Source organism: Streptomyces sp. NPDC048197 (assembly GCF_043202395.1).
Taxonomy (GTDB): domain Bacteria; phylum Actinomycetota; class Actinomycetes; order Streptomycetales; family Streptomycetaceae; genus Streptomyces; species Streptomyces siderophoricus.
Genome location: NZ_JBIDAJ010000009.1, coordinates 113,785 through 229,127 on the forward strand (window position 1 = coordinate 113,785; position 115,343 = coordinate 229,127).

Annotated in this window: 93 protein-coding genes, 1 pseudogene and 1 riboswitch (1 of these 95 running past the window's edge); of the genes and pseudogenes, 67 read left to right on the forward strand and 27 right to left on the reverse strand. The window is 71.6% G+C overall.

Features of this window, described 5'->3' with window-relative positions:
* The 5 genes from ACGF4C_RS15095 to ACGF4C_RS15115 all read left to right on the forward strand — a co-directional run.
* A protein-coding gene (locus ACGF4C_RS15095; protein ID WP_393566457.1) for a zinc-dependent alcohol dehydrogenase family protein crosses the window boundary here: on the forward strand, positions 1-617 show its 3' portion. Its footprint begins 436 nt before the window's first position; the window shows 617 of its 1,053 coding nt (coding positions 437-1,053); the start codon falls outside the window, past its left edge; the stop codon is at positions 615-617.
* 222 nt (positions 618-839) lie between these two features.
* The gene (locus tag ACGF4C_RS15100) at positions 840-3,251 is read left to right on the forward strand and encodes a SpoIIE family protein phosphatase (RefSeq protein WP_393566604.1); all 2,412 of its coding nucleotides are present in this window, start codon (positions 840-842) and stop codon (positions 3,249-3,251) included.
* Positions 3,248-4,342, forward strand: coding sequence for a sugar ABC transporter substrate-binding protein (locus ACGF4C_RS15105; protein WP_393566606.1), 1,095 nt, complete (start codon positions 3,248-3,250; stop codon positions 4,340-4,342). The genes ACGF4C_RS15100 and ACGF4C_RS15105 overlap by 4 nt, the downstream gene beginning before the upstream one ends.
* Positions 4,343-4,353: 11 nt before the next feature.
* The gene (locus tag ACGF4C_RS15110) at positions 4,354-5,130 is read left to right on the forward strand and encodes an ATP-binding cassette domain-containing protein (RefSeq protein ID WP_393566459.1); all 777 of its coding nucleotides are present in this window, start codon (positions 4,354-4,356) and stop codon (positions 5,128-5,130) included.
* Positions 5,127-6,368 carry a sugar ABC transporter permease gene (locus ACGF4C_RS15115; RefSeq protein ID WP_393566461.1) on the forward strand — a complete coding sequence of 414 codons (1,242 nt, stop codon included), beginning with the start codon at positions 5,127-5,129 and terminating at the stop codon, positions 6,366-6,368. The genes ACGF4C_RS15110 and ACGF4C_RS15115 overlap by 4 nt, the downstream gene beginning before the upstream one ends.
* Positions 6,369-7,375: 1,007 nt before the next feature.
* Here the strand turns inward: ACGF4C_RS15115 and ACGF4C_RS15120 are convergent.
* Together ACGF4C_RS15120 and ACGF4C_RS15125 are read right to left on the reverse strand one after the other, a co-directional pair.
* Positions 7,376-8,455, reverse strand: a complete 1,080-nt coding sequence (locus ACGF4C_RS15120) for an LLM class flavin-dependent oxidoreductase (protein ID WP_393566463.1) — start codon at positions 8,453-8,455, stop codon at positions 7,376-7,378.
* A 109-nt stretch (positions 8,456-8,564) separates the two neighbouring features.
* A complete protein-coding gene (locus ACGF4C_RS15125) occupies positions 8,565-10,052 on the reverse strand; it encodes a purine-cytosine permease family protein (protein ID WP_393566465.1) in 1,488 nt (495 codons plus the stop codon).
* Positions 10,053-10,365: 313 nt separating this feature from the next.
* On the opposite strand from ACGF4C_RS15125, the gene ftsY reads away from it, so the two are divergent.
* Positions 10,366-11,598 (forward strand): signal recognition particle-docking protein FtsY, encoded by a 1,233-nt coding sequence (gene ftsY, locus ACGF4C_RS15130; protein WP_030802412.1) that lies wholly within the window; start codon positions 10,366-10,368, stop codon positions 11,596-11,598.
* Between the two features lie 123 nt (positions 11,599-11,721).
* On the opposite strand, the gene ACGF4C_RS15135 is transcribed toward ftsY, so the two are convergent.
* Positions 11,722-12,396, reverse strand: coding sequence for a bifunctional DNA primase/polymerase (locus tag ACGF4C_RS15135; RefSeq protein WP_393566468.1), 675 nt, complete (start codon positions 12,394-12,396; stop codon positions 11,722-11,724).
* 510 nt (positions 12,397-12,906) lie between these two features.
* On the opposite strand from ACGF4C_RS15135, the gene ACGF4C_RS15140 reads away from it, so the two are divergent.
* The 5 genes from ACGF4C_RS15140 (at position 12,907) to ffh (ending at position 20,786) form a co-directional block, all read left to right on the forward strand.
* Positions 12,907-14,382, forward strand: coding sequence for a hypothetical protein (locus ACGF4C_RS15140; protein WP_393566470.1), 1,476 nt, complete (start codon positions 12,907-12,909; stop codon positions 14,380-14,382).
* 380 nt (positions 14,383-14,762) lie between these two features.
* Positions 14,763-16,103 carry an ammonium transporter gene (locus ACGF4C_RS15145; protein WP_393566472.1) on the forward strand — a complete coding sequence of 447 codons (1,341 nt, stop codon included), beginning with the start codon at positions 14,763-14,765 and terminating at the stop codon, positions 16,101-16,103.
* Positions 16,100-16,438, forward strand: a complete 339-nt coding sequence (locus ACGF4C_RS15150) for a P-II family nitrogen regulator (protein WP_030802420.1) — start codon at positions 16,100-16,102, stop codon at positions 16,436-16,438. The genes ACGF4C_RS15145 and ACGF4C_RS15150 overlap by 4 nt, the downstream gene beginning before the upstream one ends.
* A 154-nt stretch (positions 16,439-16,592) precedes the next feature.
* A complete protein-coding gene (locus ACGF4C_RS15155) occupies positions 16,593-19,085 on the forward strand; it encodes a [protein-PII] uridylyltransferase (RefSeq protein WP_393566474.1) in 2,493 nt (830 codons plus the stop codon).
* Between the two features lie 147 nt (positions 19,086-19,232).
* Positions 19,233-20,786 (forward strand): signal recognition particle protein, encoded by a 1,554-nt coding sequence (gene ffh, locus ACGF4C_RS15160; protein ID WP_393566476.1) that lies wholly within the window; start codon positions 19,233-19,235, stop codon positions 20,784-20,786.
* A gap of 95 nt (positions 20,787-20,881) precedes the next feature.
* On the opposite strand, the gene ACGF4C_RS15165 is transcribed toward ffh, so the two are convergent.
* Positions 20,882-21,748, reverse strand: a complete 867-nt coding sequence (locus ACGF4C_RS15165) for a methyltransferase domain-containing protein (RefSeq protein WP_393566478.1) — start codon at positions 21,746-21,748, stop codon at positions 20,882-20,884.
* Between the two features lie 594 nt (positions 21,749-22,342).
* Here ACGF4C_RS15165 and ACGF4C_RS15170 point away from each other — a divergent pair.
* The 17 genes and pseudogenes from ACGF4C_RS15170 (at position 22,343) to ACGF4C_RS15250 (ending at position 36,428) form a co-directional block, all read left to right on the forward strand.
* The gene (locus tag ACGF4C_RS15170) at positions 22,343-22,933 is read left to right on the forward strand and encodes a hypothetical protein (RefSeq protein WP_030415776.1); all 591 of its coding nucleotides are present in this window, start codon (positions 22,343-22,345) and stop codon (positions 22,931-22,933) included.
* Between the two features lie 155 nt (positions 22,934-23,088).
* A complete protein-coding gene (gene rpsP, locus ACGF4C_RS15175; RefSeq protein WP_393566480.1) occupies positions 23,089-23,529 on the forward strand; it encodes a 30S ribosomal protein S16 in 441 nt (146 codons plus the stop codon).
* A 2-nt stretch (positions 23,530-23,531) separates the two neighbouring features.
* Positions 23,532-23,771, forward strand: a complete 240-nt coding sequence (locus ACGF4C_RS15180; RefSeq protein WP_003980229.1) for an RNA-binding protein — start codon at positions 23,532-23,534, stop codon at positions 23,769-23,771.
* 77 nt (positions 23,772-23,848) lie between these two features.
* Entirely contained in the window at positions 23,849-24,394 is a 546-nt protein-coding gene (gene rimM / locus ACGF4C_RS15185; protein WP_030415778.1) for a ribosome maturation factor RimM, read from the forward strand.
* Positions 24,394-25,203 carry a tRNA (guanosine(37)-N1)-methyltransferase TrmD gene (gene trmD / locus ACGF4C_RS15190; RefSeq protein WP_393566482.1) on the forward strand — a complete coding sequence of 270 codons (810 nt, stop codon included), beginning with the start codon at positions 24,394-24,396 and terminating at the stop codon, positions 25,201-25,203. Before rimM ends, trmD begins: the two co-directional genes overlap by 1 nt.
* 134 nt (positions 25,204-25,337) lie before the next feature.
* Positions 25,338-25,685: a 50S ribosomal protein L19 gene (rplS, locus tag ACGF4C_RS15195; RefSeq protein WP_393566484.1), complete on the forward strand. Its 348-nt coding sequence runs from the start codon at positions 25,338-25,340 to the stop codon at positions 25,683-25,685.
* Between the two features lie 96 nt (positions 25,686-25,781).
* Positions 25,782-26,546, forward strand: coding sequence for a signal peptidase I (gene lepB / locus ACGF4C_RS15200; RefSeq protein ID WP_393566485.1), 765 nt, complete (start codon positions 25,782-25,784; stop codon positions 26,544-26,546).
* Entirely contained in the window at positions 26,539-27,669 is a 1,131-nt protein-coding gene (lepB, locus tag ACGF4C_RS15205) for a signal peptidase I (RefSeq protein ID WP_393566487.1), read from the forward strand. Before lepB (ACGF4C_RS15200) ends, lepB (ACGF4C_RS15205) begins: the two co-directional genes overlap by 8 nt.
* Complete coding sequence (gene lepB / locus ACGF4C_RS15210) at positions 27,611-28,678, forward strand: signal peptidase I (protein ID WP_393566608.1); 1,068 nt, start codon at positions 27,611-27,613, stop codon at positions 28,676-28,678. Before lepB (ACGF4C_RS15205) ends, lepB (ACGF4C_RS15210) begins: the two co-directional genes overlap by 59 nt.
* Before the next feature lie 310 nt (positions 28,679-28,988).
* Positions 28,989-29,717 (forward strand): signal peptidase I, encoded by a 729-nt coding sequence (gene lepB, locus ACGF4C_RS15215; RefSeq protein WP_393566489.1) that lies wholly within the window; start codon positions 28,989-28,991, stop codon positions 29,715-29,717.
* On the forward strand, positions 29,710-30,246 hold the full coding sequence (locus ACGF4C_RS15220) for an NUDIX hydrolase (RefSeq protein WP_393566491.1): 537 nt from the start codon (positions 29,710-29,712) through the stop codon (positions 30,244-30,246). The genes lepB (ACGF4C_RS15215) and ACGF4C_RS15220 overlap by 8 nt, the downstream gene beginning before the upstream one ends.
* 38 nt (positions 30,247-30,284) lie before the next feature.
* Complete coding sequence (locus ACGF4C_RS15225) at positions 30,285-30,593, forward strand: DUF2469 domain-containing protein (protein ID WP_005311352.1); 309 nt, start codon at positions 30,285-30,287, stop codon at positions 30,591-30,593.
* 478 nt (positions 30,594-31,071) lie between these two features.
* Positions 31,072-31,422 (forward strand): annotated as a pseudogene (locus ACGF4C_RS15230) (YraN family protein); the annotation flags it as partial.
* The gene (locus ACGF4C_RS15235; protein WP_393566492.1) at positions 31,423-33,096 is read left to right on the forward strand and encodes a YifB family Mg chelatase-like AAA ATPase; all 1,674 of its coding nucleotides are present in this window, start codon (positions 31,423-31,425) and stop codon (positions 33,094-33,096) included. It begins immediately after the preceding pseudogene.
* A gap of 169 nt (positions 33,097-33,265) precedes the next feature.
* Complete coding sequence (dprA, locus tag ACGF4C_RS15240; RefSeq protein ID WP_393566609.1) at positions 33,266-34,462, forward strand: DNA-processing protein DprA; 1,197 nt, start codon at positions 33,266-33,268, stop codon at positions 34,460-34,462.
* A gap of 361 nt (positions 34,463-34,823) precedes the next feature.
* Positions 34,824-35,660 (forward strand): RNA polymerase sigma factor WhiG, encoded by an 837-nt coding sequence (whiG, locus tag ACGF4C_RS15245; RefSeq protein ID WP_030415789.1) that lies wholly within the window; start codon positions 34,824-34,826, stop codon positions 35,658-35,660.
* A 228-nt stretch (positions 35,661-35,888) separates the two neighbouring features.
* Positions 35,889-36,428, forward strand: a complete 540-nt coding sequence (locus ACGF4C_RS15250; protein WP_393566611.1) for a TetR/AcrR family transcriptional regulator — start codon at positions 35,889-35,891, stop codon at positions 36,426-36,428.
* Positions 36,429-37,060: 632 nt separating this feature from the next.
* On the opposite strand, the gene ACGF4C_RS15255 is transcribed toward ACGF4C_RS15250, so the two are convergent.
* On the reverse strand, positions 37,061-38,362 hold the full coding sequence (locus tag ACGF4C_RS15255) for a murein hydrolase activator EnvC family protein (protein ID WP_393566494.1): 1,302 nt from the start codon (positions 38,360-38,362) through the stop codon (positions 37,061-37,063).
* Between the two features lie 361 nt (positions 38,363-38,723).
* Between ACGF4C_RS15255 and rpsB the strand changes: the two genes are divergently transcribed.
* The 5 genes from rpsB to ACGF4C_RS15280 all read left to right on the forward strand — a co-directional run bounded on the left by rpsB (position 38,724) and on the right by ACGF4C_RS15280 (position 43,396).
* Entirely contained in the window at positions 38,724-39,614 is an 891-nt protein-coding gene (gene rpsB / locus ACGF4C_RS15260) for a 30S ribosomal protein S2 (RefSeq protein WP_030802456.1), read from the forward strand.
* A 106-nt stretch (positions 39,615-39,720) separates the two neighbouring features.
* Positions 39,721-40,557 carry a translation elongation factor Ts gene (gene tsf, locus ACGF4C_RS15265; protein WP_030413723.1) on the forward strand — a complete coding sequence of 279 codons (837 nt, stop codon included), beginning with the start codon at positions 39,721-39,723 and terminating at the stop codon, positions 40,555-40,557.
* A gap of 163 nt (positions 40,558-40,720) precedes the next feature.
* Positions 40,721-41,491, forward strand: coding sequence for a UMP kinase (gene pyrH / locus ACGF4C_RS15270; protein WP_362145926.1), 771 nt, complete (start codon positions 40,721-40,723; stop codon positions 41,489-41,491).
* A gap of 175 nt (positions 41,492-41,666) precedes the next feature.
* Complete coding sequence (frr, locus tag ACGF4C_RS15275) at positions 41,667-42,224, forward strand: ribosome recycling factor (protein WP_006602824.1); 558 nt, start codon at positions 41,667-41,669, stop codon at positions 42,222-42,224.
* Positions 42,224-43,396, forward strand: coding sequence for a phosphatidate cytidylyltransferase (locus ACGF4C_RS15280; RefSeq protein ID WP_393566496.1), 1,173 nt, complete (start codon positions 42,224-42,226; stop codon positions 43,394-43,396). Before frr ends, ACGF4C_RS15280 begins: the two co-directional genes overlap by 1 nt.
* A 192-nt stretch (positions 43,397-43,588) precedes the next feature.
* Here ACGF4C_RS15280 and ACGF4C_RS15285 read toward each other — a convergent pair whose 3' ends face one another.
* The gene (locus ACGF4C_RS15285) at positions 43,589-43,810 is read right to left on the reverse strand and encodes a hypothetical protein (RefSeq protein ID WP_393566498.1); all 222 of its coding nucleotides are present in this window, start codon (positions 43,808-43,810) and stop codon (positions 43,589-43,591) included.
* Entirely contained in the window at positions 43,807-44,034 is a 228-nt protein-coding gene (locus ACGF4C_RS15290; RefSeq protein ID WP_310727441.1) for a hypothetical protein, read from the reverse strand. Before ACGF4C_RS15290 ends, ACGF4C_RS15285 begins: the two co-directional genes overlap by 4 nt.
* Before the next feature lie 80 nt (positions 44,035-44,114).
* Here ACGF4C_RS15290 and ACGF4C_RS15295 point away from each other — a divergent pair, with 80 nt between their 5' ends.
* The 6 genes from ACGF4C_RS15295 to ACGF4C_RS15320 all read left to right on the forward strand — a co-directional run bounded on the left by ACGF4C_RS15295 (position 44,115) and on the right by ACGF4C_RS15320 (position 51,392).
* Complete coding sequence (locus tag ACGF4C_RS15295; protein ID WP_393566499.1) at positions 44,115-44,738, forward strand: TetR/AcrR family transcriptional regulator; 624 nt, start codon at positions 44,115-44,117, stop codon at positions 44,736-44,738.
* Positions 44,739-45,364: 626 nt separating this feature from the next.
* A complete protein-coding gene (locus ACGF4C_RS15300) occupies positions 45,365-45,937 on the forward strand; it encodes an RICIN domain-containing protein (protein ID WP_393566501.1) in 573 nt (190 codons plus the stop codon).
* A 219-nt stretch (positions 45,938-46,156) separates the two neighbouring features.
* Positions 46,157-47,263, forward strand: a complete 1,107-nt coding sequence (rlmN, locus tag ACGF4C_RS15305) for a 23S rRNA (adenine(2503)-C(2))-methyltransferase RlmN (RefSeq protein ID WP_393566503.1) — start codon at positions 46,157-46,159, stop codon at positions 47,261-47,263.
* A gap of 33 nt (positions 47,264-47,296) precedes the next feature.
* A riboswitch (TPP riboswitch) is annotated at positions 47,297-47,417 on the forward strand.
* Between the two features lie 103 nt (positions 47,418-47,520).
* Positions 47,521-48,597 (forward strand): thiamine ABC transporter substrate binding subunit, encoded by a 1,077-nt coding sequence (locus ACGF4C_RS15310; RefSeq protein ID WP_393566505.1) that lies wholly within the window; start codon positions 47,521-47,523, stop codon positions 48,595-48,597.
* A gap of 41 nt (positions 48,598-48,638) precedes the next feature.
* Positions 48,639-50,303 (forward strand): ABC transporter permease, encoded by a 1,665-nt coding sequence (locus ACGF4C_RS15315; protein ID WP_393566506.1) that lies wholly within the window; start codon positions 48,639-48,641, stop codon positions 50,301-50,303.
* Entirely contained in the window at positions 50,304-51,392 is a 1,089-nt protein-coding gene (locus ACGF4C_RS15320; protein WP_393566507.1) for an ABC transporter ATP-binding protein, read from the forward strand.
* Positions 51,393-51,482: 90 nt separating this feature from the next.
* On the opposite strand, the gene ACGF4C_RS15325 is transcribed toward ACGF4C_RS15320, so the two are convergent.
* The 5 genes from ACGF4C_RS15325 to ACGF4C_RS15345 form a co-directional block, all read right to left on the reverse strand.
* A complete protein-coding gene (locus ACGF4C_RS15325) occupies positions 51,483-52,187 on the reverse strand; it encodes a response regulator (RefSeq protein WP_393566508.1) in 705 nt (234 codons plus the stop codon).
* Positions 52,181-53,335: a sensor histidine kinase gene (locus ACGF4C_RS15330; RefSeq protein ID WP_393566509.1), complete on the reverse strand. Its 1,155-nt coding sequence runs from the start codon at positions 53,333-53,335 to the stop codon at positions 52,181-52,183. Before ACGF4C_RS15330 ends, ACGF4C_RS15325 begins: the two co-directional genes overlap by 7 nt.
* A gap of 591 nt (positions 53,336-53,926) precedes the next feature.
* Positions 53,927-54,991 (reverse strand): hypothetical protein, encoded by a 1,065-nt coding sequence (locus tag ACGF4C_RS15335; protein WP_393566510.1) that lies wholly within the window; start codon positions 54,989-54,991, stop codon positions 53,927-53,929.
* 162 nt (positions 54,992-55,153) lie between these two features.
* Positions 55,154-56,308, reverse strand: coding sequence for an LOG family protein (locus ACGF4C_RS15340; protein WP_393566512.1), 1,155 nt, complete (start codon positions 56,306-56,308; stop codon positions 55,154-55,156).
* Position 56,309: 1 nt separating this feature from the next.
* A complete protein-coding gene (locus tag ACGF4C_RS15345) occupies positions 56,310-56,717 on the reverse strand; it encodes a MarR family winged helix-turn-helix transcriptional regulator (protein WP_030413738.1) in 408 nt (135 codons plus the stop codon).
* A gap of 117 nt (positions 56,718-56,834) precedes the next feature.
* On the opposite strand from ACGF4C_RS15345, the gene ACGF4C_RS15350 reads away from it, so the two are divergent.
* The gene (locus ACGF4C_RS15350; protein ID WP_393566513.1) at positions 56,835-57,263 is read left to right on the forward strand and encodes a RidA family protein; all 429 of its coding nucleotides are present in this window, start codon (positions 56,835-56,837) and stop codon (positions 57,261-57,263) included.
* A gap of 537 nt (positions 57,264-57,800) precedes the next feature.
* Here ACGF4C_RS15350 and ACGF4C_RS15355 read toward each other — a convergent pair.
* The 4 genes from ACGF4C_RS15355 to ACGF4C_RS15370 all read right to left on the reverse strand — a co-directional run bounded on the left by ACGF4C_RS15355 (position 57,801) and on the right by ACGF4C_RS15370 (position 61,763).
* On the reverse strand, positions 57,801-58,973 hold the full coding sequence (locus ACGF4C_RS15355; RefSeq protein WP_393566514.1) for a hypothetical protein: 1,173 nt from the start codon (positions 58,971-58,973) through the stop codon (positions 57,801-57,803).
* Positions 58,955-59,695 carry an ABC transporter ATP-binding protein gene (locus tag ACGF4C_RS15360; protein WP_393566516.1) on the reverse strand — a complete coding sequence of 247 codons (741 nt, stop codon included), beginning with the start codon at positions 59,693-59,695 and terminating at the stop codon, positions 58,955-58,957. The genes ACGF4C_RS15355 and ACGF4C_RS15360 overlap by 19 nt, the downstream gene beginning before the upstream one ends.
* A 230-nt stretch (positions 59,696-59,925) precedes the next feature.
* Positions 59,926-61,287 carry an aspartate aminotransferase family protein gene (locus ACGF4C_RS15365; protein ID WP_393566517.1) on the reverse strand — a complete coding sequence of 454 codons (1,362 nt, stop codon included), beginning with the start codon at positions 61,285-61,287 and terminating at the stop codon, positions 59,926-59,928.
* A 2-nt stretch (positions 61,288-61,289) separates the two neighbouring features.
* Entirely contained in the window at positions 61,290-61,763 is a 474-nt protein-coding gene (locus tag ACGF4C_RS15370; protein ID WP_018087114.1) for an Lrp/AsnC family transcriptional regulator, read from the reverse strand.
* Between the two features lie 198 nt (positions 61,764-61,961).
* On the opposite strand from ACGF4C_RS15370, the gene ACGF4C_RS15375 reads away from it, so the two are divergent.
* Both ACGF4C_RS15375 and ACGF4C_RS15380 read left to right on the forward strand, forming a co-directional pair.
* Positions 61,962-63,416, forward strand: a complete 1,455-nt coding sequence (locus ACGF4C_RS15375; RefSeq protein WP_030413743.1) for a gamma-aminobutyraldehyde dehydrogenase — start codon at positions 61,962-61,964, stop codon at positions 63,414-63,416.
* A 146-nt stretch (positions 63,417-63,562) separates the two neighbouring features.
* Positions 63,563-64,744 carry a spermidine/putrescine ABC transporter substrate-binding protein gene (locus ACGF4C_RS15380; RefSeq protein WP_393566519.1) on the forward strand — a complete coding sequence of 394 codons (1,182 nt, stop codon included), beginning with the start codon at positions 63,563-63,565 and terminating at the stop codon, positions 64,742-64,744.
* Between the two features lie 32 nt (positions 64,745-64,776).
* Here the strand turns inward: ACGF4C_RS15380 and ACGF4C_RS15385 are convergent, their stop codons facing one another.
* The 3 genes from ACGF4C_RS15385 to ACGF4C_RS15395 form a co-directional block, all read right to left on the reverse strand.
* Positions 64,777-65,421: a DUF2690 domain-containing protein gene (locus tag ACGF4C_RS15385; protein ID WP_393566521.1), complete on the reverse strand. Its 645-nt coding sequence runs from the start codon at positions 65,419-65,421 to the stop codon at positions 64,777-64,779.
* 148 nt (positions 65,422-65,569) lie between these two features.
* The gene (locus ACGF4C_RS15390) at positions 65,570-66,592 is read right to left on the reverse strand and encodes an adenosine deaminase (protein WP_351536647.1); all 1,023 of its coding nucleotides are present in this window, start codon (positions 66,590-66,592) and stop codon (positions 65,570-65,572) included.
* A 112-nt stretch (positions 66,593-66,704) separates the two neighbouring features.
* Entirely contained in the window at positions 66,705-67,346 is a 642-nt protein-coding gene (locus ACGF4C_RS15395) for an NADAR family protein (RefSeq protein WP_393566523.1), read from the reverse strand.
* Positions 67,347-67,547: 201 nt separating this feature from the next.
* Between ACGF4C_RS15395 and ACGF4C_RS15400 the strand changes: the two genes are divergently transcribed.
* The 6 genes from ACGF4C_RS15400 to ACGF4C_RS15425 all read left to right on the forward strand — a co-directional run bounded on the left by ACGF4C_RS15400 (position 67,548) and on the right by ACGF4C_RS15425 (position 74,953).
* Entirely contained in the window at positions 67,548-69,065 is a 1,518-nt protein-coding gene (locus tag ACGF4C_RS15400; protein ID WP_030413748.1) for a gamma-aminobutyraldehyde dehydrogenase, read from the forward strand.
* Positions 69,066-69,242: 177 nt separating this feature from the next.
* Complete coding sequence (locus ACGF4C_RS15405; RefSeq protein WP_030413749.1) at positions 69,243-70,490, forward strand: spermidine/putrescine ABC transporter substrate-binding protein; 1,248 nt, start codon at positions 69,243-69,245, stop codon at positions 70,488-70,490.
* A gap of 62 nt (positions 70,491-70,552) precedes the next feature.
* Complete coding sequence (locus tag ACGF4C_RS15410) at positions 70,553-71,716, forward strand: ABC transporter ATP-binding protein (RefSeq protein WP_393566525.1); 1,164 nt, start codon at positions 70,553-70,555, stop codon at positions 71,714-71,716.
* Entirely contained in the window at positions 71,713-72,648 is a 936-nt protein-coding gene (locus tag ACGF4C_RS15415) for an ABC transporter permease (protein ID WP_393566527.1), read from the forward strand. The genes ACGF4C_RS15410 and ACGF4C_RS15415 overlap by 4 nt, the downstream gene beginning before the upstream one ends.
* The gene (locus tag ACGF4C_RS15420; protein WP_393566529.1) at positions 72,648-73,517 is read left to right on the forward strand and encodes an ABC transporter permease; all 870 of its coding nucleotides are present in this window, start codon (positions 72,648-72,650) and stop codon (positions 73,515-73,517) included. Before ACGF4C_RS15415 ends, ACGF4C_RS15420 begins: the two co-directional genes overlap by 1 nt.
* Positions 73,518-73,531: 14 nt before the next feature.
* On the forward strand, positions 73,532-74,953 hold the full coding sequence (locus ACGF4C_RS15425; protein ID WP_393566531.1) for an NAD(P)/FAD-dependent oxidoreductase: 1,422 nt from the start codon (positions 73,532-73,534) through the stop codon (positions 74,951-74,953).
* A 60-nt stretch (positions 74,954-75,013) separates the two neighbouring features.
* Here ACGF4C_RS15425 and ACGF4C_RS15430 read toward each other — a convergent pair whose 3' ends face one another.
* Positions 75,014-75,793, reverse strand: coding sequence for a phosphatase PAP2 family protein (locus tag ACGF4C_RS15430; RefSeq protein ID WP_393566533.1), 780 nt, complete (start codon positions 75,791-75,793; stop codon positions 75,014-75,016).
* A gap of 647 nt (positions 75,794-76,440) precedes the next feature.
* Positions 76,441-77,790, reverse strand: a complete 1,350-nt coding sequence (gene gabT / locus ACGF4C_RS15435) for a 4-aminobutyrate--2-oxoglutarate transaminase (protein ID WP_030413755.1) — start codon at positions 77,788-77,790, stop codon at positions 76,441-76,443.
* Positions 77,791-78,073: 283 nt separating this feature from the next.
* Here gabT and ACGF4C_RS15440 point away from each other — a divergent pair, with 283 nt between their 5' ends.
* From ACGF4C_RS15440 to ACGF4C_RS15485, 10 genes are all read left to right on the forward strand, one after another.
* Positions 78,074-80,263 carry an ATP-binding protein gene (locus ACGF4C_RS15440; RefSeq protein ID WP_393566535.1) on the forward strand — a complete coding sequence of 730 codons (2,190 nt, stop codon included), beginning with the start codon at positions 78,074-78,076 and terminating at the stop codon, positions 80,261-80,263.
* A 289-nt stretch (positions 80,264-80,552) separates the two neighbouring features.
* The gene (locus ACGF4C_RS15445) at positions 80,553-82,322 is read left to right on the forward strand and encodes a PucR family transcriptional regulator (RefSeq protein WP_393566537.1); all 1,770 of its coding nucleotides are present in this window, start codon (positions 80,553-80,555) and stop codon (positions 82,320-82,322) included.
* A 197-nt stretch (positions 82,323-82,519) separates the two neighbouring features.
* The gene (locus ACGF4C_RS15450) at positions 82,520-83,980 is read left to right on the forward strand and encodes an aldehyde dehydrogenase family protein (RefSeq protein ID WP_388964225.1); all 1,461 of its coding nucleotides are present in this window, start codon (positions 82,520-82,522) and stop codon (positions 83,978-83,980) included.
* Between the two features lie 573 nt (positions 83,981-84,553).
* Positions 84,554-86,473 carry an acyl-CoA dehydrogenase family protein gene (locus ACGF4C_RS15455; protein ID WP_201808241.1) on the forward strand — a complete coding sequence of 640 codons (1,920 nt, stop codon included), beginning with the start codon at positions 84,554-84,556 and terminating at the stop codon, positions 86,471-86,473.
* Between the two features lie 99 nt (positions 86,474-86,572).
* Positions 86,573-87,847, forward strand: coding sequence for a 1-deoxy-D-xylulose-5-phosphate reductoisomerase (gene dxr / locus ACGF4C_RS15460; protein WP_393566540.1), 1,275 nt, complete (start codon positions 86,573-86,575; stop codon positions 87,845-87,847).
* On the forward strand, positions 87,844-89,145 hold the full coding sequence (locus ACGF4C_RS15465) for a M50 family metallopeptidase (RefSeq protein ID WP_393566541.1): 1,302 nt from the start codon (positions 87,844-87,846) through the stop codon (positions 89,143-89,145). The genes dxr and ACGF4C_RS15465 overlap by 4 nt, the downstream gene beginning before the upstream one ends.
* Positions 89,146-89,315: 170 nt before the next feature.
* The gene (gene ispG, locus ACGF4C_RS15470; RefSeq protein ID WP_393566543.1) at positions 89,316-90,473 is read left to right on the forward strand and encodes a flavodoxin-dependent (E)-4-hydroxy-3-methylbut-2-enyl-diphosphate synthase; all 1,158 of its coding nucleotides are present in this window, start codon (positions 89,316-89,318) and stop codon (positions 90,471-90,473) included.
* Between the two features lie 172 nt (positions 90,474-90,645).
* A complete protein-coding gene (locus ACGF4C_RS15475; protein ID WP_393566544.1) occupies positions 90,646-91,491 on the forward strand; it encodes a GNAT family N-acetyltransferase in 846 nt (281 codons plus the stop codon).
* A gap of 25 nt (positions 91,492-91,516) precedes the next feature.
* Positions 91,517-92,053 carry a GNAT family N-acetyltransferase gene (locus ACGF4C_RS15480; protein WP_030413764.1) on the forward strand — a complete coding sequence of 179 codons (537 nt, stop codon included), beginning with the start codon at positions 91,517-91,519 and terminating at the stop codon, positions 92,051-92,053.
* Between the two features lie 305 nt (positions 92,054-92,358).
* The gene (locus tag ACGF4C_RS15485) at positions 92,359-94,068 is read left to right on the forward strand and encodes a proline--tRNA ligase (RefSeq protein WP_393566546.1); all 1,710 of its coding nucleotides are present in this window, start codon (positions 92,359-92,361) and stop codon (positions 94,066-94,068) included.
* 82 nt (positions 94,069-94,150) lie between these two features.
* Here ACGF4C_RS15485 and ACGF4C_RS15490 read toward each other — a convergent pair whose 3' ends face one another.
* Genes ACGF4C_RS15490 through ACGF4C_RS15500 form a run of 3 tightly spaced genes read right to left on the reverse strand, consistent with a single transcriptional unit; the run spans position 94,151 to position 96,121 of the window.
* Positions 94,151-95,062 (reverse strand): aminoglycoside phosphotransferase family protein, encoded by a 912-nt coding sequence (locus tag ACGF4C_RS15490; protein WP_393566548.1) that lies wholly within the window; start codon positions 95,060-95,062, stop codon positions 94,151-94,153.
* 52 nt (positions 95,063-95,114) lie between these two features.
* A complete protein-coding gene (locus ACGF4C_RS15495; RefSeq protein WP_393566550.1) occupies positions 95,115-95,621 on the reverse strand; it encodes a ferritin-like domain-containing protein in 507 nt (168 codons plus the stop codon).
* Complete coding sequence (locus ACGF4C_RS15500; protein WP_201808225.1) at positions 95,618-96,121, reverse strand: hypothetical protein; 504 nt, start codon at positions 96,119-96,121, stop codon at positions 95,618-95,620. The genes ACGF4C_RS15495 and ACGF4C_RS15500 overlap by 4 nt, the downstream gene beginning before the upstream one ends.
* Positions 96,122-96,281: 160 nt before the next feature.
* Between ACGF4C_RS15500 and rimP the strand changes: the two genes are divergently transcribed.
* The 9 genes from rimP (at position 96,282) to ACGF4C_RS15545 (ending at position 109,101) form a co-directional block, all read left to right on the forward strand.
* Complete coding sequence (rimP, locus tag ACGF4C_RS15505) at positions 96,282-96,860, forward strand: ribosome maturation factor RimP (protein ID WP_393566552.1); 579 nt, start codon at positions 96,282-96,284, stop codon at positions 96,858-96,860.
* 2 nt (positions 96,861-96,862) lie between these two features.
* Entirely contained in the window at positions 96,863-97,867 is a 1,005-nt protein-coding gene (nusA, locus tag ACGF4C_RS15510) for a transcription termination factor NusA (protein ID WP_030417178.1), read from the forward strand.
* 122 nt (positions 97,868-97,989) lie between these two features.
* Positions 97,990-98,268, forward strand: a complete 279-nt coding sequence (locus ACGF4C_RS15515) for a YlxR family protein (RefSeq protein WP_078872030.1) — start codon at positions 97,990-97,992, stop codon at positions 98,266-98,268.
* 177 nt (positions 98,269-98,445) lie between these two features.
* On the forward strand, positions 98,446-101,505 hold the full coding sequence (infB, locus tag ACGF4C_RS15520) for a translation initiation factor IF-2 (RefSeq protein ID WP_393566554.1): 3,060 nt from the start codon (positions 98,446-98,448) through the stop codon (positions 101,503-101,505).
* A gap of 149 nt (positions 101,506-101,654) precedes the next feature.
* Entirely contained in the window at positions 101,655-101,948 is a 294-nt protein-coding gene (locus ACGF4C_RS15525; RefSeq protein WP_030414192.1) for a DUF503 domain-containing protein, read from the forward strand.
* A 66-nt stretch (positions 101,949-102,014) separates the two neighbouring features.
* On the forward strand, positions 102,015-102,464 hold the full coding sequence (rbfA, locus tag ACGF4C_RS15530; RefSeq protein WP_030414191.1) for a 30S ribosome-binding factor RbfA: 450 nt from the start codon (positions 102,015-102,017) through the stop codon (positions 102,462-102,464).
* A 2-nt stretch (positions 102,465-102,466) separates the two neighbouring features.
* Positions 102,467-103,450, forward strand: coding sequence for a tRNA pseudouridine(55) synthase TruB (gene truB, locus ACGF4C_RS15535; RefSeq protein WP_393566556.1), 984 nt, complete (start codon positions 102,467-102,469; stop codon positions 103,448-103,450).
* A 282-nt stretch (positions 103,451-103,732) separates the two neighbouring features.
* Positions 103,733-107,788: a hypothetical protein gene (locus ACGF4C_RS15540; RefSeq protein ID WP_393566558.1), complete on the forward strand. Its 4,056-nt coding sequence runs from the start codon at positions 103,733-103,735 to the stop codon at positions 107,786-107,788.
* 365 nt (positions 107,789-108,153) lie between these two features.
* A complete protein-coding gene (locus tag ACGF4C_RS15545) occupies positions 108,154-109,101 on the forward strand; it encodes a bifunctional riboflavin kinase/FAD synthetase (RefSeq protein WP_030802587.1) in 948 nt (315 codons plus the stop codon).
* A 711-nt stretch (positions 109,102-109,812) separates the two neighbouring features.
* Here the strand turns inward: ACGF4C_RS15545 and ACGF4C_RS15550 are convergent.
* The 3 genes from ACGF4C_RS15550 to eccE form a co-directional block, all read right to left on the reverse strand.
* A complete protein-coding gene (locus ACGF4C_RS15550) occupies positions 109,813-112,647 on the reverse strand; it encodes an SCO5717 family growth-regulating ATPase (protein ID WP_393566561.1) in 2,835 nt (944 codons plus the stop codon).
* Positions 112,648-112,951: 304 nt separating this feature from the next.
* Positions 112,952-113,806 (reverse strand): hypothetical protein, encoded by an 855-nt coding sequence (locus ACGF4C_RS15555; protein ID WP_362145486.1) that lies wholly within the window; start codon positions 113,804-113,806, stop codon positions 112,952-112,954.
* Entirely contained in the window at positions 113,806-115,032 is a 1,227-nt protein-coding gene (gene eccE, locus ACGF4C_RS15560; RefSeq protein ID WP_393566563.1) for a type VII secretion protein EccE, read from the reverse strand. The genes ACGF4C_RS15555 and eccE overlap by 1 nt, the downstream gene beginning before the upstream one ends.
* Between the last annotated feature and the right edge of the window lie 311 nt (positions 115,033-115,343).

Below are 115,343 nucleotides of genomic sequence, written 5' to 3' on the forward strand. Positions count from 1 at the left end.
TCCCCGCGGACTACGCCTATCCGCTCCCGGAGGACCAGAGCGCCGTGCAGCTGGCGCCGCTGCTGTGTGCCGGGATCATCGGCTACCGGGCACTGCGCCGCAGCGCGCTGCCGCCGGGTGGCCGGCTCGGCATCTACGGGTTCGGGGCCTCGGCGCATCTGGCCGCGCAGGTCGCGCTGGCCGAGGGGGCCCGGGTCCATGTGCTGACCCGGACGGCGGCGGCCCGTCAACTCGCCCTCGACCTGGGGGCGACCTCGGCCCGCGACGCGTACGACCGGCCGCCCGAGCCGCTGGACGCGGCGGTCCTCTTCGCGCCGGTGGGCGACCTGGTGCCGGTGGCACTGGAGGCGCTGGACCGGTCGGGCACGCTCGCCATCGCCGGGATCCACCTCACCGACATCCCGGTGCTCGACTATCAACGCCACCTCTTCCACGAGCGCGATCTGCGCAGCGTGGCCTCCAACACCCGCCAGGACGGCGAGGAGTTCCTGCGGACCGCGGCCCGGATCGGCATCCAGGTCACCGCCAGTCCGTATGCGCTCGCCCGGGCCCCGCAGGCGCTGACCGACCTGGCCGCGGGCCGGGTGCGGGGCGCGGCGGTGCTGGTGCCCGCCTGACCGGGCGGGGGCCCGGCCTTCGGTCACACACCGTGCCGGGGTGCAGCAGCGCGGACGCCGACTGGCTCCGGCCTCGCCGAATGCCGCACCATGGAAGCAAAGCGGTAAATTACGGCATATCCGATGAAATGGCGGCGGGGTGGAGCCCTGGCCCCGAGGGCGGATACGGCAACCGTGGCGTACGACAACGGCTTCCCTCCGCGTACGGAGGCGGTGCAGGCAGTGACCACGCGGGTCCTCGGGTCGTCCGGGGCCGAGCTGACCGCCGTCTATGTCCCGGCCGAAGGGGACGGCGAACTCCACCTGGCCGAGATGGTGGGAGGCTCCGGCGTCCGCTTCGGACTGCCGGCCAGCTACGACGTGGCCGGCAACTCCCCGGTCGCCGCGGCCTTCCGCACCGGCCGGCCGCAGTGGGTGGGCGCCGCCGAACTCGACGAGCACGGCGAGGTCTCGCTCGGGGCGCTGCCGCTGGGCGACGACACCAGACGGCTGGGCTGCCTCGTCGTCGTCGACCAGGCGGCGCACGCCTTCGACGAGGACCGGAGGCACCTGTTGGAGCTGCACGCCGACCAGGTGGCCGCCGGGCTGGAGGCGGTGGCCGCCCGGGTCATGGCGCGCACCGAGCGGCAGTCGCTGCTCGGCCCCGGCCTGGGCACCCTGCGCGGCGGCGCCTTCACACTGGTGCTGCGCACCGGCCGGATCGACGCGGACGCCCTGGTGCTGGAGCTGTTCGGGATCCAACAACAGGAGTTCGACCGGCGGGTCGAGACGCTGCTGGAGCGGACCGCGCCGGACGACGTTCCGGCGCTGATGTCGATCGTGGAACCGGGCGGGCTGCCCGTCTCCGGACAGCAACTGTCCTTCCGGATCCGCCGCCCCAACGGCGAACTGCGCTGGCTGAGCCTGCGCTGCCGGGTGCGGTACGACGCCGACGGGGTGCCGGAGCGGATGCTCGGGGTGGTCGCCGACGCCTCGTACCTGCGTCCCAGCGCCGACGAGGTGTCCGTCGTGCAGCGGCTGTCGACCGCGCTGGCCGGTGCGACCACCATCCGGGAGGTCAGCCGGGCGGTGGTCGACGTGCTGCGGCCGCCGCTGGCCGCCAGCCGGATCGGGGTCGCCGAGCTGGAGGCCGACCGGCTCGTGGTCACCGTCCTCGATCCCCCCGAGCCGGAGTTCTGGCCCGCGAGCTGGCAGCGCGAATGGCGCACCGAATGGCCCGACGCCTCGTGTCACGCCCTGCCTACGCTGGAGGGCGTCCTGCGGGGCGGCCATGTGGCGCTGTGGCCCCGGGGGGCGGAACTGGAACCGGGGCTCGCGGACATCGGCCCGGGCGGGCTGGCCCTCCTGCCGCTGCCGGCCGAGGGCCGGGTGGTCGGCGTGTGCCTGCTCGGCTGGGACACCGAGCACCGGTTCGGGCCCGAGGAAAGGTCGCTGCTGACCGCGACCGCGGGGCTGGTCGGCCAGGCCCTGGTCCGCGCGCACGCACTGGACGCCGGCCATGAGCTCGCCACCATGCTCCAGCGCAGCCTGCTGCCCCGCACCCTGCCGACGCTGGCCGGCGGGGTCACCGCGGTCCGCTACCTGCCGGCCACCATGGGCCTGGAGGTGGGCGGTGACTGGTACGACGTCATCCCGCTCTCCGACGGCCATGTGGCGCTGGTGATCGGGGACGTCGAGGGGCACAGCGCGGGCGCCGCCACCATCATGGGCCAGATGCGCACCGCGATCCGGGCGTACGCGGTGGAGGGCCACCCGCCGGACGTGGTGATCGCGCACGCCAACCGGCTGCTGCTCGGCATGGAGACCGACCTCTTCGCCACCTGCGCCTACGTGGACCTCGACATGGAGGAGGGCATCGCCTGGTTCGTGCGGGCCGGGCACCTGCCGCCGGTACTGCGGCACCCGGACGGCCGGACCGAGGAGCTGACCGTCGAGGGCGGGCCGCCGCTGGGGGTCGCCGCCGAGGGCGAGTTCCCGCTGACCGAGGTCGGGCTGACGCCCGGCACGCTGCTGGTGCTGCTCACCGACGGCCTGGCCGAATCGGCCAGCCTCCCCCTGGAGGACGGGATGCGCCGGGTGTGCGAGGTACTCGCGGCCGCCGATCCGGCCGACGCCGGGCGGGTCGCCGACGAACTGCTGGGCAGCGCCAAGCGGCGGGACGACGACGTGGCGGTGCTCGTCCTGCGCTACGACGGCATGCGGGTCCGCCCGACCCGGGCCCACTGGGCGGTGTGGCGGCTGCCCGACGCGGTGATGCACGCCCGCCGTTTCACCGGCCGCACGCTGCGCACGTGGGGCGTGACCGAGGAGATGGACGTGGCGCTGCTGGTGGTGTCCGAGCTGGTCACCAACGCCATCGCGCACACCCAGGGCGAGGTCCGGCTGGATCTGACGCTGGCCGCCGACCGGCTGCGGATCGCGGTCAACGACGCCTCGCCACGGGCCCCGGTCAAGCCGGCCAGCGTGGACTGGGAGGCGACCGGCGGCCGCGGGCTGCTGCTCGTCGAGGCGATGTCGGCGTCGTGGGGCTCGGTGCCGCTGAGCGGCGGAAAGCAGGTGTGGAGCGAGATCAGCCTGCAGCCGGACGAGCGGATCGAGGCCGCCCAGGCCGGTGAAGGGGGCCCGGCGTGGTGACCGGGCGCCTGCGCAGGGCCGTCGTGGCGCTGGCCGCGCTGGGACTGCTGGCCGGCCCGGCGGCCTGCGGCGAGGCCGGCGGCGGGCACCGGACGGCCTCCTCCCCCGGCGCCCTGCGGATCGGGGTGCTCCTGCCGGACAGCACCTCTCGCTTCTACCACTTCGACAAGCCGCTGATCGAGCAGCGGATCCACCAGCTGTGCCGCGGGTGCACGGTGGAGACCGTCAGCGCCCAGCACGACGTCGCCACCCAGCAGCAGCAGATGGACGCGATGATCACCAAGCGGGTCGACGTGCTGATCCTCGACGCCACCGACTCCCGGTCGCTGCGCTCCTCGGTCGAGGACGCGCACCGGGCCGGCATCCCGGTCGTCGCCTACGACCGGCTGGCCGAGGGGCCGGTCTCGGGGTACGTGTCGTTCGACGGCGCGAAGGTCGGCCGGTTGCAGGCCGAGGCGCTGCTGCGGGCACTCGGCCCGAACGCGCGCCGCGCGCAGATCGTGATGATGAACGGCGCGGCCACCGACCCCAACTCCGCGTGGTTCAAACGCGGTGCGCTGTCCGTCCTCCGGGGCAAGGTGCGGATCGGGAAGTCGTACGACACGGCCGACTGGCGTCCGGAGGCCGCCAACGGCAACATGACCGCCGCGATCGCGGCACTCGGCGCCGACCACATCAACGGGGTCTACTCCGCCAACGACAGTCTCGCCGCCGGCATCATCTCCGCGCTGAAGGCCGCCAAGATCTCTCCGCTGCCGCCGATCACCGGCCAGGACGCCGAACTGCCCGCCATTCAGCGCATCCTCCAGGGCGAACAGATCATGACCGTCCTCAAGCCCTTCAAGCCCGAGGCCGACGCCGCGGCCGCGATGGCGGTCGCCCTGGGGCGCGGTGAGCGGCTCGGCCGCCTGGCCCCCCACCGGATCAACAGCCCCACCCTGCACGACATACCGGCCGTGCTGCTCACACCCATCGAGGTGACCGCGGCGAACATCAAGGACACCGTGGTCAAGAACGGTATGTACACCATCGACCAGATCTGCACCCCCAAGTACGCCTCCGCCTGCCGGAAGGCGGGGCTCACCAGCTAAGGCAGGTACCCATGTCCGCACCTCCGCTGCTGGCGCTGCGCGGCATCTTCAAGCGGTTCGGCGCCGTGCAGGCCCTCGCGGACGTCGACCTGGAGGTCCGCGCCGGTCAGGTCGTGGCGCTCGTCGGTGACAACGGGGCCGGCAAGTCCACCCTGATCAAGGTGATCGCCGGGGTCGACCCGGCGGACGAGGGCACCGTCGAGTGGCAGGGCCGGCCGGTGCAGATCACCCGGCCGCACGAGGCCCAGGACCTGGGCATCGCCACCGTGTACCAGGACCTCGCGCTGTGCGACAACCTCGACGTGGTCGGCAACCTCTTCCTCGGCCGGGAGATCCGCCGGGCCGGGCTGCTCGACGAGGTGGAGATGGAGCGGGTCACGCTCGGCCTGCTCGACACCCTCGCCATCCGGCTGCCCAGCGTCCGGCTCCCGGTGGCCTCGCTGTCCGGCGGCCAGCGGCAGACCGTCGCCATCTCCCGCTCGATGCTGGGCGAGCCGCGGCTGGTACTGCTGGACGAGCCGACCGCGTCGCTGGGCATCGAACAGACCGCCCAGGTCCTCGACCTCGTCGAGCAGTTGCGGGAACGCGGCCTCGGGGTGCTGCTGATCAGCCACAACATGGGCGACGTCAAGGCCGTCGCGGACTGGATCGCGGTGCTCCGGCTGGGCCGCAACAACGGCTTCTTCGACGTGACCACCACGTCCCACGAACAGATCATCTCCTCCATCACCGGGGCCACCGACAACGCGGTCACCCGCCGCGCGGCGCACTGGGAGGCGGAGCGATGACCCGGCAACGGGACGGCGCGGAGGCGGTACGCCGCACCCGGCCGGCGCCGGAGCGGGCCGGGCGGAACCCGCTCGCGGCCCTCCGGCGCCGGTTCCACAGCGGGGAACTGGGCTCGGTCCCGGTCGTGCTCGGGCTGCTGGTGGTGTGGATCATCTTCGAGAGCCTCAACGAGAACTTCCTCTCGCCGCGCAACCTGTCCAACCTGAGCGTGGACATCGCCGGCATCGGCCTGATCTCGACCGGAGTGGTGTTCGTGCTGCTGCTCGGCGAGATCGACCTGTCGGTCGGCTCGGTGAGCGGTCTGGCCGCGGCCGGATTCGCGGTGCTCAACGTCAACCAGGGCCTCCCGGAAGGACTCGCGCTGGTCCTGGCCGTCCTCGCCGGCACCGTGATCGGGGCCGTGCAGGGCTTCTTCTTCGCGAAGGTCGGGGTACCCGCGTTCGTGGTCACCCTCGCCGGACTGCTGGGCTGGAACGGGCTGATGCTCTACATCCTCGGCTCCGCCGGCACCATCAACCTCGACGACCAGGGCCTGCTCGCCCAGCTGACCGGCTATTACTTCACCCCGGTGGTGGCCGCGTACGGCCTGGCGGCGCTCGGGACGGCCGGCTACTTCCTCGCCTCCTACCAGGACGTCCGGCGCCGCCGGGCCGCCGGGGTACCGGCCAGGCCACTCGGCGAGATCGTGCTGCGCACCGGAGTGCTGGCGGCCGTCTCGCTGGCCGCGGCGTTCGTGCTCAACCAGTTCCAGGGCCTGCCGCTGGCCCTGCTGATCTTCCTGGGCTTCCTGGTCGGTCTCGACCAGGTGCTGCGCCGGACGCCGTACGGGCGCATGATCTTCGCGCTGGGCGGCAGCGTGGAGGCCGCCCGCCGCACCGGTATCAACGTGGACCTGGTGCGGATCTCGGTGTTCATGGTCTCGGGCACGATGGCCGCGATCGGCGGGCTGTTCCTGGCCTCCCGGGTCACCTCGGCCACCCAGACCGCGGGCTCCGGCAATCTGCTGATGGACGCGATCGCCGCCGCGGTCATCGGCGGCACCAGCCTCTTCGGCGGCCGCGGCCGGACCTGGTCCGCACTGCTCGGTGTCCTGGTCATCCAGTCGATCGCCTCCGGGGTGGCCCTGATGGGCATCCAGACCGCCGTCCAGTTCATGATCACCGGCGGAGTACTACTGCTCGCCGTAGTCATCGACTCCCTGTCCCGCCGGGCCCGCCGGGCGCATGGGCGGGTTTGACGGTCCGCTGCGCTTCGCGTGCCCCGCACGTACCTGGCCGTCCCGCCGCGGGGCGCTCCGCTTGGCTCGGCCCCGCGTACCTGGCCGTCCCGCCGCGGTTGTTTCTCGCCGTTGCGCTTTGCGGCGCCCCCGCACGTAGCTGTCTGCGGCGGCGCGGGGATTGGTCGCCGTTGCGCGCTTGGCGGCGCCCCGTACGTACTTGGCCGTCCCGCCGCGGGTCGTCTCGCCGTTGCGCCTGCGGCGGGCTGGGTTTGTGGTGGGTGCGGTGACGGACCTCCGGGGCCGGTGTTTGGGACTGCTGACGCTTTACGTCCCAAACACCGGCCCCTCCGGCCCGTCCCCTCCCGTTGAGGGAGTGGGAAGAGGGCGGTGGGGGTGGGCGTTGGGGGTACAAGGGGGCCTGCGGACCCGTAGGGGTTGGTCGAACAGATCCCGTAAGGGTCGCGAGGGCCCCCTGCGGGGCCACAACCGGACACGCGGGCGGAGCTATTCCCGCTGACCGGCGACGTCAGGTGTACGTGCCACAACGCGCGCCCCCACTCACCCGCACACTCCCCCTCACGGGAGGGGACGGGCCGGAGGGGCCGGTTGTGTGGACGTAAAGCGTCAGCAGTCCACACAACCGGCCCCGGAGGTCCGTCACCGCACCCACCACAAACCCAGCCCGCCGCAGGCGCAACGGCGAGCGAGCCCCGCGGCGGGACAGACAGCTACGTGCGGGGCGCCGCAAAGCGCAACGGCGAGACGATCCGCGGCGTCGCAGACAGCCACGTGCGGGGCGCCGCAAAGCGCAACGGCGAGACGACCCGCGGCGCAGCAGACGGGTACGTGCGGGGCGCCGCAAAGCGCAACGGCGAGACGACCCGCGGCGCAGCAGACGGGTACGTGCGGGGCGCCGCAAAGCGCAACGGCGAGACGACCCGCGGCGTCGCAGACAGCTACGTGGGAGGCGCCGCAAAGCGCAACGGCGAGCAACCCCCGCGGCGAGACGGCCAGGTACGTGGGGATCAAAGCCGAGTCAGCACGCGCTCCGCGAAGAGGTGCAGGGAGCGCCAGGCCTCGTCGACCGGCATGCCGCCGCACAGGGGGTGGAGGATCAACGAGCCCTGGGTGCTGCTCTGTTGGGCCAGGGTGAGGCACTCGTCCGGGGTGACGATGCGGTAGACGCCCTCCTTGCGCAGCGCCTCCGGGTCCGTCGCCGCCGAACGGACCGCGGACCGGATGCCCGCGGACTGCCAGGAGGCGTAGGTCCGCGCCTCGTGCAGCAGGTGGTCGCCGTACTCGGCCCAGGTGCGGTCCGGGTCCTCGGAGACGTGCAGCAGGCAGGTCCGCTCGGGGGGCTGCAGTACCCAGCCTTCGGTGCCGTGGACGGCGCGCTGCTCGTGGTAGTACGCCTCCAGCCCGGGCAGGCGGGCGCTGGGGAAGAAGGGGAGGCCCAGCCGGGCGGCGCGGCGGGCCGCGGCCCGTGAGCTGCCGCCGATCAGCAGCAGCGGGTGCGGCCGGGTGAACGGGCGCGGGGTGACCCGGACCGTACGCCCCCGGTAGCTGAACGGTTCGCCGGTCCAGGCGGACAGCAGGGTGCCGAGCACCTCGTCCTGGAGCGCGCCGCGGCCGGCCCAGTCCTTGCCGTGCGCCGCGTACTCCTCGGGCCGGTAGCCGATGCCCGCGACGGTGACCAGCCGGCCGCCGCTGATCAGGTCGAGCGAGGCGAGGTCCTCGGCGAGCCGGAGCGGGTCGTGCAGCGGGGTGATCAGCGCGGAGACCGTCACACCGATCCGGCGGGTGGCTCCGAAGACGGCGCCCGCGAAGGTGAGCGGCGAGGGCATCCAGCCGTTGTCGGTGGCGTGGTGCTCCTCGGTCTGGACCATGGTGATGCCGCGGTCGTCGGCGAAGGCGGCCATCTCGACGGCGGCCCGGTAGCGGGCGGCGAGCGAGGCGGCGGTGGGCGCCGGGTCGACGAGGTTGATGCGCAGGACCGTGACGGGCCGGGCGGGCGGTGCGGTCGGGGCGGGCCGGACACCGGGTGCGGCACCGGGCGCGGTGTCGGACGTGGCGCCGGGCGTGGCATCGGACAGGGCAGCGGACATGGCAACGTCCCCTTCGCCAAGGACGGTTGGCGAAGGGGACGTTAGCTGACGTGGCGTCAGGTGACCAGGGGGCAGGAGCGTTCCCGCGGCCCGCCGCGAGGCCGGCGGCTCAGCTCACCTCGGCCCGCTGCCGGGCCTCGGCCGGCGCCTCCGCGCCGGCCGCCGGGACGGACTCCTTCGCCGCCGGGAGGACCGCGAAGACCACCGCAGCGATCGCGATCGTGGCCGCCCAGCCCAGGCCGTTCTCGCCGATCCAGGTGGTCGCCAGCGGGCCGGTGAACCACTGCACCTTGGTGAAGCACAGGCCGGCGATCAGCGCCACCGCCCAGGCGGTCATGGCCTGCCAGCAGAAGCCGCCGGCGTACCAGTAGCGGCTGGTGCGGCCGGTGTCCATCAGGCCGGCGGAGTCGTAGCGCACCGCGAGCTTGCGGCGGCGGAACATGTCGACGCCGTAGACGCCGATCCAGGCGGAGAAGGAGACCGCGAGCAGCGTCAGGAAGGCGATGAACTGCCCGATGAAGTCCTTGGCCACCAGCATCATGAACAGCCCGCCGATCAGGCTGATGGCGGCGTTGATGCTGACCGCCAGGGCGCGCGGCAGCTTGACGCCCATGGTCTGCGCGGTGAAACCGGCCGAGTACATCGACAGGCTGTTGATCAGCATCATGCCGATCAGCGCGGTGATCAGGTACGGGATCGCGATGGCCCGCGGCAGGACCTGCCCGAGGAAGGACATCGGGTCGGTGTTCTGGCTGGCCAGCTCCGGGTTGGAGACCGCCATCACGCCGCCCAGGAGCACCATCGGGATCAGCACCAGCGCCGCGCCGGAGATGGTCGTGCCGACGATCTTCTTGCCGGAGGCGGAGTGCGGGAGGTAGCGCGCGAAGTCCGGGCCGGTGGGGACCCAGCTGATGCCGCCGGCGGCGATGGTGCCGATGCCCGCGATCATCAGGGTGGTCGAGCCCGGCGACTTGTGCAGGATCGAGCTCCACGGCGCGGTGGCGACCAGGTAGACCAGCACGACCACGCTGATCGCGCTGAACAGGTACGTCGAGTACTTGTTGCACACGTTCAGCGCCTTGCGGCCCATGCCGCTCACCAGGAACGTGCAGGCGACGAAGGCCAGCAGGGTCACGACGACCAGGACGTTGTTGGCTTCGATGCCGAAGACCAGGTGCAGCACGGTCAGGATGGCGTACGCGCCGGTGACCGCGTTGATCGTCTCCCAGCCGAAGCGGGCGACCCACAGGATCGCGCCCGGGAAGTAGTTGCCCCGCACGCCGAAGGCGGCCCGCGAGAGCATCGCGCCCGGGGCGCCGCCCCACTTGCCGGAGACCGACAGCAGCCCGACCATGCCGAACGAGACGGCGGAGGCGATCGCGGCGACGATCAGCACCTGCCAGAAGTTCAGGCTGTTGTTGATCACCAGCGAGGCCCCCATGGTGAGCAACAACACGCTGATGTTGGCGGCGACCCAGGTCGGGAACAGCTCGCGGACGCGTCCACGGCGCTCATGGTCCGGGACGGGCTCGATGCCGCGGGTCTCGACGGCGCCTTCGGTTTCGGGACGGGACGTGGACGTGGTGCTGGTGCCCATAGGTGCAGCTATCTCCGTGCGGGGATCTGGGGGGCACCCCCGGGGGAGGAGGTGCAGGCAGCGGCTGTGGTGCCTGGCCAGAGTGTGTGGTTGCCAGGACTCTACGCGCGTTGCGCGGCCGTCCACCATCGTACTTTGATCCAACTTCTGCCACTCTGCACCGTTGGATCCCTCAACGACGACGAGTGTCACCCACACTCGTCGAAGCGTCCAGTCGGACCCCGGCGACCAGCCTGTGGGCCGGTCCGGACGGGAGCCGGGATGCGGCGCGGGAGGCCCCCGCAGACGGGGCGTGACTGATACTGGAGGGGTTATGGAATACGTCATCCTTGCTGTAGTCATCGCCGTGGTCGTGCTCGGCGCGATCAGCGGGCTCGTCGTCAGCGGCCGCAAGAAGAAGCAGCTGCCGCCGCCCCCGCCGGCCACCCCCCAGCCCTCCGTCACCGCGCCCCCCGCCGAACCGCACGTCGGCGAGGAGGCCGAAGCCCCCAGCGACGAAGAACGTCGCACCGTCGAGGACGTCACGCTGCCCACCGCCGAGGCCCCCGCGGCCGAGGCACCGGCCGCCGAGCCCGAGGCGCCCGCCGCGCCCCCCGTCGAGGTCCCCGAGCCCACCGCCGGCCGGCTGGTCCGGCTGCGCGCCCGGCTCTCCCGCTCGCAGAACACCCTCGGCAAGGGCCTGCTGAACCTCCTCTCCCGCGAGCACCTCGACGAGGACACCTGGGAAGAGGTCGAGGACATCCTCCTCACCGCCGACGTCGGCGTCGCCCCCACCCAGGAGCTCGTCGAGCGGCTGCGCGAGCGGGTCAAGGTCCTCGGCACCCGCACCCCCGACGACCTGCGCGAACTCCTCCGCGAGGAACTGCTCGCGCTGATCGGCCCGGACCTCGACCGGACCGTCCACACCGCCAACGGCATCGGCAACGGCGGCGACGAGATCCCCGGCGTCGTGATGGTCGTCGGCGTCAACGGCACCGGCAAGACCACCACCACCGGCAAGCTCGCCCGGGTCCTGGTCGCCGACGGCAAGTCCGTCGTCCTCGGCGCCGCCGACACCTTCCGCGCCGCCGCCGCCGACCAGCTGCAGACCTGGGGCGAGCGGGTCGGCGCCCGTACGGTCCGCGGCCCCGAGGCCGGCGACCCGGCCTCCGTCGCCTACGACGCGGTCAAGGAAGGCATCGCCGAAGCCGCCGACGTCGTCCTGATCGACACCGCCGGCCGGCTGCACACCAAGACCGGCCTGATGGACGAGCTCGGCAAGGTCAAGCGGGTCGTCGAGAAGCACGGCCCGGTCGGCGAGGTGCTGCTCGTCCTGGACGCCACCACCGGCCAGAACGGCCTGGTCCAGGCCCGGGTCTTCGCCGAGGTCGTGGACATCACCGGCGTGGTCCTCACCAAGCTCGACGGCACCGCCAAGGGCGGCATCATCGTCGCCGTCCAGCGCGAGCTGGGCGTCCCGGTCAAGCTGGTCGGCCTGGGCGAGGGCGCGGACGACCTGGCGCCGTTCGAGCCGAAGGCGTTCGTGGATGCGCTTATCGGCGACTAGCGCGCCCGTCCGTGCGGACCTCGCAGCGCCCCGGTACGCGGGCCCGGCTCCTCGGCCGGCCGCACCGGGGCGCTCCGCATGCCCGGCCCGCACCGGATGCCGCTGCGCGCCGGCCGCCGCGGCTCAGCCGTACAGCGGCGCGCGGTGGCACACATAGGCCAGCGTCCCCAGCACCAGCCGGGCCTGCGGGGGCCGGCCCGCGGTCTCCAGGGCCGGCGGGCGCAGCCAGCGCATCGGGCCCAGCCCGCCGTGGTCGGACGGCGGCGCGGTGACATGGGCCCCGGGGCCGAGTGCCCGCAGATCGAGCGCGGCGTCGTCCCAGCCCGTCCGGTAGAGCAGATCGGGGAGCTCGGCGGCCGCACCCGGGGCGACGAAGAACAGCGCCCGGCCGGTCGGGGTCAGCGCGACCGGGCCGAGCGGCAGCCCCATCCGCTCCAGCCGCGCCAGCGCATGGCGGCCCGCGGCCTCCGGTACGTCGAGCACGTCGAAGGACCGGCCCACCGGAAGCAGGACCGCGGCCCCCGGGGTCTCCGCCCAGGCCGCGGCGGCCTTCTCCAGCGTGGCCCCGGCCGCCAGCTCTCCGGCGAACTCCAGCGGATGGGCACCGGGCGCGGGGCACTCGGGTGCGCCGCACGAACAGTCCGGACGGCCGCCGGCGGTGCGGGCCGCCCGGGCGCCGGGCACGACGTCCCAGCCCCACAGCCCGGTGTACTCCGCCACCGCCGTGATCTCGGTCGAGCGGGCGCGGCGCCGGGAGACGGAACGCCTCTCCCGGATACCGCCGATCGTGAAGCCCATACCCCCTCCAACGGGTGGTGCCTGGCAGTGGTTACGAGTCGGTGGGTTGACGACGGGCGTCCTTCACGCTCCGTCCACGGCCCGCGGGGCCGGTGGTGTGCCGTGGTGCGCCGGGTGGTGCGCAGTGCCGCGGGAGCCGCTGCGTGCTTCGTTCCGCCCGGACGTGCTCGACCTGTGTCAAGTCAATCGCGAGAGCAGCGCCCGGAGTTCATTCGAAGGGGTGGCGAATGGTGGCGTTTCCGCGATCGCCCTCGCGGGGGGCGTGATCGTAGGATTACTTTCAGTGTCTGAACCCGGGAGAGGCATCGTTCGCACGGGTATGCCGGTGGCAACGCACCGGTCGAGCACAGGCCAAAAGGTGTGGCCGGAATCCGTGATCGGGTAGATGTACCCCGGACAGGCGTCGCAACTGACCGCCGCCTGGGGGCGGTTCGCACAACGGCACCAGGCAGCAGGCAACGCACCAAGCACGCACCAGGCACCAAGCAGCAATCGGGATGGGGGCTTCCAGTGGGCGGCAACGGCGGCACGGGCGGCACCGACGCCGTCAAGAAGCCCAACGCGCAGTTGGGTTCGTGGTTCATGCGCAGCGGCTGGTCCAAGGGCGAGCTCGCCCGCCAGGTCAACCGCCGCGCACGGCAGATGGGCGCACACCACATCAGCACCGACACCTCCCGGGTGCGCCGGTGGCTCGACGGCGAGCAGCCGCGCGAGCCCATCCCCCGGATCCTGTCGGAGCTGTTCTCCGAGCGCTTCGGCTGCGTCGTCGGCATCGAGGAGCTGGGCCTGCGCTCGGCGCACCAGTCGCCGTCCGTCTCCGGCGTGGACCTCCCCTGGGCCGGGACCCAAACGGTCAACCTCATCAGCGAGTTCTCCCGCAGCGACCTGATGCTCGCCCGCCGCGGCTTCCTCGGCACCTCGCTCATGCTCGCCGCCGGACCCAGTCTCATCGAGCCGATGCAGCGCTGGCTGGTGCCGGTCCCGGTGTCCCCGGGCGGCGCCGACCCGCAGCCGGACCGCGCCCGGCGGCCGGTCCGGCTCTCCAAGCCCGAGCTGGACCTGCTGGAGGCGACCACCGCGATGTTCCGCCAGTGGGACGCCCAGTGCGGCGGCGGACTGCGACGCAAGGCCGTCGTCGGCCAGCTCCACGAGGTCACCGACCTCCTCCAGGAGACGCACCCGGAGCCGGTCACCAAGCGGCTCTTCAAGGTCGCCGCCGAGCTCGCCGAGCTGGCCGGCTGGATGAGCTACGACATCGGGCTGCAGCCGACCGCGCAGAAGTACTTCGTGCTGGCGCTGCACGCCGCCAAGGAGGCCGGCGACCGCCCGCTGGGCTCGTACATCCTCTCCAGCATGAGCCGCCAGATGATCCATCTCGGCCGGCCCGACGACGCCCTGGAGCTCATCCACCTCGCCCAGTACGGCAGCCGGGAGACCGCCACCCCGCGCACCCAGGCCATGTTGTATGCGATGGAGGCCCGCGCCTACGCCGGGATGGGCCAGCCCAGCAAGGTCAAGCGGGCCGTGCGGATGGCCGAGGACACCTTCTCCGACGTCACGCCCGGCGAGCCCGAGCCGGACTGGATCCGCTTCTTCTCCGAGGCCGAGCTGAACGCGGAGAACGCCCACTCCTACCGCGACCTGGCCTACGTCGCCGGCCGCAGCCCCACGTACGCCTCGCTCGCCGAGCCCGTCATGGCGCGGGCCGTGGAGCTGTTCGGCAAGGACCCCGAGCACCAGCGGTCCTACGCGCTCAACCTCATCGGGATGGCGACCGTACGGCTGCTGCAGAAGGAGCCGGTGGCCTGCGCGGAGATGGCGCAGAAGGCCATCCCGTTCGCCCGGCAGGTCCGCTCCGAGCGGGTCAACACCCGGCTGCGGAAGACCGTGGACACCGCCGCCCGGGAATTCGGCGAGGTCGCCGAGATCATCCGGCTCAGCGACGACCTCGCCCGCTCCCTCCCGGAAACCGCGGAGGCCGTCTGACCGGCCCCGCCCCCAGAACACCGGCCGCGGCCACCGCCCCGTACACCCCGACTCGGCTCCCCCCTGCCAGGTCACGCGGGCGGCGGACCGCGGCCGGGTTTGCCTGTGCGCCCAGGCCGGCGCCGCTCCCGTGGACGCGGTTGCCCGTGGCGCCGGCCTGCTCGGGGGAGGGGTGCGGTGCGTGGCGCGTTTCTTACGGCTGAACGGGTGAATGCGGGGCCGACCGCGGAGTTCACCGGGGCGTAACACTGCGGCGGTGTTCGTCACTGCGGTGAAACACCGGCAAGGTTTGGCCGAAACCACCCTGCGACAACCTCATCGCGAAGTCGGCCCACCAGAAACACGCCCGCACGGGCCGCATCGACGACGAGGAGACGCCGATGCCCCCAGGCATCCTGACGATCGCGGCAGACAAGGTGACGCTCAGCCCGGCCAACACCGGGTTCATGCTGATCTGCTCCGCACTGGTGATGATCATGACCCCCGGGCTCGCCTTCTTCTACGGCGGCATGGTCCGGGTCAAGAGCGTGCTCAACATGCTGATGATGAGCTTCATCAGCCTGGGCATCGTCACGATCTTGTGGGTCCTGTACGGCTTCGGCCTCGCCTTCGGCAACGACGCCGGCGGCTTCCTCGGCTGGAACGGCTCGTTCGCCGGCCTCAGCGGCATCGGCCTGACCCAGCTGTGGGGGGCCACCACCATCCCGGTCTACGTCTTCGCGGTCTTCCAGCTGATGTTCGCGATCATCACGCCCGCGCTGATCAGCGGTGCGCTCGCGGACCGGGTGAAGTTCACCGCCTGGGCGCTGTTCATCGCCCTGTGGGTGACCGTCGTCTACTTCCCCGTCGCCCACTGGGTCTGGGCCGAGGGCGGCTGGCTGTTCGACCTGGGCGTGATCGACTTCGCCGGCGGCACGGCCGTCCACATCAACGCCGGTGCCGCGGCGCTCGGCGTCATCCTCGTCGTCGGCAAGCGGATCGGCTTCAAGAAGGACCCGATGCGGCCGCACAGCCTGCCGCTGGTGATGCTCGGCGCCGGCCTGCTGTGGTTCGGCTGGTTCGGCTTCAACGCCGGCTCCTGGCTCGGCAACGACGACGGCGTCGGCGCGGTCGCCTTCGTCAACACCCAGGTCGCCACCGCCGCCGCGATGCTCGGCTGGCTCGCGTACGAAAAGCTCCGGCACGGCTCCTTCACCACCCTCGGCGCGGCCTCCGGCGCGGTCGCCGGACTGGTCGCCATCACCCCGGCCTGCGGCTGCGTCAGCCCGCTGGGCGCCATCGCGGTCGGCGTGATCGCCGGTGTGCTGTGCGCGATGGCCGTCAACCTGAAGTACAAGTTCGGCTACGACGACTCCCTCGACGTGATCGGCGTGCACCTCGTCGGCGGAGTCACCGGCTCCCTGCTGATCGGCCTGTTCGCCACCGGCGGAGTGCAGAGCAAGGCCAAGGGCCTGTTCTACGGCGGCGGCTTCGAACAGCTCGGCAAGCAGACCGTCGGAGTGGTCTGCGTACTCCTCTACTCCCTCGTGGTCAGCTACCTCCTTGCCAAGGTCATCGACCTGGTGATGGGCTTCCGGGTCAGCGAGGACGAGGAGATCTCCGGTATCGACCAGGCCGCGCACGCGGAGACCGCGTACGACTTCACCGGCGCGGGCGGCGGTACCGCGGCCCGCAAGGGACCGGCACTCGGCGAGGCCCTGACGAAGAAGGTGGACGCGTGAAGCTCATCACGGCAGTAATCAAGCCGCACCGGCTGGACGAGGTGAAGAACGCCCTGCAGGCCTTCGGGGTGCACGGCCTGACCGTCACCGAGGCCAGCGGCTACGGCCGGCAGCGCGGGCACACGGAGGTGTACCGCGGCGCCGAGTACACCGTCGACCTGGTGCCCAAGATCCGGATCGAGGTGCTCGTCGAGGACGCGGACGCCGAGGAACTCGTCGACATCGTCGTCAAGGCGGCCCGCACCGGAAAGATCGGCGACGGCAAGGTCTGGAGCATCCCGGTCGACGACGCGGTGCGCGTCCGCACCGGCGAGCGGGGGCCGGACGCGCTCTGACGCACCCGGGACGGCCGGCCGTCCGCCGCCCGCGCGGCGGAGGGCCGCCCGCCCGGGCATACGGGGCGGGCCGAGGACACGCGGGGCAGCGGCCCCGGCGTACGGCGGGGGCCACGGGGCAGGCGGGGGACAACACGACCAAGGAGCGCGCGAGTTGACCGACAGCGTCGAGGGCACGACAGGACCGGCCGCAGCACCCCGAGGGGACGGCGGGCCCGCGGACGGCGGCGGGTACCCCGCGGCCCGGGTGCGGCTCCTCCAGGACGAGCAGACCACCGGACCCGACCGCCGCGCCGCCCTCGCCCGGCTCACCGACGAGTGGCTGGCCGGCCTGCTGACCCGGCACGCCACCGCCGCCGGCCTGTCCGGCACCGCACTGGTCGCGGTCGGCGGCTACGGCCGCGGCGAACTCTCCCCCCGCAGCGACCTCGATCTGCTCCTGCTCCACGACGGACGCGCCGACCCGCGCGCCCTGGCCGCGCTCGCCGACCGGCTCTGGTACCCCGTCTGGGACCTCGGCATGGCCCTCGACCACTCCGTCCGCACCCCCGCCGAGGCCCGCCGGGCCGCCCGCGACGACCTCAAGGTGCAACTGGGGCTGCTCGACGCCCGCCATCTGGCCGGCGACGCGGAACTGAGCGCCCGGTTGCGCTCCGCGGCGTACGCCGACTGGCGCGAGAGCGCCCCCAAGCGGCTGCCGGAGCTGCACGCCCTGTGCCAGGAGCGCGCCGAGCGCCAGGGCGAACTGCAGTACCTCCTCGAACCGGACCTCAAGGAGGCCAGGGGCGGGCTGCGCGACGCCACCGCACTCCGGGCGGTCGCCGCCTCCTGGCTCGCCGACGCACCCCGCGGCGGCCTGGAAGCCGCCCGCACCCTCCTCCTCGACACCCGCGACGCGCTCCACCTCACCACCGGGCGCGCCACCGACCGGCTCTCCCTCCAGGAACAGGACCAGGTCGCCGCCGCCCTCGGGGTGCTCGACGCGGACGCCCTGCTCCGCCAGACCTACGAAGCCGCCCGCACCGTCTCCTACGCCGCCGACGTCACCTGGCGCGAGGTCGGCCGGGTGCTGCGCGCCCGCGCCGTCAAGCCCGTCCTGCGCGGCCTGCTGACCGGCCGCACCGCCGCCAAGGGGGAGCGCTCACCGCTCGCCGAGGGCGTCGTCGAACTCGACGGCGAAGCGGTACTGGCCCGCACCGCCCGCCCCGAACGCGACCCGGTGCTGGTCCTGCGCGCCGCGGCCGCCGCCGCCCAGGCCGGCCTGCCACTCGCCACCGCCGCGATCCGCCGCTGCGCCACCGCCCTCGCCGGCCGGCCGCTGCCCGAGCCCTGGCCGGCCGAGGCCACGGAACAGCTGGTCACGCTGCTCGGCGCGGGCGCGCCCACGGTGCCCGTATGGGAGGCGCTGGAGGCCGAGGGCGTCATCACCCGGCTGCTGCCCGACTGGGAGCGGGTCCGCTGCCGCCCGCAGCGCAACCCCGTCCACACCTGGACCGTCGACCGCCACCTGGTCGAGACCGCCGTACGGGCCGCCGCGCTCACCCGCCGGGTGCACCGCCCCGACCTGCTGCTGGTCGCCGCGCTGCTGCACGACATCGGCAAGGGCTGGCCCGGCGACCACTCGGTGGCCGGCGAGACCATCGCCCGCGACATGGCCGCCCGGCTCGGCTTCGACGCCCGCGACACCGCGGTGATCGCCACCCTCGTCCGCCACCACCTGCTGCTCGTCGAGACCGCCACCCGGCGCGATCTGGACGACCCGGAGACCGTCGGCGCGGTCGCCGACGCGGTCGGCAGCACCCGCACCCTGGAACTCCTGCACGCCCTCACCGAGGCCGACGCACTGGCCACCGGGCCCGCCGCCTGGAGCGCCTGGCGCGGCGGGCTCGTCGCCGACCTGGTCAAACGGGTCGCGGCACGGCTCGCCGGGGAACCCGAGGCGGAACCGCGCGGCGCCGAGGGGCCGACCGCCGAACAGGAACGGCTGGCCATGGAGGCCGGACGCACCGGCGGCCCGGTCCTCGCGCTGCGCACCCGCGCCGAGCCCCCCGCCGAGGACGCGCCCGCGGCGGACGGCCCGGAACCGGTCGGCGTCGAGCTGCTGATCGCCGTCCCCGACCAGCCGGGCGTGCTGCCCGCCGCCGCCGGGGTGCTGGCCCTGCACCGGCTCGCCGTGCGCGCCGCCGACCTGCAACTCCTGGACCCGATCGGCGACGGCCCGGTGCTGCTGCTCAGCTGGCGGGTGGCCGCCGAATACGGCTCGCTGCCGGAGGCCGACCGGCTCCGCGCCGACCTGGTCCGCGCCCTGGACGGCTCCCTCGACGTCCCGGCCCGGCTCGCCGAACGCGAACGCGCCTACGCCCGCCGGACCCGTGCCGTACACGCCCCGCCACCCCGGGTCACCGTCGTCGCCGGCAGCTCCCGCACCGCCACCGTCATCGAGGTCCGCGCCCACGACGCGCACGGCCTGCTGCACCGCATCGGCCGGGCCCTGGAGACCGCCCGGGTGGCCGTCCGCAGCGCCCACATCAGCACCCTGGGCGCGGACGCGGTCGACGCCTTCTACGTCACCAGCACCGACGGCGCGCCCCTGACCGACGCGGCGGCCCACGAGGTCGCGGCGGCGGTGGAGGCGGCGCTGCAGTAGCCGCACGGACCGGGGCGGGGGAGCGGGCGGGCCTTCCCGCCCCGTAACCGGGCGGGAAACAGGGCAGGAACGGTTCGCTTGCCGGGCCCGATACCCTAGAAGCCGACTGACCGCACCCGCCCCCGACCCCGAGGATCGACGACCGCCGTGTTCGATACGCTTTCCGACCGCTTGGCGAGTACTTTCAAAAACCTCCGGGGCAAGGGCCGCCTGAGCGAGGCGGACATCGACGCCACGGCGCGCGAGATCCGCATCGCGCTGCTCGAGGCGGATGTCGCCCTCCCCGTCGTCCGGGCCTTCATCAAGCAGGTCAAGGAGCGCGCCCTCGGCTCCGAGGTCTCCCAGGCGCTCAACCCGGCCCAGCAGGTCATCAAGATCGTCAACGAGGAGCTCATCGGCATCCTCGGCGGCGAGACCCGCCGGCTCCGCTTCGCCAAGCAGCCGCCGACCGTGATCATGCTCGCCGGTCTCCAGGGTGCCGGTAAGACCACCCTCGCCGGAAAGCTCGGCCGCTGGCTCAAGGGGCAGGGCCACGCCCCGCTGCTGGTCGCCTGCGACCTCCAGCGCCCCAACGCCGTCAACCAGCTCCAGGTCGTCTCCGAGCGCGCGGGCGTCGCCTTCTACGGCCCCGAGCCGGGCAACGGCGTCGGCGACCCGGTCCAGGTCGCCAAGGACTCGATCGAGCACGCGCGGACCAAGCAGCACGACGTCGTGATCGTCGACACCGCAGGCCGCCTCGGCATCGACGCCGAGATGATGCAGCAGGCCGCGGACATCCGCGACGCGGTCGGCCCGGACGAGGTCCTCTTCGTCGTCGACGCGATGATCGGCCAGGACGCGGTCAACACCGCCGAGGCGTTCCGCGACGGCGTCGGCTTCGACGGCGTGGTGCTCTCCAAGCTGGACGGCGACGCCCGCGGTGGTGCCGCGCTCTCCGTCGCGCACGTCACCGGCAAGCAGATCATGTTCGCCTCCAACGGCGAGAAGCTGGACGACTTCGACGCGTTCCACCCGGACCGCATGGCGTCCCGCATCCTCGGCATGGGCGACATGCTCAGCCTGATCGAGAAGGCCGAGCAGACCTTCAGCCAGCAAGAGGCCGAGAAGATGGCGGCCAAGCTGGCGAAGGGCCCCAAGGAGTTCACGCTCGACGACTTCCTGGCCCAGATGGAGCAGGTCAGGAAGATGGGCTCCATCTCCAAGCTGCTCGGCATGCTGCCCGGCATGGGGCAGATGAAGGACCAGATCAACAACCTCGACGAGCGCGAGGTCGACCGCACCGCCGCCGTCATCAAGTCCATGACGCCGGCCGAGCGCCAGGACCCGACGATCATCAACGGCTCCCGCCGCGCCCGTATCGCCCGCGGTTCCGGCGTCGACGTCAGCACGGTCAAGAACCTGGTCGAGCGGTTCTTCGACGCCCGCAAGATGATGTCCAAGATGGCCCAGGGCGGCATGCCCGGGATGCCGGGCATGCCGGGGATGCCCGGCATGGGAGGCGGCGCCCGCAAGAAGAAGCAGGTCAAGCAGGCCAAGGGCAAGCGCAAGAGCGGCAACCCGATGAAGCGCAAGGCCGATGAGCAGGCCGCGGCCGCCCGCCGCGAGGCCGCCCAGGCGGGCAACCCGCTCGGTCTGCCGCAGGCCGACCAGGACCCGAAGAACTTCGAACTCCCCGAGGAATTCAAGAAGTTCATGGGCTGACGGCCCCCGGCACCCCGCCGTACGCAGCGCCGAGCCCCCGGCCACACCTCGTGGCCGGGGGCTCGGCGCATCGACAGCGGCAGCCCGGGCGCCGGCTACCGCGTCCGCGCGATCAGATAACGGAAGACGTTCGGCATCCACACCGTCCCGTCCGGACGCTGATGCGGATGCAGTGCCTCCGCGAGCTCCTTCTCCACCTGGCGCTGCTCGGCCACCCGCAGCGCCGCGTCGTACACGCCCGTCGACAGCAGCCCGCGCACCGCACTCGTCAGGTCCGCGTACCCGAACGGGCAGGCCACCCGCCCCGAACCGTCCGGCCGCAGCCCGGCCCGCTCCGCCAGGTCCTCCAGATCGTCCCGGCCGCTGGGCTGCCACCCGGCGGACCCGGCCGCCCGGTCCCCGCCGGCACCGGCCAGCCGCTGCGCCACCCGCAGCACCCCGGCCGTGGCACACCGCTCCACCGGACCCCAGCCGCCCAGCACCACCGCGCTGCCCCGCTCGGCCAGCCCGGCCGCCGCGGTCAGCGACGCCGCCAGCCCCTCGACGGTGCTCACACACCCCACCGGATGGAACGCGGTGACCACGTTGAACGCGGTGTCCCCGGACGCCGCCGCCTCCAGACCGCCGCTGACCAGCCGGGTGTGCTCCGGCATGCCGTCCGGCGTGAGCCGCTCGCGCGCCAGCTCCAGCCGGGACTCGTCCGCGTCCACCCCGCTGACCTGCGCCCCGCGGCCCGCCGCCAGCAGCAGCGCCAGACCGGAACCACAGCCGAGCCCCAGCAACCGGGTGCCCGGCCCGATTCCCAGCCGGTCGTACGCGGCTTCGTAGAGGGGAACCAGCATCCCTTCCTGGATCTCGGCCCAGTCGCGGGCGCGCGCCCGCGACCCGGCCGGTAGGGGCGGGCCCTCACAGCGCAGGGAAGCAGAGTCCGGAAGCTGGTGCCGTACGAGCGTGGGTGACATCGATAGCGCCCCTATTCGCCGAGAACCGAACCTGTGCCGTACCGATCGCCCCCGTCAACACGCGTGGTGCGCCCCCGCAACCCAGACAACTGCGCATCCGTCCGGGCGTCCAGGGGGTGCGCCGGGGTTGTCTCCCGCGCGCCCCCGTATGCGCCGGGGCCGCTCCCTGAAGCGCCGTTCCAGGGTGCCCCGGCCGGCGCCGTTCCGCCACGCCAGCGTTCCCGCCGGGGGCGCTTCCGCACCTCCGTGCGCCCTCGCCCGGCGCCCGCGCGCGGCCCTACGGTGGGGTGCGGGCCGGTGCGGGAACGCACAGGTAGGCCCCGTAGCATCGCCGCGGCGCTCTCCGTAGTGGCCGCCCGTCGTTACGCCGTGCGGGGTACCCGGGGCGCGCGGAGGCCTTCCACGGGCCGTCTTCGGACACTCCGGTGCATACGCGCGGATACGTCCCGGCTTGCGGCCCGGTGGGCGGCTTCTGCGCAGATCGACGTAGGCGCCCACCAGCGCGGCGCATGGCCGGAAACTGACTGGTACGTGCAAATTATTTGGGATGGCCCGGAATCGGAACACTGGGCCTCCCTGGCTCGTTGTTACGACGTGAGCACGACACCGCCTGTTCTCGCCGCCGAGCTGGCGCTCGCGTGGGCCGACATTCAACGGCACCACCCCGAGCTGCCGGACCTGGCCGCGCCCGAGTCCCTGATCGGAGAGTCCTCGTCCGCCTGCGGCGCCGAACTCTCCTTCGAACGGCTGCTCCACGAGGCAGTCCACGGCATCGCCGCCGCCCGCGGCGTCCGCGACACCTCCCGGGCAGGCCGCTACCACAACCGCCGATTCCTGGCGATCGCCGAGGAGCTGGGCCTGGACCACGCCGACGAGCCGCACCCCAGCAGCGGCTTCTCGCTGGTCACGCTCAACCCCGAAGCCAGACGGCGCTACCGCCCGACCATCGAACGGCTCGGCCGGGCCCTCAAGGCGCATTCGGCCGCGACCGCCACCGACACCGCCCGCAGCTTCCGGGGTCCGGCCGCCCGGCACGGCTCCTCCGGAGGCGGCGTCCGCGTCAAGGCCGTCTGTGACTGCGGGCGCAATGTCCGGGTCGTTCCGTCCGTCCTCGCACAGGCGCCGATCGTCTGCGGTGGCTGCGGCAAACCCTTCCGGATCCCCGAGGTGGCCGCGGTCGGCTGACCCAAACGCGTGTGGCACAATGGCTAGCTGTACTCGACAGTCGCACAGGACCCCTCTCTCCTCCGGCTGACGCGTCCATCGGGCACTCGGGTACCGCAACCCCACGCGGCAGCTCGCCGTGCCCAACCACGTCAAATCCAGGAGAACCCACTCCCGTGGCAGTCAAGATCAAGCTGAAGCGTCTGGGCAAGATCCGTTCGCCTCACTACCGCATCGTCGTTGCCGACTCCCGTACCCGCCGTGACGGCCGGGCCATCGAGGAGATCGGCCTGTACCACCCGGTGCAGAACCCCTCGCGCATCGAGGTCGACTCCGAGCGTGCGCAGTACTGGCTGGGTGTCGGCGCGCAGCCGACCGAGCCCGTTCTGGCCATCCTCAAGGTCACCGGTGACTGGCAGAAGTTCAAGGGCCTGCCCGCCCCGGCGCCGATGAAGGTGGCCGAGCCGAAGGCCGACAAGCGCGCCCTGTTCGAGGCCGCCGCCAAGGCTTCCGGTGACGAGCCGAAGGGTGAGGCCATCACCCCGAAGGCGAAGAAGACTGACAAGAAGGCGGACGAGGCTGCGGCCGAGTCCACCTCCGAGTCCTCCGAGGCCTGAGCATGCTCGAGGAAGCCCTCGAGCACCTCGTCAAGGGCATCGTCGACAACCCCGATGACGTGCAGGTAGCCTCGCGCACCCTGCGCCGCGGGCGGGTGCTGGAGGTCCGGGTCCACCCCGACGACCTCGGCAAGGTGATCGGCCGCAACGGCCGCACCGCCCGCGCGCTGCGGACCGTCGTCGGCGCCATCGGCGGCCGCGGCATCCGCGTCGACCTCGTCGACGTGGACCAGGTCCGCTGACACGTTGAACACCGGCTCGGGCCGGGGAGGGCTTCGGCCCGCCCCGGCCCGTAGTCGTCGTCAAGGGAGAAACAAGCGTGCAGTTGGTAGTGGCGCGGATCGGCCGCGCCCACGGCATCAAGGGCGAGGTCACCGTCGAGGTGCGCACCGACGAGCCGGAGCTCCGGCTCGCGCCCGGCGCCGTCCTGGCCACCGACCCGTCCTCCGTGGGACCGCTGACCATCGCGACCGGCCGGGTCCACAGCGGCCGGCTGCTGCTGCGCTTCGAAGGCGTCACCGACCGCACCGCCGCCGAGGCGCTGCGCAACACCCTCCTGATCGCCGAGGTCGACCCCGACGAGGTCCCCGAGGACCCGGAGGAGTTCTACGACCACCAGCTGATCGATCTCGACGTGGTCACCCGCGACGGCACCACCGTCGGCCGGATCTCCGAGATCTCCCACCTGCCCTACCAGGACCTGCTGGTCGTCGAACGCCCCGACGGCAGCGAGGTCCTGATCCCGTTCGTCGCGGAGATCGTCCCGGAGATCGACCTGGAGGAGCAGCGCGCCGTCATCGAACCGCCGGCCGGCCTCCTCGACGACAGCCAGGCGGAGATCGCCTCCGGGCGCGAGGACAGCTGATGCGGCTCGACGTCGTCACGATCTTCCCCGAGTACCTCGAACCGCTGAACGTCTCCCTGGTCGGCAAGGCGCGCGCCCGGGGTCAGCTCGACGTGCGCATCCACGACCTGCGGCAGTGGACGCACGACAAGCACCACACCGTCGACGACACCCCCTACGGCGGCGGGCCCGGCATGGTCATGAAGCCCGAACCCTGGGGCGAGGCGCTGGACGCCGTCCTGGCCTCCGGTGAGGGCGAGCCGGTCATCGTCGTCCCCACGCCCAGCGGCGTGCCGTTCACCCAGCAGCTCGCCGTGGAGCTCTCCACCAAGCCCTGGCTGGTCTTCACCCCGGCCCGCTACGAAGGCATCGACCGCCGCGTCATCGAGGAATACGGCGACCGGGTCGACGTCCGCGAGGTGTCCATCGGCGACTACGTCCTGGCCGGCGGCGAGGCCCCGGTCCTGGTCATGGTCGAGGCGGTGGCCCGGCTGCTGCCCGGCGTCCTCGGCAACGCCGCCTCCCACCAGGACGACTCCTTCGCCCCCGGCCCGATGGCCGACCTCCTGGAGGGGCCCGTCTACACCAAGCCTCCCGAGTGGCGCGACCGCACGATCCCCGAGGTGCTGCTCAGCGGCCACCACGGCAAGATCGCCCGCTGGCGCCGGGACCAGGCGTTCCGCCGCACCGTCCGCAACCGCCCCGATCTGATCGAGCGCGCCGATCCCGCCGCGTTCGACAAACACGACCGCGCGATCCTCGCCGCCCTGGGCTGGGCGCCCGGGGAGGACGGCCGATTTGGGCGGACGACCGGGGTCGTGGAAGAATAGGCCGCTGTTGTGTGCGTCCGGCGCGCGCCCCTGCCACAGGGGGAACGACGCCCGCCCGACGGAACAGCATCCCAAGCATCCTTTATCGATATTCCGTTGATGACCTGTGGCATCAGCGAAGAAAGCAGTGGGTCATGCACCTTCTCGACTCCGTCGACTCCGCGTCGCTGCGCAGCGACATCCCGGCCTTCCGCCCCGGTGACACGATCAACGTCCACGTCCGCGTCATCGAGGGCAACCGCTCCCGTGTGCAGCAGTTCAAGGGCGTCGTCATCCGCCGTCAGGGCTCGGGCGTCCGCGAGACCTTCACGGTCCGCAAGGTCAGCTTCTCCGTCGGCGTCGAGCGCACCTTCCCGGTGCACACCCCGATCGTCGAGAAGATCGAGGTCGTGACCCGCGGTGACGTCCGTCGCGCCAAGCTGTACTACCTCCGCGAGCTGCGCGGCAAGGCCGCCAAGATCAAGGAGAAGCGCGACAGCTGAGCCGCGCCGCCCCGGAGCGCGAATTTTTGCGCCCCGGCAACGCAAAGCCCCTCTCGCGCCTGGTGTCCGGATCCGGCCGGATAGGCTCAGGGCCCGATGGACACCGACGCACATCTCACGGAGCGCGACCCCTCTCCCACCCGCGACGCGGGGCCGGAGCAGGGGTCGCGCTCCGCGCGTTTCACCGCCCGCCTCGCCGGGCTGCGCCACCGGCCGGTGACCCTGCTCGCGCTCTGCCTGGCCTTCGTCCTGCTGCTGAGTGCCTTCGTCGCGCAACCGTTCCTGATCCCCAGCTCGTCCATGGAGAACACCCTCCAGATCGGGGACCGGGTGCTGGTCAACAAGCTGGCGTACCGTTTCGGCAGTGAGCCCGCGCGGGGCGACGTGGTGGTGTTCGACGGCACCGGGTCGTTCGTTCACAGGGAGCAGGGGGAGAATCCCGTCACGGGTCTGCTGCGCGGCGCCGGAGCGGCGCTGGGCCTGGCCCGGCCGGCCGACACCGACTACGTCAAGCGCGTGATCGGCATCGGCGGCGACCATGTGACCTGCTGCGACAAACGGGGGCGGATCGAAGTGAACGGTGAGCCCGTCGACGAGGGCTATCTCCACCCGGGGGACGCGCCGTCCTCGGTGGAGTTCGACATCGTGGTGCCGGAAGGGAAGCTCTGGGTCATGGGGGATCACCGCGCACGGTCCAGCGATTCCCGCGACCACCTCGGCGAACCGGGCGGCGGCACGGTCCCGGTCGACGAGGTCATCGGCCGCGCGGATCTGATCACCTGGCCGGTGAGCCGCTGGCGCACGATCGAGACACCGGGTTCCTTCGCCCGGATACCGGCCCCGGCAGGCCCCCATGGGTAGCCGCGGGCGCCCCCGGCACGGGCGCCAGGGGGGCAACGAGAGCGGGCACGGGACGGGCGGCGCGCACGGCGAGGACAGCGGCGGGTACGGCGAGGGGGACGGCGCGTACGGCGACGCCGCGGCGCCCGGGGCGGCCCCGGCGGGCCGGGCCGGCGCAGGTGCCACGCCGCGGCGCCCGGCGACCGGCGGGCGGGCCGAACGGCGCCGCCAGGCCAAGCGCATCAAACGCCGCAGGCAGCGCTCCTACCTGAAGGAAATTCCGATCCTGGTGGGCGTGGCGCTGGCCATCGCCCTCGTACTGAAGACGTTCCTCGTCCAGGCCTTCGTCATCCCGTCCGGTTCCATGGAGCAGACGATCCGGATCGGCGACCGGGTGCTGGTCGACAAGCTCACCCCCTGGTTCGGCTCCAAGCCGGAGCGCGGCGACGTCGTGGTCTTCAAGGACCCCGGAAACTGGCTCAAGGGCGAGCAGCACCAGCCGACCGACGACGGCGGCGCCTTCCAGCCGGTCAAGGACGCCATGACCTTCATCGGGCTGCTGCCGTCGGCCGACGAGCAGGACCTGATCAAGCGGGTCGTGGCGGTCGGCGGCGACACCGTCAAATGCTGTGACAAGCAGGGCCGGGTGACGGTCAACGGCAGCCCGCTCACCGAGCCGTACGTCCATCCGGGCAATCCGCCGTCCCAGATCAAGTTCACCGTCAACGTCCCCACCGGGCGGATCTTCGTGATGGGCGACCACCGTTCGGACTCCGCCGATTCGCGCTTCCACCTGGACGAGCCGTACCGTGGCACGGTCTCGGAGGACAACGTCGTGGGCCGGGCAGTGGTGATCGCCTGGCCGTTCAGCCACTGGCGACGCCTCGAAGAACCGGACACGTTCGGGACGGTGCGCGACGCGCCGGGCGCCAAGGCGTCCGCGGCGGATGTGCCGCATAGGCTGTCACCCGAGAGTTTGACCGTACTCCCGACCCCTGCGGAACTCCCGCTCGTTATGGGAGTGGTGGGCCTGCACCGGTTGACGGGCGGGCGAGTGCGTGGAGTGAGGAGCAGACGTGGGGGACTTGGCGGTCGGCGCGCGGTCCGGAACCGGAGAGCCCGAAGAGCCGGCAGGACGCGGTGAGACCCCGCAGCCGGCGGCGAGTTCCGTGCCCCAGTCACCAGCACAGTCACGAGCGGAGTCAGAGCCGTCCCGGCCACAGTCACCGGCCGCGGCACGGACGCGGTCCCAGGGCCCGGTGGCCCTGGACAAACCGGTTGGTGCCGGCGCGCCCGATCCGGCCGGCGGCTCCGGTGCGACGGACGGAGCAGCGGGTGAGGAGACCGGCGGCAGCATGAAGAAGGGCAAGAAGCCGCGCGCCTTCTGGAAAGAGCTGCCGATCCTGATCGGGATCGCCCTGCTCCTCGCGCTGCTGATCAAGACGTTCCTGGTCCAGGCGTTCTCCATCCCGTCCGACTCGATGCAGGACACCCTGCAGCGCGGGGACCGGGTGCTGGTCGACAAGCTGACGCCCTGGTTCGGCGCGAAACCGCAGCGCGGTGAGGTCGTCGTCTTCCACGACCCGGGCCTCTGGCTGAACGAAACGCCGACCCCCGAGCCCAACCCCGTGCAGAAGGTCCTCAGCTTCATCGGCCTGATGCCCTCGGCCGAGGAGAAGGACCTGATCAAGCGGGTCATCGCGGTCGGCGGCGACACCGTCGAGTGCCACGGCAGCGGCCCGGTGAAGGTCAACGGCAAGGCGCTGAAGGAAAGCTCGTACATCTTCCCCGGCGCCACCCCGTGCGGTGACCACGCGTTCGGCCCGATCCACGTGCCCAAGGGCCGTATCTGGGTGATGGGCGACCACCGCGACGACTCCCTCGACTCCCGCTACCACCAGAACCTCAAGGGGCACGGCACGGTCTCGGAGGACGAGGTCGTCGGCCGGGCCTTCACCATCGCCTGGCCGGTCAACCGGTGGGCGACCCTGCCGGTCCCGGACACCTTCGACCAGCCCGGCCTCGACAAGGCCATGGCGGCGGCTCCGGCGGCCCTCGGACTGGCCGGTGCGGTACCGCTGGTGCTGTGGCGGCGGCGCAGGCAGGCCGCGGCCGTGGGCGCCGCGCGTGGCCCGGAGGGCGAGCGGGAGTAGAGCATGAGGTGTGGCCGGATGGTGCCTGTGGGTGCCATCCGGTGGTGACTGCCCGGGCGATGCCCGGGCAGTCGGCGTTTCGGGGGCTCGTGGGGGCTTCCGCAGGCTTCTCGTGCGACGTTTTGCGGCGGCTGGTGGGGGCTTCTCCTGGGACGGGGCCCTCTGGGGTGGTTGGCTCGGTGGAGGCGGGGACGTCCGCGGAACGGGACCGCGGGCCCGGCCCCAGGTGCTGACCGCAGGACGTAACCCCAGGTAAGGTGCCGTCCCGGATCTTCGACGCGGGCCGGGCCTGCGGGGTGGGAGCGCTGGAATGAGCAGCAGTACGGAACGCAGGACCGACGGCCGCAGCCGGACGGCGGGCGGTGTGCTGTCCGGTCTCGCGGTGGCCGTCGGCTGTGTGCTGTTCCTCGGCGGCTTCGTGTGGGCGGCCCTGATCTACCGCCCCTATACGGTGCCGACCGATTCGATGTCACCGACGATCGCGGCCGGGGCCCGGGTCATCGCCGAGAAGGTGAACGGATCCGAGATACGCCGCGGCGACATCGTCGTCTTCAAGGACGCGGCATGGGGCGACCTGCCGATGGTCAAGCGCGTCGTCGGCGTCGGCGGCGACCGGGTCGCCTGCTGCACCAAGCAGGGCCGGCTGACCGTCAACGGCATTCCCATCGAGGAACCGTATCTGCAGGGCAGCGGCCCCGCCTCACCCGTCGGCTTCAAGGCCAAGGTGCCCACCGGCCAGCTCTTCCTGCTCGGCGACCACCGCAGCGACTCCCTCGACTCCCGCGTCCACCTCACCGACGGCGACCACGGCTCGGTGCCGCGCGGCGCCGTCGCCGCCCGGGTCGACGCCCGCGCCTGGCCGCTCGGCAGCGTCGGCGTGATGCAGCGCCCGGCCGCCTTCTCGGCCCTCCCCGGCGGCACCTCCCAGCCCGGCCCCATCCAGCCCATCACGCTCGTCGTGGTCGCCGGCGCGGTCCTCATCCTCGGCGGCGCGGCCTACGGCCCGATCGCCCGGCGCAAGGGACGCACACGTGCCTGAGCGGCCGAACCCGGAAGAAGGGCTGAGGACGGAGGCCGAGCCGGCCGTCGCCGTTCGCCAGGTCTCCCGCGTCGTCCTCCTCGACCCCGACAACCGGATCCTGCTCCTCCACGGCTTCGAACCGGACGACCCGACCGACACCTGGTGGTTCACCCCTGGTGGCGGCCTGGAAGGCGACGAGACCCACGAGGAAGCCGCCCGCCGGGAACTCGCCGAGGAGACCGGCATCACCGACGTCGTCCTCGGCCCCGTCCTGTGGAAGCGGCGCTGCGCCTTCCCCTTCGACGGTCGACGCTGGGAACAGGACGAGTGGTACTACCTGGCGAGAACGGACCGCACTGCCACCCATACGGGAGGGCAGACGGCCCTGGAACGACGCAGCGTCTCGGGACTGAAGTGGTGGACTTCGGAGGAACTGTCCGCCTCGCATGAGACGGTGTACCCGACCAGACTCGCCGAGCTGCTGCGCACACTGCTCGACGAAGGGCCCCCGAGTGCGCCGGTGCTCCTGGAGACCGAGCGGGCCTGACGCACAATAGGGGGACGCACGGCTGAAGGGGATCTGCCATGAGCGCCGAGGACCTCGAAAAGTACGAGACCGAGATGGAGCTGAAGCTCTACCGGGAGTACCGCGACGTCGTCGGGCTGTTCAAATATGTGATCGAGACCGAGCGTCGCTTCTACCTCACCAATGACTACGAGATGCAGGTGCACTCCGTGCAGGGCGAGGTCTTCTTCGAAGTCTCGATGGCGGACGCCTGGGTCTGGGACATGTACCGGCCGGCTCGATTCGTCAAGCAGGTACGCGTCCTCACATTCAAGGATGTGAACATCGAAGAGCTCAACAAGAGCGATCTGGAGCTTCCAGGCAGCTGATCGGCGCGCTTTACGCAGCTGACGCAACCGACGCAGGTGACGCCCGGTGCCCCGGGCGGCCGCGTGGGGCGGGAGCGCGGGCGGGGGAGTGCGGGCGTCTTCACCCGACCGGGTGAGCGAGTTATCCACAACCAGCCGGTTATCCACCAAGATCCAATAGTTCTGGGCGAGGGCGTCACAGTCGGTGCCGGAGGTGGTACCGATGAACGCCACGCACGCCCGGCACCCGGCCGGCCCCGACACCCAGCCCCCGCCCACGCCCCGCCCGATCCACACGCCACACACGACCCCCGCGACACCAGGGACACTCCCGGCGCCCGCGAAACCCGGCACGGCAGCCGGGAAACCCAAGACGGCACCCGCGAAACCCCGGGCGACCGCACCGCCGCCCCGACCGGGGACAGCTCGAAAGCGACGTCCCCCGGCAACGACCGCACCCCCGGCAACGACCGCACCACCCCCACGCACCGACGTCCGGCGACGCGCCCTCGGCCGCTACGGCGAAGACCTGGCCGCCCGGCACCTCATCGACACCGGCATGCGCATCCTGGCCCGCAACTGGCGCTGCCGGGAGGGCGAGATCGACCTCGTCGCCGCCGACGGCGACGCCCTGGTGATCTGCGAGGTCAAAACCCGCCGCGCCGGCCGGTACGAACACCCCATGGCCGCCGTCCGCCCCGAGAAGACCGCCCGGCTCCGCACGCTCGCAGAACGCTGGATGGCCCGCCACGGTGGCCCACCGCCCGGCGGCGTCCGGATCGACGTGGTCGGCGTCGTCCTGCCCACCCGCGGCGCCCCGTCCGTCGAGCATGTGCGAGGGGTGGCCTGAATGGGATTCGCCCGCACCTGCTCGGTCGCCCTGGTCGGCGTCGAAGGAGTCGTCGTCGAGGTCCAGGCCGACCTCGAACCCGGCGTCGCCGCCTTCACCCTCGTCGGGCTCCCCGACAAGAGCCTCATCGAATCCCGGGACCGCGTGCGCGCCGCCGTGGTGAACTCCGGCGCCGAATGGCCCCAGAAGAAGCTCACCGTCGGCCTCAGCCCGGCCTCCGTACCCAAGGGCGGCAGCGGGTTCGACCTGGCCGTCGCCTGCGCCGTCCTGGGCGCCGCCGAGCGCCTCGACCCCCGCGAACTCACCGACCTCATGATGATCGGCGAACTCGGCCTGGACGGCCGGGTCCGGCCGGTGCGCGGCGTACTCCCGGCCGTACTTGCCGCCGCCGACGCCGGATACCGCCAGGTCGTCGTCCCCGAACGGACCGTCGCCGAGGCCTCACTCGTCCCCGGCATCTCCGTCCTCGGCGTCCGCAGCCTGCGCCAGCTCATCGCGGTCCTCGCCGACGAACCGGTACCCGAAGAGGAAGACGCCCCGCAGGAGGGCCGCCCCGACCCGCTGCTGGCCGGCCTGGTCGTCCCCGGCACCGGCACCGGCGCCGGCCTGCCGCGCGGCGACCACGTCCCCGACCTCGCCGACGTCGCTGGTCAGCACACCGCCCGCCGCGCCCTGGAGGTGGCCGCCGCCGGACGGCACCACATCTTCTTCAAGGGCCCGCCCGGCGCCGGCAAGACCATGCTCGCCGAACGCCTCCCCGGCCTGCTGCCACCCCTCACCCCCAAGGAGTCGCTGGAGGTCACCGCCGTCCACTCCGTGGCCGGCACCCTCCCGCCAGGACAGCCGCTGGTCGACCGGCCGCCCTACTGCGCACCGCACCACTCCGCGACCATGGCCTCCCTCGTCGGCGGCGGCACCGGACTGCCCCGCCCAGGAGCGGTCTCCCTCGCCCACCACGGCGTCCTCTTCGTGGACGAGGCCGCCGAATGCAGCCCCAGCGTCCTCGACGCACTGCGCCAGCCCCTGGAATCCGGCCATGTCGTCGTCGCCCGGGCCGCCGGCATGATCCGCATGCCCGCCCGCTTCCTCCTGGCCCTCGCCGCCAACCCCTGCCCCTGCGGACGGCACGGCACCCTCAGCGGCGGCTGCGAATGCCGCCCCTCCTCCATCCGCCGCTACCGCGCCCGCCTCTCCGGCCCCCTGATGGACCGGGTAGACCTGCGCATCGCCGTGGAACCGGTCGCCCGCTCCGAGCTCATCGCACTGAGCCGAGGCACCGAATCCAGCGCGACCGTGGCCGAGCGCGTACGGGCCGCCCGGGAACGCGCCGCGGCCCGCCTCGCCGGCACCCCCTGGCACACCAACAGCGAGGTACCCGGCCATGAGCTCCGCACCCGCTGGCAGGCCGACCCCGGCGCCCTCGCCCAGGCGGAACGCGACCTCGAATGCGGCCTCCTCACCGCCCGCGGACTCGACCGCGTCCTCCGCGTCGCCTGGACCGCCGCCGACCTGGCCGGCCGCGACCGCCCCACCGGCGAAGACGTCAACTGGGCCCTGGAGCTCCGCACCGGCGTACGACGCGGCGCCCTGACCACGGTGGGCAGCGGTACCTGCGACAGGACCCCCCACGAAACCGCAACCACCCACCGACCAGGCGCCCGGAACCAGGACTGACGGACTCATGACTGACGGACCCATGACCGGACTGGACGAATGGGGCTTCGCCGCACCCCGCCCCGCCCCCGACATCGAACCCCGCACGGGCAGCAACACCGCCCGCACCCCGCACGACCGGAACCACGAGGCACACGCCCACCGGAACCACGAGGCACACGCCCGCCTCATGGGAGACGCCCGGGCCCACCGTATGGGAGGAGGACCACCCCACCCGCCCTACGAACCGCAGCGCAGCGCCCGCGCCGCCCTCACCCGGATCCTCGAACCGGGCGACGAAACCGCCGGCCGCTGGCTGAACGACATGGGCCCGGTCGCCCTGCTGCACGCCCTCACCGACGAGGACGCGACCCCACCCCCGGGCGCCGCCCGGACCAAGCTCGCCGGCCTGAGAATGCGCGCCGCCCGCGCCCGCCCCGCCGAAGACCTCGCCGCCGTCGCCGCACTCGGCGGCCGGTTCCTCTGCCCCGGCGACGAGGAGTGGCCCAGTCAGCTCGACGACCTCGGCGACGCCCGCCCCATCGGCCTATGGGTGCGCGGCAGGGCCCACCTCCGGCTCTGGGCCCTGCGCTCCGTCGCCGTCGTCGGCGCCCGGGCCTGCACCGAATACGGCGCCCACCTCGCCACCACCCTCAGCGCCGGACTCGCGGAGCGCGGCTGGGCCGTCACATCCGGAGCCGCGTACGGCGTCGACGGCGCGGCGCACCGCGGCGCATTGGCCGCCAACGGCGCCACCATCGCCGTACTCGCCTGCGGCGTCGACTACGCCTACCCGCGCGGCCACACCGAGTTGATCGACCGCATCACCGAACAGGGCCTGGTCATCGCCGAGTTACCACCCGGCGACCATCCCACCCGCAGCCGCTTCGTCCAGCGCAACCGCGTGATCGCCGCCCTCACCCGGGGCACCGTCGTCGTGGAGGCCGAACTCCGCAGCGGTTCGCTCGTCACCGCCCGCCGGGCGCTCGCCCTCGGGCGCTTCACGATGGGCATGCCCGGCCCCGTCACCAGCGGCCTGTCCGCCGGAGTGCACCAACTCCTGCGCGGCGAGGCCGCGCTGGTCACCGACGCCGACGAGGTCATCGAACTCGTCGGCAGCATCGGCGACCTCGCACCCGAGCGGCGCGGACCGACCCACCTCCGCGACCTCCTCGACCCGGTCGCAACCCGCGTACTGGAGGCACTGCCCGCGCGCGGAAGCGCGGACACCGGTCATCTCGCGCGGGAAGCCGGCACATCCCGCGACCTCACCCACAACAAACTCTTCGAGCTGCAGTCCCTCGGATTCGTTCAAAGGTGCGGTGAGGGCTGGGAGTTGGCGCGACGCGCCGAGACGACCGAGGGTTCCCGGCGAGGCGGTACTTGACCTGGGGCGAACGGGTGAAAGGGTGAGGGGAATGACCGCAGAATCCAGGTTTGCCGTGCTTCGGTACCCGTGTCCGACCCACGGCGCGACAGCGATAGTGCGCAACGGGCATACGGCATCCCGTCCGCCCCGTCGCCGCGTCCACCCCCACGGCTCGCCACCGGCGCACGCCCGGCATCGCGCACACGCGTCGACACGCCGTACGAGGTAACCCTGAGGTGCGGGCAGCGGAACGTATCTGCGCACGCCCGAACTCGCCCTCATCGCGGACCGCAACACTCCGGTCACGCTACGCTCACACCCAATTCATCCCTCACACATCCATCCACCCGCGTCTCGGCAGAACGGCTCAAGGCGACGAATGCCCCAGCACACCTCCGGGTCTGACCGTGCGGCAGTACCACCCGCCGCACGCGGCAGCGTGCGCCCCGCCCCGCCCACCTCACTCGACGAGCTGTGGCGCTCCTACAAGGCATCCGGCGACGGGCGGCTGCGGGAACAGCTGATCCTGCACTACTCGCCGCTCGTCAAGTACGTCGCCGGCCGCGTCAGCGTCGGCCTGCCACCCAACGTCGAACAGGCCGACTTCGTCTCGTCCGGAGTGTTCGGACTGATCGACGCCATCGAGAAGTTCGACCCCGAACGCTCCATCAAATTCGAGACCTACGCCATCACGCGCATCCGCGGCGCCATGATCGACGAACTGCGCGCCCTGGACTGGATCCCCCGATCCGTGCGCCAGAAGGCCCGCGCCGTCGAGCGCGCCTACGCCACCCTCGAAGCGCAACTGCGCCGGACCCCGACCGAGGCGGAGGTCGCCGAGGAGATGGGCATCGCCCTGGAGGAGCTGCACGGCGTGTTCAGCCAGCTGTCCCTGGCGAACGTGGTGGCCCTCGAAGAGCTGCTGCACGTCGGTGGCGAGGGCGGCGAACGGCTCAGCCTGATGGACACCCTCGAGGACACCGCTGCCGAAAACCCGGTCGAGATCGCCGAGGACCGCGAACTCCGGCGGCTGCTCGCCCGGGCCATCAACACCCTGCCCGAACGCGAGAAGACCGTGGTCACCCTCTACTACTACGAGGGCCTCACGCTCGCCGAGATCGGCAACGTCCTCGGAGTCACGGAGAGCAGGGTCAGCCAGATCCACACCAAGTCCGTACTGCAGCTCAGAGCCAAGCTCGCCGACGTCGGCCGCTGAGTCCTCTGGTGTGGGGCCCACGCTGAGCCGGTCGCCGAGTCGCCTGCCGAGTCGCTTGCTGACTCCCCGCCGAGTCGCTTGCTGAGTCCCCGCCGAGTCGCCACGGACCCCACCGCTCGCCCTTCCCGGGGCGCCGTGTCGCCATGCGGAGTGCCACGCCGGGCACGCCATCCGTAGAGTGGTGACGTGCCCAGGATTCGAGCGGCCTCCGTGGCCGAGCACCGGACGATGCAGCGCGGCGCCCTGTTGGACGCCGCTCGCACCTTGCTGTCGGAAGGCGGAACCGAAGCGCTGACCTTCCCCGCCCTCGCCGAGCGCACCGGGCTCGCGCGCTCCTCCGTGTACGAGTACTTCCGCTCGCGCGCAGCCGTCGTCGAGGAGCTCTGCGCGGTCGACTTTCCCGTATGGGCCGCCGAGGTGGAGACGGCGATGCAGCGCGCCGACACCCCTGAGGAGAAGATCGAGGCGTACGTCCGGCGGCAGCTCGCCCTGGTCGGCGACCGGCGCCACCGTGCCGTCGTCGCCATCTCCGCCGGCGAGCTGGATGCCGGCGCACGCGAAAAGATCCGCGCGGCACACGGTGGCCTCATCGCCATGATCGTCGAAGCCCTCGCCGCCCTCGGCCACGAACAGCCCCGCCTCGCCGCGATGCTCCTCCAGGGCGTCGTCGACGCCGCGGTCCGCCGCATCGAACTGGGCGCCGCCGAGGACCCGACCGACATCACAGAGGCAGCGGTAGCCATGGCTCTACGCGGCATCCACGGCTAGCACCTCCGCGGCATCTAACGGCCAGCACCCCTCCGCGGCGCATCCACGGCTAGCTCCGCGGCATCTAACGGCCAGCACCCCTCCGCGGCGCATTCACGGCTGGCGCCTTCCGCGGCGTAGTCACGACTGGTGGCCCCCGCGGCGCGTCCGCCTACGGCCAGCGCCCTCTGCGGCGCATTCATCCACGGTCAGCGCCCCTGCGGCGCCCCCAGGGCCAGGCCGCGCGGCTTGCTGAACTGGGGATCTTGCCGGTCTTGGGGCCTTGCCGACCTGGGGGCCTTGACCGGCGTGGGCTTGCACGGATCGGTCGGGGCGGCCGGAACTCTGACCGGCTCCCTTCCCTCTCCCCCGGGGCCCTCCCCCTCCCCGCCCCCGCCCACCTCCTCTTCCCCACCCCCCACCCCAGCGCCTCACCCACCTCTCGCTCGTTGCCCGCAGCCCGCCGCAGCCCGCCGCAGCCCGCCGCAGCCCGCCGCAGCCCGCCGCAGCCCGCCGCAGCCCGCAGTGTCAGCTGGCCGGCACGGCGACCTGAGGGACTCGGTGGGACTCGGTGGGACTCGAGACGTCAGGCCCTCGCGACGTCACGGATTCAAGGCGCACCGGACGACCCGGGCGACTGCCCAGCGTGCACCTCACCCCTGCCGCTCCGCGCGCCCAGCCCCTCGTACCGGCCGACCTTTCGCCGCGCGATCAGCACGAAGTCGACCCAGTGCCCACATCGCCGCCCCCGCCAGGACGACCGCACCCATGACGGCAGTTCCCGTCGGTGCCGCCCCCGTCGTCCGTGCCGCGGGTGTCGCACCTACCGGACTCGCTGCTTTCACCGACTGATGCGGGCGCGGATCCCCAGGCTCCTTACTGTCGCTCGGCGGCAAAGGGACTCCGAACACCGGCAGCAGGCGTGACGGGCCTCCACCGCGCATGCTCGGCGGAAGCAGGGACAGCGGGTCCAGGTAGGTCTTGCCGCGGCGCAGTCCCCAGTGGAGGCACGGTGCCCGGCAGTGGAAAGGGCCTCGCTGGAGTACGGCGACCGGCTGGCCTGCTGCGACGCGCTGGCCCTTCCGGACGGTGGCGCGGACGGGTTCGTACGTCGTCCGTAAGGGAGGGCGGCCGGAGCGGGACACCTCGATGGTCAGCACGCCGCGGCCGGCCACGGTCCCGGCGTACGCCACTTGGCCCGGTGCTGCGGCCCGTACCGTCGTGCCGACGGACGCGGCCAGGTCCACGCCCCGGTGTCCGGCCGCCCATGGTGCCGGCGGTGGCTCCCAGCCGCGTAACACCGTGGGGCGTATCCCTTCCGGCCCCGCCACCGGCCAGGCGCGTTCACCTGCAGTGGTCGGCGGGCCACCGGGCTCAGCGCCACCAGCCCGCGTATCACCCATCCCCGTACCACCCGCCTCGGCACGGCCCATCAGCTGCGCATCGCGCACCGCCGCCACCTCCGACCCCAGCCGCCCAGCCGCCGCGTGTGCGAGCGGCGAGGTGGTCAAGGCCAGTCCCAGAGCCAGCGCCGGGGCCAGCAGGGCTCTGGTCACGCGGGCCGGAAAGAAGCAGCTCGGCCCGTAGTCCCCCGGGTCGCCGAGCGGTGGCAAGGGCGGGGAGGGGAACGGAGACGACGGGGGCAGGGGTAAGGGAGCCGGAGCCGGTCCCGTCGAGCCTGAGCTCCTCATCACCGACCCGCGCTCCGGCCGGCCTCGCACGCCGAGGAGCCGGCGGTGGCCGCCCAGCGCGCCCGAGACGATGTGCCGCCCCCCGCGCGGTCGGTCCCCGCCTGCGCCGTCGTGGCCGAGGCCGACGCCGCGCGGTCGGTCCCCCCGTACGTCCCGTCGTCGATCTTGTCGCGCCTGTCGTCGTCGGGTGTGGAGTTGCTGTGACGCGGGCCTTCGCCCCTGTCCTTGCTGCTGTCGTTGCTGTTGCTGTCGTCGCTGTCGCATGGGTCGACGGTGGCGCAGTTCGGCCGGGCGTGGGGATCTTGGTCGGGAACTGTGGACAACGGGCCGGATGTGGACAACTGCCTCACTCGGACGGGTGTCGGTCTCACCCGGTCAGGGCTCGAAATGATGCGTGTCGCCCGGTGCATCGGCCGTCCCGTACACTTCTGGTGGCGATCCGGGTCACCGGGTCGACTTCGCACGCCCCGCCGTCAGTGCAGCAGTCCCGTTCGGGCAGCACGTCGGCCGCGCTCCTCGGTCCTTGGACGGCTCCGCAAGGTGTCTTCCCCGGCAGGCGCGTCGGGGCGTCAGGCACCGCGGCCGACCGGTCGCAGTGGAACCGAGAACAACAAGGAGTACGGCCATGGCCGTCGTCACGATGCGGGAGCTGCTGGAGAGCGGCGTCCACTTCGGGCACCAGACCCGCCGCTGGAACCCGAAGATGAAGCGCTTCATCTTCACCGAGCGCAACGGCATCTACATCATCGACCTGCTCCAGTCGCTGTCGTACATCGACCGCGCCTACGAGTTCGTCAAGGAGACCGTCGCCCACGGCGGCTCCGTCATGTTCGTCGGTACGAAGAAGCAGGCCCAGGAGGCCATTGCCGAGCAGGCGACCCGCGTGGGCATGCCCTACGTGAACCAGCGCTGGCTCGGCGGCATGCTGACCAACTTCTCGACCGTCTACAAGCGCCTGCAGCGCCTCAAGGAGCTCGAGCAGATCGACTTCGAGGATGTGGCCGCGTCCGGCCTCACCAAGAAGGAGCTCCTGGTCCTCTCCCGTGAGAAGGCCAAGCTGGAGAAGACCCTGGGCGGTATCCGCGAGATGCAGAAGGTGCCCAGCGCCGTCTGGATCGTGGACACCAAGAAGGAGCACATCGCCGTCGGCGAGGCGCGCAAGCTCAACATCCCGGTCGTCGCGATCCTCGACACCAACTGCGACCCGGACGAGGTCGACTACAAGATCCCGGGCAACGACGACGCGATCCGCTCCGTCACCCTGCTCACCCGCGTGATCGCCGACGCCGTCGCCGAGGGCCTCATCGCCCGCTCCGGCGCCGCCACCGGCGACCAGAAGCCCGGCGACAAGGCTGCCGCCGAGCCGCTGGCCGAGTGGGAGCGCGACCTGCTTGAGGGCGAGAAGAAGGCCGACGAGGCCGAGAAGCCCGCCGAGGCCCCGGCCGCCGAGGCCCCCGCCGCCGAGGCCCCGGCCGCCGAGGCCGAGAAGCCGGCTGCGGACGCCGAGCAGGCCTGACCTCAGGACCGCTTGACGACGGCGGGGGAGTGCGCCACGAGCGCCGCCCCCGCCGTCCACCCGTAGATCTTTCGACTTCGAGATTTCGAGAAGAGATTCACAGACCATGGCGAACTACACCGCCGCCGACGTCAAGAAGCTCCGCGAGCTCACCGGCGCCGGCATGATGGACTGCAAGAAGGCCCTGGACGAGGCCGAGGGCAACGTCGACAAGGCCGTCGAGGCGCTGCGCATCAAGGGCCAGAAGGGTGTCGCCAAGCGCGAGGGCCGCTCCGCCGAGAACGGCGCGGTGGTCTCCCTGATCGCGGACGACAACACCTCCGGCGTCATCGTCGAGCTCAAGTGCGAGACGGACTTCGTCGCCAAGGGCGAGAAGTTCCAGGCCGTCGCCAAGGCGATCGCCGAGCACGTCGCGAAGACCTCCCCGGCCGACGTCGAGGCCCTGCTCGCCTCCGAGATCGAGGCCGGCAAGACGGTCCAGGCGTTCGTCGACGAGGCCAACGCCAACCTGGGCGAGAAGATCGTCCTGGACCGCTTCGCGCAGTTCTCCGGCGGCTACGTGACGGCGTACATGCACCGCACCATGCCTGACCTGCCGCCGCAGATCGGTGTCCTCGTCGAGCTCGACAAGGAGAACGCCGAGGTCGCCAAGGGTGTCGCCCAGCACATCGCCGCCTTCGCGCCGAAGTACCTCGCCCGCGAGGACGTTCCGGCCGAGGTCGTCGAGGCCGAGCGCCGCGTCGCCGAGGAGACCACCCGCCAGGAGGGCAAGCCCGAGGCCGCCCTTCCGAAGATCGTCGAGGGTCGCCTCAACGGCTTCTTCAAGGACGCGACGCTGCTCGGCCAGCCGTACGCGCTCGACAACAAGAAGTCCGTCGAGAAGGTCCTCCAGGAGGCCGGTGTCAGCCTGAAGCGCTTCTCGCGCATCAAGGTCGGCATCTGAGAGCCTGCCGCAAGGCAGCGAATGACCTACGACCCCGCTAGGGTCGTACGCAGTCGGCCGCTCACCGGCCGGCCGCAGATGTGACGAGGAGGCCATTGCCGCACAGGGATCTGGACCAGACCCACGGCAATGGCCTTCTTCGTATGTGCACGAGGAGAGCTCAATGAATCACGGTGCCGACAGCGCGCACACAGACCATGCCGCCAAGGACGGCAGGCGGCGCTTCCTGCTGAAGCTTTCCGGCGAGGCGTTCGCCGGCGGCGGCGGACTGGGCGTCGACCCCGACGTCGTGCACGCGATGGCCCGCGAGATCGCCGCCGTGGTGCGCGACGGCTACGAGATCGCCATCGTGATCGGCGGTGGCAACTTCTTCCGCGGTGCCGAACTCCAGCAGCGCGGCATGGACCGGGCCCGCTCCGACTACATGGGCATGCTCGGCACGGTGATGAACTGCCTGGCCCTCCAGGACTTCCTGGAGAAGGAGGGCATCGACTCCCGCGTCCAGACCGCGATCACCATGGGCCAGGTCGCCGAGCCCTACATTCCGCTGCGCGCGGTGCGCCACCTGGAGAAGGGCCGGGTCGTCATCTTCGGTGCCGGCATGGGCATGCCGTACTTCTCCACCGACACCACCGCCGCCCAGCGCGCCCTGGAGATCGACGCCGAGGCCATGCTGATGGGCAAGAACGGCGTGGACGGGGTCTACGACTCCGACCCCAAGGTCAACCCTGACGCGGTCAAGTTCGACGCCCTCGAATACGGTGAGGTCATCACCCGTGACCTGAAGGTCGCGGACGCCACCGCCATCACGCTGTGCCGGGACAACAAGCTCCCGATCCTCGTGTTCGAACTGCTCGCCGAGGGCAACATCGCGCGTGCGGTGAAGGGTGAGAAGATCGGCACGCTCGTCAGCGATCAGGACACCCGGGCCTGACGGCCCCAACTGCCGCCTTTCCGTACGGGCATCGGACCGTACGGGCGGCAACCACCGGCCGGGGTAAGACCTCGGTACGGGGATGGACAACCGCCTGCCGGTCGGACACCGTGCAGGAGTAGACGCGCGGCAGGGGCGAGGCTCTGCTTCTTACCGAAAAGACCAGGAGCAAGTGGTGATCGAAGAGATCCTCCTCGAAGCCGAGGAGAAGATGGAGAAGGCCGTCGTGGTCGCCAAGGAGGACTTCGCCGCGATCCGCACCGGGCGTGCGCACCCGGCGATGTTCAACAAGATCGTGGCGGACTACTACGGCGCCATGACGCCCATCAACCAGCTGGCGTCGTTCTCGGTTCCCGAACCGCGGATGGCCGTCGTGACCCCGTTCGACAAGAGCGCCCTGCGCAACATCGAGCAGGCGATCCGCGACTCCGACCTCGGCGTCAACCCGAGCAACGACGGCAACATCATCCGGGTGACCTTCCCCGAGCTGACCGAGGAACGCCGCAAGGAGTTCATCAAGGTCGCCAAGAACAAGGGCGAGGACGCGAAGATCTCGATCCGCAGCGTCCGCCGCAAGGCCAAGGAGACCCTGGACAAGCTGGTCAAGGACAAGGAGAGCGGCGAGGACGAGGTGCGCCGCGCCGAGAAGGAGCTCGACGACACCACCGCGAAGTACGTCGCGCAGGTGGACGAGCTGCTCAAGCACAAGGAATCCGAGCTCCTCGAGGTCTGATGAACGAGTCATCCTGGGGGGCCCCGCCCGGCGCCGGTCAATGGGGACCGCCCGAATACGGACCGGCCCCCTCGCTTCGCGGGGTGGCGCCGACCGCCTCGGCGGGTCCCGTGCACGACTGGGGCGATGCGGCGCAGACTCGGCCCATGCCCATCGTGCCCGAGCCAGGCGGACACCAGGACGACGACCGGGACAACCGGGAACATCGGCACATCCGGGATAACCGGGACCACCCGGACGACCGGGGGGCTGCTCCACGGAGCGGCCCCCTGTTCCGCGACGAACAGCCGCAGGAGCCCATGCCCACCTCCGTTCCCGGGTCCGACCGTTCGCCGGACTCAGAGAAGCCCAAGAAGAAGAGCGCGGGGCGCAATCTGCGCGCCGCGATAGGGGTCGGTGCCGGTCTCGGCGCGGTCATCCTGGCCTCGCTCTTCGTCTACAAGCCGGTCTTCATCGGCGTGATCGCGATCGCCGTTGTCGTCGGGCTGTGGGAACTGACCTCGCGGCTGGCGGAACGCAAGGACATCCGGGTGCCGCTCGTGCCGCTCGCGGTCGGCGGCACCGCCATGGTCGTCGCCGGCTATGTACGCGGCGCCGAGGGCGCCTGGGTGGCGATGGCGCTCACCGCGCTCGCCGTCCTCGTGTGGCGGATGACCGAGGCGCCCGAGAACTATCTGCGGGACGTCACCGCCGGTGTCTTCGCGGCGTTCTACGTGCCGTTCCTGGCGACGTTCGTGGCGCTGATGCTCGCGGCCGACGACGGGCCGCAGCGTGTGCTGACGTTCCTGCTGCTCACCGTCGTCAGCGACACCGGGGCGTACGCGGTCGGCTGGCGGTTCGGCAAGCACAAGCTCGCCCCCCGCATCAGCCCGGGCAAGACCCGCGAGGGCCTCGTCGGCGCACTGCTCTTCGCGATGGTCGCCGGCGCGCTGTGCATGGAATTCCTGATCAAGCACGGCGCATGGTGGCAGGGCCTGCTGCTCGGCCTTGCGGTCGCGGCCAGCGCCACACTCGGTGACCTCGGCGAATCCATGATCAAGCGGGACCTGGGCATCAAGGACATGGGCACCTTGCTTCCTGGGCACGGCGGCATCATGGACCGCCTGGACTCCCTCCTGCCGACGGCGCCCATCGTGTGGCTGCTCTTCGTGGTCTTCGTCGGAGCGGGCTGAGCCGAGCCCTACGGCGCCGCCCGGTTCCCGAGTGCGCCCGGCTTCCGAGCCGACGAGAACGAGCCGGAGCCCCCTGCCAGCGGATTGCGCTGGCAGGGGGCTTTTGCGTGCGGTGGGTGTGCGCGGGTGGCGGAGGCGGGGCAGGGGCGGGGTCGGGTGTCGGGTGGTTGGCCACTGCCGCGGGTGGGGGCCTCACTCGTCAAACGTCCGCTGCCGTTCGTCCGGCCGGCCGACTCGTCCGACTCGCCTCCAGATCACCGCCATCCCCAGCCCGAGCACCACCAGGGCCACGACGACGATGAGGATCTTGAGGGCGAAATCCATCAGCAGATGGTGGGCGAGATCGGACGCTGCCAGGTAGCGATGGGACGCGTCCAGGGCGAGGTCGGGCGCCTTCGGGGCAAACCCGGTCACCGTCGTCCGTCCCGCCGCCGGGTCCGGCCGGCCCCGTCCTCAAGCCGCCGGGCCGCCATGCGCAGTGCGGCCCGTAGGGCTGGGTCGGCATAGCGGCGTGCCTCGTCGAGCCGGCCCCTGCGCTTGAGGAACACGGCCACGCCGAAGACCACCAGGGCGAGCACCACGATGCCGCCCGCGATCACGCCGAACCTGATGAGCATGAGGTTGAGATACGTCTCCACCGGAGCCTCCCATTTTTGTATCACAGGTGTGACACAAAACAATTTATCACGGCTGTGATACGACGTGATAGAAAGAGGTCATGCCCAAGGTCGTGGATCCGGACGCCCGCCGCCGCGAGGTCGTCGACGCCCTGTTCCGAGTCGTCGTTCGGGACGGTCTGCAGCGCACCTCGCTGCGCGCCGTCGCCGACGAGGCCGGTCTCAACATCGGCTCCCTGCGCCACTACTTCGCCAGCCAGCAGGAACTGATGGACTTCGCCATGCAGTCGATGCTCGACGGCCTCACCGACCGGCTGCTCCGCCACGTCGAGCACATCGGAGACCTGAGCCGGCATCCCCCCGCGGAACGCCTCCGACTTGCCGCCGGCCTCCTGGCCGAACTCCTTCCGCTCGACGAACGCCGCCGCGCGGAGGTCACCGTCTTCCTCGACTTCAACGCGGCGGCCCGCACCAACCCGGCCTTCAAGGACCTCTCCGACCAGGCCGCCGCCGGCGCCCGACGACTGGTCCGCCGCGTCCTGACCCGTCTTGACGAGTCCGGCACCCTGCGCCCGGGCCGCGACCTGGACATCGAGACCGAGCGCCTGACCGCCCTCCTCGACGGCCTGGGCCTCGGCGCGGTCCGTAACCCCGACGTCCTGAGCCCACAGATCTGCACCGCCGTACTGGCGGCCCATCTGGGGGACTTGGCGGGGGAGGGGTAGGGGGTTAGAGAGGGCTTGGCGCCGGAGTCGATCGTTCGGGTCCTCGGTATCGTGCTGGGCGAGGCCGTCCATGGGCGAAGGCGCCCCTTCGTGGCGGATGCCAAATCGGCTCCAAAGGCAGCGAGTTACTTGCCGACCTGGACCTGAACGTTACCGATGTCTCCGGCAACGCCGTTGAGACGGACGTAGCGACAAATGCGCTCTACGGCACAGTTCGCATGGCGGTGGCTCGGACTCAAGAGATGGTGCTGACACCCGAAGATGCGGAATGTGTGGCGCACTCACTCCTCAATGCTGAGGTACGCATCCGCCGGGGTCGGAGTGGACGGACCAGCTCGCCGTAGGTCAGCCAGAAAGCCGTCCGGTTGAGCTGACTCATGACGGCTTCCCCGTCGAAAGGTGGGGAGGCACGGCGCCTCGGCGCGAGCTCCCTCCCTTACCGGCTGCCGATCTGTGCGAGTCGTGCTTCGATGGTGGGAAGCGCTGCCGGGCCTTCATCGGTGGCCCAGTGTCAGCCATAGACACGGCATCGGAGTTCGCTTCGCAGAGGCCCTGGAAAAGGACCGGCGGACGAGCCAACGTATTTCCTTCTCACCTCCTCGCAGAAGTCACGAGAGGGCACTCCTATGCGCAAAAACAACCGGACGCGCCGTCTTTTGACGGCATCGACAGTTCTTGTGGCCGGGGGCGTCATGCTCTTTCCCGATGGCGCGGTCGCACAGTCGGCTACGGATACTGCCCCGGCACGGATATCCGGAACCTTCCAGCTCGTCAATGCACAGACCGGTAAGTGTGCGACGGTTGCGGGCGGTGTCTCGACCGACAACAACGTCAGGCTCGTCCAGTTCAATTGCGATTCGCATCCCTCGCGTCGCTGGCTCGTCACCAACAGCAACGGCCGGTCCAATCAAATCGTCAACGACCAGACCCGCAAGTGCGCGACCGTCGCGGGCGGTGTCTCCACCGACAACAACGTCGAGCTCGTCCAGTTCAATTGCGATACGCACCCCTCGCGCCGCTGGATTATCACCAACCAGAACGGCAACTCGTTCCAGCTCGTCAATGCACAGACCGGCAAGTGCATGACGGTTGCGGGCGGCGTCTCCACCGACAACAACGTCACGCTCGTCCAGTTCACCTGCGACACACATCCGTCGCGCCGGTGGATCTTGCGTCGGGTCGGCGGAAACATCGACTGAACGGTTCGGCAGAATCATCGGGGAAGCGTTCCGTCGCCAGCCGAAGCAGGCAGCTGTCGGCGCAGCGGCCAGCCATCGTCGACAGCGCGCGGGCGCATGCCAGGTGGACCAACGACAACGACGTCAGACGACGACATGACCACACGGCGACTGAGGGTGACCGGCTAGTCGCATATCGCACCTGGGCCTCCCAAGACGATCTGCGACACTGGACGGACCATGCCTGCACCCGGAGAACTCACTTTCGTCGCGCCGCGCGGGGCCAAGAAGCCGCCGCGGCACCTTGCCGACCTCAGCCCCGTCGAGCGCCGCGAGGCGGTGGCCGCGATCGGTGAGAAGCCGTTCCGCGCCAAGCAGCTGTCGCAGCACTATTTCGCCCGTTACGCGCACGATCCGGCGCAGTGGACCGACATCCCGGCGGCGGCCCGCGAGAAGCTGGCGAGCGAGCTGCTGCCGGACCTGATGACGGTCGTACGGCACATCTCGTGCGACGACGACACCACCCGCAAGACGCTGTGGAAGCTGCACGACGGCACGCTCGTCGAGTCCGTCCTGATGCGTTACCCGGACCGGGTCACCATGTGCATCTCCTCGCAGGCCGGGTGCGGGATGAACTGTCCGTTCTGCGCGACCGGCCAGGCCGGGCTGGACCGCAATCTCTCGACCGCGGAGATCGTGCACCAGATCGTCGACGGGATGCGGGCACTGCGCGACGGTGAGGTGCCGGGCGGTCCGGCGCGGCTGTCCAACATCGTCTTCATGGGCATGGGCGAGCCCCTGGCCAACTACAAGAGGGTGGTCGGCGCCATCCGCCGGCTGACCGACCCGGAGCCCGACGGACTGGGCATCTCCCAGCGCGGCATCACCGTCTCCACGGTCGGCCTGGTCCCGGCGATGCTGCGGTTCGCCGACGAGGGCTTCAAGTGCCGTCTCGCCGTGTCGCTGCACGCCCCGGACGACGAGCTGCGCGACACGCTCGTTCCCGTCAACACGCGCTGGAAGGTCCGCGAGGTGCTGGACGCGGCGTGGGAGTACGCCGAGAAGTCCGGCCGCCGGATCTCGATCGAGTACGCCCTGATCCGCGACATCAACGACCAGGCATGGCGTGGTGACCTCCTCGGCCGGCTGCTCAAGGGCAAGCGGGTCCATGTGAACCTCATTCCGCTCAACCCGACGCCCGGGTCGAAGTGGACCGCCTCGCGCCCCGAGGACGAGCGGGCGTTCGTCCAGGCCATCGAGGCGCACGGGGTTCCGGTGACCGTCCGGGACACCCGCGGTCAGGAGATCGACGGCGCCTGCGGGCAGCTCGCCGCCTCGGAACGCTGACTGTCCGCTGGTACTGTGTGATCGAACAAATGCACATTCCGACAGGGGAGCGCCACAGCGCTGAGAGTGCGGAAGCGTCGTAGCCATACGATGCCCGCAGACCCTTGAACCTCGCCCGGGTCATTCCGGGTAGGAAGTTCGGTCGTCACTCATGCTGTTGCGCCCCGCCCTGCGTCCCCTCCGTACGTCCCCCGACGTCGAGAGCCGAGGACACCGGGCGGGGCCGCGTCTCTTCCTGGCCAGCCAGGAGGAAATCAGTGAGCACCACCAGCAGGATCACCGCGGCAGCGCTCGCCGCCGCGGTCGGTATGACCACGCTTGCCGCATGCGGCGGCTCGGGCGGCGGGAGCGCGGACGCCAAGACCGTCACGCTCGTCAGCCATGATTCGTTCGCTGTCTCCAAATCCGTCCTGGCCGCCTTCGAGAAGGAAAGCGGCTACAAGGTCAACTTCGTCAAGGGCGGGGACGCCGGCAAGGCCGTCAACCAGGCGATCCTGTCCAAGGACAACCCCCAGGGCGATGTCTTCTTCGGAATCGACAACACTCTCCTTTCACGGGGACTGAACGAAGGGCTGTTCACCCCCTACAAGGCCAAGGGCCTGGACAACGTCCCGGCCGCCCTGCAGCTCGACAAGGACCGGCACCGCGTCACCCCGCTCGACTACGGCGACATCTGCGTCAACTACGACCGCGCCTACTTCGCCAAGCACAAGCTCGCGCCGCCGACCACCCTCGACGATCTGACCAAGCCGCAGTACAAGAACCTGCTCGTCACCGAGAACTCCGCCACCTCCTCTCCGGGGCTCGCCTTCCAGCTCGCCACCATCGCCAAGTACGGGAACGCCGGCTGGCAGAACTACTGGAAGAAGCTCAAGGCCAACGGCGTCGAGGTCGTCGACGGCTGGGAGCAGGCGTACAACGACCGCTTCTCGGGCTCCGCCGCAGGCGCGGGCAAGGGCGACAAGCCGCTGGTCGTCTCCTACGCCTCCAGCCCGCCGGCCGAGGTCCTCGGCAAGAAGCCCGCCCCCAAGGAGGCCCCGACCGGGGTGGCGACCGGCACCTGCTTCCGGCAGATCGAATTCGGTGGTCTGCTCAAGGGCGCGAAGAACGAGAAGGGCGGCAAGGCGCTCCTGGACTTCCTCCTGAGCAAGCAGTTCCAGGAGGACGAACCGCTCAAGATGTTCGTCAACCCGGCGCGCCAGGACGCCAAGGTGCCCACGCTGTTCACCAAGTACGGCACCAAGATCGACAAGCCGACGACGCTGCCGCCGGAAACGATCACCAAGAACCGTGAACAGTGGATCAAGCAGTGGTCCTCGCTCGTTCTGAAGTAGTCCACACCCGGCGGCGCACGCGCCCCGCGCGGGGAACGGCGGTGCGGCTCGGCCTGATGGCGGTGCCGCTCGCCTTCTTCGCGCTGTTCTTCGCCTATCCGGTGGCCGCCATCGTCGGACGGGGGCTGAAGGACGGCGGGCAGTGGCAGCTCGGCCGGCTCGGAGCCGTACTGACCGACCCGGACATCGTCCATGTGCTGTGGTTCACCGTCTGGCAGGCAGCGGCCTCCACCGGCCTGACGCTGCTCATCGCACTGCCCGGGGCTTACGTCTTCGCGCGTTTCGACTTCCCCGGCAAACAGCTGCTGCGTGCGGTGGTGGCGGTGCCGTTCGTGCTGCCGACCGTTGTCGTCGGCTCCGCCTTCCTGGCCCTCGTCGGCCGTGGAGGGCTGCTGGACGAACTCTGGGGCCTGCGCCTGGACACCTCGGTGTGGGCGATTCTGCTCGCGCACGTCTTCTTCAACTACGCCGTGGTCGTACGGACCGTCGGCGGGCTGTGGGGGCAACTCGATCCGCGTCAGGAAGAGGCCGCGCGCGTACTGGGCGCCGGGCGGTTCGCGGCCTGGCGCAGGGTGACGCTGCCCGCACTGGGGCCGGCCGTGGCGGCGGCCGCCCTGATGGTCTTCCTCTTCACCTTCACCTCCTTCGGCGTGGTCCAGATCCTGGGCGGCCCCACCTTCTCGACGCTGGAGGTGGAGATCTACCGGCAGACCGCGGACTTCCTGGACCTGCCGACAGCCGCGGTCCTCACCATGATCCAGTTCGCGGCCGTACTGGGCGTTCTCGCGCTGCACGCCTGGACGGTGCGCCGGCGGGAGACCGCACTCCGGCTCGTGGATGCCTCGCAGGCCGCCCGTCGACCGCGCGGCCGCGGCCAATGGGCACTGCTGTGGGGCAACTTCCTGATCATTACTGTGCTGCTCATCGGCCCGCTGGTCGTGCTCGTCGAGCGGTCTTTCGCCGGCCCTGACGGCTACGGGACGATCTTCTACGACTCGTTGCGCTCCGCCGCGTCCGCCGACAGCACCTTCGCCGTCGCCCCGCTCGACGCCCTGTGGAACTCCCTCGCCTACGGAGCCGCGGCGACGCTGATCGCCTTGGTGATCGGCGGGCTGGCGGCCGCCGCCCTGACCTTGCCTCGGCTCCGCAGGAGGCCGTCCGGGCGGACACCTGTCGTCAACCGGTTCGTCCGGGGCTTCGACGCCCTCCTGATGTTGCCCCTCGGTGTCTCCGCGGTGACCGTCGGCTTCGGCTTTCTGATCACCCTCGACAAGCCGCCTCTGGACCTGCGTGCCTCCTGGTGGCTGGTCCCGCTCGCCCAGGCGCTGGTCGGGGTGCCGTTCGTGGTCCGGACGATGCTGCCTGTCCTGAAGGCGGTCGACGGGCGACTGCGCGAGGCCGCCGCCGTTCTCGGTGCCTCGCCATGGCGGGTATGGCGCGAGGTCGATCTTCCGATGGTGCGGCGGGCCCTGCTGATCGCCGCAGGGTTCGCCTTCGCCGTGTCGCTCGGCGAGTTCGGTGCGACGGTGTTCATCGCACGGCCGGACCACCCGACGCTTCCGGTGGCCGTGGCACGGCTGCTGGGGCGAGCGGGAGAGCTCAACTACGGGCAGGCGATGGCTCTGTCGACCATCCTGATGGTGGTCTGCGCCGGCGCCCTGCTGGTCCTGGAGCGCATCCGCATCAACCACCCCGGGGAGTTCTAGATGACGGCACGGGCCGAGACCACTGTGCTGGACCTGCTGCGCCTGGACGGCGTGACCGTCCGCTTCGGCTCCGCCGACCGCCCCGCCCTGGACTCGGTGGACCTGGATGTCGCCGCGCACGAAATCGTGTGCGTCCTGGGCCCGAGCGGCAGTGGCAAGTCCACCCTGCTGCGGGTGGTCGCCGGTCTTCAGCAGGCCGACGCGGGTCGGGTGCTGCTGGAAGGGCGGGATCAGGCGGGAGTGGCCACGCACCGGCGCGGGGTCGGCCTGATGTTTCAGGACCACCAGCTTTTCCCTCAGCGGGACGTCGCGGGCAATGTCGCCTTCGGGCTGCGGATGCGACGCACCGCGCGCACCGACCGGGACCGTACGGTCGCCGAACTGCTCGACCTGGTCGGGCTCCCGGGCGCCGAGCGGCGCGCCGTGGCGTCCCTGTCCGGCGGTGAACAGCAGCGGGTCGCACTGGCCCGCGCGCTCGCCCCGCGCCCCCGCCTGCTGATGCTGGACGAACCGCTCGGTCAGCTCGACCGCGGTCTTCGCGAGCGGCTGGTCGTCGAACTGCGCAGTCTCTTCCAGGAGTTGGGGACGACCGTACTGGCTGTCACCCACGACCAGGGTGAGGCCTTCGCGCTCGCCGACCGGGTCGTGGTGATGCAGGAGGGCCGGATCGCGCAGATCGGCACTCCGCTGGAGGTCTGGCAGCGCCCGGCCTCGGAGTTCGTCGCCCGCTTCCTCGGCTTCGACAATGTGGTCGAGGCGACGGTGCAGGGGGAGGCCGCCGTCACCCCGTGGGGCAAGGTGCCGATCCCGAACGGGACCCCGGACGGACCGTGCCGGCTGCTCGTACGTCCGGCCGGTGTGCGGCTGATGCCCGCGCCTGAGGGCCTGCCTTGTAGGGTCGCGGCCCGCACTTTCCGAGGTACGCACGTCGCCCTGCTGCTCCAGCCCTCTGGCGGTCCGCAGTTGGAGGCGGCCTGCGCCCTGCGCGAGGCGCCGGAGGTGGGAGAGCGCGTGGGGATCGCGTTCACCGCACAGGACGTCGTGGTCCTGGACGCTGTGAAAAAGGACGCTTCGACCCCGGCGGAATAACTGGCGGGTGCGGAGTAACTGTGTCTGTGCTTGTGCTTGCGCCTCTGCCACGGCCATGGAGTGCTCCTTGAGGTGGTCGTCGTGTCTTGTTCAGGGGTGGTTTGTTGGTCGTGCGTGGGGAAGGGAGTCCGGCCGGCTGTCCCGCGGGACCACCAGGCCCAACTCGTAGGCAAGGATCACCGCTTGAGCGCGGTCACGTAGACCCATCTTGGTGAACAGCCGGTTGATGTGCGTCTTGACGGTGTGGTCGGTGATTGTCAGTCGTTCGGCGATCTCCGCGTTGGAAAGTCCCTGAGCGATCTGAACGAGCACCTCCACCTCGCGGCCGGTCAGCTCCTCTACCGTGCGTACGGGCACCGGTGCCGCGCGCTGCTTGACGAAGGCCGCGATGAGCCGCTTCGTCAGTTCCGGCGCGAGAAGGGCATTCCCCTCCGCCACCACCCTTACGGCATGGAGAAGTTCCGGGAAGGTCGCATCTTTCAGCAGGAAGCCGCTGGCCCCGGCCGCGAGCGCGTCATAGACGTACTCGTCGAGACCGAACGTCGTCAGCATCAGCGCTTTCGTGGTGCCGCCGGACGCCCGGGTGATCTCCCGAGCAGCCTCGATGCCGTTCTTGTGCGGCATGCGGATGTCCAGCAGCGCCAGGTCGGGCCGCTGCTTCGCGGCGACACGCACCGCCTGGACTCCGTCCTCGGCCTCACCGACCACCTCGATGTCGTCCTGAGTGCCCAGCAGATTGACGAAGGCGGTGCGGACGACCGCCTGGTCGTCAGCGACGATTGCTCTGATCACCAAGGGATTTCCGCTTCTATGAGAAAGCCGCCGTCGGGTCCGGGCCCGGCTGTGAACTTCCCGCCGAGCAGCGCCGCCCGCTCCTGCATGCCGACCAGCCCGTGGCCGGTGTGGACCGCATCCACCGGACCTGGTCCGTCGTCCGCGATGCGCACCGCCAGCCGGTCGGAGCAGTAGCCGATCTCCACCACCGTATGAGCCCCCGGAGCATGCCGACGCGCGTTGGTCAGCCCCTCCTGCACGATGCGGTATGCGGACAGCTCCCAGGAGGTGGGCAGCGCAACGCGTTCACCGCTGATGCGCAGCTCGACCTCACCGCCCACCGAGCGGTGCTGGGTTATGAGGTCGTCCAGTGCGTCGAGGGTCGGCTGGGGAGCCGTGCCGGCCTTGTCATCGGGCCCCGTCCGCAGGGCGCCCAGCAGCCGGCGCAGCTCCGTCATCGACGAGCGGGCGGAGGCGGCGATCTGCTGAAAGCCCTCGCGGGCCTGCGGCGAGAGACCTGGGGTGGTGTAGGTGGCGCTCTCGGCCTGGACCGCGATCATCGAGACCGAGTGCGAGATGACATCATGGAGTTCGCGGGCGATCGCCGCCCGCTCGGCATCGGCTGCCTGCTGCCGCTCCATCTCGATCAAGCGAGCCTGTGCCGCGGCGCGCTCCCGACGTGTTTCCTCCCGTGCACGCACCGCATCACCCATCGCCACCGCCGCAAGGATCGCCATGCTCAGTACGAACCACTCGGCATACAGACTGGCGGAGTGGGCGGGCCATCCCCATGTCGCAATGTGCCACTGATTCACGATGAGCGAGAGAACCGAGCCGGCGACGACAACGACCGCAGGGTGGGCAACTCTGCGACGCCCGAGGGTGTAGCAGCTGATCAGCCCGCTCGCGGCGGCCGCGATATAGAGGTCGCTGCCGGCCGCGAAGCTGACCTGGACCGCTACGACCGCGACCACTGCGATGACTGGGTAGGAACGGCGCCAAGCCAGGGCCGCGGTGGACGCCAGCACGGCGAGCGCGATCACCAGCGAGTGCCGCGGCACGACCACCAGTTCCGCGGCAGCGAACGCCGTCAGCGCTCCGCCGGTGATCCAGGGGTATGAGGGCGACGCGATCCACCCGCGCAGCCGATGCTGGAGAGATTTGCTCATGCCGATATTTTTCAAAACCGAGCCTCGCCGCAGCGTCGCCGCACGGGTTGATCTCTCGACCACATGTCATGCCACGGGTTGACGCCGAGGTTCAGTTGCTGGGTTGACGCCCTGCGAGCCAGCACTTCGTAGCCTCGTGATCACGCGAGGACGGAGGAATGATGGGCTACCAATACCCCTTATATGTAACGCAGTTGTCGACGTCGCGGCTGGTGAAGCCGGCCGCGTGCGGGCTGCATGATGAACGGCGCGCGGGCTCGCCCGCCGAGAAGTGGGGACAGAGCGTCGGCGCAATCGTCGCCCTCGGCCGGCACCCGTCGCAGACTCGCGGCACGGTCGGGGGTGGTGGGGGCCGGCTGCACGCCCCACATTGCGCGGGCCAGTGTGGCCAGTCATATGGACGACGGACGCAGTCGGCATGCCGTTTCGAAATACCGCAACGCCATGCTGACCGACACCGATGCCGTGCAACTGGCAACTGGCAACTGACGGAGGGAGAAAGGGCGTGTCCGGGGCAGCTCGGAGTGAGACTGCGACTGGGACCGGCTCCTACGACGATCCGGCGTGATGACTGGCCAGAGGACGAAAGGGCTATCGGCTGCGCTCGGCGCTGGGCCGGACATCCCTCGCCGCGCCCGATGGCTGGTCGTGACCGGGAGAAGACGCGGCACCGTCCGGCAGAGCCTCGTTCGCCGCCTCGGGCGCGCCCGGACCTGCGGATCCCAGCTCCTTGTCAGCCCCCGTGCTCGATCGTGTCGCCGACGCCGTAGCGGCGTGGGAACCGTCCGGCTCGGGCTCGCCGAACCAGGCGACCGCGACCGCTCCCGCCACGGCCACTACAAAACCGAGGACGGCGACCCAGGCGAATCCCGGACGGGAGGAGTCGCCGAGCCAGAGGACGCCGAGGATGCCGGGGACCACGGTCTCGCCCACCACGAGCGCCGCCGTGGCGCCGTTCACCGAACCGATCTGCAGGGCGACGGTGTGCAGATACATGCCGCCGAGGCCCGCGACGAGGATCGCGTACAGGGCGGGGTCGGCGAGCATGGACGGCAGATGGAAGGGGTCGGCGCCGTTCAGCACCCGTACGCCGACGCCGAGGGCACCGAAGCCCAGGCCGGAGAGCAGACCGGCGAAGATTGCAGCCCGTCCGCCCATCAGGCGAACGATCAAGGTGCCGCCTCCCATGAGCAGGATGGAGACGGCGAGCAGCCACCAGTGGGTGGCGATCGGGGTGTGGCCGCTGCCTTCCGGGCCTGCGGCCGTGGCGAGCAGCACCAGCGCGGAACAGACCACGCCGATGGAGCCCCACTCGGCCTTGCTGAGCCGGATGCCGAGGAGCTTGATGCTCAGAACGGCGGTGATCACGAGGTTCGCGCTGATCACGGTCTGGGAGAGGAACAGCGGCAGCAGCCGGGCCGCCAGCGCGCCGAGCCCGAAACCGATGAAGTCCAGTACGGAGCCCAGCAGGAATTCCCAGGTCACGGCGGCTTTGGCGGTCGAGGAGAGGCTGGGGCCGCCATGCTGGGTGACGCCCGTGGTGGAGGCCTTGGCCGCCTCCTGGCGGGCGGATTTACGGGAGCCGACCGCCTGTAGGACCGAACCCGTGCCGTAGCAGGCCGAGGCCGCCACGGCCGTCAGAAGGCCGATGATCACCGAGAGCTCCGTTCGCCCGCTGTCTGCATTACCTGTTCATTGCCTGCTAGGCAGACGTGCAATTCGGGAGGGGAGTTGCCTCAGCGGGCAAACGGATCACACGTTGCCGGCAGGAGCGCCCGTTCGTCTTTCGGATGGCCGGGTGGAAGAACGTTCCCTCGCTCAGGATGAAGCCCCGCCTCTCAGGCGGACGAGCGCGTCCGGGACCTCATCCACCGAGTCGACGAGGGCGATCCGGGTAGCCATGGGGCGGTCCGTGGCGAGGGCCTGGAGCAGGGGCCAGGTGGGCAGCTTCTCGGTCCAGTGCGCGCGGTTCACCAGCACCATCGGGGTCGGCTCGCCCCGCGACTGGTAGTAGTTCGGCGTCGCATTGTCGAAGATCTCCTGTACGGTCCCGGCCGCGCCGGGCAGGAACACGACGCCGGCGTTCGAGCGTGCCAGCAGGCCGTCCTCGCGCACCGCGTTGACGAAGTACTTGGCGATGTGGGACGCAAAGGCATTGGGCGGTTCGTGTCCGTAGAACCAGGTCGGAATGCCGACCGAGGAGCCGCCGCCCGGCCGGCTCCGGCGTACGTCGAAGGCGGCGCGCGCCCAATCGGTGATCGACGGGCCGAAGTGGGGTGCCTTGGAAAGGATCTCCAGAGCGGAATCGAGCATGTCGTCCTCGAAGGGCGCGGCATACGCGCCGAGGTTCGCGGCCTCCATCGCGCCCGGTCCACCACCCGTCGCCACGGTCAGGCCGTCGCGCGCGAGGCGGCGACCGAGCCGGGCCGCCCCTGCGTAGGCTGCGGACCCGCGCTCCAGCGCATGTCCGCCCATGATGCCCACCACCTGTGCGCCCGCAAGGTGTTCGTCGAGGGCGTCGGAGACCGCGTCGTCGTGGATGCTGCGCAGCATCGAGGCGAAGATGTCGCCGTCCGATTTGGTGTCCTGGTACCAGTGATAGGCGAGCGCGTCCGGGGTGGTGTCGTAGCCCGCGTCGACCAGCCCCTCGAAAAGCTCCTCCGGCCCGTACAAGCTGCCCCGATAGGGATCGCACGGCAGGTCCGGTATGGGCGGGAAGACCAAGGCGCCGCCGGCCCGGACCTTGGCCGCCGCGTCCGGTTCCATGGCGCAGCCGAGAAACACGGATTCCGCGGTGTCCGTGCTGAGGAGCGCGAACGTACGGTCCGTCAGATCGACCGACTGTATGCGGTAGCCGGCGAGGCTGCTGGTGGAGGCGACCTGGTCGAACTCCTCCAGGGACTCGATCTCACGGTCGCGTTCGGGGTGACGGTCGGACGCTGGGGACTCTGAATTCCGGTGCACGCCCGACATGCTAGGGCCGCAGGGACTCCACCAGGGGACGGAGGTTACGGTCGGCGGCCGCGGCATCCAGGGCGGCGCGCAGGGCGCCGTCGTACGTCGGCCGTGCCTTCTTCTGCAGCTTGCGGCCTTCCTCGGTGATCACGCTGTACACCCCGCGCCGGTCGTCGGGGCACAGGTCGCGGCGGGTGAGGCCGGAGGACTCCAGGCGCGAGGCCAGTCGGCTCACCGAGCTCTGGTTGAGACCGATGAGATCGGCGAGTTCCTGCATCCGCAGCTCGCCGTCGCCTGCCTCTGCCAGCCGGGCCAGCGCGCGGTATTCCGACAGCCCGATGCTGTGGTGCTGCTGCAGGGCTTTTGCCAGTTCCTGCTCGACGCGCGTGTGCAGTGCTCCGAGCCGGTCCCAGTGCTCCGCGTCCATCGCCATCCGCCCCTTCTGCTTTTTTCCGCTGGGCCCTTGACAGCAGCGTACATGCGTCCGAAACTTATGTATGTGCATGCAACTGATGCGCGTGCATGGAACTAGGGGGAGATGAAGATGGCAACGGAGAACGTGGCGATCGAGGCAGGGAACGCGACCGAGATCGAGCGGATCGCCACCGTGCCGGACTGGTACGAGCCGTACAAGATCTCACAGGCCATCAGGGCGGGCGGTTTGATCCACGTCTCGGGGCAGGCGGGAATCGACGAGCAGGGGCGGACCGTCTCGGACGATTTCCTGGAACAAGGCCGGCAGGCTTTCGCGAACGTCGAACGGGTCCTGGCCGAGGCGGGTGCTTCGCTGGTCGATGTCGTCAAGGTCGGCATCTTCGTGACGGACATGGCGGCCCACCTCGACCATGTCATCACGCTGCGCGAGGAGTTCCTGTCCGAGCCCTATCCCGCCGACACGCTGCTGGAAGTGTCAGCTCTGGCTCAACCGGACTGGCGAATAGAGGTAGAAGTCACGGCGCTGGACCGCCGCTGACTGCGGGGCGCGCACTCGGGTTGGGCAAGGGGCCGTCATCGCCCCTACCTGGGCATCGCGGGTCGAGGGGGAGGAGGGCCCTACTCAGTGGCCCTGTCTCAGGGGCACTGCGTCAGGTGGACTGCCCTACGGGTCAGATGTGTACGGCATACGCGCACGCACCGCGCTGTTACGACGCACCCCCTCAGCCACCGACCACCCACCGCCACGCCTGCCAGCCCGACCTACCCGCCCGACATCGCCGCAGGCAGGCCAACTGGCTGGCCGGTTCCACCACCTGAACTGGCTGGCCGGTCCCACCATCTGACGCCAACAGCCTGACCGCCACCTGGCTGCGGCCGCCCGCACCGGCCTCAGGAGACCCACTCAGCGGCTGGACACACCACCCCAACCACCGCCCAACTCCCTACCCCCTCAGCTGAATCACACCACAACCCACACCACAACCCCCAGCTCACTCGCCAACACGATGCACAGCTCACCGTCAGCTCAAAGCACAGCTCAAGGGTCAGCCCACTGCGCAGCCGACCCGCCAGCTCAATGCATCAGCGGCAGCGTCGCCATTTCAGCCACCGTCCAGGTCAGGGGAACCAGGACGATCAAGAGGACCAGGGCGCGGAGAGCGGCGGCACGGTGGAGGACGGAGGCGGAAGCGCCCAAGCGGCGGAGGGCAGCCGTGGTCCGGGCGCGGGCCGAGCGGGATTCCAGGGCGGCGGTCAGGGCGCTGGCGGTGACACAGGCGAGGACGACCGTTGCGCCGACGCCCGTGAGGGGACCGAAAGGACGGGAGGGCACGGAGTCGTAGACCTTGACGGCGACGTAGGCAGCGGAGGCGACCGCGCACAGGACGCCCAGCGGGCGGCCCAGGCGGTGGGACTCTTCCTGGAGGACGCGTCCGGAGAGGAGGCGCAGGGCGCCGGGTCGGCCGGCGCACAGGAGGCGGCCGCAGAGATGCACCAGGCCGGGGCCGGCCAGGACGAGTCCCAGGGCCGACAGGGCCCAGCCGCCCAGTACGCCCGGGGGACTGCCGATCAACCGGCCGGGCAGGGGGAGCAGTCCGCCATGGGACCTGGAGGCGGGGCTGGTGTAGGCCTCGATCGCCAGGCCCGCGGCGGCCAGCGCGATGCCCCAGGGGAGACCGGACGGCGGGGCGGTCCGGGGGCGGGGCTCGGCGTCCTGTGACCCGGCGTCGTCGCGGGGGCGCAGGGAGACGGCGGTCGCGGCGGACGCGGTCAGCGGTACGAGGGCCAGCAGGAGGAGGGCACCGACGAACGGCAGGGGGTGGCCGGCGCCCAGCAGGTCGGCGTCGATGCCGAGGGAGCGGGCGGTGTCCGTGCCGCCGAGGTCGCCGCGGAGGCGCAGAAAGACGAGCAGCGAGAGGAGGACGCCGAGGAAGCAGGTCAGCGCGGTGGAAGCGGTGGCGAGGAGGGTGAGTCGGAGGGGGCCCAGGCCGGCGGCGGTCATGCCGCGCTGGAGGCGGGCGGCCGGGTCGGTGCGGGCCGTGGAGACCGCGAGCTGTGCGGTGGCGGCGAGCGGGGCGGCGCACCACAGCAGCCGTACGACGGATTCCTCGGCCGCGGCCGGGTGGCCGGCGGCGTGGCCGATGGTGGACAGCATGAGGAAGCCGGTGCCGGCCGCGGCGGTGGACACGAGGAGGCGGCGCAGCAGGACGAGGGGGTGAGAGCCGCGGGCTAGACGGAGAGCGAGCACGCTGCCCTGCTTTCCTCATCGGGGGAGCCGGCGCCGGCCGGTGCGGCGGTCGACTGGCGGCCGTCGAGAAGTGCGACGGACCGGTCGGCGAGGGTACCGATGTCCGGGTCGTGGGTGGCCAGGACCACGGTGATCTGGTGCGAGCGGGCCGCGGTGGTCAGGGTGCGCAGGACCTGGGTGCCGTCGGCGTGGTGCAGGGGGGCGGTCGGCTCGTCGGCGAACAGCACCTGAGGGGTGGTGGCGAGGGCGCGGGCGATGGCAACGCGCTGGCGCTGGGACTGGTCGAGCTGGGCGGGGCGGCGGCGGGCACACATGCCGACGTCGAGGCGGTCGAGCCATTCGATCGCGGTGTGCTTCGCGGAGCGGGCGCCGGTGCCGCGCAGTAGTAGGGGGAGGGCGGCGTTCTCCCAGGCGGTGAGTTCGGGAACGAGGTGAGGTTCGGTGTCGATCCAGCCGAACCGGTCGAGACGCAGCCGTTCGCGGCTGGGGGAGGAGAGGGTGTGCACGGGGGCGCTGTTGAACCAGACCTCGCCCTCGGTCGGGACGAGTTGACCGGAGAGGCACTTCAGGAGGGTGGTCTTACCGCTGCCGCGCGGGCCGTTGACGGCGAGGATCTCGCCTTCGCGGACGCCGAGCGAGATGCCGGCGAGGGCGGTGGTCCCACCGTACGTGTGGTGCAGGCCGCGGGCCCAGAGAACGTCGTTGTCAGGCGGGGCCACCATCTGCGCACCTCTTGCTCGTTCGCGTCGATTCGTTCCCCCGAGCGGGTGAACGACCATGGAGGGTATCGGTCACTAGCACGGTAAGGATTGCTGACCCCCGGTATTCGCCGCTTGGCAGCACAACGGCCCAGATTCACTCGTATGGCTTGAAGTGAGTGAATCTGAGCCGCTGGGTGTTCAGTTGTGTATCTGTGAGCTCCGCATCAGCGAAACAGGAGGTGACGCGATGATCAGAGCTTGGTCCAGGCCTCGGTGAGGACCGCGCGCAGGATCTGCTCGATCTCGTCGAAGACCGACTGGTCGGCGATCAGCGGCGGGGCCAGCTGGATGACCGGGTCGCCACGGTCGTCGGCCCGGCAGTAGAGACCGTTGTCGTACAGGGCCTTGGAGAGGTAGCCGTAGAGGACGCGCTCGGTCTCCTCGTCGTTGAACGACTCCTTGGTGGCCTTGTCCTTGACGAGCTCGATGCCGTAGAAGAAGCCGTTGCCGCGGACGTCGCCGACGATCGGCAGGTCGTGCAGCTTCTGCAGGGTGCTCAGGAAGTTGCCCTCGTTGTCGAGGACGTGCTTGTTGAGACCCTCACGCTCGAAGATGTCGAGGTTGGCGATACCGACGGCCGCGGAGACCGGGTGGCCACCGAAGGTGTAGCCGTGCAGGAAGGTGTTGTCGCCCTTGTAGAACGGCTCGGCCAGGCGGTCGGAGATGATGCAGGCGCCGATCGGGGAGTAGCCCGAGGTCATGCCCTTGGCGCAGGTGATCATGTCCGGGACGTAGCCGAACTTGTCGCAGGCGAACATCGTGCCGAGGCGGCCGAAGGCGCAGATGACCTCGTCGGAGACGAGCAGCACGTCGTACTGGTCGCAGATCTCGCGGACCCGCTGGAAGTAGCCGGGCGGCGGCGGGAAGCAGCCACCGGCGTTCTGCACCGGCTCCAGGAAGACTGCCGCGACGGTGTCGGGGCCCTCGAAGAGGATCTGCTGCTCGATCTGGTCGGCGCACCAGCGGCCGAAGGCCTCCGGGTCGTCACCGAAGATCGGGGCGCGGTAGATGTTGGTGTTCGGCACCTTGTGCGCGCCGGGGACCAGCGGCTCGAAGGGGGCCTTCAGGCCCGGCAGGCCGGTGATCGACAGGGCGCCCTGCGGGGTGCCGTGGTAGGCGACCGCACGCGAGATGACCTTGTGCTTGGTGGGCTTGCCGGTGAGCTTGAAGTACTGCTTGGCCAGCTTCCAGGCGGTCTCGACGGCCTCGCCGCCACCGGTGGTGAAGAAGACCTTGTTCAGGTCGCCCGGGGCGTGCTGGGCCAGGCGCTCGGCCAGCTCGACGGCCTTGGGGTGGGCGTAGGACCACACGGGGAAGAAGGCCAGTTCCTGCGCCTGCTTGTAGGCGGTCTCTGCGAGCTCGACCCGGCCGTGTCCGGCGTTGACCACAAAGAGGCCGGCGAGGCCGTCGATGTAGCGCTTGCCCTTGTCGTCGTAGATGTTGGTGCCCTCACCGCGCACGATCGTCGGCACGGGAGAGTTCTCGTACGACGACATGCGGGTGAAGTGCATCCACAGGTGGTCGTAGGCCGTCTTGGAGAGGTCCTGGCTCATTGCTATCTCGTTCCCCAGGTGTAGGTCTGCTTCCGGAGCTTGAGGTAGACGAAGCTCTCGGTGGATCGAACGCCGGGAAGCGTGCGGATCCGCTTGTTGATCATTTCCAGAAGGTGGTCGTCGTCCTCGCAGACGATCTCGATGATGAGATCGAAGGAGCCTGCCGTCATGACGACGTACTCGACCTCCTCCATGGTCGTCAGGGCGTCGGCCACGGGGTCGAGGTCACCCTCGACGTTGATGCCGACCATTGCCTGCCGACGGAAACCGACCGTGAGGGGGTCGGTGACCGCGACGATCTGCATCACGCCTTGGTCGAGCAGTTTCTGTACGCGCTGCCGCACGGCCGCCTCGGACAGGCCTACGGCCTTGCCGATCGCGGCGTACGGACGGCGCCCGTCCTCCTGGAGCTGCTCGATGATCGCCAGGGAGACGGAGTCGATCGACGGAGTGCCGTTTCTGTCACGAGTGGCCACGTCCCTCACTGTGCACGAGCCTCGACAGTCTTGCAACCCCAAATCGATGAAATTAGTCGTGTCGAGGTCAGAATTTCACTGATTCCGTTGTTCCCGAGTGGCGGGTGTGTTGAAAACGTGGGTTCCGCGGCTAGGGTGGTGCCTAACCACCGGACAGTGGTTCCCAATGACCGGACATCTGACTGAAGGGGGCGCACAGTGACCACCGCACTGCGTCGTCTGCGCAACTACATCGACGGGGAGTTCCGGGACGCCGCCGACGGGCGGACCACGGAGGTGGTCAATCCCGCGACGGGTGAGGCATACGCCACCGCCCCTCTCTCGGGTGCCGCCGACGTGGACGCGGCGATGGCCGCGGCCGAGGCTGCTTTTCCCGTATGGCGTGACCTGATCCCCGCCGAGCGGCAGAAGGTCCTGCTCAAGATCGCGGACCGCTTCGAGGAGCGCGCCGAGGAGCTGATCGCCGCCGAGTCCGAGAACTGCGGCAAGCCGATCGCGCTCGTCCGCTCCGAGGAAATCCCGCCGATGGTGGACCAGATCCGCTTCTTCGCGGGTGCCGCCCGGATGCTGGAGGGCCGCTCGGCGGGCGAGTACATGGACGGCTTCACGTCCATCATCCGCCGCGAGCCGGTGGGCGTCTGCGCCCAGGTCGCGCCGTGGAACTACCCGATGATGATGGCCGTCTGGAAGTTCGCCCCGGCCATGGCCGCGGGCAACACCGTCGTCATCAAGCCGTCCGACACCACCCCCGCCTCGACGGTGCTGATCGCCGACATCATCGGCAGCGTGCTGGACGAGCTGGGCCACCCGCGCGGCGTGTTCAACGTCATCTGCGGTGACCGCGAGACCGGCCGCCTGATGGTCGAGCACGAGGTCCCGGCGATGGCCTCGATCACCGGCTCGGTGCGCGCCGGTATGCAGGTCGCCGAGTCCGCCTCCAAGGACCTCAAGCGGGTCCACCTGGAGCTGGGCGGCAAGGCCCCGGTCGTGGTCTTCGAGGACACCGACATCGCCAAGGCCGTCGAGGACATCGCGGTCGCCGGCTACTTCAACGCCGGCCAGGACTGTACGGCCGCCACCCGCGTGCTCGTCCAGGAGTCCATCCACGACGAGTTCGTCGCCGCGCTCGCCAAGAAGGCCGCGGAGACCAAGACCGGTGCGATCGACGACGAGGACGTGCTCTACGGCCCGCTGAACAACGCCAACCAGCTCAAGCAGGTCAAGGGCTTCATCGAGCGGCTGCCCGCGCACGCCAAGATCGAGGCGGGCGGCGAGCAGGTCGGCGAGAAGGGCTACTTCTTCGCCCCGACCGTCGTCTCCGGACTCAAGCAGGACGACGAGATCGTCCAGCAGGAGGTGTTCGGCCCGGTCATCACCGTCCAGTCCTTCTCCGACGAGAAGCAGGCGGTGGCGTGGGCCAACGGCGTCGAGTACGCGCTGGCGTCCTCGGTGTGGACCAAGGACCACGCCCGCGCCATGCGGCTGTCCAAGAGCCTCGACTTCGGCTGTGTGTGGATCAACACCCACATCCCGCTGGTCGCCGAGATGCCGCACGGCGGATTCAAGAAGTCCGGTTACGGCAAGGACCTCTCGGCCTACGGCTTCGACGACTACACCCGGATCAAGCACGTGATGACCTCGCTCAACGACTGAGCAGACCGGCCGGCCCGACCGGCCGACCCGGGGGATCCCCACCGTCGAGCGCCAGGGAACGCTCGACACACCGTCGCGGGCGGAGGCCCGGCAACTGACGCTCTGTCGCTTGCCGCCTCCGCCCGCGGCACGTGAGAGTGCTCGCCATGGCTGATCTTTCGCGGCGGATGCTGCTCCGGGGCATGGGCGCAACGGGTGTGACGGGGGCGCTGGCAGCCCTGACCGGATGCGGGGTGCCGCCCGCGTACGTCGAGGCCGCGGACCGCGGTGGCCCGGACCGTTCCGGGCGGGACCGGAAGATCGTCTTCGCCAACTGGCCGCTCTACATCGACGTCGACGACCACGACAAGGAGCGGCGACCCACCCTCGACGCGTTCCAGCGGCGCACCGGGATCTCCGTCACGTACACCGAGGAGATCAACGACAACGACGAGTTCTTCGGCAAGATCAGCCCGGCGTTGATGAACCACCAGAGCACCGGCCGCGACCTGATCGTCATCAGTGACTGGATGTGCGCGCGGTTCGTCCGGCTCGGGTGGGTGCAGGAGATGGACCGCGCCGCCCAGCCGAACGTCGCCAAGCACCTCGACCCGCTGCTGCGCACCCCGCACTTCGACCCCGGCCGGCTGCACTCGGTGCCCTGGCAGTCCGGGATCACCGGCATCGCCTACAACCGCAAGAAGCTCGGCCGGGAGATCAAGCACACCTCGGACCTCTGGAAGCCCGACCTGCGCGGCCGGGTCACCCTGCTCTCCGGGCTCGACGAGGCGTTCGCCCTGCTCATGCAGGGGAGCGGGGCCGACATCACCCGCTGGACGGCGGACGACTTCTACCGGATGACCGACCAGATCCGCGGTCTGGTCCACAAGGGCCACATCCGGCGCTTCACCGGCAACGACTACATCAAGGACCTCGACTCGGGGGATGTGCTCGCCGCCCAGGCCTACTCGGGCGATGTGATCCAGCTCCAGGCGGACAACCCGGACATCGACTTCGTGGTGCCCGAGGAGGGCGCCGAACTGTGGGCGGAGAGCCTGATGATCCCCAACCTCGCCGACCACAAGCGCAACGCGGAGCGACTGATCGACTACTACTACGCGCCGGAGGTCGCCGCGGACCTGGCTGCCTGGGTCAATTACGTCTGTCCCGTACCGGCCGCGCGCGACGTCCTGGCCTCCTCCAAGGACAAGGAGCGGGCCGCGCTCGCCGAGGACCCGCTGATCTTCCCCGATGACGCGATGCGCAAGCGGCTGGCCATCGCGCGGGACATCACGTCCAAGGAGCGGGCCGAGTTCGCGAAGGAGTGGAACGGGATCGTGGGGCTGTAGGGAGGGGGCGGAACGCGGCGGGGGCGCCGCGCCTAGAGCGGCGGGATGTCGTTCTGGCCGGCTCCGATGCGGACCTGGTCGCCCGGGGGGAGGTCGTGGGAAGGCTGGCCCTTGAGGCTGGTGCCGATGGCCTGGGCGGAGAACGTCCTGCCGGCCGGGAGCATGGCCGTGTACTGGGTGTGGCCGGTACGTACGGCTTTGCGTTCCTTCTTGGTCGGGGAGGTGGCGATCTCGATCGTGTCGCCCTTCTCGGCGCCGACCAGCTTGCCCCAGACCGTGCGGCAGCCGGGGCTGTAGCGGACCGAGACCTGCATGCTCCCGGCCAGCTCCCGGGCCAGGGTGACCGCGCCCCGGTCGCAGTGGGTGTCCTTGGGGTCGAGGCCGTCGCAGTCGATCATCGTGCAGGTCGGGGGCTCGGTCGTGGCCGTGACGGCGGACCGGGCGTGGCCGGGCCCCGCCACGCCGCCGCGGTCGTCGTCCCGTTCACCGCCCGCGAGCAGCGGGATCGTCACGGTCAGCACGGTGGTCACCGCGGCCACGATCACCGAACCGATCAGCGTCTCGGGGCCGTGCCGCTTCAGCCAGGAGCGCTCGTCGGGCGGGGCCGTACGCGGGCCCGGCCCCGAGTGGTCCGTCCCGCCGTGGGGATCATCCGCATCGCCTCGTGAGCCGGGCACGCGACCTCCTGCACCGTGTGACGCTTCGTCAGGAGGGCAGGATAAGGCGATTGGCCGGATATGACGCGGGCAGATCCGGTCGTTGTGTCGCCGACGACGGCGGCGTTCCTGCGGGGGAACGCCGCCGGGCAGCGGCCGGATGGGCCGTTCAGCCGCGCCAGGAGGCGGTGTACGCGTCGATCTCGGCGGCCAGCCGGGCCTTGGCCGGGGCGTCCATGAAGGAGGCCTCGACGCCGTTCTTGGCCAGGGCGGCCAGTCCGGCGGCGTCCAGGCCCAACAGCCGGGCGGCGACGGCGTATTCGGTGTTGAGGTCGGTGCCGAACATCGGCGGGTCGTCGCTGTTGATGGTGACCAGGACGCCCGCGTCGACCATCTCCTTGATCGGGTGCTCGTCCAGGGTGCGGACCGCGCGGGTGGCGATGTTGGAGGTGGGGCAGACCTCCAACGGGATGCGGTGCTCGGCGAGATGGGCGAGCAGCGCGGGGTCCTGGGTCGCGCTGGTGCCGTGCCCGATGCGCTCGGCGCGGAGGTCGCGGAGCGCGTCCCAGATCGTGCCGGGGCCGGTGGTCTCGCCGGCGTGCGGTACGGAGTGCAGTCCGGCGGCGATCGCGCGGTCGAAGTAGGGCTTGAACTGCGGGCGCGGGACGCCGATTTCGGGTCCGCCGAGCCCGAACGACACCAGTCCCTCGGGCTGCAGGTCGCAGGCGATCCGGGCGGTCTCCTCGGCGGCCTCCAGACCGGCCTCGCCGGGGATGTCGAAGCACCAGCGCAGCACCACGCCCAGCTCGGACTCCGCGGACTTCCGGGCGTCCTCGATGGCCTCGACGAACGCGGCGTCGGGGATGCCGCGGCGGGTGGAGCTGAACGGCGTGATGGTCAGCTCGGCGTAGCGGATCTGCTGGCGCGCCATGTCCCGGGCGACCTCGTACGTCAGCAGCCGGACGTCCTCGGCGTCGCGGATCAGGTCCACGACGGAGAGGTAGACCTCGATGAAGTGCGCGAAGTCGCGGAAGGTGAAGTAGTCGGCCAGCGCCTCGGGGTCGGTGGGGACGGCGGAGTCCGGGTGCCGGGCGGCCAGCTCGGAGACGATCCGCGGCGAGGCCGAGCCGACGTGGTGGACATGCAGCTCCGCCTTCGGCAGGCCCGCGATGAAGGCATCGAGATCGGACAACGGATCCTCCTGGTCAGGGATGGGCGGGATGAGCGGAACGGCCCGGTCGGCCCCGTCATGCTATGCCGGTCGGGTGACGGGCCGGCGGGCTGCCCTCGAAGGCGCCCTCCCGCTACGCCGCCGCGTCCTCGCGCAGCCGCTGGCGGGCCTCCATCAGGGCGAAGCCGAGCAGGTTCAGCCCGCGCCAGCGCTCCGGGGCCGTGGCGCGTTCGTCGTCGGCGGCCAGGCCGATGCCCCATATGCGGTCCAGCGGACTGGCCTCGACCAGGACGCGGGAGTTCGTGCCCAGCAGGAAGTCCCGCAGGGCGGGGTCCTGGCCGAATTTGTGCAGACTGCCCTCGACGACCAGGGCGAAGCGGTGGCGGTGCCAGGTCTCCTCGTCGAAGCCCCGGACCTTCCGGCCGGCGTCCTTGGCCTGCTTGGGGTGGCCGGCCGCGACGGCCTGCCGCTCGGCCTCGGCGTCGCCGAAGAGCCGGGCCTTGGCGGCCATCATCCAGTGCTCGGCGGTGGCGTAGGTGGTCCCGTCGACCGTGAAGGGGGCCGGCCACCACTGGCTGAAGCAGCTCGGGCTCAGGCCGCCGGCGCGACGCGGGCGGTGCCCCCAGAAAAAGACGTATTTCGGACGCTTGCCGGTGGATGTCTCCCGGCACAGTTCCTCGACCGAGCGCGGCCCGTCCGCGGCGCGCCCGTCCATGATCCCCCCGGCGATCCCCGGGGCCTGCCCCGGATCGCTCCCCGTGCTGTCGTGCATCATGCCGGGATTCTGTCAGCGGGCACTGACAACGTGTCGGGGTCCGCACCCCAGAAATCGCAGAATTCGTCGCGTAACCAAAAGGCAACAACGGAATCCCTTGTTGAGGCTGTTCTACTCTGTCAAGATCGGCCATCGATTCCGGAAATAGCTACGCCAGGCAGTGCCGCGGAGCCGCCCCGGCGCCCGGCGGAGGAGAGCACCATGGATCACCGATTCGACGTCACCGAGCGATTCGCCCAGGGCGCGCAATTCATTGCGGGCAGCCTCCGGAGCGGCACCTCCGGCCGCAGCCAGGAGGTCGTGGACCCGGCGACCGGCGAGACGGTGTACCGCTACGAACTCGCAGGTACGGCCGATGTCGACGCGGCCGTCGAGGCGGCCGGACGGGCCTTTCCGGAGTGGGCCGGGGCCACGCCCGGCGAGCGCTCCGACACCCTCCACCGCTTCGCCGCCGCGCTCGCCGAGGACGCCGCCGATCTCGCCTTCGCCGAATCGCTGAACTGCGGAAAGCCGATCAAGCTCAGCAATGAGTTCGATGTGCCGGGTTCGATCGACAATGCCGCATTCTTCGCCGGTGCGGCCCGCCATCTGGAGGGCAAGGCGGCCGGCGAATACAGCGCCGACCACACCTCCGTGATCCGCCGCGAGCCCATCGGCGTCGTCGGTTCCATCGCGCCCTGGAACTATCCGCTCCAGATGGCCGCGTGGAAGGTACTGCCGGCCATCGCCGCGGGCAACACCATCGTCCTGAAGCCGGCCGAGATCACCCCGCTGACCTCGTTGCTCTTCGCGCAGGCCGCCCAGCGCGCGGGGCTGCCCGACGGAGTGCTCAACATCGTCTCCGGGGCCGGCCGGGACGCCGGTGAGCACCTGGTGGGCCACCGCACCGTCGCGATGACCTCCTTCACCGGCTCGACCGCCGTCGGCAAGCGCGTCGCCGAGATCGCCACCGGCACCGTCAAGCGCCTGCACCTCGAACTCGGCGGCAAGGCCCCGTTCGTCGTGTTCGACGACGCGGACCTGGAGGCGGCCGTCCACGGAGCGGTCGCCGGAGCGCTGATCAACACCGGCCAGGACTGCACCGCCGCCACCCGCGCCTACGTCCAGCGCCCGCTCTACGACGCCTTCGTCAGCGGCGTCGCGGACCTCATGGCGACCGTACGGCTCGGCGACCCCTTCGACCCGTCCACCGACCTGGGCCCGCTGATCTCGCACACCCAGCGTGACCGGGTGGCCGCGTTCGTCGACCGGGCCCGCGACTACGCCACCGTCGTCACCGGCGGCGCGGCCCCCCAGGGCGAGCTGGCCAAGGGCGCGTACTACCTGCCCACGCTGATCGCCGGCGCCGCCCAGGACAGCGAGGTCGTGCAGTCCGAGATCTTCGGCCCGGTGCTGGTCGTGCTGCCCTTCGACAGCGACGACGAGGGCATCGCCCTGGCCAACGACACCCCCTACGGGCTGGCCGCCTCCGCCTGGAGCCGGGACGTCTACCGCACCGGCCGCGCCACCCGCGAGATCAAGGCGGGCTGCGTCTGGGTCAACGACCACATCCCGATCATCAGCGAGATGCCGCACGGCGGCGCCAAGGCGTCCGGCTTCGGCAAGGACATGTCGGCCTACTCCTTCGAGGAGTACACGCAGGTCAAGCACGTGATGTACGACAACACCGCGGTCGCCAGGAAGGACTGGCACCGCACGATCTTCGGGGACCGCACCTGACGGACCGCCCGGGGGCCCGCACGGCCCCCGGACCCGTCCCCGGACGACTCCCCGGAGCGAGCCCCCACCTCGCCCCGCCCGTTCCCCGCCCGTACGGGCGCAACCCCGCGGCCAGCGGCCGCACGGCACCGTCACCGCCGGCCGAGCGCCGGGCTCACCCCTGAAAGGGCACCGCGCATGGAGCACCACCAGCAGCCCGAACCCCTGTCCGCGGTCGAACTCGCCGCCATGCGCCGGAGCGCGACCAACGGCCGGCTCGCCATGACCCGCCGCTCGCTGCTGCGCGCGGGCAGTGCCATGGCGGCCGTCACCGGCGGCCTGGGCGCCCTGGGGGCCTGCGGCATCCCGCCCGCCGGCCGTACCGACGCCGTGGCGTCCCAGGACCACTCCCGGAAGGAGAAGCGGCTCAACTTCTCCAACTGGACCGAGTACATGGACGTCAGCGACGACGGCAAGCACCACCCCACGCTGGACCGTTTCACCCGGCGCACCGGCATCGCCGTCAAATACACCGAGGACATCAACGACAACGACGAGTTCTTCGGCAAGGTCCAGGCACAGTTGGCGGCCGGCCAGGACACCGGCCGCGACCTGATCGTGCTCACCGACTGGATGTGCGCACGGATGATCTCCCTCGGCTGGATCCAGAAGCTGGACCCGGCCAACCTGCCGCACGCCTACGCCAACCTCTCGGCGCAGTTCCGCGACCCCGCCTGGGACCCCGGCCGGGCGCACTCCTACGTGTGGCAGGGCATCCCCGCGATCATCGCGTACAACAAGAAGGCCACCGGCGGCCGGAAGGTCGACTCGGTCAGCCAGCTGCTGGAGGACCCGCAGCTCAAGGGCCGGGTCGGCTTCCTCTCCGAGATGCGCGACTCCATCGGGCTGACCCTCCTGGACATGGGCAAGAAGCCCGAGGAGGTCACCGCGGACGACTTCGACGCGGCGATCGCCCGGCTCCAGAAGGGCGTCGACTCCAAGCAGATCCGCCGCTTCACCGGCAACGACTACACCACGGACCTGGACAAGGGCGACCTCGCCGCGTGCGTGGCCTGGGCGGGCGACATCGTCCAGTTGCAGAGCGACAACCCGGACATCGAGTACGTGGTCCCCAAGAGCGGCTACATGACGTCCACCGACAACCTGATGGTCCCGAACAAGGCCCGCCACAAGGAAAACGCCGAACGGCTCATCGACTACTTCTACGAGCCGAAGGTGGCGGCGCAGCTCGCGGCGTACATCAACTACGTCTGCCCGGTCGACGGCGTCCGCGAGGAACTCGCCAAGATCGACAAGAAGGCGGCGGACAACCCGCTGATCCTGCCGGACAAGGAAATGGCCGCCAGGTCCCACTCCTTCCGCGCGCTGACCGCCAAGGAGAACAAGGCGTTCAGCCAGAAGTTCTCCGACCTCACCGGCGCCTGACCCCACCACGCACCGGGCCCGCCCCCGAGCCGTTTCGCCCACCGACCTACGGGACGACCGACATGACCAACACCGCGACCCCCCAGAGCAGCGGCGGCGACGTCCGCCTCCAAGGGATAAGCAAGACCTACGGCTCCTTCACCGCCGTCCATCCGCTCGACCTGACCGTCCCCGCGGGCTCCTTCTTCGCGCTGCTGGGCGCCTCCGGCTGCGGCAAGACCACCACCCTGCGGATGATCGCCGGCCTGGAGGAGCCCACCACCGGGACCGTCGAACTCGCGGGCCAGGACGTCACCGTCCTGCCGCCCTACAAGCGCCAGGTCAACACCGTCTTCCAGAACTACGCGCTCTTCCCGCACCTCGACATCTACGAGAACGTCGCCTTCGGACTCCGCCGCCGCGGCATCAAGTCCGTCAAGAAGCAGGTCGAGGAGATGCTCGACCTGGTCCAGCTCGGCCCGATGGCGCGCCGCAAGCCGCAGCAGCTCTCCGGCGGCCAGCAGCAGCGCGTCGCGGTCGCCCGCGCGCTGATCAACCACCCCCAGGTGCTGCTCCTCGACGAGCCGCTGGGCGCCCTCGACCTCAAGCTGCGCCGCCAGATGCAGCTGGAGCTCAAGCGCATCCAGACCGAGGTCGGCATCACCTTCGTCCACGTCACCCACGACCAGGAGGAAGCCATGACGATGGCCGACACCGTGGCCGTGATGAACGGCGGCCGGGTCGAGCAACTCGGCGCCCCCGCCGACCTCTACGAGAACCCCGCCACCACCTTCGTCGCCAACTTCCTGGGCACCTCCAACCTCATCGAGGCCGAGGTCGTCGAGGCCGGCGGCGACGAGCTGCTGCTCAAGGCCGCGGACGCCAAGCTCCGGCTGCCCGCCGCCCGATGCAGCGCCTCGGCCCGTACGGGCGAAAAGGTGCTGGCCGGCGTACGGCCCGAGAAGGTCGCCCTGCGGCACGCCGACGACGCCGGGTCCGTCACCGAGGGCCACAACCGGCTGCCCGGCCGCATCAAGGACGCCAGCTTCATCGGCGTCTCCACGCAGTACGTCGTCGACGTGCCGGGCCTGGGCGAACTCGCCGTCTACGAGCAGAACATCGAGCGCGACGGCAGACTCGTCCCCGGTGCGGAGATCGTGCTGCACTGGAGCCCGGCGCACACCTTCGGGCTGGACGCCACCCAGGACATCCAGGCCGGCGCGGACCTCGACGAGGAGGCCGCGTGACCACCACCGAAGCCCCCGCGCCACCGTCGGAGCAGAGCGCCGCACCCCTGGAGGTGCGCAAGACCCCGGCCCGCAAACGGCTGGTGCCCTACTGGCTGCTGCTGCCCGGCATCCTGTGGCTGATCGTCTTCTTCGCCGCCCCGCTCGTCTACCAGGCGTCGACCTCCATCCAGACCGGCTCCCTCGAAGAGGGCTTCAAGGTCACCTGGCACTTCGCCACCTACTGGGACGCGCTCGGCGAATACTGGCCGCAGTTCGTCCGCTCGGTCGGCTACGCCGCCATCGCCACCGCGCTCTGCCTGCTCCTGGGTTACCCGCTGGCGTACCTCATCGCCTTCAAGGCGGGCCGCTGGCGCAACCTCGTGATGATCCTGGTCATCGCCCCGTTCTTCACCAGCTTCCTGATCCGCACGCTGGCCTGGAAGACGATCCTGGCCGACGGCGGACCGGTCGTCGCCGCCCTGAACTCGCTGCACCTCCTCGACGTCACCAGCGCGCTGGGCATCACCGAGGGACACCGGGTGCTGGCCACCCCGCTCGCGGTGGTCTGCGGACTGACGTACAACTTCCTGCCGTTCATGGTCCTGCCGCTCTACACCTCGCTGGAGCGGATCGACCCGCGGCTGCACGAGGCGGCCGGCGATCTCTACGCCCGCCCGGCCACCACCTTCCGCCGGGTGACCTTCCCGCTGTCGATGCCCGGCGTCGTCGCGGGCACCCTGCTCACCTTCATCCCGGCCGCCGGTGACTACATCAACGCCGAACTGCTGGGCTCCACCGACCAGAAGATGATCGGCAACGTCATCCAGTCGCAGTTCCTGCGCGTCCTGGACTACCCGACCGCCGCCGCACTCTCCTTCATCCTCATGGCGGCCATCCTCGCCATGGTCACGATCTACATCCGCAAGTCCGGGACGGAGGATCTGGTCTGATGGCGGCGACAAGCACCACGGCCACCACGGCCACGAGCACGGCAACCACGGCGCCCACGAACGGCCGCACCCCCAACAAGGGCCTGCGTTGGCTGCGCCGCAACCTCGTCACGCTCGCGGGGCTGGGCACCCTGGGCTACCTCATCCTGCCCAACCTCGTCGTGATGGTCTTCTCGTTCAACAAGCCCAACGGCCGCTTCAACTACCAGTGGCAGCGGTTCTCCACGGACGCCTGGACCGACCCCTGCGGAGTCGCCGACCTCTGCGGCTCGCTGGGACTGAGCCTGCAGATCGCACTGTGGGCCACGGTCGGCGCGACCGTCCTCGGCACGATGATCGCGTTCGCGCTGGCCCGCTACCGCTTCCGCGCCCGGGCCGGCGTCAACACCCTGATCTTCCTGCCGATGGCCATGCCCGAGGTCGTCATGGCCGCCTCGCTGGCGACCCTCTTCCTCAACATGGGCATCCAGTTCGGCTTCTGGACGATCCTCATCGCACACATCATGTTCTGCCTGAGCTTCGTCGTCACCGCCGTCAAGGCCCGCGTGATGAGCATGGACCCGCGGCTCGAACAGGCCGCCCAGGACCTCTACGCCTCGCCCACCCAGACCTTCCTGCGGGTGACGCTGCCGATCGCCGCGCCCGGCATCGCATCCGGCGCCCTGCTCTCCTTCGCGCTCTCCTTCGACGACTTCATCATCACCAACTTCAACGCCGGCTCCACCGTGACCTTCCCGATGTTCGTCTGGGGATCGGCACAGCGGGGCACACCCGTTCAGATCAATGTCATCGGTACGGCGATGTTCCTGGTCGCCGTGCTGTGTGTAGTGGCCGGCCAACTGGCCGGCAAACGCCGTAAGCGGAGCTAGAGGAGCTGAGAACCATGGCACGAGCTGCCATGAACGCCCCGTCCCCCGTCCACGCGCTCGCGGACGCCGCCCCCACGCCCTTCTGGCTGGACGACCCCGCCCGCCCCGCCGCGCAGCCCGCCCTCGTCGGCGACGAGAACTGCGACCTGCTGGTCGTCGGCGGCGGCTACTCCGGCCTGTGGACCGCACTGCTCGCCAAGGAGCGCGACCCGCAGCGCGATGTCGTGCTCGTCGAAGGCGCCGAGATCGGCTGGGCCGCCTCCGGGCGCAACGGCGGCTTCTGCGCCGCCTCCCTCACCCACGGCCTCGGCAACGGACTGGCCCGCTGGCCCGGCGAACTCGCCAAGCTCGAAGAACTCGGCATCCGCAACCTCGACGCCATCGGGGAGGCGGTGGCCCGCTACGACATCGACTGCGACTTCGAGCGCACCGGCGAGATCGACATCGCCACCGAGCCGCACCAGATCGCCGAGCTCCAGGAGGCCGCCGAGGACGCCGCCAAGCTCGGCCTGGACCGGCACACCTTCCTCGACGAGGACGAGCTGCGCGCCGAGGTCGACTCGCCCACTTTCCGGGCCGGCCTGTGGGACCGCGACGGCGTCGCCATGGTCAACCCGGCCAGGCTCGCCTGGGGCCTGAAGCAGGCCTGCCTGGGCCTCGGCGTGCGCATCTACGAGCGCACCCGCGCCACCGCGCTCGCCTCCGAGGGCCTGGGCATGGCCGTCCGCACCCCGTACGGCCGGATCTTCGCCCGCCATGTCGCGCTCGGCACCAACGCCTTCCCGTCCCTGGTCAAGCGGATCCGCCCGTACATCGTCCCGGTCTACGACCACGCGCTGATGACCGAGCCGCTGAGCGACGAGCAACTGGCCGCCATCGGCTGGAAGAACCGCCAGGGCCTCTCCGACTCCAACAACCACTTCCACTACTTCCGCATCACCGCCGACCACCGCATCCTGTGGGGCGGCTACGACATCGTCTACCGCTACCGCGGCGGCGTCCGCGCCGAGTACGACCACCACCCGGAGACGTACGAGAAGCTCGCCCGGCACTTCTTCCGCTGCTTCCCGCAGTTGGAGGGCCTGCGCTTCACCCACACCTGGGGCGGCGCGATCGACACCTGCGCCCGCTTCTCGGCGTTCTTCGGCACCGCCCACGCCGGCCGGGTCGCCTACGCCGCCGGCTACACCGGCCTCGGCGTGGGCGCCACCCGCTTCGGCGCCGACGTGATGCTCGACCTGCTCGCCGGCGAACGCACCGAGCGCACCGAGCTGGAGATGGTCCGCAGCAAGCCGCTGCCCTTCCCGCCCGAGCCGCTGCGCTGGGCCGGCATCGGCATCACCCAGTGGTCGATGACCCGCGCCGACAACCACGGCGGACGCCGCAACCTGTGGCTGAAGGCGATGGACAAGGTGGGGCTGGGCTTCGACAGCTGAGATTGACGGTGGCGGTACGGGGGCGGGCGGACGACTTCCGTCCGCCCCTCCGCCTTCCGCCTATCCGCTGGTGGAGGCGCTTCCGCTGGTGGGGGTGCTTCCGCTGGTGGGGGCGCTGACGGGCGCGGAGGAGGTGGTGACCTTGGGCGCCCAGCGGTCGCAGACGGCGCACCAGAGGGCGAGCACCACCCCGGCCAGGCACCAGCTGCCGAGGACGTCCAGCGGCCAGTGATAGCCGCGGTGCACCAGCCCCACGCCGACACCGAGGTTGAGCAGCACGGCCGTAGTGGCCACCGCCACCGAAAGCGGCCCCCGGGTCCTGCGGCCGGCCCGGCGCGTATCGGGCCCCGTATCGTGCCCCGTACCGCGCCCCGGCCCGCGGATCAGCAGCAACGCGGCCACCCCGTAGGCGACCGCCGCCGAGGCGGCATGGCCCGACGGGAAGAAGCCGTCCTGGCCACCGCCGGCCATCTGCGGCGCGCCCGGCCGGGCGAGCCAGAGCTTGAGCGGGACGACGAGCGCGGGTACCGCGGCGAGCGCGAGCCCGGCGGCCAGCGGCGGCAGCCACCACCGACCGGGCGGGCCGCCGGTTGCACCGGTCCACCGTCGCGACCGCCACCGGACCCACGCCAGGACCACCACCAGCCCCACGACCCCCAGCAACACCGGCAATGCCACGACCGTGTTGCCGAGATCGGCGAAGAACTCGGCGACGGAGGAGGGGATTTCGCGAGCACCGGCGATGCCGTGCCCGAGCCGCTCGTCGTACGCCCGCAGCGGACCGCGCGCCGCCACCTGCCAGGTGAGCAAGGCGAACAGCAGCGCGCACAGGAGCAGCACGGACCAGGTGGTGAACAGGCCCGGGAAAAGGTTCGGCCGCCTCGGAACAGGGGGGGTGGTTCCGAGGCGGCCGCGCTGACCGGTGTCCCGCGCGCCCCGGGGGGTATGGGGCGGGCGGACATCCGATCGGTGAGGATTCCCGGAGCCCCTCTCGCGAGGAGGACCGGCTTTGTGCGCGAGGGCACGGCCTGGCCGGAGCCGGGGAAGCGCCGACCGGGCGTCGCCCGCAGTCCCCTGCGGGCGGGGTGTTTCTCTCATCTGCAGAAACCGTACGGCACGGGGAGCGCACCGGACAGCCGCATCACCCGCCCGCCATCGGCCCCCCACATCTTCTTCACTCGGCGCTTCCAGCTACGCGCGTCCGCCGGGAACGGGGTGATCGGACCGGGTTCGCGACCGACGGCCCCCACCTGCGGCGACCTGCCTGAGGAAGCCCACGTGGGGCCACCTGCCTGGGGAATCTGGGCAAGGGAAAGCGGCCCGCCCGGACAACGGAAAGGGGCCCGTCCGGACAACGGAAAGGGGCCCGCCCGGACAACGGAAAGGGGCCCGTCCGACAACGGAAAGCGGCCCGTCCGGACAACGGAAGGCGGCCCGCGGACAGGCCGCGGGCCGCTCACTCCTGGCGGGATCGAATCCCGGGCGGATCAGATCTTCGCGAACGCCGCCTCGAGGATGTCCAGACCCTCGTTGAGCAGGTCCTCACCGATGACCAGCGGCGGCAGGAAGCGCAGCACGTTGCCGTACGTACCGGTCGTCAGGACGAGCAGGCCCTCCTGGTGGCACGCCTTGGCGAGCGCGCCGGTGGCCTCCGCGTTCGGCTCCTTCGAACCGGCCTTGACCAGCTCGATCGCGATCATGGCGCCGCGGCCGCGGACCTCGCCGATGATGTCGTACTTCTCCTGCATCGCGACGAGGCGGCCCTTCATGACCTCCTCGATGCGCTTGGCCTTGCCGTTGAGGTCCTGCTCGCGCATGGTCTCGATCGAGCCGAGCGCCGCGGCGCAGGCCACCGGGTTACCGCCGTAGGTGCCGCCCAGGCCGCCCGCGTGCGCGGCGTCCATGATCTCCGCGCGACCGGTCACGGCCGCCAGCGGCAGACCGCCGGCGATGCCCTTCGCGGTGGTGATCAGGTCGGGCACGATGCCCTCGTCCTCACAGGCGAACCACTGGCCCGTACGGCAGAAGCCGGACTGGATCTCGTCCGCGACGAAGACGATGCCGTTCTCCTTCGCGAAGTTCGCGATGGCGGGCAGGAAGCCCTTGGCCGGCTCGATGAAGCCGCCCTCGCCGAGCACCGGCTCGATGATGATCGCCGCGACGTTCTCGGCGCCGATCTGCTTGGTGATCTGCGAGATGGCCTGCTCCGCGGCCTCCTGCGCACAGTTCTCCGGGCCGGTCAGCCAGCGGTAGGGGTAGGCCAGCGGCACGCGGTAGACCTCGGGCGCGAACGGGCCGAAGCCGTGCTTGTACGGCATGTTCTTGGCGGTGAGCGCCATCGTCAGGTTCGTCCGGCCGTGGTACCCGTGGTCGAAGACGACCACGGCCTGCCGCTTGGTGTACGCCCGCGCGATCTTGACGGCGTTCTCGACCGCCTCCGCACCGGAGTTGAACAGCGCCGACTTCTTCTCGTGGTCGCCCGGGGTCAGCTCGGCCAGCGCCTCACAGACCTCGATGTAGGGCTCGTAGGGCGTCACCATCACACAGGTGTGGGTGAAGTCGGCGAGCTGCGCGGTGGCCCGGCGGACGACCGCCTCCGCGCTGTTGCCGACCGAGGTCACCGCGATGCCCGAGCCGAAGTCGATCAGGGAGTTGCCGTCCACGTCCTCCAGGACGCCGCCACCCGCACGCTTCACGAAGACGGGGAGCACGGCGCCGACGCCACTGGCCACCGTGGCCTGCTTACGGGCCCACAGCTCCTGCGACTTCGGGCCGGGGATCGCGGTGACGACGCGACGCTCCTGGGGAAGGGCGGGGCCTCCGGACAGTTCGCTCATGGCAGTCTCCTGGATGGAACGGGAACGGACAGACGTCTTGAGTCTTGTTCTCGCAGGCTAGGGGCGGGGGAGCGGGTCTGGCATGTTCCGTTCGGGAGAAGTGCGCGTGTTGCGTTGTCCGCACCGGACATAGCGACGGCCCCCGGCCAGTAGATTGAGCGCCGGCGCGCCCAGCAGCGGCGCCCACCAGCGCGGGCATGACAATGACAACGCGGCACCGCCGGCCACCGGCACCGCCGCACCGCACACCAGGCCACGGCTCAAGGGGGACAAGGGGCACCGGATGGACACCGAGGGCACGCACGACGCACGTCACACCGCTCCCCAGCCATCAGGTGGAGCGCACCGTACCGAACCCACCGTGCCGCGTCCCGCGGCCCCGCCCGCCGCACCACCACCGCCCTCCGCCCCGCCGGCGGTACCGGCCGTTCCCCCCCTCCCGCCGACCGCCGGCCCGGGCGCGCCCGAGCCACCGGTCCTGAGCTGGCTCCGCATGCCCCGCCCGGCGGCGGCACCCGGCGTCTGGACATACGGGCACCGCCCCCGCCCCGCGGAGGAGCCGGACCGGGTCCCGGGACGCCAGCTGGTCGGCGGGGCGGTGATCTCGTTTCTGTGCGGGTGGCTGTTGTGGTCGTTGTTGTGGAACGGGTACCTGGGGACGTATTGGGTGTGGCCCTTCGAGGTGCTCGTTCCGACTTCGTGGGTGCAGGAGGCCAGGACCGGCAGCGGATTCGCCTACGGGGTTGCCTCCAACGCCTACTACGGACTGTGGATCCTCGGCATCGCGTTCATCTTCGGCCGTCTCGGCCGCTGGCCCGAACTCGTCCGCCGCCTGTTCGGGCCCGCCTTCCGTCGCCTCCGCACCCCGGCCGCCGTCCCCAAGCCGCAAGCCGCCTCCGATCCGGCGCAGTGGCCGGAGCTGCGGGCGCACGGTGCGCCGGACGCGGCCGAGAAGCTGGCTGCCGAGGCGCGGGCCGGGCGGATGAACGACGTGGACGTGGCCAGGATCGAGCGGGCCTGGCGGTCCGTGCGGTCCGGCAAGAACTCCCTCGCGACCTTCACCGACACCGTGCTGCGGCACGGTGCGGCCGCCTGTGCGCATCCCTCGGGCCGGCGGGACCTGCCCCGCCGCACCGCCGCGCACGACCTGCTCGCCCACCAGGTCCGTATCGGCACCGCCGCCGACCACCCTCGCAACCCCTACCAGCACCGCGGTGTCGGCTGTGCCCTTGAGCCCGGTGTCCTGGGCACGTCCCTGCTGGCCGTCGGGCCCGCCGGGAGCGGGAAGACCACCCGGGTCGTGAAGCCGGTCGTGGAGTCGATGTGTCTGCAGGCGCTGGCCGGGCAGTGCGCCGTGATCGCCGTCGGACCGGCAGGTTCGGACCTGGGCCCGGACGAGGCGTTCGACGTGGTGGTCCGGATCGGTCGGCCGGACCCGGACTGCGACCTCGATCTCTACGGCGGCACCACGGACCCCGACGAGGCGGCAGGCATCCTCGCGGAGGCACTGGTCGGGGACCTCGCCGAGCAGTTGCCCGGCGGGGACAGCCGACGCGCCGCCACCGCGCTGGCCCAGCTGCTCGGCCCCTTCCGGGCCGCTCACGATCGCTTCCCGACGGTTCCCGAGCTACGGGCGCTCCTGGACGCGGCGCCCGAGGCGATCACCGCGCTGCGCACCGCCCTGGAGGGGGCCGAGGCCCACACCCTGCTGCGGGAACTGGACGCGCGGGCCCGCCAGGCCGAGCGCCCCGGGGACGCCGCCGTACTCCTCGCCGACCGCCTCGCTCTCCTGGACCGGCCCGCTTTCGCCGCGTTCTTCGACCCGACGGGGGGCACCCGACAGGTCTCGCTGCACGCCCTGGACCATCCGCTTCGGGTACGCATCGAACTGCCCGAGCGCGGCCATGCCGAAGCCTCGCGGATCCTCGCCCGGCTGGTGCTGGCGCAGTTCACCGAATGCGCGGTGGCCCGCAGCGACCGTTCGCTGTTCGCCTGCCTGGTACTGGACGAGGCCGGACACACCATCACCGCCGAGGCGCTCCGTGGTCTCCAGCGGCTGCGCTCGGCGAATGCCGGGGTGGTGCTCACCCTGCGCTCCCTCGACGACGTCCCGGACGCGCTGCGCGGCACGCTGCTCGGCACGGTCGGCTGCCGGATGGCGTTCGCGGGCGTCACGACCTGGGACGGCGCGCGGTTCGCCGAGGTCTGGGGCAAGGAGTGGGTGGAGACCCGTGATGTGACGGACCGTCAGATCATTGCGGAGAGCGCCGCGGGGAAGGCGTTCCACATCTTCCGCCACCTGGTCACCGGCAAGGCCGCCACCGCCAAGGCCGTCACCGTGCGGACCGTGGAACGGGAACGCTGGTCCGCCTCCGACCTCGCCAACTCCGTCCCGGCGGGACACGCGGTGCTCTCGGTGACGAGCGTGAAGGGGGAACACGCCCCACCCGTCCTGGTGGACCTCCGCTCCTGACCCCCGCCCCCCGGCTCCCGACCCCGCACCCCCGGCTCCCGACCCCGGCCCCCGCGCCGCCGCCCCCCAGGCCCCCGCACCCAAGTCCCGCACTCCCAAGTCCCTCGCACTCCAGTCCCCCCGATTCCTCCGTTGAGGCAGAATCGGCAGTGGCCGTTCGTACGGGGCGGCGTAAAGAATGGGGCGTGGGCCGGTTGTCGGGTGGTCGACGATCGGTTGTCCGTTCGGGTTCGTCGAGGTCGTCCACGTCAGCGAAGCCGCCGAAGTCACCGAAGCCATCGAAGGTCCTATGCCGCACACGCTCGCTTCCCTGGTCAACCACACCGCGCTCAAGCTGACCGTGCTCGCGGGCGAGGAGCGGCTGGACGTGCCGGTGCGCTGGGCGCATGCCAGTGAGCTGATCGATCCGGTGCCGTACATGGAGGGCGGCGAGCTGCTGCTGATCACGGCGCTGAAGCTGGACGCCGAGGATCCGGAGGCCACCCGCAGGTACGTGCGGCGGGTGGCGGAGGCCGGGGTGGTCGGGCTGGGATTCGCGGTCGGGGTGAATTACGAGGACGTGCCGGAGCCGCTGGTGGCGGCGGCCCGGGAGCAGGGGCTGCCGCTGCTGGGCGTGCCGCGCCGGACGCCGTTCATCGCGATCAGCAAGGCGGTCTCGGCGGCGGTGGCCGCCGACCAGTACCGCGCCGTCACCGCGGGCTTCGAGGCGCAGCGGGAGCTGACCCGGGCGGCGCTCAGTGCCGAGGGCCCGGCCGAACTGCTGGCCCGGCTGGCCGCGCACCTCGACGGCTGGGCGGCGCTGTACGACGCGTCGGGGGCCGTCGTGGCGGCCGCCCCCGACTGGGCGGCGCGGCGGGCGGCCCGGCTCGCGGAGGACGTGGCGCGGCTGCGGGAGCGGCCCGCGCCGGCGAGCTCGGTGGTGAGCGACGCCGAGGGCGACGACCGGGTCGAGCTGCAGTCGCTGGGCACCGGCCGGCGGGCGCGCGGGGTGCTCGCGGTGGGCACCGGCGCGCCGCTCGGAACGGCCGAGCGGTACGCGGTGCACTCCGCGGTCGCGCTGCTGACGCTGACCACCGAGCGGTCCCGGGCGCTGCAGGACGCCGAGCAGCGGCTGGGTGCCGCGGTGCTGAAGATGCTGCTGGCGGGCGAGCCGGATCATGCGCGGGCGGTGGCGGGGCGGCTGTACGGCGGGCTGCTCGACGCGCCGTTCCGGATGGTGGTCGCGGAAGCGCTGGCGGGGGAGGAGAGCGGCGGGCCGGCCGGCTCCTCGTCCGCGGGTGCGTCACGAGGCACGGCCGGTACTGCACGAGGCGCAGCCGGTACGTCGGGAGGCGCGGCCGGTACGCCGCGGGGAACGGCCAGCACTCGGGCCACCGGTACAGGCAGCGCGCTGGACGCGCTGGCCGATGCCATGGACTCGGCGGCCGCGCGGACCGGTGAGGCGGTGCTCGCGGTGCCGGACGGCGGCCGGCTGATCGTGCTGGTCACGGACGGTGGCGCGGCGGCGGACGCCTGTGCGTCGTACGCGGCGCAGGCCGAGGCCCGGGCCGGTGCGCAGGCCCGTACACGGGGCCGGGCGGGGCGTTCCGAACCGGGCGGCGGCGAAGGGCTGGCCGTCGGGCTGTCCGCGCCGACCGGGCCGGCGGCCGCCGCGAACGCGTACCGGCAGGCCGAGCAGGCGCTGTCGGTGGCCCGGCGGCGCGGCCGGGTGCTGGTCGAGCACGAGGACGTGGCCGCCGGGTCCGTCCTCCCGCTGCTCGCCGACGACGCGGTCCGGGCCTTCGCGGACGGGCTGCTGCGCGCGCTGCGCGAGCACGACGCGACCGGCCGCGGCGATCTGGTGGCCTCGCTGCGGGCCTGGCTCGCCCGGCACGGCCAGTGGGACGCGGCCGCCGCCGACCTGGGCGTCCACCGGCACACGCTGCGCTACCGGATGCGGCGGGTGGAGGAGATCCTGGGGCGGTCGCTGGACGACGCGGACGTGCGGATGGAGCTGTGGCTGGCGCTGAAGGCGACCTCGTCGAACGCGTCGGCGGCGCAGCCCCGGGGAGAGGAATGACCTCCAGGGAGGCGAGTGACCTCCGGCAGCACCCGGGCGCCCCCTCCACCACGGAGAGCCCCGCCCCCTGATTACGCCGCTTCGGACAAACGCCATCGCGGCGGCGCGCCCCTACCGTGGGGGCAGCAGTCCACACCGCAGAGCCGCTCGCTGAGCCATGCGCACCACCCACCACGTCTGAAGGGCCGGGTTCCACTGTGCCGATCCCCACTGATGCAGCCCCCACCGCCTTCTGGCTCGCCGGCCGCGAGGCCACCGGCGAGGCCACCTTCGATGTCACCTCCCCGTGGGACGGACGTCTCGTCGGCACGGTGAGCGTGCCCACCGAGGACCAGGTCGAGGAGGCCGTCGCGGCCTCCGTCGCGGTCCAGGAGGAGTTCGCGGCGACCCCCGCGCACGTACGGGCGGCCGCGCTGGACCACGTGCAGCGCCGGCTCGTCGAGCGCACGGAGGAGATCGCGCAGCTGATCTCCGCGGAGAACGGCAAGCCCATCAAGTGGGCGCGCGGCGAGGTCGGCCGGGCGGTCTCCGTGTTCCGCTTCGCGGCCGAGGAGGCCCGTCGCTTCAACGGCGGCGAGGCGCAGCGGCTGGACACCGACGCGGGCGGCGCCGGCCGGCTCGCGCTGACCCGCCGCTTCCCGCGCGGCACGGTCCTCGGCATCGCGCCGTTCAACTTCCCGCTCAACCTCTGCGCCCACAAGGTCGCCCCGGCCATCGCCGCCGGCGCCCCGATCATCCTCAAGCCGGCCCCGGCCACGCCGCTGTCCGGTCTGATCCTCGGTGAACTGCTCGCCGAGACCGACCTGCCGGCCGGTTCCTGGTCGATCCTGCCGGTGCCCAACGAGCGCATGGAGGCGCTGGTCCAGGACGAGCGGCTGCCGGTCGTCTCCTTCACCGGCTCCGAGAAGGTCGGTTACGCGATCCTCGACTCGGTGCCGCGCAAGCACTGCACCCTGGAGCTCGGCGGCAACGGCGCGGCCGTCGTCCTGCCCGACTGGTCCTCCGAGGAGGACCTGGACTGGGCCGCGCAGCGGATCGCGATCTTCTCGAACTACCAGGGCGGCCAGTCCTGCATCTCCGTGCAGCGGGTGATCGCGGACGCCTCGGTGTACGACCGGCTGGTGCCGAAGATCGTGGCGGCCGTCGAGGCGCAGGTCACCGGCGACCCGTCGGACGACGCGACCGAGGTCGGCCCGCTGGTGAACGAGGACGCCGCCAAGCGCGTCGAGGCCTGGGTGGACGAGGCCGTGCAGGGCGGCGCGAAGCTGCTCGCCGGCGGCAAGCGCGACGGCGCCTCCTACGCGCCGACCGTGCTGGCGGACGTGCCCGCGGGCGCGACCCTCGCCTGCGAGGAGGTCTTCGGCCCGGTGCTCACCCTCACCAAGGTCGACGGCGTCGACGCGGCCTTCGCGGCGGTCAACGACTCCAAGTACGGCCTGCAGGCGGGCGTGTTCACCCACGACGCCAAGACCGCCTTCCGCGCCCACCGGGTGCTGGAGGTCGGCGGCGTGGTCATCGGCGACGTGCCGTCCTACCGCGCCGACCAGATGCCGTACGGCGGCGTCAAGCAGTCCGGCGTGGGCCGCGAGGGCGTCCGGTTCGCCATGGACGACTACACCTACGAGCGGGTGCTGGTCCTCACCGGCCTGGCCCTGTAGGACCCGGACCCGGTGCCCCGCAAGGGGCACCGCCCGGTGGCACCGCCAGCCGGTGTCACGTCACTCCTGCGCACCCCCGACCAGGTCGGGACCGGTGGACAGCGACGGCCTTCCCTCGGGCCGAATCACCGTCCTGACCCCGGCCGGCGCACCCCCCGGCGCCGGCCCCCTCGACGCGGCGCGCTCCGGCACCCTGTTTCCGGAGCGCGCCGCGTCCCCCGTTCTCGGCACCGTTCCCTCGTCGTGCCGGATCTTGACCGTACGGCGCGGACCGCCCCGGCGCCTCCTGTCCCAGGTGGAGCCGCGGCCGTGTCCCAGGGGGGACACCCGCGGGTACGTACAACCAGCGCGGTATGCGCACACCCCCCGAAGGGCCGATGTCGGCGGGCCGGATCGCCGGGCCCGCCGGGGCGCAGGCCCCCCATGGCCGTAAGGCGCCGTTGCGGCCCGCGGCGGCCGGTACCTCCAGTGGTGCAAGCCGCGCGGATCGGGTAACTCTCACAAGTAGCGCTGTCCAGCGGCCGACCGGCCGCCGGCGCTGAACTCCCGACCCCGCGGCGAGGTGAGCTCCTGATGACCGCTCCATCCATCCGCAACGTTTCCGAGCGCGAAGCACGCCAGGTCGCCGAGGCGGCCCGCGAGCAGGACTGGCGCAAGCCGAGCTTCGCCAAGGAACTGTTCCTGGGGCGCTTCCGGCTCGACCTCATCCATCCGCACCCCACGCCCGCCGTGGACGACGTGCGCCGCGGTGAGAAGTTCCTCGCCACCCTGCGGGAATTCTGCGAGACGCAGATCGACGGCGCGCGGATCGAGCGCGAGGGCAGGATTCCGGACGAGACCGTGCGCGGGCTCAAGGAGCTCGGCGCGCTCGGCATGAAGATCGACCCCAAGTACGGTGGCCTCGGGCTCACCCAGGTCTACTACAACCGGGCACTGTCCCTGGTCGGCACCGCCAGCCCCGCCATCGGCGCGCTGCTCTCCGCCCACCAGTCGATCGGCGTACCGCAGCCGCTGAAGCTGTTCGGCACCCCGCAGCAGAAGGAGACCTTCCTGCCGCGGCTGGCCCGTACGGACATCTCGGCGTTCCTGCTGACCGAACCGGACGTCGGCTCGGACCCGGCCCGGCTGGCGACCACCGCCGTCCCGGAGGGCGACCACTACGTCCTCGACGGCGTCAAGCTGTGGACCACCAACGGCGTGGTCGCCGACCTGTTGGTGGTGATGGCGCGGGTGCCCGCCTCCGAGGGCCACAAGGGCGGCATCACCGCCTTCGTCGTCGAGGCGGACTCGCCCGGCATCACCGTCGAGAACCGCAACGCCTTCATGGGCCTGCGCGGCCTGGAGAACGGCGTCACCCGCTTCCACCGGGTGCGGGTCCCGGCCGCGAACCGCATCGGCCCCGAGGGCGCCGGCCTGAAGATCGCCCTGACCACGCTCAACACCGGACGGCTCTCGCTGCCCGCGATGTGCGTCGGCTCCGGCAAGTGGTGCCTGAAGGTCGCCCGGGAGTGGTCCGCGGCCCGCGAGCAGTGGGGCCGGCCGATCGCCAAGCACGAGGCCGTCGGCGCCAAGATCTCCTTCATCGCGGCGACCACCTTCGCCCTGGAGGCGGTCGTCGACCTGTCCTCCCAGATGGCCGACGAGAACCGCAACGACATCCGCATCGAGGCCGCCCTCGCCAAGCTCTACGGCTCCGAGATGGGCTGGCTGATGGCCGACGAACTGGTCCAGATCCGCGGCGGCCGCGGCTTCGAGACCGCCCCCTCGCTCGCCGCCCGCGGCGAACGCGCGGTCCCCGCCGAGCAGATGCTGCGCGACATGCGGATCAACCGGATCTTCGAGGGCTCCACCGAGATCATGCACCTGCTGATCGCCCGGGAGGCGGTGGACGCCCACCTGTCCGTCGCCGGCGACCTCATCGACCCCGACAAGTCCCTCGCCGACAAGGGCAAGGCGGCCGCCAAGGCCGGCGGGTTCTACGCCCGCTGGCTGCCCAAGCTTGTCGCCGGACCCGGCCAACTCCCGCGTACCTTCCAGGAGTTCGGCATCCTCGCCGGGCACCTCCGGTACGTCGAGCGGACCTCGCGCAAGCTCGCCCGCTCCACCTTCTACGCGATGTCCCGCTGGCAGGGGAAGATGGAGACCAAGCAGGGCTTCCTCGGCCGGATCGTCGACATCGGCGCCGAACTCTTCGCCATGAGCGCCGCCTGCGTCCGCGCCGAGCACCTGCGCGAGACCGGTGACCACGGCCGCGAGGCGCAGCAGCTGGCCGACGCGTTCTGCCGGCAGGCGCGGATCCGGATCGAGGAGCTCTTCGGCCGGCTGTGGACCAACACCGACGAGCTCGACCGCAAGGTCGTCTCCGGGGTCCTCGACGGCAGCTACGGCTGGCTGGAGGAGGGCATCGTCGACCCCAGCGGCGACGGCCCCTGGATCGCCGACGCCACCCCCGGTCCCAGCGCCAAGGACAACGTCCACCGCCCCATCGGCTGAACCCCGCCCGGGCCCGGTCCCGCCGTTGATCGGCCGGACCGGGCCCGGCGTGTGCCCTTGGTGCCCACGGGACCCCCGCGACCGGCCACAATGGACCCCATGACGGACTCCCTCGCCCATCCGCACCTGCGCTTCGAGCCGGCCGCCGGCGACCCCGACGGCCCGGGCCGCCCCCGCTCCCTGGTGATCCTCGGCTCGACCGGCTCGATCGGCACCCAGGCGATCGACATCGTGCTGCGCAACCCCGACCGCTTCCGGGTGACCGCGCTCTCCGCGGCCGGCGGCCGGACCGAGCTGCTCGCCGAGCAGGCGCACCGGCTGCGGGTGGACACCGTCGCGGTGGCCCGCGCGGACGCGGCCCCCGCGCTGCGCGCCGCGCTCGCCGACCGCTACGGCCCGGGCGAGAAGCTCCCCGAGGTGCTGGCCGGCCCCGACGCCGCCACCGAACTCGCGGCCTCTCCCTGCCACACCGTCCTCAACGGCATCACCGGCTCCATCGGTCTCGCCCCGACCCTGGCCGCCCTCAAGGCGGGCCGGGTGCTGGCGCTGGCCAACAAGGAGTCCCTGATCGTCGGCGGCCCGCTGGTCAAGGCCGTCGCCCGGCCGGGCCAGATCATCCCCGTCGACTCCGAGCACTCCGCGCTCTTCCAGGCGCTGACCGGCGGCGACCGCGCCGAGGTCCGCAAGCTCGTGGTCACCGCCTCCGGCGGCCCGTTCCGCGGCCGTACGAGGGACGAGCTGGCCGGGGTCACCCCCGAGCAGGCGCTGGCCCACCCCACCTGGTCCATGGGCCCGGTCGTCACGATCAACTCCGCGACCCTCGTCAACAAGGGCCTGGAGGTCATCGAGGCGCACCTGCTCTTCGACGTCCCCTTCGACGCGATCGAGGTCGTCGTCCATCCGCAGTCCTTCATCCACTCGATGGTGGAGTTCACCGACGGCTCCACCCTCGCCCAGGCCAGCCCGCCCGACATGCGGATGCCGATCGCACTGGGCCTGGGCTGGCCCGACCGGGTCCCGGACGCCGCCCCCGGCGTCGACTGGACCACGGCGCAGAGCTGGGAGTTCTTCCCGCTGGACGCCGAGGCCTTCCCGTCCGTCCCGCTCGCCTGCCACGTCGGCTCCCTGGGCGGCACCGCACCGGCCGTCTTCAACGCCGCGAACGAGGAATGCGTGGACGCGTTCCTCAAGGGCGGGCTGCCGTTCACAGGGATTGTGGATACCGTCGCCGATGTGGTCGCCGAACACGGCACGCCCGCAAGGGGAACTTCCCTGACCGTCGCGGACGTCCTGGAGGCGGAGACCTGGGCGCGCGCCCGCGCCCGCGAACTGGCCGCCCGTGCGGCACGGACACCCTCGGAGGCTCGCGCATGACGACCTGGATGACCATCCTCGGCATAGTCGTCTTCGTCGTCGGCCTGCTGTTCTCCATCGCCTGGCACGAACTCGGCCACCTCTCCACGGCCAAGATGTTCGGCATCCGCGTGCCGCAGTACATGGTGGGCTTCGGGCCGACGATCTTCTCCCGCAGGAAGGGCGACACCGAGTACGGCATCAAGGCCATTCCGCTCGGCGGCTACATCCGCATGATCGGGATGTTCCCGCCCGGGGACGACGGGAAGCTGCAGGCCCGCTCCACCTCGCCGTTCCGCGGCATGATCGAGGACGCCCGCTCGGCGGCCTTCGAGGAACTGCAGCCCGGCGACGAGAAGCGGCTCTTCTACACCCGCAAGCCCTGGAAGCGCATCATCGTGATGTTCGCCGGGCCGTTCATGAACCTGATCCTGGCGGTCGTGATCTTCATGAGCGTCCTGATGGGCTTCGGCATCAACACCCAGACCACCCAGGTCGGCTCCGTCTCCGACTGCGTGATCTCGGCCGCCGCCAAGACCGACAAGTGCCCGCACGGTGCCAAGGACTCCCCGGCCAAGGCCGCCGGCCTGCGCGCCGGCGACAAGATCGTCACCTTCAACGGCCACGACGTCCCCGACTGGGGCACCCTCCAGCAGCAGATCCGGGACACCACCGGACCCGCGACGCTGGTCATCGAGCGGCACGGCGCCCGCAAGACCCTGCACGCCGACCTGATCAAGAACAAGGTCGCCAAGACCGACGGGCACGGCGGCTACGTCCCCGGCCAGTTCGTCACCGCCGGCTTCCTCGGCTTCACCCCGGCCAGCGGCGTCGTCCAGCAGTCCTTCGGCCAGTCCGTCGACCGCATGGGCAACATGGTCGAGCAGGGCGTCTCCTCCCTGGTCAACCTGCCCGGCAAGGTCCCGGACCTGTGGAACGCGGCCTTCAACGGCGGCGAGCGCAAGCAGGACTCCCCGATGGGCGTGGTCGGCGCGGCGAGGGTCGGCGGCGAGGTCTTCTCGCTGCACATCCCGCCGGAGCAGCGGGTGGCGACCATGCTCTTCCTGGTCGCCGGGTTCAACCTCTCGCTGTTCCTGTTCAACATGCTGCCGCTGCTCCCGCTCGACGGCGGACACATCGCCGGCGCCGTGTGGGAATCCATCCGCCGGGCCTTCGCCAAGATCGTCCGTCGGCCGGACCCCGGACCCTTCGACGTGGCCAAGCTCATGCCGGTCGCCTACGTCGTCGCCGGGATCTTCATCTGCTTCACGCTGCTGGTGCTGGTGGCGGACGTGGTGAACCCGGTCAAGCTCACCTGACCGGACATCCGTGACGGCCGGGCCCGCCAGGACCGTATGGGCGTGCCCGGCCGCCCCATTGGTGGGGGCGCACGGCCTCGATGTGCCCCGGGCGAGCCCGGTGCCGTAATCTCGGAGGCCGGAGCCCGCCGATGCGGGGCCTTGATCCACACCTTGGGGTTGCTCGCCAGATGACTGCCATTTCACTGGGAATGCCGGACGTACCGACCAAGCTGGCCGACCGCCGGGTCAGCCGCAAGATCCACGTCGGTCCGGTCGCCGTGGGCGGAGACGCACCGGTCTCGGTGCAGTCGATGACGACGACGCGGACCTCGGACATCGGCGCGACGCTGCAGCAGATCGCCGAGCTGACCGCCTCCGGCTGCCAGATCGTCCGGGTCGCCTGCCCGACCCAGGACGACGCCGACGCGCTGCCCGTGATCGCCAAGAAGTCCCAGATCCCGGTCATCGCCGACATCCACTTCCAGCCGAAGTACGTCTTCGCCGCCATCGACGCCGGCTGCGCCGCGGTCCGGGTCAACCCCGGCAACATCAAGCAGTTCGACGACAAGGTCAAGGAGATCGCCAAGGCGGCCGCCGACGCCGGCACCCCGATCCGGATCGGCGTCAACGCCGGCTCCCTCGACCGCCGCCTGCTGCAGAAGTACGGCAAGGCCACCCCCGAGGCGCTGGTCGAGTCCGCGCTGTGGGAGGCGTCCCTCTTCGAGGAGCACGGCTTCCGCGACATCAAGATCTCGGTCAAGCACAACGACCCGGTCGTGATGGTCAACGCCTACCGCCAGCTCGCCGCCCAGTGCGACTACCCCCTCCACCTCGGCGTCACCGAGGCCGGCCCCGCCTTCCAGGGCACCATCAAGTCCGCGGTCGCCTTCGGCGCGCTGCTCAGCGAGGGCATCGGCGACACCATCCGGGTCTCGCTGTCCGCACCGCCCGCCGAAGAGGTCAAGGTCGGCATCCAGATCCTGGAGTCGCTCAACCTCCGCCAGCGCCGCCTGGAGATCGTCTCCTGCCCGTCCTGCGGCCGCGCCCAGGTCGACGTCTACAAGCTCGCCGACGAGGTCACCGCGGGTCTGGACGGCATGGAGGTGCCGCTGCGGGTCGCCGTCATGGGCTGCGTCGTCAACGGTCCGGGCGAGGCCCGCGAGGCCGACCTCGGCGTCGCCTCCGGCAACGGCAAGGGCCAGATCTTCGTCAAGGGCGAGGTCATCAAGACCGTCCCCGAGTCGAAGATCGTCGAGACCCTCATCGAAGAGGCCATGAAGATCGCCGAGCAGATGGAGAAGGACGGCGTCGCCTCCGGCGAACCGGTCGTCACCGCCGCCGGCTGACCCGCCCCACAGCCCGCCCGAGCCCCGCCGCCCACCCGGGCCGCGGGGCTCCCGGCTGCCCGGAGCGGCCCCGCGAGCAGCGCACAGGGTGCCCCGCGCAGGCGCGAGGTAAAGTGCCAAGACCTGCTCCCGCCTGGCCTTCCAGGCCCGTAACGGTGAGGCAAACCGAGACGTGCTGACGACCACCACCATCAAGGTCCTCGAACCAGGGGACCTCGACGATGCGCTCGCGGTCCTCGACCGCGACCCGGTCGCCAACGCCTTCGTCGCCGCCCGCGTCCAGGTCGCCGGCCTCGACCCCTGGCGGCTGGGCGGCGAGATGTGGGGCTGGTACGTCGGCGGCCGGCTGGAATCGCTCTGCTACGCCGGCGCCAACCTCGTCCCCGTCTGCGCCACCTCCGAGGCCGTCCGCGGCTTCGCCGAGCGGGCCCGCCGCCAGGGCCGGCGCTGCTCCTCCATCGTCGGCCCGGCCGGCCCGACCGCCGAACTCTGGTCGCTGCTGGAGCCGTACTGGGGCCCGGCCCGCGAGCTCCGCGCCCACCAGCCGCTGATGGTCACCACCTCGACGTCCGCCGAGATCGCCCCCGACCCGTACGTCCGGCGGATCCGCAAGAACGAGATGGACCTGATCATGCCGGCCTGCGTCGCCATGTTCACCGAAGAGGTCGGCATCTCCCCGATGGCGGGCGACGGCGGGCTGCTCTACCAGGCCCGGGTCGCCGAACTCGTCGGCGCCGGCCGCTCCTTCGCCCGGGTCGAGGACGGCAAGGTCATCTTCAAGGCGGAGATCGGCGCCGCCACTACGCGCGCCTGCCAGATCCAGGGTGTCTGGGTCGACCCCGCCCACCGCGGCAAGGGCCTGTCCGAAACCGGTATGGCCGCCGTGCTCCGCTACGCCCTCAGCGACGTCGCCCCCGTCGTCAGCCTCTACGTCAACGACTTCAACACCGCCGCCCGGGCCGCCTACCGCCGGGTGGGCTTCGAGGAAGTCGGCGCGTTCATGAGCGTACTGTTCTGACCCGCGGCCTTGTACGCTCGCGACCATGGATGACGTCGCGGTCGGCCCCCTCGATCTCGCCGCCCGCGTGGACGACGCGCTCGCGGTGCAGGCGCTCGCCTTCGGCCTGAGCGAGGAGGAGATCGCCGTCCGCCGGCACATCGTCCTGCGCCACCTCGGCTGCCCCGGCGCCCGGGCGCTGGGCGCCACCACCCCCGCCGGCCGGCTCGTCGGCTTCATCTACGGCATGCCCAACGACCGCACCCACTGGTGGTCCACGGTCGTCGAGCCCTATCTGCGCAGCGAGGGCCTGGACCACTGGCTCGACGACTCCTTCACCATCACCGAGCTGCACGTCCACCCCGCCTACCAGCACCGCGGCCTCGGCCGGGCACTGATCACCCGGATCACCGACGGAGCCGGCGAACCCCGCTCCATCCTCTCGGCCATCGACGTAGAGAGCCCCGCCCGCAAGCTCTACCGCTCCCTCGGCTACCACGACCTGGCCCGCCGCGTCCTCTTCCCCAGCGCCCCGACCCCGTACGCGGTCATGGGCGCCCCTTTGCCCCTGAAACGTCCCTGACCGGCCGCAGCCGACACCAAGGGCACGCCCCACTCACCCGCACACTCCCCCAACGGGAGGGGACGGGCCGGAGGGGCCTTGTTCGTGGACGTAAAGCGCCAGCAGTCCACGAACAAGGCGCCGGAGGCCCGTCACCGCACCCACCACACACCCAGCCCGCCGCAGGCGCAACGGCGAACAACACCCGCGGCGGGCCAGCCAAAAACGTGGGGCAAACGCCCAGCGCAGCGCTAACGCATTTTCGCGGGACACACCCCTACAGCTAACCTCCAGGGAGTCACCTTTCTTACGCAGGAGAAACTCCCATGGCCAACGCCGCACAGGTCCAGCGCATGTCCCGCTTGATGATCAAGACACTGCGCGACGACCCGGCCGACGCCGAGACCGCCAGCCACAAGCTGCTCGTCCGCGCCGGGTACGTCCGCCGCTCCTCCGCCGGCATCTGGACGTGGCTGCCGCTGGGCAAGAAGGTCCTGGAGAACGTCTCCCGCGTCGTCCGCGAGGAAATGGACGCCATCGGCGGCCAGGAAGTCCTGCTGCCGGCGCTGCTGCCCAAGGAGCCCTACGAGACCAGCGGCCGCTGGGAGGAGTACGGCGACCTGCTCTTCCGCCTCAAGGACCGCAAGGGCGCCGACTACCTCCTCGGCCCCACCCACGAAGAGATCTTCACCCTCACGGTCAAGGACCAGTGCACGTCCTACAAGGACCTGCCGGTGATCCTCTACCAGATCCAGATCAAGTACCGCGACGAGGCCCGCCCCCGCTCCGGCGTGCTGCGCGGCCGCGAGTTCCACATGAAGGACTCGTACAGCTTCGACACCACCGACGAGGGCCTGGCCCAGTCGTACGCACTGCACCGCGAGGCCTACGAGAAGATCTTCCGGCGCCTGGGCCTGGACTACCGCATCGTCTCCGCCGTCTCCGGCGCCATGGGCGGCTCGGCGTCCGAGGAGTTCCTGGCGCCCGCGTCCGCCGGCGAGGACACCTTCGTCGACTGCCCGAGCTGCGACTACGCCGCCAACACCGAGGCCGTCACGGTCAAGGTCGAGCCGGCCGACGGCAGCGCGCACGGCCCCGTCGAGGAGCTGGACACCCCGGACACCCCGACCATCGAGTCGCTCGCCGAGTTCCTCGGCGTACCGGCCTCCGCGACGCTGAAGAACCTCCTGGTCAAGGTCGACGGCGAGATCGTCGCGGTGGGCGTCCCGGGCCACCGCGAGGTGGACCTGGGCAAGCTCGGCGAGCACCTCGCGCCGGCCACCGTCGAGCTGGTCACCGCCGAGGACTTCGTCGACCGCCCGGACCTGGTCCGCGGCTACGTCGGTCCGCAGGGCCTGGCCGGCAAGGCGTTCCGCTACCTCGCCGACCCCCGCGTCGCCCCCGGCACCGCCTGGGTCACCGGCGCCAACAAGGAAGGCGTGCACGCCAAGAACGTGGTCTGCGGACGCGACTTCGAGGTCGACGAGTACCTCGACGTGGTCGTCGTCGAGCCCGGCGACCCCTGCCCGAAGTGCGGCACCGGCCTGAAGATCGACCGCGCCATCGAGATCGGCCACATCTTCCAGCTCGGCCGCAAGTACGCGGACGCCTTCGAGCTCGACGTCCTCGGCCAGAACGGCAAGCCGGCCCGGGTCACCATGGGCTCGTACGGCATCGGCGTCTCCCGTGCGGTGGCCGCGCTGGCCGAGCAGACCCACGACGACAAGGGCCTGTGCTGGCCCCGTGAGGTCGCCCCGGCCGATGTGCACGTCGTCGCGGCGGGCAAGGCCAAGCAGACCGAGCTCGCGCTGGAGATCGGCGACCGGCTCGGCGACGCCGGCCTGCGCGTCCTGGTCGACGACCGGGCCGGGGTCTCGCCGGGCGTGAAGTTCACCGACGCCGAACTGCTGGGCGTGCCGACCATCGTGGTCGCCGGCCGGCGCGCCGCCGAGGGTGTGGTCGAGGTCAAGGACCGCCGCACCGGCGAGCGCGAGGAGCTGACGGTCGAGGAGGCCGTCGCCCGGCTCAGCGCCTGAGCCGCCGGACACTGCTGATACGAAGCCGCTGCGGCGCCGCCGGTCCCGGGACCGGCGGCGCCGCAGCGCACGTACGGCTGCGCTACAGCCAGGCCGCGAACTCCAGCAGCAGCTCACCGCGCTGGCGGTCGCCCACGGCCGCCTCCCGCACCCCGGCGTCCACCGCCCGGAACAGCGTCCAGTCGCGCAGCCGGTCCCGGTCCACCTCCAGGGAGTCGGCCAGCTTGGCCATCCGGCGGCGGACCGCTGCGGCCGCACCCGACCCGGCCACCAGGTCCTCGAAGCGGTCCAGCACCAGCGCCGCCAGGTCGTACGCCCGCTCGCCGACCACCGGGGACGGGCCGATCGCCAGCCACGGCGCCCGCTCACCGGCCAGCACCTTGCCCTGGCGGAACGCCCCGTGCAGCAGGAACTGCTCCTCCGAAGCGGCCGCCAGACCACGGCGCAGCTCCTGGGCCTCCGCCACCAGCGGACCGGCCGCCCGGGCCAGCCCACCGACCGTCCCCAGCGCCTCCACGTCCTCCTCGGTACGCCCGGCCAGGGTCTCGAACGGATGGTCCGCCGGCGGCTCCACCCACAGGCGGCGCACCGTACCGGCCGCCTCCAGAAGGGCCTTGGCCTCCGGCAGCGAGCGCAGCGACACCCCGCTCTGCAACCGCTCCAGCAACAGCGCACCGCTCGCCGTGTCGGCCCGCAGCAGCCGTACCGCGCCCCAGCCGTTCCAGGCCGCGAGCGCCGCCGCCTCGTGCCCGGCCCGGCGGCCCGGCACCGGCAACTTCAGCGCCGCCGGCGTACCGTCCACCTGCCGTACGAGCGCCAGCAGACTGCTGCGGCCGCCGGGGGCGTGCACCCGCTCCAGCGTCAGCTCCCAGTCGTCCAGCCGCTGCTGAACCAGCGTCGGCAGCGCGTCGAGCCACTTCCGTACCGGGCTGTCCGGGTCGCCGCTCACCGAACTCACCAAACGCTGCGGCGGTTCGATGGGTGCCGTTGCCATGCCTGCGCTGTCCCTTTCCTGGGGCCTTTCCGGGGCGGTGACCGCCGGTCGTTCAGAGCGCGCCCGCGGACGCGCTCGCGGAGCCGGACGGAGCGGCGGCCGAAGCCCGCTCCGTGAGCCCAGGGAAGGCTACGCCGCCGCCGCGCCAGCCCACCGCCCGCACCGCCGCCTCCCGCAGCGCGGCGGCCGCCTCCCGCCGCCGGGCCCGGCCACCGGCCCGTACGAGGTCCGCGTAGACGGCGGCCAGCCGGTCCTCCAGCTCCGCCGCCAGCCGCGCCGCGGCGGCCGGGTCGGGCACCGGGAACGGCAGTTCGTACGCGGCCGCCGCGGCCTCGGGCGTGCCGCCCAGCGCCAGCACCTCGCGGCGCAGTGCGTCCCGGCGGGCGCGGTGGGCGTCGTAGGCGGCCTGTGCCTCGGTGCGCCGGTCGCGGGAGATCCGGCCGCCGACCACGCCGTAGCCGTAGACCGCGGCGTGCTCGGCGGCCAGCGCCGCCTGCACGGCGGTCAGCTCCGCGCGGCCGTCCTCGCTCCGCTCGTCGCTCTTCTTCCGGGAGGTCATCGGGGCGGCTCCGTCAGCAGATAGGCGTGCGCCGCGCCGGCCGCGGCCACCGAGGCGAGCAGCCGGGCCAGTTCGGGCGGCGCGGTCAGCAGCGCGGTGGTCCGGTTGTCGGCGAGCTTGCGTTCCGCGGCGGCCAGGGCGCCCTGCGCGGCCTTCTCGTCCCCGGGCACCGGGGGCGCGGCGGCCTTGTGCGGACGGCCCCGGCGGGCGGAGCCGGCGGGGGAGGGGGCGGCGTCCCCGGTCGTGAACGCCTGGACGTGCCGGGCCACTTCGGAGCGCAGCGGGCGCAGCCGCGGCTCCAGCGCCGGGTGGGCGGCGAGCGTCGCGTCGTAGCGCGCCAGCAGCGCCGTACTGTCGTGGGCCGCGGCCGTGCGCAGCCGGTCGGCGGCGGAGGAGTGCTCGTCCCGGTCGGGGGAGACGTCCTCGGAGCAGCCGGTGAGCAGCGCCGCGCCCCCCAGGGCGGCGCCGGCCAGCAGGGTCCTTCTGCGTGTGAGCGCCACTTTCGGCACGTTGCACTTCCCGGGGTCTTCCGTCGTGATCACCGCAGGCGAGAGTATCCGTGACCACCCACCGAATCGTCAGTACCCCGCCGGAACCGATAGGCTTTGATCCGACACGCGATCCACCCACAACAGCACACGCGGCCGAGGAGTCACCCGGATGAGCACCACCCAGAGCGAGAGGCTGCGCGGACTGCTTGAACCGCTCGTCGCCGCGCGAGACCTGGATCTGGAAGAGATCGAGGTGACACCGGCCGGGAAGCGCCGAGTGCTGCGGATCGTGGTCGATTCCGACGAGGGCGTCCAGCTGGACGAGTGCGCCGAGCTGAGCCGCGAGGCGTCCGTGGTCCTGGACGACACCGACGTGATGGGCGGCGCGCCCTACACCCTTGAGGTGACCTCCCCGGGCGCCGACCGCCCGCTGACCGAGCTGCGCCACTACCGCCGCGCCCTCGGCCGCCTCATCAAGGCCCAACTCACCGAAGCCGCAGGGTCCGGGGAGCTGATCGCCCGGATCACCGGCGTCGACGACGACGGCCTCGATCTGGAGGTGCCGGGCGTGAAGGGGCGCAAGCCGACGGCCCGCCGGGTCTCGTTCGACGAGATCGCCAAGGCGCGCGTCGAGCTGGAATTCAGCCGGAAGCCCGAGAAGCCCGAGACGGCGGGCAAGCGCGACGCGCAGCCCGAAGAGAAGATCGACGAGAACGACGAGTACGACGAGAACAAGGAGGAGGCGTAGCCGTGGACATCGACATGAGTGCCCTGCGGGGGCTGGTGCGGGAGAAGGAGATCTCGTTCGACCTGCTGGTCGAGGCGATCGAGTCGGCCCTCCTCATCGCTTACCACCGCACCGAGGGCAGCCGCCGGCGGGCGCGGGTGGAGCTGGACCGCAACACCGGCCATGTGACGGTGTGGGCGAAGGAGGACCCCGAGGACCTGGAGGAGGGTGCCGAGCCGCGCGAGTTCGACGACACCCCGTCCGGCTTCGGGCGGATCGCGGCGACCACCGCCAAGCAGGTCATCCTGCAGCGGCTGCGGGACGCCGAGGAGGAGATCACGTTCGGCGAGTACGCCGGGCGGGAGGGCGACGTCGTCACCGGCGTCGTCCAGCAGGGCAAGGACCCCAAGAACGTCCTGGTCGACATCGGCAAGCTGGAGGCCATCCTGCCGGTGCAGGAGCAGGTCCCCGGTGAGGAGTACGCCCACGGCACCCGGCTGCGGTCGTACGTCGTCCGGGTGGTCAAGGGCGTGCGCGGCCCGTCGGTGACGCTGTCGCGCACCCACCCCAACCTGGTGAAGAAGCTCTTCGCCATGGAGGTGCCGGAGATCGCGGACGGTTCGGTGGAGATCGCCGCCATCGCCCGCGAGGCCGGGCACCGTACGAAGATCGCCGTGCGCTCGACGCGGTCGGGGCTGAACGCCAAGGGTGCGTGCATCGGCCCCATGGGCGGGCGGGTGCGGGCCGTGATGGCCGAGCTCAACGGCGAGAAGATCGACATCGTGGACTGGTCGGACGACCCCGCCGACCTGGTCGCCAACGCGTTGTCGCCGGCCCGGGTCAGCAAGGTCGAGGTCGTGGACCTGGCGGCGCGCTCCGCCCGGGTCACCGTCCCCGATTACCAGCTGTCACTGGCCATCGGCAAGGAAGGGCAGAACGCCCGTCTGGCGGCCCGGCTCACCGGATGGCGGATCGACATCCGCCCGGACACCGAGCACGCATCGCACGCCGGGGATCACACGTCGTAGCCGCCGGAGCCGCGGCCCACGCAAAAATTGGTGGCGCCGCGGCCCTCCGACGGGAATTCTGAGCAACCGTTCGGCCCTTACCCCATCGGGGTGCGGTCGACGCGGGGAGGTAGACTTAAGCAGTGTCTGGCCGGACGCATGCCCGCGCATGCCCTGAGCGCACATGTCTGGGATGCCGGGAGCGGACGGCCAAGGGCGATTTGCTGCGCATCGTGGAGATCGAGGGCGAGTGTGCCCCTGATCCTCGCGGTACGCTGCCCGGCCGGGGTGCATACGTGCATCCGACACTGGTCTGCCTCGACCTGGCGGTCCGCCGCCGGGCGTTTCCCCGGGCCTTTCGGGGCCGGGGGCCGTTCGACACGACGGATGTGCGTCGGTTCCTCGAACGGCACGCCGGTTGAAGCCGCCCACTGCAACACCGCACAGCAAGAACGCACAGCGCACGGAAAACCGTGCGGTCAGGTACCTCGCGAGTCGGAAGTAGGTCGAGATTGCGATGAGCACTCGATGAGTACGCGATGAGTACGCCCATGAAGTAGCGACGGTCCGGTGGACACCCCGGACCTAGAAGGAGCGAAGTGGCTAAGGTCCGGGTATACGAACTCGCCAAGGAGTTCGGCGTGGAGAGCAAGGTCGTCATGGCCAAGCTCCAAGAACTTGGTGAATTCGTCCGTTCGGCGTCCTCGACGATCGAGGCGCCGGTTGTTCGCAAGTTGACCGACGCTTTCCAGGCAGGCAGTGGCAATGGCCGCGCCGCCGGGAAGCCCGCGGCGCCGCGCAAGTCGGCCCCCGCGAAGCCGTCGGCGCCCTCTCCGGCGCAGGCGGCTCGTCCTGCTGCCCCGAAGCCGGGTGCCCCCAAGCCGGGCCCCGCGGCCCCGGCTCCGGCCGCCTCCGAGGCGCCGGCCCCCGAGGCCCCCAAGAGCACCACCCCCGCCCCGGGACCGCGCCCCACCCCGGCGCGCCCGGCAGCCCCCAAGCCTGCTCCGGCCGCGCCCGCGCAGCCCGAGTTCCAGGCGCCCCCGGCCGCCCCGTCGGCCCCCCGTCCCGCTGCCACCCCCGGCCCGCGCCCGGCCCGTCCGGCGCCCGGTCCCGGTCAGGGTGGTCAGGGCCGTGGCAACGCCCCGCGTCCCGGTGGCGAGCGTCCGGCCGCGCGGCCCGGCGGCCGTCCGTCCGGCCCGCGTCCGGGTAACAACCCCTTCACCTCCGGTGGCTCCACGGGCATGGCCCGTCCGCAGGCCCCCCGTCCCGGTGGCGCGCCGCGTCCCGGCGGCCAGGGTGGTCCCGGCGGCCCGCGTCCGCAGGGCGGCGGCCAGGGCGGCCCCCGTCCCCAGGGCCAGGGCGGCGCGCGTCCGACCCCCGGTGGTATGCCCCGTCCGCAGGGTGCGGCGCCCGGCGCCGGCCCGCGTCCCGGTGGCGGCGGCGGTAACCGCCCGAACCCGGGCATGATGCCGCAGCGTCCGGCTGCCGGCCCGCGTCCCGGCCCCGGTGGCGGCGGTCGCGGTCCCGGTGGTGCCGGTCGTCCCGGCGGCGGCGGTCGTCCCGGTGGCGGCGGCTTCGCCGGTCGTCCCGGTGGTGGCGGCGGCGGTCGTCCCGGCACGGGCGGCGGCTTCGCCGGTCGTCCCGGTGGCGGTGGCCCCGGCGGCGGTGGCGGCGGCTTCGGCGGTCGTCCCGGCTTCGGCGGCCGTCCCGGCGGTCCCGGTGGCCGTGGTGGCACGCAGGGTGCGTTCGGCCGTCCCGGCGGTCCGGCGCGTCGCGGCCGCAAGTCGAAGCGGCAGCGCCGTCAGGAGTACGAGGCCATGCAGGCCCCGTCGGTCGGCGGCATCATGCTGCCGCGCGGCAACGGCGCGACGGTTCGCCTGTCGCGCGGTGCCTCGCTGACGGACTTCGCCGAGAAGATCAACGCCAACCCGGCGTCGCTGGTCCAGGTCATGCTCAACCTGGGCGAGATGGTCACGGCCACGCAGTCGGTCTCCGACGAGACGCTGCAGCTGCTCGCCGACGAGATGAACTACGTCGTCGAGATCGTCAGCCCGGAGGAGGAGGACCGCGAGCTGCTCGAGTCCTTCGACATCGAGTTCGGCGAGAACGAGGGCGGCGAGGAGATGCTCGTCTCCCGTCCGCCGGTGGTGACCGTCATGGGTCACGTCGACCACGGTAAGACCCGACTGCTCGACGCGATCCGCAAGACGAACGTCATCGCGGGCGAGGCCGGCGGCATCACCCAGCACATCGGTGCCTACCAGGTCGCGACCGAGGTCAACGACGAAGAGCGGCGCATCACCTTCATCGACACCCCCGGTCACGAGGCGTTCACCGCCATGCGTGCCCGTGGTGCCAAGTCGACCGACATCGCGATCCTCGTGGTGGCGGCCAACGACGGTGTCATGCCGCAGACGATCGAGGCCCTGAACCACGCCAAGGCGGCCGACGTGCCGATCGTGGTCGCGGTCAACAAGATCGACGTCGAGGGTGCCGACCCGACCAAGGTGCGCGGTCAGCTGACCGAGTACGGCCTGGTGGCCGAGGAGTACGGCGGCGACACCATGTTCGTCGACATCTCCGCCAAGCAGGGTCTGCACATCGAGAACCTGCTGGAGGCCGTGGTCCTGACCGCGGACGCCGCGCTCGACCTGCGGGCCAACGCGGAGCAGGACGCGCAGGGTATTGCGATCGAGGCCCACCTCGACCGCGGTCGCGGCGCCGTCGCCACCGTCCTCGTCCAGCGCGGTACCCTCCGCGTCGGTGACACGATGGTCGCCGGTGACGCGTACGGCCGGGTCCGTGCGATGTTCGACGACAAGGGCAACAACGTCGAGGAAGCGGGTCCGTCGACCCCCGTCCTGGTCCTGGGTCTGACCAACGTCCCGGGCGCCGGCGACAACTTCCTGGTCGTCGACGAGGACCGCACGGCCCGCCAGATCGCCGAGAAGCGCGCGGCGCGCGAGCGCAACGCGGCCTTCGCCAAGCGCACCCGCCGGGTCTCCCTTGAGGACCTGGACAAGGTGCTCAAGGCCGGCGAGGTCCAGCAGCTCAACCTCATCATCAAGGGTGACGCTTCTGGTTCCGTCGAGGCCCTGGAGTCCTCGCTGCTCCAGCTCGACGTCGGCGAAGAGGTCGACATCCGGGTGCTGCACCGCGGCGTCGGTGCGGTCACGGAGACCGACATCAACCTGGCGTCCGGCTCCGACGCGATCGTCATCGGCTTCAACGTGCGGGCCGAGGGCCGCGCCACGCAGATGGCCGAGCGCGAGGGCGTCGACGTCCGGTACTACTCGGTCATCTACCAGGCGATCGAGGAGATCGAGGCGGCCCTCAAGGGCATGCTCAAGCCGGAGTACGAAGAGGTCGAGCTCGGTACGGCGGAGATCCGCGAGGTCTTCAAGTCGTCCAAGCTGGGCAACATCGCGGGTGTTCTCATCCGCTCCGGCGAGGTCAAGCGCAACACCAAGGCGCGCCTCATCCGCGACGGCAAGGTGGTCGCGGAGAACCTCAACATCGACGGTCTGCGTCGCTTCAAGGACGACGTCACCGAGATCCGCGAAGGCTTCGAGGGCGGTATCAACCTCGGGAACTTCAACGACATCAAGGTCGACGACGTCATCGCGACGTACGAGATGCGCGAGAAGCCCCGCGGCTGATCACGCAGCGACCTTTCGGGGCCGGTCGGCGGAAGAAACTCCGTCGATCGGCCCCGGCCGTTGCGTGTACGGTTCGAACTGACACGCACACCCCCGGCCCATGCCGGGCGGTGCCCCCAAGGCCCCACGGGTGGCTTGACCCGGCTTGCATGTACGTAGGGACGTTGTCCTTCGACCTGCTTCTCGGCGACGTACGGTCGCTGAAGGAGAAGCGCTCCGTCGTCCGCCCGATCGTCTCCGAACTCCACCGCAAATTCGCGGTGAGCGTGGCGGAGGTCGGGGACCAGGATCTGTACCGCAGGGCCACCATCGGCCTGGCGGTGGTGTCCGGGGACGTCGGGCACCTCACCGATGTCATGGACCGCTGCGAGCGCCTGGTCGCCGCACGGCCCGAAGTGGAGCTGCTGTCGGTACGCCGACGGCTGCACGGCGACGACGACTGACCTGATGACGGGGCAGGTCGCCGCCGGTGGAAGCACAATTGTGGAAGACAAGAAGGAGACGGACCAGTGGCCGACAATGCGCGGGCGAAGAAGCTGGCGGACCTCATCCGGGAGGTGGTCGCCCAGAAGCTGCAGCGCGGCATCAAGGACCCGCGGCTCGGCTCACACGTGACCATCACGGACACCCGGGTCACCGGCGACCTGCGGGAGGCTACGGTCTTCTACACGGTCTACGGCGATGACGAGGACCGGGCCAGCGCCGCCGCCGGGCTGGAGAGCGCCAAGGGCATGCTGCGCTCCGCGGTCGGTGCCGCGGCCGGCACGAAGTTCACGCCGACCCTGGCGTTCGTCGCGGACGCCCTGCCGGAGAACGCCAAGACCATCGAGGACCTCCTCGACAAGGCACGGGCCTCGGACGCCAAGGTCCGGGAGGCCTCCTCGGGCGCCAAGTACGCCGGCGAGGCCGATCCGTACCGCAAGCCCGGCGACGACGAGGATGACGAGGGCACCGCGTAAGAATGAAGCGTGAGAGCAACAAGCCCATCGAAGGGGGCGGGCGCGCAGCGCTCTCCGGCAAGGGCGGTGGTGGGCGACGGGCGGGACTGATCATCGTCGACAAGCCGGCCGGCTTCACTTCGCACGACGTGGTGGCGAAGATGCGCGGTATGGCCCGCACCCGCAGGGTCGGCCATGCCGGCACCCTCGACCCGATGGCCACCGGCGTGCTCGTCCTCGGCCTGGAGCGGGCCACCAAGCTCCTCGGCCACCTGGCGCTGACGGAGAAGGAGTACGTCGGCACCATCAGGCTGGGCCAGACCACGGTCACCGATGACGCCGAGGGCGAGATCACCGCGTCCAAGGCGGCGCACGGCCTCGCCCGCGAGGACATCGACGCCGGGGTCGCACGGCTGTCCGGCGCGATCATGCAGGTGCCGTCCAAGGTCAGCGCCATCAAGATCAACGGCAAGCGGTCGTACTCCCGGGTGCGCGAGGGCGAGGACGTCGAGATCCCGGCCCGCCCGGTCACCGTCTCCTCGTTCGTGGTGCACTCCGCGCACGAGACCGAGGCGGACGACGGCACGCCGGTGACCGACCTGCTGGTCTCCGTCGAGTGCTCCTCCGGTACGTACATCCGCGCCCTGGCCCGTGACCTGGGCGCCGGGCTCGGCGTCGGCGGCCATCTGACCGCGCTGCGCCGCACCCGCGTCGGGCCGTACAAGCTGGACCGGGCGCAGACCCTGGAGCAGCTGCAGGCGGCGGTGGACGCCCCCGAGGGCGGCGGACTGCCGATCATGCCGGTCGGTGAGGCGGCGGACGCGGCCTTCACCCGCTGGGACGTCACCGAGGCGCAGGCCCGGCTGCTGCTCAACGGCGCGCGGATCGCGATGCCGCGCTTCGAGGCCGACGGGCCGGTCGCGGCCTTCGGCCCCGACGGGCGGTTCCTGGCGCTGGTGGAGAACCAGGGCGGGAAGGCCAAGAGCCTGGCGGTCTTCGCCATCTGACCTTTGGGAGGCCGACCGGAAATCCCGGTATCCGGGAGAGCCGGAAACCCGGCTTCCGGAGGGGTGGTGGAACGCGGGCCGCCCGGCAGGCAGGGTGCCGGTCCGCGCTCCACCATCCCCCTCCTCTTGATCTCTATCCAGCGCACCTCGGGCATTCACTCATTCGGTCAGGCGCTCGGAGTGAATCAAGGCGCGGACGGGGGCGCGTTCGCCGCACACCCCGCCAGGACGATCACGGCCTGCTTACCGTTCCAAGGACGGTACCGGCGGGAAGGATCGGCAATGGCGTTGCTGGATGCCGATGCGGACACCGCACTGGTGCGGATCCGCGATCGGGCAGGTCACACGCGCGGAACGGGATTCCTCGCGGACCACGAGGGCACGGTGGTCACCAGCCACGAGGCGGTGGACGGCGCGGACGGACTGGCCCTCCAGCCCATGCGGCCGGTCACGGCCACCGGCGGGGCGGCCACCGCCTGGAACCGCCCGGTGGAGCCGAGCGCCGTCACCCCCCTCCCCGGAAGCGGGCTCGCGCTCATCCGGACCACCGGCTTCCGCCCGGACCGGCTCCGCCCCCTGCCGATCGGCACGGCCCGGCCGGACGCCGGCGCCCCGGCCCGGCTCTGGACGGGCGGCTGGCTGGACGGCACGGTCGTCGGCCCCGCCTCCGGCGTCACGTACACCGTCGGCGACCGCGTCCACCAGCTCGACCACATCCTGGAGCTGGCACTCTGCGCGGGCGGCCGGGAGGCCCTGCGGCTGGGCGGGCCCGCGATCGGCGGGCCGGTGCTCGACGGCCGGACCGGTGTGGTGCTCGGCGTCCTCGGCAGCGCACTGCACGCCGGCCGTCGGGCCGGCGGCCTCGCCGTCCCGCTGCGCGCGGTCGCCGAGGCCGCACCCAGCGGCCCGCTGGCCGCCCTTCTGGCGCGCAACGCGGCGACCGTCCCCGCGTACGGCAGCGAACTGAACCCCGCCGGGGTGCTGCGGCTCACCGCCCTCTCCGCGAGCCCGTCCGCCGCCGGGCCGGGCCCCGAACCGGTCGAACGTCCCGAAGTGCAGGGGGAGTTGACCCGCTTCACGGCGACGGCGCCGTCCGGGGCGTCCGGGGCGCAGGTGCTGGCTCTGGTGGGCGGCCCGGGCACCGGGCGGAGCACGGAGCTGGCCCGGCTGGCGGCGCGCCGGGCGGCCGGCGGGCTGCCGGCCCCCACCGTCCGGCTGCGCGGCGCCGATCTGCGGGCCGGCGACGAGGGCCTGCGCACCGCGGTGGGGCGCGCGCTGCGCTCCGCGGGCCGGACCCTCGTCAGCTCGGGACGTACGGCGGGCGACCCGACGGACGCCACCCCCGAGACCGTCGCCGCCCTCGCCGCCGGCACCGGCCGACCGCTGCTGGTGCTCCTCGACGGCCCGGAGGAGATGCCGGCGGCCCTGGCCCGGCACGAGCGGCTGGCCGAGTGGACCGCCGCGACGGTCCACTGGCTGCGCACCGCCCGCGTCCAGCTGGTCATCGCCTGCCGCCCCGCCTACTGGGAACGAGCCGGAGCGCTCTTCCCGCCGGGGCTGCTGCACCGGCCGCAGCCGGGCGGTGCGGTGCCCGCCCTCCCCGCCTGCGTGGCGATCGGCGACCTCCCCAAGAGGGCGGCCGAGCGCGCCCGGGAACGCTACGGCCTGCCGCCCGGCGCCCCCGCCGCCCCGGACGCCCGCCACCCGCTGACGCTCCGGCTGCTGGCAGAGGTACGGGAGGAGCTGGGCGGGGGAGGAGGCCGGGCCGGGGCGGGACGCGGGGCCGGGGAGCCGGGTGGTGCGTCGGCCGGGGAATTGCTCGGCGCACCGGACCGTCACCAGGTCTTCGACGCCTACCTGGACCTGATGTCGCTACGGATCGCCGTACGCATCGCCGCCGGGTACCGGCCCGCGCCGCGTGGCGCCGCGGTGCGCAGGCTGGCCGCCCAGGTCGCCGGCCAGGTGCACGAGGCCGCCCGCCGCTGCCTCGCTTCCGTGGAGGGCGCGTTGGACCGTCCGTCCTTCGAGGAGGTCTTCCCGGTCCGGGCCGGCTGGTCCGCCGCGGTGCTCGCCGAGGGGCTGCTGGTGCCGGCCGGCCCCGGATACCGCTTCGCCCACGACGAGTTCGGCGAATGGCTGCAGGGCGCCCACGTCGATCTCGACCTGCTGACCGTCCCCGGCCACCGCCCCGCCCCGGTCGTGGAGGCCCTCCTCCGGCTCGCCCGCCAGGCGGGGCGGGTCCAACTTGCCTTCCGGCTGGCGGAGTTGGTGCCGACGGCGACGGCGACGGCTACGGCGGCGGCGACAGCGACGGTAGCGGCGGACGGGGAGGGTCTGCTTGGGGCGTCCCATGGGGGCGGCTTGCTCCCGGCCCCGCGGGAGGACGTGCCGCAGCCTCCGCTCCTTACGTGCGGCGGTGACTCCGGGGGCGGTGACTCCGGGGATGGCGGCTCTTGGGTCTGCGGTTCTTGGGACTGCGACTCTTGCGACGGGCCGGCGCCGGACGTTCCGGTCGAAGGCGCGGGGCCGACTGTCCTGGGGGGCGAGCCGGAGTCGGAGTCGGAGCCGTGGCGGGGGCCGGGGCCGGGTGCGTTGGGTGAGGGGGCCGCGGTTGCGGCGTCACGGCCCGTGGGTGGCCCCCGGTGGGCCCGGCAGCTGCTGGCCGGCGTCCTGCTCGAGCTCCCCGACGCCGGGCCGTACACCGGCGTGCTGCGGCTGCTGGCCGACCGGATCACCGAACGGTCGCTGCGCGCGGGCGGATTCGCGCACACCGGACTGGACGCGTTCGGGCCGTGGTTCTGGGAGCGGCTGGCACTGGCGGACAAGGACCGGCTGGACCTGCTGCGGCGGCTGGTGCCGGCGGACGGGCGGGTGGCCGACGGAGCGGTGGGCCCACCGGCGCGTTTTCTGGACGCCGCGGCGGGGATGCTCCGCGCCGATCCGCAGCGCGTCCAGCCCCTCCTCTGCTCGTGGTTCGACGACACCCGCCTCCTGGGCGCGGGACTGTCGAACCGTCCGGCCCACGGCCCCGTACCCCCGCCCCGGGCTTCCACGCCGTTGCCGCCCGACGCAACGCCCCTGCTGGCCCCTTCCACACCGGCGCCGCGCGAGATCACCGTGGCGGCCGCCGCGCAGGCCCTGCTGTACGCCCACCGCCGGCGGGCACCCGACGCGCTCACCGAGGCGCTGGTGGCCACCGCGAACCCCAGGGGGGACGAGCTGCTCGGCGCGCTCGCCGAGGACGAGCCGTCGACGGTCTGCCGGGCCGTCGCCCGCTGGGCCCACGACCCCTCCCCCCGCCGCCGGGCGGCCGCCGCGTCCTACGGCCTGCGCGCCGCGCCCCACGCCCGTACCGAGGCCGACCGTGCCCTGCTCCGTCAGGCGGCCCTCGACCTGCTCTCCGGGCCACCGGGCACGGCGTACGAGATGCGGTCCGAACCGGGGGGCGAAGCGAAGGAGGGAGCGAAGGGGGAGCTACTCGACGGCCCGCTCGACGAACCCTGTACCGGTTCGGCGCTGGCGCTCCTGGTGGGCGACCCGGTCAGCCGCCCCCGCTACCTGGCCCGGGCGCTGGCCCGCTTCGTCGCGGGAGACCCGCAGCTGCCGCCCACGGCGTTCGCGGGTGCGCTGGCCGAGCACCCCGTGCCGGTGCTGGCCGCCTTCCGGGCCCGGCTCGTCGGGGGCGAAGGGCCACCGGTCGCCGCGGCCCTGCTGCGGCTGCTCGCCGGGCTCGACGCGCCCGGGACCGCCGCCCGTGCCGCCTCGCTCGTCCGTGACTACGCCCGGCACCGCCCGGACCGCGCCGCGCGCCCGGTCGCGGAATTCGTCGCCCATCGCCTGGAGCGCGGACCGGCCGCCCGCGCCGCGCTGCGTCCGTTCGTCGGTGAGCTGATCACCGACTGCGCGGCGCCGGTCCGGTGCGCACTGGCCGACGTACTGGCGGCGGGCGGTTCCGGCGCCTCGGAGGCACTGCGTGGTGACCTGCTGGAGGCCCTGCTGGCGCAGGAGGAACAGGAGAGGGGCCCGTACGGCTTGGGTCAGGGCGAGCACGGCGCCGCCGCCGGCACCAGCGTCCTCGAAGCGCTGCTCCGGGCTGCCGCCGAGGGCTGCGCACGGCGGCCCGCGGAGCGCACCCGTGACCTGGTGCGGCGCACCGGCGCGCTGCTGGCCCGTACGCCGGGCGGCGCGGCCGGCTTCGAACGGCAGCTGGCGGAGCTGGGCCGCCGACTGCCCGGCTTCGCCCGCAGGCTCCGGGGAGGGGCGGCGGATCCGGCGGGGACCGCCGCGGCGAGGGGAGCCCGCGCCCGTACGACAGCGGCCGGGAGTCTGGGCGGGTGACGGGGGACGGGTGAGGGGTGAGGGGTGACGGGTGAGGGGTGACGGGGGCCGGTGGGCGGGGCCGGGGCCGGGGCCGGGGCGCAGATACCGGTCCGTTAGTCGGATGCCGCCGCAGGTAGCCGCGTCGTCCGCAGACAGCCAAGGTCGGGCACCCCGCGGTGGGGCGTTCGCGGTCAGGTGTCCGTGGGACGGAGACCGGGTACCCGGCCCGGGGCGGAGCCGGTGTGGTGCTGCATTGAAGATCCACCGGGCGGTCGCCGGTGACCCTTCGCGCGAAGCACCACCCGGGGCATGGCAGTCTTAGACCTGCGCCATGCCGACGTGGCGCAGTGGACTGACAAGAGTTCGGGCGAGGAGCGGGCAGAGTGCAGCGCTGGCGTGGCTTGGAGGACATCCCCGAGGGTTGGGGACGCAGCGTCGTCACCATCGGCTCGTACGACGGTGTGCACCGCGGCCACCAACTGATCATCGGCAAGGCCGTCGCGCGCGCCCGTGAGCTGGGGATCCCGGCGGTGGTCGTCACCTTCGACCCGCACCCTAGCGAGGTCGTACGGCCCGGGACCCACCCGCCGCTGCTGGCTCCGCACCACCGGCGTGCGGAGCTGATGACCGAGCTGGGTGTGGACGCGGTCCTGGTGCTGCCGTTCACCAAGGAGTTCTCGAAGCTGTCGCCGGCCGACTTCGTGGTCAAGGTGCTGGTCGACAAGCTGCACGCGCAGGTCGTCGTCGAGGGACCCAACTTCCGATTCGGCCACAAGGCGACCGGCAACGTCGAGGCCCTCGCCGAACTCGGGACCACCTACGACTACACCGTCGAGGTCGTCGACCTCTTCGAGCGCGGGGAGGCGGGCGGCGGCGAGCCGTTCTCCTCCACGCTCGCCCGTCGGCTGGTCGCCGAGGGCGATGTGACCGGGGCGCGGGAGGTCCTGGGGCGGCCGCACCGCGTCGAGGGCGTCGTCGTCCGCGGTGCCCAGCGCGGCCGTGAGTTGGGTTTCCCGACGGCCAACGTCGAAACCCTGCCGCACACGGCGATCCCGGCCGACGGCGTCTACGCGGGGCTGCTGCAGGTCGAGGGCGAGGCGATGCCGGCGGCCATCTCGGTCGGCACCAACCCGCAGTTCGACGGCAAGGTGCGCACGGTCGAGGCGTACGCGATCGACCGCGTCGGGCTGGACCTGTACGGGCTGCACGTGGGGGTGGACTTCCTCGCCTACATCCGCGGCCAGGAGAAGTTCGACACCCTCGACGCCCTGCTGGACCGGATGGCGGTCGATGTGAAACTGGCCCGCGGCCTCATCGCCGACGCCGGCTGACCGACGGGCCTTGGCGCCGCGGCCGGTTGAAGCTTGAGCGCTCGCCGCGGCAGACCCCCGCCTACGGAGGTCCCCCCCCGGCCGATGCCGGAGGTCCCCCCGGCCGACGCAAGCCTTCCCCGTCGCGTTTTCCGCCGCACCTTTTCCGCCGAACCACCTTTTTTCCCCGCCGCCCACCCCCCTTCGGGGGGTGGGCGGGTGTAGTGCTGCGGGTGCCGTGTTGCCGGGGCCGGGTGGTAGTGCTGCGGGGGCGCGTTCCGTGGCCGGTGGGTGCTGTGGGTGGCGTGTTCCGTGGCCGGGCGGTAGGGCTGCGGGTACGTGTTCCGGGGCCCGGTGACAGTCTGCGGGTGCCGTGTCCGGGCGGGTGTGGTGCTCCCTGCAGGGCTTCCCTGCAGCGCGGCGGCGCACGCCAATTCGGCTGGAAGCAGGCGGAGTTCGGCCGGGAATGGTTCACTCGTTCGGGTCGGTGTGCGGTATGGGCGTGACGGCTTCCGCGGGGTCGCAGCCCGCGCGACGCGCATGACCTTCACTACGCTCACAACAGTCACGACGTTCGCAACGCTCGCGACGTTCACGACGTCCACGGAGCAGCCCGGCATCGCATGCCGGACCGGCAGCCCGGTATGGCAAACGGGTCGGGCCCGGCACCAACAAGGTGCCGGGCCCGACCCGTATCGCTCGCTCTACCCTGCGCGCAGAGCGATACGCGCGCTACTGCGGAGGCGGCTGCTGCTGCCAGCCGGGGGCCAGGCCGGACTGGTCCGGCTGGGGGGCGTCCGGGGCCGGCTGTTGCTGCTGCCAGTGGGCCGGCGGCTGGGCGGGCTGCTGGGTCCAGCCGCCCTGCTGCGGCGGGTAGCCGGCCGGCGGTTGGCCCTGCTGCGGGTGCTGTTGCGGCTGCGCCTGCTGCGGGTGGCCCTGCTGGGCGGCGTACTGCTGCTGTTGCTGGGCGTACGGGTCGCCGCCCATCTGCTGCTGCGGGTACATCCCCTGCGCCTGCTGGGCCCGCGCGAAGTCCTCGGCCACCAGGGCGGAGAGGTTGAAGTACGCCTCGCGCGTCTTGGGCCGCATCATGTCGAGGTCGACCTCGGCACCGGCGGCGAGATGCTCGTCGAAGGGGACGACCACCACGCCGCGGCAACGGGTCTCGAAGTGCGACACGATGTCGTCGATCTTGATCATCTTGCCGGTCTCGCGCACACCGGAGATGACCGTGATGCCGCGCTGCACCAGGTCGGCGTAGCCGTGCGCGGAGAGCCAGTCCAGGGTCGTACTGGCACTGCTCGCACCGTCCACGGACGGGGTGGAGATGATGATCAACTGGTCGGCGAGGTCGAGGACTCCACGCATCGCGCTGTAGAGCAGACCGGTACCCGAGTCGGTGAGGATGATCGGGTACTGCTTGCCGAGGACGTCGATCGCCCGCCGGTAGTCGTCGTCGTTGAAGGTCGTCGAGACGGCCGGGTCGACGTCGTTGGCGAGGATCTCCAGACCCGACGGGGCCTGCGAGGTGAACCGGCGGATGTCCATGTAGCTGTGCAGATGCGGGATCGACTGCACCAGGTCACGGATGGTCGCACCGGTCTCGCGGCGTACCCGTCGGCCGAGCGTGCCGGCGTCCGGGTTGGCGTCGATCGCGAGGATCTTGTCCTGCCGCTCGGAGGCGAGCGTGGAGCCCAGCGCCGTGGTGGTCGTCGTCTTGCCGACGCCGCCCTTGAGGCTGATCACCGCGATCCGGTAGCAGGACATCACCGGCGTACGGATCAGCTCCAGCTTGCGCTGCCGTTCCTCCTGCTCCTTCTTCGCGCCCAGCTTGAACTTCGACGGCTGCGCGTTGGCGCCCGGCTTGCGCTTCTTGGGCTGGTTGCGCAGCAGCCGGTCGGAGGTCAGCTCGACCGCCGCGCTGTAACCGAGCGGAGCACCGGGAGCCGCCCGCTGCGGCTGCTGCTGACCGGGCTGCGAGTACGTCGCGTAGTTCGCCGCGGCGTTGGGATCCGCCTGCTGACCGGGCAGCGGCTGATACGGCGTCTGCTGGCCCTGCTGCCCTTGCTGCTGAGCCTGCTGGGCATGCTGCTGCGCCTGTTGGGCCTGGTGCTGAGCTTGCTGGGCTTGGTGTGCCTGCTGCTGTGCCTGGGCGGCCTGCTGCGCCTGGGCCGCCTGCTGGGCCGCCTGGTGCGGGTCGTACCCGGCCTGCTGCTGGCCCTGCTGGGGGTAGCCCTGGGCCGCGGTCTGCGGGTAGCCGTAAGCGGGTTGCTGCGCGGCCGCGTTGGGGTGCTGCTGCGGCTGGCCCTGCTGCGGGTAACCGTACGCGGGCTGCGGATAGCCGTAGGCGCCCTGCTGCTGCGCGGGCTGGCCCTGCTGGGGGTAACCGGCCTGCTGGGGCTGGGCCTGCTGCGGGTAACCGGCCTGCGGATGCTGCTGCTGTGCCTGGGCCGCCTGCTGGGCCGCCTGGTGCGGGTCGTATCCGGCCTGCTGCTGGCCCTGCGGGGGCACGCCCTGCTGCGGCTGCTGGCCCTGCTGGGCCGGCTGCTGCTGACCGGCCTGGGCCTGGGCCATGCGCGGGTCGGCCGGCTGGAACTCCGGCGGCAGCGGCGGCAGTCCACCCTGGCCGGGGACGCCCTGGCCGGGCACGGCCTGGCCCGGGACGCCCTGCTGCTGACCGTCCGTCGCGGCGCCCCACGGAGCGCCCTGCTGCGGCACACCCTGCTGCTGCGGAGCACCCTGCGGCCCGCCCTGCTGGGGCTGACCGTGCTGACCCTGCTGACCCTGCTGAGCTTGCGGCTGTCCCTGTGCGCCTGCGCCCTGCGCTCCTGCGCCCTGTACGGGTGCGCCATGCGGCTGCGCCTGCTGCGGCACCGGCGACTGGCCCGCCTGCGCGCCCTGAGCGGCGGCGTCGGGAGCGGGCTGGACCGGCTGGGCGGGCGGGGCCTGCTGGGCCGGGGGAGCGGCCTCCGCGGCCTGGGCGGCGCCCTCGGCCGGGGAGTTGGGGGCCACGGCCTCCGGTTGCGGTGCCTGGGCGGCGGCCGCGTGCTCCGTCCCGGGCGTCGCCGCGGCCTCCGGCTCGGTGTCGTCATCGTCGTCGTCCCAGAGGGAGGCCGACGGGTCGACGCCCGTACCGGAACGCTTGTTGCCGCCGTCGGACGCGTCGTTCGCGGCCGGCGTGGGTTCCGCGGCAGCCTCCGGCGCGGCGGCGGCCGGAGCGGCGCCGTCCGCGCCCTGCGGCCGCAACGTCGGGAAACCGGGCGGTGCGGCGTCCACGGCCGGTGCGCCCTGCTGCGGCAGGCCCGGCACCGGTGCGCCCTGGGACGGCCCGGCAAGCGGCTGACCGGTCGGGGGACCGGGCGGCGCCGTGGCGGGCGAAGTGGTGGGCGAAGGCGCAGGAGAAGCCGCGGGAGAGGCCGCGGCACCGGTGCCGCCACCACTGGTGTCGTTGCTCGCGTACCAGGCCGGCGCGGCAAAGTCGATCTTGAACTCGCCGGTCAGGTCGAACTCGGACTGGTCGTCGTCAGGATCGTTTCCGTCCGGACGGAAAGCCTCCTGCTCGTTCACTGTGCCTCCTGGTGTACTGCAACGCACCTGAACGGCAGGACCGGATACAGGCGGATCGTTCGGGTGTAGCGGAAGTCGGAACACACCACCCGGGGTTGCGCCAACACTAACTGTCTCCATCCCCGTATCGACTGCCGTCGCGCTGTGCTCCTGCGGCTCTCCCACACAGCCTAATCAAGAGTCGGCCCATAACGGCAGTCGGTGCCATGTCGTCTTCAAGCCCTTCGGCACACCTACGGGCGCACCCGGCGATTACGCCTGTGGATGCGCCCGTGCGGCCGTGCCGAAGGTGGTTGTTCAGGTATCAGTCCATCCGGCGCGGGCCGCCCAGCAGGTTGGTCTCCGCCTCCGTGGGCTGCGTCATGACGAATTGGTGACCACCGTCACGACGGCACCACAGCATGGCGTTGTCGCTGAGCGTCGGCAGCACCGCGCCGACCTGCTCCGGCAGCCGCATGATGCGCGTCACGACCTCCGCCTCCTCGGGCGACAGCCGCTGCAGGCCGACGAGGTCGGCACGGCTGAGCATCTGCGGCGACCGCGGCCCGAGGAACGGCAGCACGGTCAGCACCGACTGCCAGGGGCTCGGGGCGAGCTGATTGCGCGGCGGCCGCGCACCCATGTCCCGTACGACCAGCACGGGGCTGGAAACCGACGGCCCCTGGGGCGCGATCTGGCGGACGTCATGGACGGACACGCACTGCTGGCCACCGCCGGCGCTCTGCGCCATCTGGCCCCAGGCGGGCGGCCGGGCGGTCTCGACCGCGACCCGGGCGCCGGTGGCGACCGTACGCAGCGCCAGCACCTGCGCCATCCACATGCTGCCGACGAGGACGACCTCCAGCGGGGTCGGGCGCAGCAGGCTGAGCACGGCGGGCTGGTTCTGCGGGTCGATGCCGATGATCACGCCGTCGTCGCCGACCGGCAGGGTCAGCGCGGCCAGCGACTCGGCGGTCAGCACATGCGGGCTGCGCCGCGGGCCGCGCAGGCCGTAACCGGGCCGGGGCCTGGGCCCGGACGGCCCGTTCTGCTCCTCCTCCGGACGCGGCTGGTGCGACAGCCGGCGGCCGTCACCGCCACTGACGCCTGCCGACAAGGGGGGATTGCGCCAGCCGTCGCTGCTGGTGTTGACGCGGGGCTGATACGTGGGCGAGGCCATCAGCGGGTACCTCCGAGGGGGAGCGTGGCCAGCAGGCCGGGCAGCTGTTCACGGTCGAGGCGGACCAGCCCGACCTTCGCGGAACCGGAACGGCGCTCCAACTCGTCCTGAGCGGCGGAGAGTTCGTTCTCGCTGCGGGTGGAGAGGCGGATGTAACCCGAGATCGCCGGGGCGCGGCCGCCGCCGTGCGTGGCGGTCAGCGCGAACGTGCTGGCCATCGCCCTGGTGCTGGTCAGCAGCTGGGTGACGGCCGCCAACGGCGCGCCGCCCTGGCCCAGTTGGGGCCACCGGCCGATCCAGTACGTGGAGTGCCAGCGGTCGTCGCAGCGCATCGCCCGGGTGGTCTCCTGGGTACGCCGGACCGCCCGGCCGTCGCGGCCCATCGCGCCGTTGGCCGCCCGCGGGCTGACGCACACGGCCGTGCCGATCGAGGCCGTGACCTCGCGCTCGTTGAGCACCCTGGCCCGCACGCCGTGCGCGGTCAGCCGGCTGACGAGCTGGTCCGCGGCGCGCAGCAGCGAACGCTTGGCGCCCTCCAGACCGCCGCCGCGGGCCTCGATGGCCTCCGAGCACAGCTCCGGGTCGAGCTTGAGGGCGATCCAGGTCAGCTGGATGGCAGGGGTCTGCGACTGCGCCTGCAGTGGGGCGTACGAGCGGGACGCCACGGCCTGTTCGGGCAGGTGCGGCGCCGGCGCGGGCTGGGTGTACTGCACGAACTGGACGGACTCCAGGTGGATGTCCTCGATGTCCAGGGCGGTGTGCAGCACCTCCAGCGGCAGCATGTGGCTGCCGCGCTGCGGCCGCAGCGGCTCGTCGCGGGCGTCCACCTGGACGATGGCCGTCAGGAACGTGCCGTCGCCGACGAAACCGATGGCCCGCTGATCGGCCTCGGTCGTGTACTCGTAGGTGCGCAGGGCCGGTTCGCACTCCACCACGGGGGCGATCGCCGGGTCGACGCCCTGGGTGGCCGCGAGCGCGGCGGTGCTGTTCTTGCTGCGGCGCTTCATCGCGCGCACGGTCGTGATCCACTCAGGCAGCGGGATCTTGCGCCGCCGGCCGAGCGCGAAGACGACCAGCACGGCCGCGACGACGGCGGCCGCGGTCAGCGCGGCCGGGTGGATCGACCAGCCCACCAGCACCAGTGCGGCGGCGAGTTCGATGATGGCCAGCTGCTGGACGCGGACCCCGCCGATCGTGCCGGCCTGCTGGCGCAGCCGCGGTGCCACCGGGCCCGCCGGGCGGGCCGTGGAACTCCGGCCGCCATTTCCTCTGTTGCCCGAAGCTGTGCCGTTTTGGCCAGCATTTCCCGCAGATTGCGGTGCCCCGGAAGGCTGTTGCTGCTGTTGCCGCCCATTGCGGCGTCGAGCCCTGGTGGCGCTGGACATCCCCCGGCCTGCTCCTCTACTGGTGATGTGGGCCTCTAGGCGTATCGGCCGCCGCTGAGACTGGTGCGTTGGAAGGTGGCACCCGTACCGTACGGGTCGATCGACACACGGCATAGTAGAGGGCGCTACGGCGTGAGTGCCGGGGGCGGTTC

Excerpts from the sequence above, each read along its gene's own strand:
- ACGF4C_RS15110 (WP_393566459.1), top strand. The coding sequence starts at position 4,354 with ATGTCCGCACCTCCGCTGCTGGCGCTGCGCGGCATCTTCAAGCGGTTC.
- ACGF4C_RS15115 (WP_393566461.1), top strand. The coding sequence starts at position 5,127 with ATGACCCGGCAACGGGACGGCGCGGAGGCGGTACGCCGCACCCGGCCG.
- ACGF4C_RS15120 (WP_393566463.1), bottom strand. The coding sequence starts at position 8,455 with ATGTCCGCTGCCCTGTCCGATGCCACGCCCGGCGCCACGTCCGACACC.
- ACGF4C_RS15125 (WP_393566465.1), bottom strand. The coding sequence starts at position 10,052 with ATGGGCACCAGCACCACGTCCACGTCCCGTCCCGAAACCGAAGGCGCC.
- ftsY (WP_030802412.1), top strand. The coding sequence starts at position 10,366 with ATGGAATACGTCATCCTTGCTGTAGTCATCGCCGTGGTCGTGCTCGGC.
- ACGF4C_RS15135 (WP_393566468.1), bottom strand. The coding sequence starts at position 12,396 with ATGGGCTTCACGATCGGCGGTATCCGGGAGAGGCGTTCCGTCTCCCGG.
- ACGF4C_RS15145 (WP_393566472.1), top strand. The coding sequence starts at position 14,763 with ATGCCCCCAGGCATCCTGACGATCGCGGCAGACAAGGTGACGCTCAGC.
- ACGF4C_RS15165 (WP_393566478.1), bottom strand. The coding sequence starts at position 21,748 with ATGTCACCCACGCTCGTACGGCACCAGCTTCCGGACTCTGCTTCCCTG.
- ACGF4C_RS15180 (WP_003980229.1), top strand. The coding sequence starts at position 23,532 with ATGCTCGAGGAAGCCCTCGAGCACCTCGTCAAGGGCATCGTCGACAAC.
- trmD (WP_393566482.1), top strand. The coding sequence starts at position 24,394 with ATGCGGCTCGACGTCGTCACGATCTTCCCCGAGTACCTCGAACCGCTG.
- rplS (WP_393566484.1), top strand. The coding sequence starts at position 25,338 with ATGCACCTTCTCGACTCCGTCGACTCCGCGTCGCTGCGCAGCGACATC.
- lepB (WP_393566485.1), top strand. The coding sequence starts at position 25,782 with ATGGACACCGACGCACATCTCACGGAGCGCGACCCCTCTCCCACCCGC.
- lepB (WP_393566487.1), top strand. The coding sequence starts at position 26,539 with ATGGGTAGCCGCGGGCGCCCCCGGCACGGGCGCCAGGGGGGCAACGAG.
- lepB (WP_393566489.1), top strand. The coding sequence starts at position 28,989 with ATGAGCAGCAGTACGGAACGCAGGACCGACGGCCGCAGCCGGACGGCG.
- ACGF4C_RS15225 (WP_005311352.1), top strand. The coding sequence starts at position 30,285 with ATGAGCGCCGAGGACCTCGAAAAGTACGAGACCGAGATGGAGCTGAAG.
- ACGF4C_RS15235 (WP_393566492.1), top strand. The coding sequence starts at position 31,423 with ATGGGATTCGCCCGCACCTGCTCGGTCGCCCTGGTCGGCGTCGAAGGA.
- dprA (WP_393566609.1), top strand. The coding sequence starts at position 33,266 with ATGGGAGACGCCCGGGCCCACCGTATGGGAGGAGGACCACCCCACCCG.
- whiG (WP_030415789.1), top strand. The coding sequence starts at position 34,824 with ATGCCCCAGCACACCTCCGGGTCTGACCGTGCGGCAGTACCACCCGCC.
- ACGF4C_RS15250 (WP_393566611.1), top strand. The coding sequence starts at position 35,889 with ATGCAGCGCGGCGCCCTGTTGGACGCCGCTCGCACCTTGCTGTCGGAA.
- ACGF4C_RS15255 (WP_393566494.1), bottom strand. The coding sequence starts at position 38,362 with ATGCGACAGCGACGACAGCAACAGCAACGACAGCAGCAAGGACAGGGG.
- rpsB (WP_030802456.1), top strand. The coding sequence starts at position 38,724 with ATGGCCGTCGTCACGATGCGGGAGCTGCTGGAGAGCGGCGTCCACTTC.
- tsf (WP_030413723.1), top strand. The coding sequence starts at position 39,721 with ATGGCGAACTACACCGCCGCCGACGTCAAGAAGCTCCGCGAGCTCACC.
- pyrH (WP_362145926.1), top strand. The coding sequence starts at position 40,721 with ATGAATCACGGTGCCGACAGCGCGCACACAGACCATGCCGCCAAGGAC.
- ACGF4C_RS15280 (WP_393566496.1), top strand. The coding sequence starts at position 42,224 with ATGAACGAGTCATCCTGGGGGGCCCCGCCCGGCGCCGGTCAATGGGGA.
- ACGF4C_RS15295 (WP_393566499.1), top strand. The coding sequence starts at position 44,115 with ATGCCCAAGGTCGTGGATCCGGACGCCCGCCGCCGCGAGGTCGTCGAC.
- ACGF4C_RS15300 (WP_393566501.1), top strand. The coding sequence starts at position 45,365 with ATGCGCAAAAACAACCGGACGCGCCGTCTTTTGACGGCATCGACAGTT.
- rlmN (WP_393566503.1), top strand. The coding sequence starts at position 46,157 with ATGCCTGCACCCGGAGAACTCACTTTCGTCGCGCCGCGCGGGGCCAAG.
- ACGF4C_RS15320 (WP_393566507.1), top strand. The coding sequence starts at position 50,304 with ATGACGGCACGGGCCGAGACCACTGTGCTGGACCTGCTGCGCCTGGAC.
- ACGF4C_RS15330 (WP_393566509.1), bottom strand. The coding sequence starts at position 53,335 with ATGAGCAAATCTCTCCAGCATCGGCTGCGCGGGTGGATCGCGTCGCCC.
- ACGF4C_RS15340 (WP_393566512.1), bottom strand. The coding sequence starts at position 56,308 with ATGTCGGGCGTGCACCGGAATTCAGAGTCCCCAGCGTCCGACCGTCAC.
- ACGF4C_RS15345 (WP_030413738.1), bottom strand. The coding sequence starts at position 56,717 with ATGGACGCGGAGCACTGGGACCGGCTCGGAGCACTGCACACGCGCGTC.
- ACGF4C_RS15350 (WP_393566513.1), top strand. The coding sequence starts at position 56,835 with ATGGCAACGGAGAACGTGGCGATCGAGGCAGGGAACGCGACCGAGATC.
- ACGF4C_RS15360 (WP_393566516.1), bottom strand. The coding sequence starts at position 59,695 with ATGGTGGCCCCGCCTGACAACGACGTTCTCTGGGCCCGCGGCCTGCAC.
- ACGF4C_RS15365 (WP_393566517.1), bottom strand. The coding sequence starts at position 61,287 with ATGAGCCAGGACCTCTCCAAGACGGCCTACGACCACCTGTGGATGCAC.
- ACGF4C_RS15380 (WP_393566519.1), top strand. The coding sequence starts at position 63,563 with ATGGCTGATCTTTCGCGGCGGATGCTGCTCCGGGGCATGGGCGCAACG.
- ACGF4C_RS15395 (WP_393566523.1), bottom strand. The coding sequence starts at position 67,346 with ATGATGCACGACAGCACGGGGAGCGATCCGGGGCAGGCCCCGGGGATC.
- ACGF4C_RS15400 (WP_030413748.1), top strand. The coding sequence starts at position 67,548 with ATGGATCACCGATTCGACGTCACCGAGCGATTCGCCCAGGGCGCGCAA.
- ACGF4C_RS15405 (WP_030413749.1), top strand. The coding sequence starts at position 69,243 with ATGGAGCACCACCAGCAGCCCGAACCCCTGTCCGCGGTCGAACTCGCC.
- ACGF4C_RS15410 (WP_393566525.1), top strand. The coding sequence starts at position 70,553 with ATGACCAACACCGCGACCCCCCAGAGCAGCGGCGGCGACGTCCGCCTC.
- ACGF4C_RS15420 (WP_393566529.1), top strand. The coding sequence starts at position 72,648 with ATGGCGGCGACAAGCACCACGGCCACCACGGCCACGAGCACGGCAACC.
- ACGF4C_RS15425 (WP_393566531.1), top strand. The coding sequence starts at position 73,532 with ATGGCACGAGCTGCCATGAACGCCCCGTCCCCCGTCCACGCGCTCGCG.
- gabT (WP_030413755.1), bottom strand. The coding sequence starts at position 77,790 with ATGAGCGAACTGTCCGGAGGCCCCGCCCTTCCCCAGGAGCGTCGCGTC.
- ACGF4C_RS15440 (WP_393566535.1), top strand. The coding sequence starts at position 78,074 with ATGGACACCGAGGGCACGCACGACGCACGTCACACCGCTCCCCAGCCA.
- ACGF4C_RS15445 (WP_393566537.1), top strand. The coding sequence starts at position 80,553 with ATGCCGCACACGCTCGCTTCCCTGGTCAACCACACCGCGCTCAAGCTG.
- ACGF4C_RS15455 (WP_201808241.1), top strand. The coding sequence starts at position 84,554 with ATGACCGCTCCATCCATCCGCAACGTTTCCGAGCGCGAAGCACGCCAG.
- dxr (WP_393566540.1), top strand. The coding sequence starts at position 86,573 with ATGACGGACTCCCTCGCCCATCCGCACCTGCGCTTCGAGCCGGCCGCC.
- ACGF4C_RS15465 (WP_393566541.1), top strand. The coding sequence starts at position 87,844 with ATGACGACCTGGATGACCATCCTCGGCATAGTCGTCTTCGTCGTCGGC.
- ispG (WP_393566543.1), top strand. The coding sequence starts at position 89,316 with ATGACTGCCATTTCACTGGGAATGCCGGACGTACCGACCAAGCTGGCC.
- ACGF4C_RS15480 (WP_030413764.1), top strand. The coding sequence starts at position 91,517 with ATGGATGACGTCGCGGTCGGCCCCCTCGATCTCGCCGCCCGCGTGGAC.
- ACGF4C_RS15485 (WP_393566546.1), top strand. The coding sequence starts at position 92,359 with ATGGCCAACGCCGCACAGGTCCAGCGCATGTCCCGCTTGATGATCAAG.
- ACGF4C_RS15490 (WP_393566548.1), bottom strand. The coding sequence starts at position 95,062 with ATGGCAACGGCACCCATCGAACCGCCGCAGCGTTTGGTGAGTTCGGTG.
- ACGF4C_RS15495 (WP_393566550.1), bottom strand. The coding sequence starts at position 95,621 with ATGACCTCCCGGAAGAAGAGCGACGAGCGGAGCGAGGACGGCCGCGCG.
- rimP (WP_393566552.1), top strand. The coding sequence starts at position 96,282 with ATGAGCACCACCCAGAGCGAGAGGCTGCGCGGACTGCTTGAACCGCTC.
- ACGF4C_RS15525 (WP_030414192.1), top strand. The coding sequence starts at position 101,655 with ATGTACGTAGGGACGTTGTCCTTCGACCTGCTTCTCGGCGACGTACGG.
- truB (WP_393566556.1), top strand. The coding sequence starts at position 102,467 with ATGAAGCGTGAGAGCAACAAGCCCATCGAAGGGGGCGGGCGCGCAGCG.
- ACGF4C_RS15540 (WP_393566558.1), top strand. The coding sequence starts at position 103,733 with ATGGCGTTGCTGGATGCCGATGCGGACACCGCACTGGTGCGGATCCGC.
- ACGF4C_RS15555 (WP_362145486.1), bottom strand. The coding sequence starts at position 113,806 with ATGGCCTCGCCCACGTATCAGCCCCGCGTCAACACCAGCAGCGACGGC.